This window comes from Sphingomonas sp., assembly GCF_036388215.1.
Classification (GTDB): domain Bacteria; phylum Pseudomonadota; class Alphaproteobacteria; order Sphingomonadales; family Sphingomonadaceae; genus Sphingomonas.
Map to the genome: position 1 here is coordinate 111,454 of NZ_DASVSH010000017.1, position 90,308 is coordinate 201,761.

Here is a 90,308-nt window from a genome sequence, read left to right on the forward strand (position 1 = left end):
TCCGCCCCCGCCCACGCCTATTGGGAATACGGCCACGAGACGATCGCGGGGATCGCCTATCGCAACGTGACGCCGCAGGTGCGCGCCTCGATCGACCGGCTGCTGAGGAACTCGGCGCTGCTCGAGACCGCGGGTTGCCCCGCCAAGACGATAGAACAGGCTAGCGTCTGGGCCGATTGCATCAAGACGCTGGGGCCGCGCTTCAGCTATGCCTATAACTGGCACTATCAGAACGTGAACATCTGCAAGCCGTTCGACATCAAGTCGAATTGCCCGGACGGCAATTGCGTCTCGGCCCAGATCGACCGCGACGTGAAGCTGTTGAAGGATCACGGCGTGCCGATGCGCGAGCGGATCATGGCGCTCGCCTTCCTCGTCCATTTCGTCGGCGACCTGCATCAACCGCTCCACGCTGGGGATCATGCCGATCTGGGCGGAAATCGCGCACGCTCGAATTACGGCTTCTATTCGACCGAGAGGCTCAATCTCCATACCATCTGGGACGGCCATCTCGCCGAACGCGCGATATCGACGCTACCCGTGATGGTGCGCGTTTATTCGGCGGAAGAGCGGGCGGCGATGTGGGGCGGAACCACCGAGGATTGGAGCCGCGAGAGCTGGCAAGTGGCGCGCGACGTGGCTTATGCCAGCGCCTTCGGCGGGGATGCCTGTGCAGATAAGGCACCGGCGCGCGGGACGCTCACCCCCGAGGCGATCGACAAGCTGGTCGAGCCGGCGCGGCAGCAGATCATGCGCGGCGGCCTCAGGCTGGCGCGGCTGCTCGACGAGGCGCTTGGCCCTCAGCCCGGCGCGTAGCTTTCCAGGAAGCCGCACCGGTTGCACCGCGAGGTGCGTATCTGGATCGGTTTCGTGCTGAACTTGAGGCCGAGCCACAGGCTCTTGCGCGGCGCGCCCTGCACCCAGCTGCTAACCGTGCGCCTGCTGCTTTGCTCTGCGGGCACGAAGCCTTCGGACATCGTCCCCTGGCATTGGTGTTCGACCGCATTTATGTTCTCCCAATCCGAAACTATCGATCGCGCGGGCCCCAGCGGAAGGCCCAGGCGCCGTCGGTCTTCGCCCACGCCAGCAAGGCGAAGCCCAGGGTCAGCGGCACGAATATGATCAGCCAGCTGGACGAGCGATGCTGGGCAATCCGTGCGACAGCCACGGCGAGCGCCACGTAGATCGCAGTCGCGAGCCACCCCTGCCATGTCACTGGCACTGCGCCCCAGCCGAACGCCTTGGGCGCGAACCAATAGCCGGGGCGGACACGGTAGAAACCGCGATTGCCCCGGCTCATAGCACGGCCATCCCCAGGCCGATGCCGAGCAGCACCGCGAAAACCGCCAGCAGCCAGGGAAGCCGCTTACGATTGGAGTGGAACGCCATCATCATGCTTCGTCTCCTTTGTTCTTAGGTGGCCGGCCGCGTTTGGCACGGACCGGATCGCTGAGTTTCACGCCGCGCTTGCCGAGCGCCTCACGCAGCAGGCATTCGACCTGCGCATTTACGCTGCGCAGATCGCACGCCGCCACGCGCTCGATCGCTGCGTAAAGCGCGGGATCGAGGCGCAGCGGGAACGCCTTTTTGGGGGGAGCGGACACCACCCGGCCTTACTGGTACAGCGAGCCCGCGTTGACCACCGGCTGGGTGTCGCGCTCGCCGCACAGCACAACCATCAGGTTCGAGACCATCGCGGCGCGGCGCTCGTCGTCGAGCTCGACCACGTTCTTGGCCGAGAGCTGGGCAAGCGCCATCTCGACCATGCCGACAGCGCCCTCGACCAGAGTGGTGCGTGCCGCAACCACGGCCTGGGCCTGCTGGCGGCGGAGCATCGCACCCGCGATTTCCTGGGCATAAGCCAGGTGGGTGAAGCCGCATTCATCGACGGTGATCCCCGCGACCGTGAGCCGTGCGATCAGCTCGGCGCGTAGCTCGCTGCCGACCTGATCGTGATTGCCGCGCAGCGTGATTTCCTGATGCTCGAAATCGTCATAGGGATAGCGCGAGCCGATCGTGCGGACCGCGGCCTCGATCTGGACCATCACGAAGGCCTTGTAATCGTCGACGTCGAACAAGGCTTGGGCTGTATCCGTCACGCGCCACACTACCTGCGCGGCCATCTCGATCGGGTTGCCGCGCAGATCGTTGACCTTGATCCGCTCCGAAATGATGTTGTTTGCGCGGGCGGAGATCTTTTTCTTGCCCATCCATGGCAAGGTCCAGCGCAAGCCGGTGGTGCGATCGGTGCCCTTATAGGCGCCGAACAGCGTGATCACGACCGCCTGATTGGGCTGGAGCAGGTAGAAGCCGCATGAGACGAACAGGAATACGGCGGTCGCCACCACGATCCACGACACGACGATCACGTCATCCATGATGTCGATGCGCGTGATCGCCGCGATCACGGCGACGATCGAGAGCAGCAGCACCAACAGCATGCCGTAGCCACTGGTGGTGCTTGCCGGCCTCTCACGGCTTTGGGTCAGCGCATTGGTGGGTCCGCGAACGTCAGTCATTCTTGCCTCCCTTAATCATGATATCGTATTTATATCGATTATCGTGATACGGCAAGGGCAAAAAATCCCTCCCGGCGGGAGAGGGAGGGAGCCGACGAAGTCGGCGGAAGGGTGAGGACAGGTGAGAGCGTACTGCCCTCACCCTTCCCACTGCCTTCGGCAGCGGGCCCCTTCCCTCTCCCGCCGGGAGAGGGAAAGCACTCAGCTGATGACGATGGTCACCGCGCGGCGGTTCTGCGCCCAGCTTGAATCGTCCGAGCCCAGGGCGACCGGGCGCTCCTTGCCATAGCTGATCGTGTTGATCTGGCTCGGCGAGATGCCGCGCGCCGCGAGGTAGTTCTTGGCGGCGTTGGCGCGGCGATCGCCCAGAGCAAGGTTGTACTCGCGCGTGCCCCGCTCGTCGCAATGCCCCTCGATCGTGATCCGCACGCCGGGATGCGCGGCGAGCCAGCGCGCCTGGCTGTCCAGGATGGCGCGCGCTTCGGGATCGATATCATATTGATCGAAGGCGAAGTTGATCGTGTTGCTGCTGACTTCGCGCTTGAACTGCTCATTGAGCGCACTCGATTGCTCCTCGCCCGATCCATTGTCCGGCGCCCCCATATCCGCGCCGGGACCCGGCGGCACGTCCGCAATGCGCTTCTTGGCGCAGCCGGCAGTCGCGACAAGCGCTACCGCCAGGACCAGACTCGTCGCAATTTTAGCCATCGTCATTCCTCCATTTTCTTGCAGTCTATCCGCTTGCGCGGTGAAAATCACGCGCCTGCGCAACAATTCAGGGACGAATCGGTCCCCAACTGGGATCGGAACCGTCGAGGGGGGTCGGGATCCGGCGCGCATTGACGCCGGTGAGGTCCACTGACCAGAGATCAGGGCGTCCGGACCCCTGCGCCGAGCGGAAGAACATCAGCACGCGGCCATTGGGCGACCAGCTCGGCGCTTCGTCGCCCCAGCTGTTGGTCAGCAGCCGCTCCCCCCCGCCGCCCGGGGACATCACGCCGATGCGGAACGCGCCACCGCCGGTGCGGGTAAAAGCGATCAGATCGCCGCGCGGGCTCCAGCTCGGCGTAGCATAGCGCCCGCCGCCGAAGCTGATCCGGCGCTGGTTACCGCCATCCGCGTCCATCAGGTAAAGCTGCTGGGTGCCGCCGCGGTCGCTTTCGAAAACGATGCGGCTGCCGTCGGGGGAATAGCTGCCGCCGGTGTCGATGCCGGGCGAGTTAGTCAGCCGCTGGAGCTCGCCGCCCGCCGCGGCCACGCGGTACAGGTCCGTATTGCCGGCGACCGCCATCGAGAAAAGCACCGAGCGGCCATCGGGCGAGAAGCGCGGGGCGAAGGTCAGGCTCGCATTCGAGACGAGCAGCCGATTGGTGCGCTGCCCGATATCGTAGATGCGGATCGAGGGCTTCTTGTTCTCATAGCTCATATAGACGATCTGGTTCTGCTTCGGCGAAAGCCGAGGCGTCAGGATGATCGACTGGCCGTTGGTCAGGAAGCGGTGATTCGCGCCGTCCTGATCCATGATCGCGAGCTGCTTGCGGCGGCGATTCTTGGGGCCCTGCTCGGCGATATAGACGAGCTGGCTGTCGAAATAGGGGCCCTCGCCCGTAAGCCGGGTATAGATCGCATCGGCGCATTTGTGCGCCGCGCGGCGCCAGTCGCCCGGCGAGACCACGAACCCCTGGCGGACGAGCTCGGATTGAAGACGCACGTCGTAAAGGTAACAGCCCACCGTAATGCTGCCATTGCCATTCGCGCGGATATAGCCCTGCACCACCGCCTGTGCATTGACGCTCGACCAGCTTGCATAATCGGGCGCGGTGACTTCGCCATAGGGGATCGCGCGCGCCGCGCCCGGGCCTGTCGTCTTGAACAGGCCGGTGTTGCGCAGGTCATCGTCGATGACTTGCGCCAGCTTACGGCCCAGTTCGTCGGTAGGCCCCGCGGCGGTGGAGGTCACTTGCGCGGTAGGCATTGCGGGAATCGCCAGCACCAGATCCTCGGCGCTCGTGTCCGTCACGTCGGCGTGCAGGCCTTCCTCTTCTTGCGTAGCGGGCGGAGTGGGCGTCGCAATCGGCACGTCCTGCGCAAAAGCCGGGCTGCCGCCGGCCAGCGCGAGAATGGCAGTCAGAGTGAGCAGCTTCTTCATTTGAGGTTCCTGTCAAAGGCGGGGAAGATGACCTTCCAGACATTGTAATATTCGGTTGGGAACGAGCTGAACGGCGCGGCCAGCCGGATCGCGCGCTTGGCATTTTCGCAATGGAGCGCAACCTGGGGTCGGTTGCTATCGGTGACCGTGCCCTTTTGCTGGCATTCGCCCATGCTGACTATTCTGCCGCTCTCGTCGAGCTGAACGCGCACGACGGTGCGCAACTTGTCGATATCGGCCCCTGTCGGCGAGCGCCAATGCGGCCTCAGCTTGCGCGACAGCTCGGCGATCAGCGACGCCCTCACTTCGGGGCCCGCCGTCTTGGCTGGAGGCGTGGTCGATTTGCTGGTCGAGGGCTTGTCGGTCAGCCCGTTGACGATGCCGTCGAGGCGGCCCGTCGGAGCCGTATTGCGCGGCGTGGTCGGCTTGGAAGGCGGCGCGGAGCTGGTCGGCTTGGCCGGCGGCTTCGGAACGGGCTTCGCGGCTGGCGCGGGGGCCGGCTTGGGTGGCGCGGGTTGCGGCTTGGCTTCGGGCTGGGATTCCTCGACCGGCTCGGGCGGCGCGCTTTCAGGCTCGATCGGCGCTTCGACGGGGGAAAGCTTGGCTGCGGGCTCTTCGGTCGTAGGGTTTGGCGACGTGCTCTCCAGCCCGACATCCTCGACGAGCGCGACTTCGATCGGCGTGACTTCGATCTTGGGCGTGTTCGCGTTGGCGAGAAAACCGAGCGACAACAAGCCGAACAGGGCGGCATGCCCCACCACCGCCAAAGTCAGCCCAAAGCTCTCGCCGCGATCCATCAGGGCTGGCTCGCCGTCGTGGTGAGCAGCGACACCCGGTTGAGCCCGGCGCGGTTGAGCTCGCCCATCACAGCCATCGGCTTGCCATAAGCGAGCGTCGTGTCCGCGCGCAGATAGATCTGGGGCGGCTTGCCGTCCGGCCCGGGCTTGGCGGCGATCTGGGCCAGGCGCGCGGGCAAGGTGGCATCGGCGACCTGCTCGTTATCGACGAAAATCTGGCCCTTCTCGTCGATCGCGATCTGGACGGGCTTCTGCTCCTGTTCGAGCGCCTTGGCGCGGGTTTCAGGCAAATTGACGGGCACGCCCGAAGTCATCAGCGGGGCCGTGACCATGAAGATGATCAGCAGCACGAGCATCACATCGACCATCGGCGTTACGTTGATGTCGGCCATCGGCGCGCGGCGGCCGCGGCCCTTGCCGGAGGGAAGGTGCATCGCCATGCGCTAGGTCTCCATCTCCAGGCGGCGGCTGAGCGTCGCGTGGAAGCCGTCGGCGAAGCGGTTGAGACGCTGCTCGACGCGGTTGATGCCGTGCGAATAGCGATTGTAGGCGATCACCGCGGGGATCGCGGCGAACAAGCCGATGGCAGTGGCGAACAGCGCCTCGGCGATTCCGGGCGCCACCACCGCGAGGCTCGAACTCTGCTCCTTGGCGATATTGGTGAAGCTGCGCATGATGCCCCAGACCGTGCCGAACAGGCCCACGAAGGGCGCGACCGAGCCAACGGTGGCAAGGAAGTTGAGCCGATCCGCCAGCCGATCGATCTCCTGTGCGATCGTCGCGCCCATCGCCGTGCCCAGCCGCTCGCGCGTTCCTTCGCGGTCGATCGCCTTGCCCGCAGTCGAGCGCCGCCACTCCGTGACACCTGCCGAGAAGACCCGCGAGATCGGCTGGTCCCGCCCGGCCACGCGGCGGTGAAACTCGTCGATATCATCGGCTTCGCGATATTCGCCTTCGAACTTGTCGATCGCCTTCTTCACGCTCGAGATCTTGAAGCCGAAGCTCAGGATGATCGCCCAGGTCCACAGGCTGGCCAGCAACAGGCCCGCCATCACGGCGCGGACGATCCAGTCCGCCTGAAGGAACAGGCCGACCGGAGACATGGTCGCGGCGTCGGTACTCAGGAATTCCATGTGGCTTCTAATTCCCCTTCCAGATCAGCGGTTCGAACGCCGCCAACCACTCGCCGGGCTGCCTGCTGGCCCGCCCCTGTGGCGTGACGAACGCCGCCTCGACATCGGCTTCGCTCAATATGTCGTTTTCGCGCATGACTCGCTGATGAATATCCACCGATGCCGCGCGCAGCCGCAGAAGTCGCGTGACCACGGTCAGCTCATCCCCCAGCCGCGCCGGGGCGCGATAGCGGATGCCCAGATTTCTGATCGCATAAGCCCCCTTGCCCGCTTCCTGCGCCGCGCGTTGATCGATCCCGGCGGCGAGCAGCATATCCGAGCGGGCGCGCTCCATGTAGCGCAGATAATTGGCGTGATAGACCATGCCCGTCAGGTCGGTGTCCTCGAAATAGACACGCAGGACGAAATGATGCTCCTGGTCGAGGAAATGGCCGAGGGCGGGCAGTGCGTCCATGCCGCTGGCCCTAACCCAGCGGTTCCGGGCGGGGAACCCCCAAGGCATGCCCTCAGTCGAACAGCCCTTCCTGCGCGGTGGATGGGGGGTCGATCCCGAGATGCTTCCATCCGGCGGCATTGAGGCAGCGCCCACGCGCGGTTCGCGCGATCAGGCCGATTTGGATCAGATAGGGCTCGATCACTTCCTCGATCGTGTCGCGCGGTTCGCTGAGGCCCGCGGCCAAGGTCTCGACCCCCACCGGGCCGCCGCGATAGATGTCGGCGATCATCATGAGATAGCGCCGATCCATGCTGTCGAGCCCCAGGCCATCGACTTCAAGCCGGGTGAGCGCGGCGTCCGCAGCCCTGGCATGGACTGTCTCTTCGCCGAGCACATTGGCGAAATCGCGCACGCGGCGCAGCAGGCGGCCGGCGATGCGCGGCGTGCCGCGCGCGCGGCGCGCGATCTCGTGTGCGCCATCGGGGGCGATGTGCAGGTCGAGCAGGGCGGCGGCGCGAGTAACGACGCGCTCCAGTTCCTCCACCGTATAGAATTGCAGGCGGACGGGGATGCCGAAGCGATCGCGCAGCGGTGTGGTGAGCAGGCCCTGCCGCGTGGTTGCGCCAACCAGGGTGAAGCGCGGCAAATCGATGCGGACCGAACGCGCGGACGGCCCTTCGCCGATCATCAGATCGAGCGCGCGGTCCTCCATCGCGGGATAGAGCACTTCCTCGACCGCGGGCGCGAGGCGGTGAATCTCGTCGATGAACAGCACGTCGCCATCCTCGAGATTGGTGAGCAGGGCGGCGAGATCGCCCGATTTGGCGATCACCGGGCCGGAGGTGGCGCGGAAGCCGACCCCCATCTCGCGCGCGACGATCTGGGCGAGCGTGGTCTTGCCGAGGCCCGGCGGGCCAAAGAACAGCACATGATCCAGCGCCTCGCCGCGTGCCTTGGCGGCCTGGATGAACACGCGGAGGTTTTCGCGCGCCGCCTTCTGGCCGACGAACTCGTCGAGCGACTTGGGGCGCAGGGCGGCGTCCACGTCCTCGGGCTTGCGGGCGGGGGTGAGGATGCGGCCGGCGTCGGTCATCGAAGCCCTTCGTTTCCGCCGACGGCGAGAAGCTCGCCACCAGCGTAAGCTTGCCAGCTTTCATAGCCACCAGAGCTGGTGATTATTTCGAGAAGAACGCCGTTCGACAAACCGACCCGCAAATCCGCCGTTGCTTCGTCAAAGTCAAAAGACACTGTGGTCGCAGCTTCGACAATTTCATTCGCGCGCGCTTCCGCATCGACTGGCGCTGGTAAACCGAAGAGCTGCCCGTCATCCAAATCCGTCAATAGGATCTGGGTCTTGGAACGAAACCGCCACAGCGCGGCGACATGCAGTTGCGCATCGTTGCCGAAATCGAAAACCCAGTCGTTTTCACGCCGTGTGACCCGAAGCGACTTGCGGAGCAGTTGCGTCTCGAGCGGGTCGATCGAATAGCTCACTTCGCCGCCTTCCGCAGTGCCAGCCGGACCAGCGCATCCAGCGTCGCGCCCGCCCCCAGCTCGTCATTCGCCGCCGCAACCGCGCCGCTCGCTTCGGCAGGCTTGAACCCGAGATTCATCAGCGCCGACGCAGCGTCCGCCGCCGCGCCGCCCTTGGGCGCGGACATGCCCGCACCGCCAAGCGCAACCCCGCCCGCCTTGTCCTTCAGCTCGTTGACGATGCGCTGCGCCAGCTTGGGGCCGACGCCATTGGCGCGCGCGATCATCGCCGCGTCGGCGCGGGCTACGGCGGCCTGGGCTTCCTCGGGGCTGAGGATCGAGAGGATCGCCAGCGCGACCTTGGCGCCGACGCCCTGGACGCTGGTAAGCAAGCGGAACCAGTCGCGCTCGGCGGCGCTGGCGAAGCCCATCAGGCGGATCGAATCCTCGCTGACCAGCATCTCGGTGTGGATCGTTACGAGATTATCGATCGCGCCCAGCGCATCGAGCGTGCGCGCCGAGGCGCCGACGAGATAGCCGACGCCGTTCACGTCGATCACTGCGTGATCCGCACCGATGGCGGCTAGGCGGCCCTGCAAGTGCGCGATCATCGAACCGGAACGTCCCAAAGGTTAGTAAAGGTTAGGCCAAGAACGCCATTATCACGATCTGCCGACCCGAGCCGAGCAGCACGGACGGCAGTACGCTCGCGCTGGTACGTAAGCAGAACATTGCCTTGTAGGAAAGTCTTTTCAGCCGATGCGCCGCGCCGTCGCCAGATGGTGGGCATGGCAGACCGCCACGGCGAGCGCGTCGGCAGCGTCGGGCCCGTCGATCTTCACGCCCGGCAGCAGGCGGGCGACCATGGCATGGACCTGCGCCTTCTCGGCCGCGCCGGTGCCGACCACCGCTTTCTTGACCAGCCGCGCGGCATATTCGCCGACTTCCAGCCCGGCGCGGGCCGCCGCGCATATCACGACGCCGCGCGCCTGGCCGAGCTTGAGAGTGGATTGCGGATTAGAGTTGACGAACACTTCCTCGACCGCGGCGGCTCCCGGTGCGTGATCGGCGATCAGCGCGGTAAGCATCGCGTCGAGATGGGCGAGGCGGCGCGGGAGCAGCGCTGCGCTGTCGGTCTTGAGGCGGCCGTTGGCGATGTGGCTAAGGCGGTTTCCCTCGGCGCGGATCAGGCCCCAACCCGTAGTGCCCAGGCCGGGGTCGAGGCCGAGGATCAGCACCTCAACCCAGTCTCTCCATCACGTCGTCCGCGATTTCGTAATTGCCCCAGATGGTCTGGACGTCGTCGTCGTCGTCGAGCACGTCGAGGAGCTTCAGCAGGGTCCCCGCATCGCTCTCATCGACTTCGACCATCGTCTGTGGCTTCCAGGCGAGCTTCGCGCCCTCCGCCTCTCCAAGGACGGGTTCGAGCGCCTTGGCGACTTCGTGCAGATCGCCTTGCGCGGTCCAGATTTCGTGGCCGTCCTCGGAGCTGGTCACGTCCTCGGCGCCTGCTTCGAGCGCGGCTTCGAACACCTTGTCCGCGTCGCCCACCTTGGCCGGATAGCTGATCAGCCCCATCCGATCGAATGCGTGGCTGACCGAGCCCGGCGCGCCGAGATTGCCGCCATTCTTGGCGATGGCGGTGCGCACATTGGTGACGGTGCGGTTGCGGTTGTCGGTCAGCGTCTCGACGATGAGGCTCACGCCGCCGGGGCCGAACGCCTCGTAGCGGATTTCCTCATAGCTCTCGGCATCGCCCTTGCTCGCCTTGTCGATCGAGCGCTGGATATTGTCCTTGGGCATCGACTGCGCCTTGGCGGCGTTGACCGCCGCGCGCAGCCGGGGATTCATGTCCGGATCGGGCAGGCCCATCTTGGCCGCGACCGTGATTTCGCGGCTGAGCTTTGAGAACATGCCCGAGCGCTTCTTATCCTGCGCGCCCTTGCGATGCATGATGTTCTTGAATTTGGAATGGCCTGCCACGTGTGCTCTCTTCGGAATTGGTTCGTGGGCTTTAGGCCAAGCACAGGGCGAGGTGCAATTGTTCACGCCGAGGCGCAGCGGCGCGAATAGAAGAATTATGGGGCCGCTGCGCGGCCGAGGCGCGGAGGCGCGGAGGTGTCGCATTTTCCTGCGGCGTCAGCCGCGCTCTCACATGCGGGAAACGTGGCACGGGATCGGAAATAAGGCCGCTCGCGCGGCCGAGGAGTATATCCGCGCCTCCGCGCCTCGCCGCGTAGCGGCCCTAAAATCTCTTCAAATATCAGTGCAGGCCGAGCGCGTTACGATAGGTTTCGAGCAGCGCATCGGCTTCGTCGCGGTGGTGCTTTTCCATCTTCCGCAGCCGCACGATCGCCCGCATCGTCTTGGTGTCGAAGCCGGTCGATTTGGACTCGGCATAGACGTCCTTGATGTCGTCGGCGATGCCCTTTTTCTCCTCTTCGAGCCGCTCGATGCGCTCGATGAACAGGCGCAATTGCTCGGCGGAAACAGAGTCGGACATTGATGGCTCCTGATGGGACGAAGCGGGGGCGATAGAGAAGCCCCGCCCCGCGCTCAAGCCCCGGCGGCGTTCCTGGCGAGGCTTGCTTCCATCCGGGCGAGTTGCTCCTCGCTTGCCACCCCCTGGTGATTCGCTTTCCACTCGCTGAAGGGCATGCCGTAGATGATCCGGCGCGCTTCGTCTTTCGATAGCTGGCCGTCCGCTTCGGCTACCCAATCGGCCAGGCAATTGCGGCAGAAACCCGTGAGGCCCATCAGATCGATATTCTCGGCATCCTTGCGATGGCGCAAATGACGGATAAGGCGGCGGAAAGCTTTCGCCGCAATCGCGTCGTCCAGCCGGTCGAGATCGTCCATTATGCTCCTCCAAGGTTGATCGCTGTGCAGTAACGGCTAGAGCCGGGCACGCACAAGCCGAGGAAGCGACATGACGAAAGCCATCAGCCCCCGCTCGCGGAAAGTGCGCATCCTTGCGACGCTGGGCCCGGCGAGCAACACGCCGGAGATGATCGAGCGGCTTTTCCATGCCGGCGCCGATGCTTTCCGGATCAACATGAGCCATGGCGACCAGGCTTCGAAGATTCCGGTGTTCCAGGCGATCCGCGCGCTGGAGAAGAAGCTTGGGCGCCCCAGCACGATCCTGGCCGACCTCCAGGGCCCCAAGCTGCGCGTCGGCAAGTTCGCCGAGGGCAAGGTGACGTTGATCGCGGGCCACGAATTCACGCTCGACCGCGACTCGGCTCCGGGGGACGCCACACGCGTAGAGCTGCCGCATCGCGAGATTTTCGAAGCGGCCGTGGCCGATGCGCGGCTGCTGCTCGACGACGGCAAACTGGTGTTGCGCGTGACATCCGCCCAGCCCGATCGGCTGACCTGCCGAGTCGAAGTGGGCGGCGCTTTGTCGAACAACAAGGGATTGAACGTTCCCGACATGGTGCTGCCGATGGCGGCGCTGACCGAGAAGGACCGCAGCGACCTGGCTTTTGCGGTGGAGCAGGGAGCGGACTGGATCGCGCTCAGCTTCGTCCAGCGGCCCGAGGATCTGATGGAGGCGAGGCGGCTGATCGGCGGCAAGGCGGCTCTGCTGGCCAAGATCGAGAAACCCAGCGCGATCGCGCGGCTCGAGGAGATCGTCGAGCAATGCGATGGGGTGATGGTCGCGCGGGGCGATCTGGGCGTCGAACTGCCGCCGCAGACCGTGCCGCCGCTGCAGAAGCGCATCGTGGAGACCGCGCGGCGGCTGGGGCGGCCAGTGATCGTCGCGACGCAGATGCTCGAATCGATGATCGAGAGCCCATCGCCCACGCGCGCTGAAGTCTCGGATGTGGCGACGGCGGTCTATGACGGGGCGGACGCCATCATGCTTTCGGCCGAAAGCGCCGCGGGGCAATGGCCGATCGAATCGGTAGCGATGATGAACTCGATCGCCGACGCCGTGGAGCGTGATCCGACGCATGGCGACCGCGTCCACTTCACGATCACCCGCCCCGATCCGACCACCGCCGATGCGCTTTCCGAGGCGGCGAAGAACATCGCCAGCACGGTCTCGGCCGCTGCGATCCTGTGCTTCACCAGCTCGGGATCGACTGCGCGGCGAATCGCGCGCGAACGGCCTTCGGTGCCGATCATGGTGCTTACCCCCAAGATCGAGACCGCGCGGCGGCTGGGGCTGCTTTGGGGCGTCCACGCGGTGCACACGCGCGACGTCGATTCGTTCGAGGAAATGGTCGCCAAATCCAAGCGGATGGCCCTCAGGCACCATATCGGCAAGGCGGGCGACCGGCTGATCCTGTGCGCGGGAGTGCCCTTCCGCACCCCCGGCTCGACCAACGTGCTCCATGTGGTCACGCTGGTCGGCGACGAGCTGAAGAACCACCGGGGCGACAGCGAAGGGGCTTGACCCGATCCGGACGCAGGGGAACAATCGCCGCGCAACTGGAGCGGGGGTGCGCAAATGCTGAGCTTTTTGCTGATTGCGATGACGCCGATCGCCCCCGAGGAGCCGACGCTTGATCGGATGATCCAATGCGACGCCTATCATTGGCAGTGGCAGCTGGACGAGAACAAGGCCGGCAGGAAAGTGTACGAGGACACCATCTGGTTCCTCGCCTTTCGCGACAGGATGCGCGCGGCCGGTGCCGCCCAGGGCCTGGACCGCCACAAGATCAGCGATCGCATGATGGCAACCCTCAAGCAGCTCGGCAACGGTCTGACGCCCGAACAGAATGCGGACTGGGCGAAATGCCAGAAGGAGATCGGCTGGGCGCCCGATCCCGGCGGCAAGACGATCAACTAGGCAGCAGCCCGAACATCACCAAGCGCTCGCGCAACGCTTCGGCGTGGGTGAATAATATGCCCCGGATTCCGAGCGCATTGGCGGATTCTATATTGGCCTCATTGTCATCGATGAACACGGCATCACCGGGCTCCAGCCCGAAACGGGCGAGCGCGAGGCGATAGATCGCGGGATCCGGCTTCACCAGCTTCTCGTCGCCGGAAACGACGATATCGCGAAAGCGATCGAACAGATCGCGATGCTGCGCCACGAATGGCTTCCAGAACTCACCGGAGAAATTCGTGATCGCGAACAGCGGCACGCCTGCCGCGTCGAGCTCGGCGACGATTTCGGCCATGCCGGGGATGGAGTCGCCGATCGTCTCGTTGAAGCGCGGGCCCCAGGCACGGATCAGGTCGGCATGCTGGGGATATTCTGCGATCAGCTCCGCGGACGTTTCCGCGAACAGACGCCCGGCATCGTGCTGGAAATGCCACTCCCTGGTGACGACCGTCGCCAGAAATGCTTCGAGCGCCCGATCGTCACCGATCAGGCGCTCGTAAAGATACCGGGGTTCCCAATCGAACAGCACCTTGCCGACATCGAAGATGACGACTTTTGGCTTGTCAGACGGCACCGGCCCGCTCCGGCAACGTCAAAAAGCGTCAGCCCTGGCGGGCCTTGAACCTGCGGTTGGTCTTGTTGATGACGTAGATGCGCCCACGGCGGCGGATCACGCGGTTGTCGCGGTGACGCCCCTTGAGCGACTTCAATGAATTCACGATCTTCATGACCGATTCGCTTCTCGAATGTTCTGGATGCTGGAAAGAGGGGGTCGCCTATAGGCCGGAGCTGGCCAAGTCAAGGCGCGGAAAGCCCTGTGGAACCGACTCAGGGCGACTCGGGTTCAGGCCTGATGGGACGTTGCGCCCGCGAAACATGGAGTATGCCCGTGACCAAGCCCCTCACCTTCGCCCTGCTCGCCAGCGCCGCGCTGATCGGTGGCTGCGCCACCACGCCACGCAACGGCCCCGTCGATGTCACGCGCTTCCATCTGGGGCAGCCGATCACAGAGCGCACCACCATCCAGATCGAGCCGAGCACCGGCGTGGATCAGGTGAGCCTGGAATATCAGTCCTTTGCCGATGCCGTGCGCGGGGAGCTGGAGCAGCTCGGCTATGTTTCCTCCACCAGCGAGATGCCGTCCGGCTATATCGCCGCGGTGGGCTTCAAGCGCATGAGCGGCGGCGCGTATCGCGAAGCCCCGCCCGTCTCGATCGGGCTTGGCGGGGGCAGCTATGGCGGCGGGCGGCGCGGCGGTGTCGGCCTGGGCGGCGGGCTCTCGTTCGGGATCGGGGGCAAGACTCGCGAAGCTTATGTGGTCGAACTCGCCGTGCAGCTGCGCCGGCGGAGCGACAATAGCACGATCTGGGAAGGCAAAGCGGTGACCCAGACCGCCGGCGACCAGACCCCCGAAACCGCGGCGCGACTCGCACGCGCATTGTTCAAGGGCTTCCCGGGGGAGTCCGGGGTCACTATCACAGTGAAATGAGCATCCAGATCAACGCGGCGTTCGACAGCGGAAACATCCGCGTCATCCATATCGAAGACGACGCGGTAGATATCGAGATAGTCACCGACCACCTTTCCGATTTCTACCAATGGTTCCATTTCCGGGTGAGCGGGGCACGAGGGCGCAGCGTCACCTTCCGCATCCTCAATGCCGGCAAATCGGCTTATCCGGACGGCTGGCCAGGCTACAAGGCGCGCGTCTCGACCGATCGCCAGGCATGGCGCCTGGCCGAAAGCGATTATGCGGAGGGCGTGCTGAGCTTCGCGCATGCCTTCGACACCGACATCGCCTGGTTCGCCTATTTCGCGCCCTATTCGATGGAGCGGCACCACGATCTGATCAGCCGCATGGCGCTGATGCCGGGGGTGATGCATCGCCAACTGGGCACGACGCTGGACGGTCAGCCGATCGACCTGCTGACATTGGGCACTGGCCCCAAAAGCGCCTGGCTCTATGCCCGCCAGCATCCCGGCGAGAGCATGGCGGAATGGTGGGCCGAAGGCGCGCTCGAGTTCCTCACTTCCGGCAATGCGACCGCGACCGCGCTGCGCGAGAAAGCGACCTTCCACGTGGTTCCCAACATGAACCCGGACGGATCGCGCCGCGGGCATCTGCGCACCAATGCGGCTGGCGTGAACCTGAACCGCGAATGGCATGCGCCATCGATGGAAAAGAGCCCAGAAGTGTTCCTGGTGCGCGCCGCGATGGACGAGACCGGCGTGGATTTCGCGATGGACGTGCACGGCGACGAAGCGATCCCCGCAAACTTCCTGGCCGGCTTCGAGGGCATACCGCGCTGGACCGACGAACAGGGCGAGAAATTCTACGAATTCGCCCGCCGGCTCGCCGCCACGACGCCCGATTTCCAAACCGAGCTCGGCTATGCGAAGTCGGCGCCGGGCACCGCCAATCTGTCCATGTCCACGAATCAGCTTGCCGAGCGCTTCGGCGCGGTCTCGATGACGCTGGAGATGCCCTTCAAGGATCACGACGCCAATCCCGACGCGGAATTCGCCTGGTCGCCCGAGCGCTGCAAGGGGCTGGCGCATGCCTGCCTGGAGACGCTGGCCGGCATGATCGACGAGCTTTGATGGATATCCGCGACGGGGGCCTGGACGACCCGCAGGTGATCGGATTGCTTCGGCTGCACGCGCAGGGGATGCTTGCGAGCTCACCGGCGGAGAGCTGCCACTTCCTCGATCTTTCGGCGCTCAAAGCCCCCGACGTGGATTTCTGGTCGGCATGGGATGGCCAGATGCTGGCCGGGATCGGCGCATTGAAGCAGCTCGATTCGGCACATGGCGAAATCAAATCGATGCGCACCGCGCCGGGCCTGTTGCGCAGCGGCACGGGCGCGGCGATCCTGTCGCATATCCTGAGCGCCGCGAGAGCGCGCGGGCTCAAGCGGCTGAGCCTGGAGACGGGCTCGGGCGAGGCGTTCGAGCCGGCGATCGCGCTTTACCGCAAGTTCGGCTTCACCGATTGCGGCGCGTTCGGCGAATATTCGGATGGCGATCCGTTCAGCCGATTCATGACTCGGGTGTTGTAGCGCTCTCCCTTGTCCCCGCCGCGCATCCCGCTAAGGACGCTCACGCCGGCCGTAAGGAGTGCCCCGATGCCTACGCTAGTACTCATCCGCCACGGCCAATCGGCCTGGAACCTCGAAAACCGCTTCACCGGATGGTGGGACGTCGACCTGACCGGGCGCGGCGTAGAGGAGGCCAAGGCGGCGGGGCGCTTGCTGGCTGAAAAGGGCTTCGACTTCGACCAATGCTATACCAGCCTCCAGACCCGCGCGATCAAGACGCTCAACCTGGCGCTGGAGGAAATGCAACGGCTGTGGCTGCCGGTCGAGAAGGATTGGGCGCTCAATGAGCGGCATTATGGCGGGCTGACAGGCCTCAACAAGGCCGAGACCGCGGCGATCCATGGCGACGAGCAGGTCCATATCTGGCGCCGCGCCTTCGATATCCCGCCGCCGCTCAGCGAAACCGGCGGCGCGTTCGATCTGGCCAAGGACCGCCGCTATGCCGGCGTCAAGATACCGCAGACCGAAAGCCTGAAGGACACGATCGCGCGGGTGCTGCCCTATTGGGAAAGCCGGATCGCGCCGGACCTGAAGGCCGGCAAGCGCGTGATCGTCTCGGCCCACGGCAATTCACTGCGCGCCCTGGTGAAGCACCTCTCCAACATAGCCGACGCCGATATCGTGAGCCTGGAGATTCCCACCGGGCAGCCGATCGTGTTCGATCTGGATGACAATCTGGCGGCGAAGGACCGCTATTACTTGTCGGAACGCTGAGTTCGGCTAGGAAGCTGGCCAAGCGAAACGGGGCAGAGATGACCAAGCCACTCGTCGGCATCATCATGGGCAGCACTTCCGATTGGGAGACGATGCGCCATGCCGCCGATATGCTGGAGGCGCTGGGCGTGGCGCATGAGACCAGGGTGGTATCCGCGCATCGCACGCCGCAGCGGCTTTACGATTATGCGACGAGCGCGGCGGATCGCGGGCTCAAGGTGATCGTCGCAGGAGCGGGTGGCGCGGCGCATCTGCCGGGCATGGCCGCATCGATGACGCATCTGCCGGTGCTCGGCGTTCCGATCGAATCCAAGGCGCTCAAGGGCATGGATAGCTTGCTCTCGATCGCGCAGATGCCAGGCGGGATTCCAGTGGGCACGCTGGCGATCGGCAAGCCCGGCGCGATCAATGCGGGGCTGCTGGCGGCCGCGATTCTCGCGACTTCGGATGAAGCGCTGGCCAGACGGCTCAAGGACTGGCGCGCCGCGCAGACCGACGGCGTGGCGGACACGCCCGAATGAACGCTTTGCCCCCCGGATCGACCATCGGCATCCTGGGCGGCGGGCAGCTGGGCCGGATGCTGGCGAGCGCGGCGGCGCAACTGGGCTATCGCACGCACGTGCTGGCTCCCGACGCAGAGAGCGTCGCGGCGCAGACCGCCTCCAGCTTCACCCGCGCGGATTATCACAGCCGCATCGTGCTCGACGATCTGGCCGCGTATGCCGATGTAGTGACGTACGAATTCGAGAATATCGCGCTGGCTCCGGTGGAGCATCTCGCGCGCAAGGTTCCGGTGCGGCCCGGCCCGAAGAGCCTGGAAGTGGCGCAGGACCGGGCGCGCGAAAAGACCTTCGTCGGCGAGCTTGGCGGACGCACGGCCCCCTGGGCGCTGGTGACCACGCTGGACGAGCTAAAGGCGGCGATTGCCGAGATCGGCGCGCCCGCGATCCTCAAGACGCTGCGGCTCGGCTATGACGGCAAGGGGCAGGTTCGCATCCACGACGCGGCCGCCGCCGAAGCGGCCTGGGCCGATATCGGCGAGCGCCCCGCTATCCTTGAAGGGTTCGTGAATTTCACGCACGAATTCTCGATCATCACCGTGCGCGGAATCGACGGCGCGCTAGCCAGCTACCCCCCGCCCTGGAACGAGCACAAGCATGGCATCCTCGCGCGCTCGACTCTGCCCGCCCCCGCCGAGGTCGCGATCCTCTGGGCCGAGGCCGCGACGCTGGGCGCGCGGGTGGCGGATGCGCTGGACCATGTCGGCGTGCTGACGCTCGAATTCTTCGCGACGCCCGAGGGCCCGGTGTTCAACGAGATGGCGCCGCGGGTCCACAATAGCGGGCATTGGACGATCGAAGGCGCCGAATGCTCGCAATTCGAGAACCATATCCGCGCGATCTGCGGACTGCCGCTCGGGAGCACGGCGCTGACGGGCGTGCACGTCGAGATGCTCAACCTGATCGGGCGCGATGGCGATGAATGGGCCGAAATGCTCGCGGAGCCGGGCGCGCACCTGCACCTTTACGGCAAGGGCAATGCACGCCCCGGCCGCAAGATGGGGCACCTGACTCGCGTGAAGCGGGGCTGAATCCCTCCCCCCGGGGGGAGGGATTCGAGCAAAGTCAGGCGCGCGTGCCCGTGAACGGGAAAGCGCCGAAAGCGCCCGCGGTCAGCGTGCCGTTCAGCATGTCGCCATCGACGGTGACGTCTCCCGTCAGCGTCATCGGCATGGGGATGACGATATCGACCGCGAAGGTCAGCCGATCGCCATCAACCTTGCCGTCCTTGACCTCGGTGGTGCCCATCGCGCCCGCGAAGGTGCCGGTGAAGCTGTCACCCGAGCTCTGCACGGTCATCACTGCCGTCTGGTCGCCCATCGGGGACTTGGTCACCGTGTTCCAGCTGCCATCCACATTCGCCATATCGTCTCTCCTGAAATTACTTCGCGACTACCGCCGCTGCGGGGATCACCTCGACAGGCAGGCCGAGCGAGTCAAGCTGCGGCCGCACCTTTGTCGCGTCGCCAACGATCACCCAGACGAACCGGTCCGGGTTCAAAGCCGCGCGTGCCGCAGCGTCAAGCTGCGCCGCGGTCATGCCGCGATATTTTTGCGCGATGCTGGCATAGAAATCGTCCGGACGACCACGCAGATCGTTGGTCTGCATCGCGCTGAGCACTGCGGCGGCGGTTTCGAATCGCCCCGCCAGCTCCCGGACATTGCCGTCGATCGCCCGTCGCAACTCGGCATCGGTGATGCCGCGCGTGCTCAGGAACTCGCGGACCTGGAGCATCAGCGCCTCGACCGAAGCGCCGGTCTTGTCCGCCTGGACCGGAGCACTGATCGTATAGGGGACGGCATGTTCCAGCCAGCCGAAGCCGCCGCTCACACCATAGGACCAGTGCTTGGTCTCGCGCAGATCGGTATTGATCCGCGACAGGAAATTGCCGCCGAGGATTTCGTTGGCGGTGAGCGCGGTCAGCAACTCGCTCTGCGGATCGAGGCCGGTCATCTGGCCGGCAAGGATCAGCGATTGCGGGGAATCGGGGCGATCGACCAGCACGATCCGCGGCTGCGATTGGGCGGGGGCAGTGGCGAAGCTCTTGGTTCCGGCGGCGCCCTCCCCCTTCCAGTTGCCGAAGCGCGCCTCGAGCGCGGCCTGGACCTCGGCAAGCGGCGCATCGCTGACGACGAAGATCTTGGCCTTGTCGGGCCGGATCCAGGCGCGGTGGAAGGCGACCAGATCGTCGCGAGTCAGCGCCTTGACCGCCGCCGGATCGCCCGAGCCCGCCGCGAGCTTGGCATAGGGGCTGGCGGGTCCGTAGAGCAATTTGGGAAGGACGCGATTGCCGAGGCCGCCAGGGCTGGTGAGGCTTTGGGCAATGCCCGCCAGCATGCTCGCGCGCAGCCGCTCGACTTCCTCGGGCGCGAAGGCGGGGTTGCGCACCACATCGGCAAACAGATTGAGCGAGGCGGCGAGATTGGGGCTCGGCGTAGCCAGCGTCAGATATGTGCGATCGGCCGAGCTGCCCGCACCGATATCCGCGCCCAGGCGCTCGCGGGCCTCGGCGATCGCGGTGGAATCGCGGCTGGTCGTGCCTTCGTCGAGCATCGAAAGCGTCAGGCCCTGGGTGCCGAGCTTGCCATCGGGATCGGCGCTGACCCCGGCGTCGAAGCTCAGCACGATCTGCGTGATGGGAACCGCGCCGCGCCGTGCGTAGATCACCTCGACGCCGTTCGACAGGCGGGCGCGGCTGACCTTAGGGAAATCGAGCTCGCCGATCTGCGGCACATCGGGAAGGCCGCCGCGCGTGCCCTTGACCGAGGTGGCCTGGGCGGCCTCGGGGTTGGCGGCGGCGGGAGCACCCTGCGTATCCTGATAGGCTTCGCGCACGCCGGGCTCGACCCGGATGGTGAGCGAGGGGCGAGTCAGCCACCTGGCGGCTGCGGCCCGAACCGCGGCGGGGGTGATCCGCGCGGTGGCCTGAAGCTGCTTCTTGAAGAACAAGGGATCGCCCGAATAAAGCTGGCCCGAGGCGAGCGCCACGGCCTTGCCGCCGAAGCCGCCGACCGATTCCAGCCCCGCAATCCGATCCGCGACGTTCGTCGTCGCCACGCGGCGGACCTCGTCGGCGGTAGGGCCCTTGGCAATCAGTTCGGCCAGGATCTCCTCGGCGCGCCTGGTAGCCGCCCCCGGATCCGCGCCTGGCTTGAGCGTCATTTGCATCGTAAAGATGCCGATCTGCGACATCGACTGGACGCCGGCCGAGACGCTGACCGCAAGCTTCTCCTTGCGGACCAGCGCATTATCGAGCCGCGAACTGGCAAGGCCGCCGAGCACGTCGGCTACCGCATCGAGCGCGACGGCTTCCTTGTCGTTCATGCCCGGGACCACCCAGGCGCGCATGATCATCGTCGCGGCGACGCGGTCCTTGAGCGTCACCGTCTTCGATTCTGCGAGCACTGGCATCACGACCTTGGGAAGCGCGCTCCTGGGGCCGGCGGCGATCTTGCCGAAATGCTTCTCGACCAGCGGCCGGGCGGTCTGGGCGTCCACGTCACCGGCGAGCACCAGCACGGCGTTGTTCGGCCCGTAATGCGCGCGGAACCAGTTCTTGACGTCCTCAAGGCTGGCGGCATCGAGATCGGCCATCGAGCCGATCGGCAAATGGCCATAGGGCGTGCCGGCCAGCAGCTCTTCGAACAGCTTGTAATAGACGAGCCCATAAGGCTGGTTGTCGCGCTGGCGCTTCTCGTTCTGAACCACCCCGCGCTGCTCATCGAGCACCTTCTGGTCGATCGCGCCGAGCAGCCAGCCCATGCGATCACTTTCCAGGAACAAGGTACGGTCGAGCGCGGGGGCGGGCACCGTCTGGAAGTAATTGGTGCGATCGGTGTTGGTGGTGCCGTTATAATCGGTGCCACCGATCGAGCGCAGGTAACCGTAAAAATCGCCCGGCGCGTTTTCCGATCCGTTGAACATCAGATGCTCGAACAGGTGCGCGAAGCCGGTCTTGCCCTTGGGCTCGTGCTTCGATCCGACATCGTACCAGGTCGAAACCGCCACGATCGGCGCCTTGCGATCGGTGTGAACGATCACGCGCAGGCCATTGGCGAGCGTGAAGGTCTCATAGGGAATATCGACGCGCTTCACGAGTTCGGCGACGGGAACCGGCGCGGGCGCATCCTGCGCGGCGGCGGGGAGCGCCGCGAGCATCAGCGCGATCGGGGAGGCGCTGCGGAGCATCTGGAGGAACTTCATGTGGCACGGAATCCTGAAAATATCGGGCATGAGGCGATCCTAGCTGGCGCCGCGCCCGCCCGCAAACCGCCTTTGCGGTTGCGGCATTTTGCACTAGCCTTGCGGATCAAGCCTTGGAGAATCCTTTCCACATGCGCATCCCCTTGATTATACTCGCGCTTTCGTTCGCTCTTGTCCCCTCGGCGCTCGCCCAGACCGGGGGTGAGCCAGTGTTCAGCGCCGACGAAGTGCGTGCGCATGTCACCTTCCTCGCCGACGACGCTTTGGAGGGACGCAATGCCGGCACGCGGGGATATGATCTCGCGGCGCGCTATGTCGCGACGCGTTTCGCCGCGCTGGGGCTCAGGCCCGGGGCGCCGGACGGAAGCTGGTATCAACAGGTGCCGCTGGCCGAATATTCGCTGAACGATGCCAAGCCGGGCTCGATGATCCTGGGCGGAAAGACCTTTGCGAACGGCGAGGAAGTGCTGATCTCCGCCAGCCCGCGTTACGGCAGCGAAACCCAGATATTGAGCGGCGAGGCGGTGTTCGTCGGGCACGGGCTGGAATCGGATTATGAAGGTCTGGACGTGCGGGGCAAGTTCGCGGTCACGCTGATCGGCATGCCCAAGGGAATGACGCCCGAGCAGCTCAAGGCTGCGGGAAGCACGGACAAGCCGACCAACGCGGGCAAGCGCGGGGCGCTGGGCATCCTCTATCTGATCACCCCGGAAAATCTGAAGGGCGCTTTCCCCTGGGCGACGGCAGTAAGCTATTTCAACCGCGAGCAGACCAATTGGCTGAGCCCCAGCGGCGCGCCGGGGGGCGAGGACCCGGGCGTGAAGATCGGGGCCTATATCAATCCCGCGGCGGCCACTGCCCTGTTCGAAGGTGCGTCGATGACCGGCGAGCAGCTCTTCGCCGCCGCCGCGCAGCCCGGCGCGGTCAAGGGCTTCGCGCTGAAGCAGCGCGTCACCACATCGCGCACCAGCAAGGTCAAGATCGTCAACAGCCCGAATGTCATCGGCCTGCTGCCGGGCTCCGATCCCAGGCTAGCCCCCGAGCATGTCGTGCTCTCGGCGCATCTCGATCACGAGGGCCTCGATCCCAAGCTGGCGGGCGACCAGATCTATAACGGCGCGATGGACAATGCCGCGGGCATCGCGACGATGCTGGAGGCCGCGCGGGCGTTCAAGCAGAGCGGCAAGCCGCCCAAGCGCTCTATCCTGTTCGTCGCGCTGACCGCCGAGGAGGACGGGCTGCTCGGATCGGACTATCTCGCGCATTATCCGGTCGCGGGCGCCGGCAGGGTGGTGGCGGACGTCAACCTCGACATGCCGATCCTGCTCTATGATTTCCAGGACGTGGTCGCGTTCGGCGCGGAGCATTCGACGCTGGGCCCCATAGTGGAAGCAGCGGCTGCGAAGATGGGCGTGACTCTCTCGCCCGATCCGATGCCCGAGGAGAATCTGTTCGTCCGCTCGGATCATTACAGCTTCGTCAAACGGGGCGTGCCTTCGGTCTTCCTGGTCACCGGCTTCAAGAACGGGGGCGAAAAGGCCTTCAGGGACTTTCTCGCGACCAATTACCACAAGGTATCGGACCAGGTGACGCTGCCCTTCGACTGGAATGCGGGCGCCAAGTTCGCGCGGATCAACTATCTGATCGCGCGCGAAATCGCCGACGGCAAGGAAGCGCCGCGCTGGTATGAGGGCAACACCTATGGCGAGCGCTACGCCAAGGACGCCCCCAAGGCGAAGCGGCCCGCCAAGTAGCGCGTCAGGGGCGATAGCTCCGTTTCGCATTGCGCTTCAGCTCGGCGGGATCGAACCAGACGGGCTTGAGCTTGTGCTGGACGAACAACTGCGCCTGATCGGTGTAATGCGGTGAATCGGGGCGGGTGCTCGCCGAGCCGTAGGGCTGGATCGATTCCGAGCGCACCTTGCCCGCTTTGTCCCAGGCCACGAACATGATGAAGCTGTCGCCGTGCTTGATCGCCAGCCTGCCATCGGCCCGCTCGTCATAGCTGGTCGAGGCGCGCAATGCGTCTGGCCCGCCATCCAGCGGGAGATTGACCCTGCCCTGCTGCAGCCGGATCAGGTCGCCAAGCGGCATTTCGAGCTTGCCGAAATGCTTCTGCAGATAGCCGGCAGCCTCGGCCAGAACGACGCGCGGATCGGGCTTGGGCTTGCGCTCGTAATGCCAGCGGTTGGGCACGCGCAGCACCGAGAAGGCCAGCGCGTCGGCGGGGCCCTTGCCGTCCCAATTCCAGTCCCAATGGGTGAGCAGTTCGCGCGCGTCGGTCAGCAGCTTGTCGCCCTTTGGATCGACCGCCACCAGCTCCCTGAACCAGGAATGCAGGTAGCTATATTGGCTGACCCCGCTGTCGAACTTGATCCGCAGCATGTCCTCCGCGGTGATCGACGGGTCGGCGCCCATCAGTTCGAGTGACCGCGTGCCCCGGTTGGTTGTGTCGGTCTCGATCCCCAGCAGGGGCGACCAATCGCCAGGCTTGATCTCGGATCCGGCACCTGCCGCCTGGTAGGGCGAATTGTTCGCATTGATCAGGAAGCCCGAGGCGGGGTTCACGTTACGCGGCACCATCCCCCAGGGGACCGTGCCGGGCTGGTAATTCGCCGAGGTGTCTCCCGCCAGCACTTGGCGATAATCGTAGCCGGGCTTACGATTGGGGAAGTTGGCATTGTAGAAAAAGGCGATGTTGCCCGCGGCATCGCCGTACAGAAAATTGGTGCCGGGAATTGCATGTTGGGCCAGCGCCTTCTGCCACTGGTCGAAATTCTGCGCGCGATTTAGCCGGTAATATTCCTCGACCATGCCGAGCTGGTCCTTGCCGCCATAATTGATGGCGAACGCGCCCGATTTGTTGATCAGCACCGGCCCCTGCACCGCTCGATACACCGTCTTCGGAACGGGCAGCACGAATGGGCCCCATAGCTTGACCGGCAGCCAGACGCGCTGCGCTTCGAGCGGCTTCCACTGGCCATCATAGCGATATTGATCGCCCGCCGGATTGAGGACGAGCTTGTAGAGATCGACCATGTCGGGACGGTTGACCGTGTTGGTCCAGCCGAGATGCTCGTTATGCCCGAGCAAGGGATAGGGCGCTCCCGGGAAAGTCGCGCCGGCGAAGTTCCAGCCCTGTTGCGAATGGACTACGAGCTCATACCACGCCGCCGCGCCGCGCCAGCCCTGGTGCGAGTTGGAAACGAGCCGCGTGAAGCCGTCCGCTGATCGCTTGGGCGCGACGACAAAGGCGTTCGAGCCATTCTCCGCCGCATTCGGGCCGAGCGGCGTTACATTGGGAGCGTCAGGCGCGTCCGGCTTGTCGAACCCCTTTTCGATCGGCAGCGGCTTGTCGCCCGAAAGCGCGCCAAGCACGCCTTCCAGCCCGAAGAAGAAGGGCGAGCGCACGACGAAGCCGACCGCGACATCCTCGCCGCTTACCGGAAAAAGCTTGGAAAGTTTCACTTCGCCCGGATGCCGCTCGGCATAGAGGTTCAGGCCCGTGGCATAGGCATCCAGAAGCGCGCGGATATCGGCCGGCTGCTTCATGTAATCGCGCGCCACCGTCGCTCGCGCACCGAGCAGATGGACGACGAAATCCGTCTTGGCGCCATCTTGCCCGTTGATCGCGCCCAAGCGTCCACGCGTCATCGCCAGCACTTCCTGGAGCGTCTGGAAATCATCCTCGGCATGCGCATAGGCAATGCCATAAGAGACATCGGCGTCGGTCTTGCCGAAGATGTGGGGCACGCCGAAATTGTCGCGGGTGATCGTCGAATCGTATTTGTGGGGCGGCGGAGGAGCGGCGCGCTGGGCCAGCAATGGCTCCCAGGTCGCTAGGCCGATCAGGGCCAGCAAAACCAGCAAACCACCACCCAGCAGGATCCGTTTGACGATCCGCATTCACTCTCTCCCCCGCCACTGGATTCGCGGCTTGGGAGGGAGCTTACACCTGGCGCTTGCGAACCGACCAGACGAAAGAATCGTACCAAAAATGGAGCAGCGAACAGGCAATGAAGGGCGCGACGAACAATGTGGGCTGGCCCGTGACCGCCGCGGCATAGGCCAGGCCGAACAACGCGCAGCCGAGCGCGAAGAGCAAGGCGGCGCGAAGGGCGGTGCCCTGCCCCCGCATCCGCCCGCCTTCCTTGACCCAGACCAGCGCGAAATACTGGACCGCGTGGTAGAGGTTGATCGCCGCCAGCGCCACGAGCGGCGGCGAAAAGCCCCAAGCGAGAACCGATACGGCCGCTGTCACCACGATGGTCGCGAGCTTGTGCGCGGGAAGCTTGTATCCCGCGCGGATCGTGCGCGCGTAATCCATCACTGCCCAGCCGATCACTCCGGCATAAGCCAGCATCGCGGCGAGGCGGATGCCTTCGTGCTGGGCCTGCAGCACGCCAGGCACGCTGGTGAGCGCGCTCAGCGTCGTACCGTCGAACTGCTGGAAATAGATCGTGTGCGTCGCCAGCGCCGCGCCCGCAGCGAGCGGGCCGACATAGAGCATCCAGTTGAGGCGCAGATCGGTGGCGCGCAGGATGTTCGGCGGATTGCCGGCCTTCATGTCGTAAATCCGCGCGAAGCCGAAATTCTGCATCGCCGAATGATGCACGTCCCAGAACACGGCGAGCACCGCCGCGGCGACTAGCATCGTGTGCGAGACGAAGAGCCCCGCCAGCAGGATCACGGGGACGATCGTCAGGCGCAGCTTATAGGCCGCGAACACCTCGGGATTCATGTACGCGCGCGGCACCACCGCGATCAGATGCGCCCAGGTGAGCACCGAGACGAAGCCGAACAATGCGACCACCGCCTGGTTCGACGCCGCCGCAGGCGCGAAATTGTCCCAGCCGCGCAGCCATAGCTGCACGAAGAGGAATGCGACGAGCGGCGCTCCCCAGAACAGAACGGCATCGCGCTTGGGACCCAGGATCGCGCGTGCGGGATCGGCGAGCGAACCGGGGGTCCCGGCCGTGGCGGCGAATTTGCTGGAAAACTGCGTGGCCACACATTCCCCCTGGATGGCATGCTGGGGCAATTTCTAAACGGAGAGCGTTAACGAGGTGCTACTTCCCGTGCCGATTTGCACCGAGGCGCGCCCGAGCGCAGTTAGCTTAGCGACTTCGCGCATTCCCCCCTTGTGTTGCCTTAATGCAACACTATCTGTTCGATACAGACTGACAGGGACGACTATGAATCTCGAGAAATTTACCGAACGCGCCAAGGGCTTCCTCCAATCGGCGCAGACCGTTGCTATCCGGATGAGCCATCAGCGGATCGGCTCCGAGCATTTGCTCAAGGCGCTGCTCGAGGATGAGCAGGGTATGGCGTCCGGGCTGATCGCGGCGGCGGGCGGCGATGCGAAGCGCGCGCTGGGGGACATCGACGCGGCGCTGGCCAAGGTGCCCGCCGTTTCGGGAGGCGGCGCGCAGCAGACGCCGGGGCTCGATAACGATGCGGTCCGCGTGCTCGACCAGGCCGAGCAGGTCGCGCAGAAAGCCGGGGACAGCTTCGTCACGGTCGAGCGGCTGTTGCTGGCGCTGACGCTGGCGGCGACTACGCCCGCGGGCAAGGCGCTGGCCGCAGCGGGCGTGACGCCCAACAATCTCAACGCGGCGATCGAGAAATTGCGCAACGGCCGGACCGCAGACACTGCGGGCGCCGAGGATCGTTACGATGCGCTCAAGAAATTCGCGCGCGACCTCACCGCCGACGCCCGGGCGGGCAAGCTCGATCCGGTGATCGGCCGCGACGAGGAAATCCGCCGCACGATCCAGATCCTCGCCCGGCGCACCAAGAACAATCCGGTGCTGATCGGCGAGCCTGGAGTAGGCAAGACCGCGATCGCCGAGGGCCTGGCGCTGCGCATCGTCAATGGCGACGTGCCCGACGGGATCAAGGACCGCACGCTGATGTCGCTCGACATGGGCTCGCTCATCGCGGGCGCGAAATATCGCGGCGAATTCGAGGAACGGCTGAAGGGCGTGCTCGACGAAGTGAAGGCCGGCGAAGGCCATATCATCCTGTTCATCGACGAGATGCACACGCTGATCGGCGCGGGAAAAAGCGAAGGCGCGATGGACGCCGGCAATCTGCTCAAGCCCGCTCTCGCGCGCGGCGAACTGCATTGCATCGGCGCGACGACGCTCGACGAATATCGCAAGCATGTCGAGAAGGACGCGGCGCTCCAGCGGCGCTTCCAGCCCGTCTTCGTCGGCGAACCGACCGTTCCCGACACGATCTCGATCCTGCGCGGGCTGAAGGAAAAATACGAGCTGCATCACGGCGTGCGGATCACCGATGGTTCGATCGTCGCGGCGGCGACGCTTTCGAACCGCTACATCACCGACCGCTTCCTGCCCGACAAGGCGATCGACCTGATGGACGAGGCGGCGAGCCGCATCCGCATGGAAGTGGAGAGCAAGCCCGAGGAGATCGAGAATCTCGATCGGCGGATCATCCAGCTCAAGATCGAGCGCGAGGCGCTGAAGAAGGAGACCGACGCCGCATCGAAGGATCGGCTGGGCGCGCTGGAATCCGAACTGGCGAACCTGGAGCAGCAATCCGCCGAACTGACGGGCCGCTGGCAAGGCGAGAAGGACAAGATTCACGCCGAATCGCGGCTCAAGGAGCAGCTCGAAGCGGCGCGGCTCGAAGTCGAGCAGGCGCAGCGCGCGGGCGATCTGGGCAAGATCGCCGAGCTCAATTACGGGACCATCCCTGCCCTGACCAAGCAATTGGAAGCGGCGCAGGCCACCACCAGGGGCGCGATGCTGCGCGAGGAAGTCACCGCCGACGATATCGCGGCGGTGGTGGCGCGCTGGACGGGCATTCCGATGGAACGGATGCTCGAAGGCGAGCGCGAGAAGTTGATCCATATGGAGGAAGCCATCGGCAAGCGCGTGATCGGCCAGGCCGATGCAGTGAAGGCCGTGGCGACCGCCGTGCGCCGCTCGCGTGCCGGGCTGCAAGATCCCAATCGTCCGCTCGGCTCGTTCCTGTTCCTGGGGCCCACCGGAGTCGGCAAGACTGAATTGACCAAGGCGCTTGCCGAATTCCTGTTCGACGACTCATCCGCGATGGTCCGCATCGACATGAGCGAATTCATGGAAAAACATGCCGTTGCCCGCCTTATCGGCGCGCCCCCCGGCTACGTTGGATATGAGGAAGGCGGCGTGCTCACCGAAGCGGTCCGGCGGCGGCCCTATCAGGTCGTGCTCTTCGATGAAGTCGAAAAGGCGCATGGCGATGTGTTCAACATATTGCTCCAGGTGCTCGATGATGGGCGCCTGACCGATGGGCAGGGCCGCACGGTCGATTTCTCGAACACCATCATCATCCTGACTTCGAACCTGGGCAGCCAGTATCTGGCCAATCTCGGCGAGGGCGAGACGACCGAAAGCGTCGAGCCGCAAGTGATGGATATCGTGCGGGCGCATTTTCGGCCCGAATTCCTCAACCGGCTGGACGAGATCATCCTGTTCCATCGGCTCGCGGCGGACCACATGGCGCCGATCGTCGATATCCAGATCGACCGACTTCGCAAGCTGCTGGCGGATCGCAAGGTAAGCATCCAGCTTACGGACGCGGCCCGGGCGTGGCTGGGACGGGTCGGCTACGATCCCGTCTACGGAGCAAGGCCCCTCAAGCGCGCTGTGCAGCGCTATCTGCAGGACCCGCTGGCGGATTTGATCCTGCGGGGCGAGGTGAAGGATGGAGCGACGCTCAAGGTCGATGAAGGCGATGGCGCATTGAAGCTCGCGGTCTCTTGAACCGGCAAAGGCTCGGGCTCTCCGCGCCTTGATCTCTTCAGCACAAAAAAGGGGCGGCTCTTGCGAGCCGCCCCAATTTTTTGCCTGCGTTCGGACTTAGAAGCCGACACGGACACCGGCGCGGAAGTAACGGCCGAGAATGCCGTTGCCACCCTGGACCGGGTTGTAGAGATGCGCACCGTAGGTCGCGACTTCAACCGGCGGTAGCTTGTCGAGCACGTTCAGCACCGTCAGCGAGAAGGTGAACTGGTCGTTCACGCGGAAGCGAGCAACCACGTCGCCGGTGATGTATGCAGGGATATCGCACGGAGCGAACGGAGCGCCAAGGCTGCAATCGCCCGAAGTGCCCGGACCAGTCTGATCTTCCGCGGACAGGTTGTACCCGCCGAAGTAGTTGACCGTGCCGTTCAGTTCGAAGTCGCCGAAGTCGAAGGTCGTCAGCCAGCTACCATGCCATTCGGGCGTACCCGAACCGGCAGTCAGATTGTAGTTGCCGCTGGTGCCTTCATAGCTCTCCGTCGTGCCGTCCGGGAACGTCGTGGACAGATCGATGATGTAGCTTGCTTCAGCTGAAGTCCGGATCTTGAAGCTGTCCGTAACATCGAACTCCACTTCAACCGACGCGTCGATACCTTCCGAGCGGATGGTGTTGGCGTTGATCAGCGCCGACTGAACGAACGCAACGCGCGGACGGGCAGCGGGGAAGTTCACTGAGGGTGCATCAGCGATAACGGTATAACCGGCCGGGATTGGCTGGTTGGCGTAGTAGGCGGCGAGCGCCGGCGCGTTCGAGAGCGAGGTGATCGCGCCAGTCTTCTTGATGTTGTAGTAATCAACCGTGAACGCAACTCCGCGCATCGGCTCGAAGACGAGGCCAGCGGTGAAGCTGCGCGACTTTTCCGGCTCGAGGTTCGGGCTGGCCAGGGTGGTCTGACCGTAGGAACCGCGGACATAGGGATCGCAAGCCGCCGTCGAGAAGTTGGCGACGTTGCAAGCGCCCACTGCGTTGCCGGGGACAGTGTACTGCGCGAGGAAGGTGTTGCCCAGTGCACTGCCCGAGTTCAGCACGAACCCGGTCGTCGGAAGCGCATTAGCCTCGCCGAATGCCGGGATACGGAAGCCGCGCGAGTAAGTGCCACGAACGACCAGCTGGCGGACCGGGGTGAGCTTGATGCCGACCTTGGGCGAGAAGGCGCTCTGCCCGCTCGAATAGTCGTCGTAACGGCCCGAGGCATTGACGCTTGCGAAGGTCGTGATCGGCGCGTCGACTTCGGCGAAAGCCGACTTGATCGTGCGATTGCCCTGCGTACCGAATGCATTCAGCGTGAAGTAACGCTGCGTCGGACCGAACTGATCGGTGTTGCCGCTGGGAGAATCGACCGCTTCGTAGCGAACCGAGACACCGCCGCCCAGCTTGAGCGTGCCGCCCGGCAGCTCGAACAGATCAGCGGCCAGACTTGCCTGGAGCTGGAACTGATCCGAGCTGTTATCCTTCACGTTCTGCGGCATCACGAAGTCACGCTGCGCTTGCGTGTTTGCCGCCGGATTTACGAAGTTATACGTGCCACGAGCGATCGCCGTCAGCATGTTGTCGATGTAGAAATAACCGTTCTGCTTACGGCGCAGATCGGTGTGCATCGCAAGCGCGCCGACATTGAAGCTGATCGTGTCGCTGATGTTGCCCGTTATGCCGGAAGCAGCACGATATGTGCGGCTGCGCGTTGCGTTCTGGGTAACCTCGCCCTGGAAACGGCCGACGATGAGCGCGACGTTGCCCGCGGCGGCGAACGGGTTGTTGGGGTTGAGCACACCGTTTGCCGCGGTGCACCCGGTAGCGCGTCCGGTGGCCGAAGGCACGCCGGTGGGACAGACATAGACCGGGAGGGCCAGGATGCCCGATCCCGGAGCGACCGCACCCGCCGCAGTCGAAGTGCTGAACTGCGGGAAGAAGATGCCGGTGTTGGCGGTGCCGCGGATCGTGGCCGGGAAGCCGGTATAGTCAACTTCGCTCTGCAGGAAATTGGCTTCGAAATAGGCTTCCGTGGTGTCGCCAAGCTTGGCGGTCACGCGGCCGGAGACGCCGAAGCGCTCGATATTCGGCTGAATGACGCCATATAGGTTGGTGAAGTCGTACTGACACACGCTCGGCGGCGAGGCCACATTGGCCGCTTGCTGGGCTGCAGTCAGCGTGTAGCGCGTGCCCCCACCCGGGCAGCTCGCCGAAAAGGCGCCGAGGTCCTGGTAAGCGCCGAGGCGGGCGCCGGTGGTAGCACTACCCGGTGCGACCAGCAGGTTCGCAGCGGTCTGCGGCTGAACGATCGACGTGCCGTTGACGCCGCCGACCACATTGTTCGGACCGCAATGCACGCCGGTGCCATCGCCCGAGTCATAGCAGAGATTGCGCAGATCGTCGGTGTTGTACGGGAACGGACGATCACGGTTATAAAGGATGTCGCTCTTGTAGTAGAAACCGCTGAGATAGGCGTTGTAGCCGTCCTCATCGAGATCGCCCTGACCCGCCGTGAGGCTGAAGCGCTTGGTCGCCGCGTCGCCGCGCTCCGAAATGCCGAAGCTCGCCGTGCCGCCAACGCCCTTATATTCGCGCTTCGTGATGATGTTCACCACGCCCGCGATCGCGTCTGCGCCGTAGGTCGACGAAGCGCCGTCGCGCAGCACTTCGATGCGCTCGACGATGTCGTCGGGAATGGTGTTCAGATCGACGAAGTTGCGCGTGCCGTCATCCGCGAGCGGATAGTAGGTCGCGCGCAGGCCGTCGAACAGCACCAGGGTGGAGTTGGTCGAGAGGCCGCGCAGCGAAACGCCCGAGGCGCCGCCGGCGAATGCGCCGTTCGCGGTGAACGAGTTGGTCAGCGCGGGGCCATTGTTCGAAGCCAGCTGCTGGATCGCATCCTGCACAGTATTGATGCCGCGCTGCTCGAGGTTCTCGGCCGTCACGACCGTGACAGGCGACGGAGTCGCATTGGCGGTCGTGCTGAACAGCGAACCGGTGACGACGATGGTCTCACCTTCGTCGGTATCCTGGTCGGTCGTAGCGGCGCTCGAAGGCATCGCGGGCGCGGGCTTGTTCTCAAGTGCGCCCGACTGAGTCGTGGTCTGCGCGAACGCAGGTGCGGCGAACAGGGCGCCGGCAAGGACGAGCGCGGACAGGGCAGTGCCCCCGCGCAGGCCGCTGGTGATCTGGGTCTTTCTCATGGACTTCCCTCGCTTGGTGCCGGCCGTATTGCATTGTGCCCCCGGCCGGGGTGTCTCCCCGCTTGGCCCGAATGCGCAGCACGCACCTTGGGCAAAGCTTGGCTAGCTCGATGAAGATGGAGCCGGTCGGTGTAAAGCATGCATTCAGATTGCTGCGCCCGCTTTTGGGAAACCTGTATCTAAAATGACACATTGCCGCGCATTTTGTTGCGTCCCAGCGGCTTGGAACGTTCGTTTATGTTGCGCCGCGAGGAGTGCTTGAGATCATTCCGCAACCGGCATGGGGCCGGCGAGCAGAAGCGGGTCTATCCGCGCTTCGCGCCACTTCAGGCTCCAATGCAGATGCGGTCCCGTGGCGCGGCCTGTCATCCCAACAGCGCCAAGCGGCTGGCCCCTGCGGACATGCTCGCCGACTCGCACATTGATGCGCGATAGATGCATGAAGGCGCTGTTGAGCCCCGCGCCGTGATCTATCATCAGCAGATTGCCCTCCAGGGTGAAGGGCTTGGCCGCAGCCAGAATGACCACGCCATCGGCCGGGGCCAGCACCGGCGTCCCGGTCGGCCGCGCGACGTCAATGCCCGTATGGTAGGAGCCGGGCTCCCCCGCATAGATGCGCTGGGAACCGAACAGCGTCGAGATGCGCCCCACCACGGGCCAGAGCATGGTCTGGCGCCAGCCCGCCGCGTCGGTCTGCATGCGGCGCGCGGCGTTGATCCGGGCGAGTTCGGCCGGGCGGAGCCGCTCGAATTCCGGGCGCGGGACTGGATATTTGGGGAGCGTGCTTAGCCGCGAAATGTCCCAGGCCCGCGGCGCAATGCGCAGGGTGCGGCGAATTTGGCGGCCATCCTCCAATGTCGCAACCAAAGTGGTGGAAGGGCCGTGATCGCGATCGAACGCGATCAGGAAGCGCCCATCCCGGGCTATCGGCACCGAAGCGCCGTCGAGCGTCAGCAAGGTCGCGGCCTTCGGCGCAGTGCCGATCACTGCCCCGCCCTGGATCATCGGCCCCTGAAAGGAGAAGCGAAGCGCCGGATCGACCTGGGGCGCGGGCAATAAAGCGCCCGGCGCTGGGGTATTCGCAGCGCCCGCCGCCGGGAGTTGGACACAGGTGCCGAGCAGCATCCAGGCGGCCGCGGCCGCGGGAAGGCGCGCCGCCAGCCCCATCAGCTGCAAATCGCCCGACTGGCGATTCCCGCGCTGGCATAAGGCTGTTGCCGGGCCACGCTCCAATAGCGCAGCGCATCGAGTGCGATCCGCTCGCCGCTCACTGCGCAGATCACATGGTCGCCCGGCGAAAGCATGCGGAAACCATTGGCCATATAATATAGGCGCGCGGGCCGTGCAGTGTTCGACATCAACATGCTTGTCTCCCGCCCTTACAACAGGCTTGGCTGGCTGGGGCTCGCAGCATAGGTTTTGCCGCCGGGCCGCTCAACCCTGGCGTCTACCGTGCCGTCCCTGAACTGCAGCGTAATGGCGCCCGCGGCACGCGCGTCGGCAACGGTCATGACGACCTTACCGCTCGCTTTCGCGCCGACCCTCACATAGCCGCGCTCCAGCAATTTGTCGGGATCGACCAGTTCGAGGTGCCGCGCGGCGGCTTCAAGCCGCTGGCGCGCGGCCTCCAGGCGCTGGCCCAGCATCGCGGGGCGCAGCGCACCGGCCGAGCGATCGAGCTGGCCGCGCGCCGCAGTCACGCGCCGCTCGAGCGCGCGATCCAGCCGCCCGCCCAGATCGTCCATCTTCTGCCGCTGCGGCCCGAGCAGGGCGTCGCGGCGCGGCAGCACGCGGACCAATGCGGTCAGCCGCTCGCACGCCCGCTCATGATAGCGCCGCGCGCAGCGCTCGGTGCGCAGCGCCAGGCTGGCGATGTTGCTCGCGACTTCGGCGCGGACGGGAACCGCCATTTCGGCGGCCGCAGTCGGCGTCGGGGCGCGCAGATCGGCGGCGAAATCGGCGAGGCTGGTGTCGGTCTCATGGCCCACCGCCGAAATGAGCGGGATTGAGCAGGCCGCGATCGCGCGCACCACGGCTTCCTCGTTGAAAGCCCAGAGGTCCTCGATCGAACCACCGCCCCGCGCGACGATCAGCAGATCGGGCCGCCGGATCGCTCCTTCCGCGGGCAGGGCATCGAAGCCCCGGATCGCCGCGGCGACTTCCGCCGCAGCGCCCTCCCCTTGCACCTTCACCGGCCAGACGATGACATGCGTGGGGAAGCGATCCCCGAGCCGGTGGAGGATATCGCGAATCACGGCTCCCGTGGGCGAAGTCACTACGCCGATCGTGCGCGGCATATAGGGCAGCGGCTTCTTGCGGGCCGCGTCGAACAACCCTTCGGCGGCAAGGTTCGCCTTCAATTTCTCGAACAAAGCCATCAGGGCACCTTCGCCCGCCAGCTCCATTCGCTCGATCACGATCTGGTATTTGGAGCGGCCTGGATACGTAGTGAGCTTGCCGGTCGCGACCACTTCCAGTCCATCCTGCGGACTGAACGGCAGCATCGACGCGGCTCCGCGCCAGATCACCCCATCGATCACGGCATCGGCATCCTTCAGGCACAGATAGGCGTGGCCGGACGCGGCCCGCTTCCACCCGGAGATCTCGCCCCGCAGCCGGACATGGCCGAACTCGCCCTCGACCATCCGCTTGAGCTTCGACGAAAGCTCGCTCACGCTCATCGGGCTTGCGTTGTCGCCGGGCGCCTCCTCGGCTACGAGCCGCCCGAGTCCATTCTCAGAAACGCTTTCGTCGAAAAAGGGGTCGGCCATGAACGTCCTGTTGCTGGGGTCGGGAGGCCGTGAACATGCGCTCGCATGGAAGCTGGCGCAATCGCCGGCGCTCGCAAAGCTATGGGTGGCCCCAGGGAATCCGGGAATCGCTGAATATGCCGAGCTGGCCGATATTCCAATCAGCGATCACCGATCGATCATCGATTTCTGCCTGCGCCATTCAGTCTCCTTTGTAGTGATCGGGCCCGAGGCGCCGCTGGTCGCGGGGCTGGGCGACAATTTGAGGACGATGGGAATCCTGGTGTTCGGTCCGAACAAGGCCGCGGCACGGCTTGAAGGATCGAAGGGCTTCACCAAGGAGCTTTGCGCGCGCGAGAACATCCCCACCGCCGCATTCTCACGCGCGCAATCGCGCGACGGGGCGTTCGTTGCGCTCGACGATTTCGGCGTGCCGGTCGTGATCAAGGCGGACGGGCTCGCCGCGGGCAAGGGCGTGACCGTCGCGATGTCGCGGCTGGAGGCTGAGGAAGCCATCGCGGCGATCTTCGAGGAAGCCGGCGCCAGCGTGGTGATCGAGGAGTTCCTGGAGGGCGAGGAAGCCAGCCTGTTCGTGCTCACCGATGGCGAGGCCATCCTGCCCTTCGGATCGGCGCAGGATCACAAGCGCGTCGGCGACGGCGATGTCGGGCCGAATACGGGGGGCATGGGCGCATACAGCCCTGCCCCGGTCCTAACTCCGGAACTCGAAGCGCTGGCGATCGAGACGATCGTGCGCCCGACGGTGGAGGCGATGGCGCGGATGGGCTCGCCTTATTCGGGGGTGCTCTATGCAGGGCTGATGCTCACCGCCGACGGCCCCAAGCTGATCGAATATAATGCGCGCTTCGGTGATCCCGAATGCCAGGTGCTGATGATGCGGCTCGAGGAGGACCTGCTCGAGCTGATGGTGGCGACCGAGCGGGGGCGACTGGCTGGTCGCGATGCGCCGCGTTTCTCGTGCGAAAGCGCGCTGACGATTGTGATGGCGGCGAGCGGCTATCCCGGCACGCCGCAGAGCGGCGGCGCGATACGCGGGATCCACGCGGCCGAGACGACCGGCGCTCGCGTGTTCCAGGCAGGCACGCGGATGGAAGGCGATACGCTGGTGGCGAGCGGCGGGCGCGTACTCAACGTTACTGCATCCGGCGCGAGCGTGCACGAAGCCCAGGCCATAGCATATCAGGCGGCGGACGCGATCGACTTCCCCACCGGATTCTTTCGCCGCGACATCGGCTGGCGCGAGATCCTGAGAGAAAAGCTTTGAAGATCATGCGCAGCCAGCACGCCTTGACCTTTTATATGATATAAGATATCATCTCGTTCACTCGGGAGACATCACGGCTTCGTGACAATCCAGGAGCGTTAGGGGAGAATCTTATGTCGCGTTCCCGCTTGCTGCCCGCTTGTTCCGCTCTCTTGCTCACGTCCGCCGCGCCGTTGCCGCCGCCGTCCGCACCTCTCGGGTTGAGCCAGGACAGCCGCTCGCCCGTGCGCTGCGCGCCGCGTGAGCGCGAGGAACGGCGCGGGCGATCATGGGGGTCTCAGGCAGTTCCCATGGCCCCGCCGCCGGTAGTGGCCCCGGCCCCGGCCCCACCGCCTGCCATGATGGTAGCGCCCGCGCCGATGGGGACCCAGGCGGCCGGCGTTCCTGTCACCGGCTCGGCGCTGCGGCGGCGAGCGACGCCGGAATATGGCTCAGCCGAAAACAGCGAGCGCTATGCCGGCAAGCCGGTCGCTTCGATCCTGTCGACTACCGACCAGCCGGTTTCCACCTTCTCGGTCGATGTCGATACGGGGGCCTACGCCAATGTCCGGCGGATGCTGACCGAGGGGCGCAATGTTCCGGGCGAGGCGGTGCGCACCGAAGAGCTGATCAACTATTTCCGCTACGATTATGCTCGCCCCAATGCGCGCGAAGCCCCGTTCGGCGTCACCATCGAGGTTTCGACAACGCCATGGAATCCGGACACGCGGCTGATGCGGATCGGGCTGCGCGCCCATGACGTGGATGCGCAGGGAAGGCCGCCGGCCAATCTCGTCTTCCTGGTCGACGTCTCGGGCTCGATGGACGAGGATTCCAAGCTGCCGCTGGTCAAAAAATCGCTTTCGATGCTCGCCGACCGGATCGGCCCAAGGGACCGCGTCTCGATCGTCGCTTATTCGGGAACGGTCTCGACTGTGCTCGAACCGACATCGAACAAGCATTTCATCCGCCAGGCGCTCGATTGCCTTTACGCGGAGGGCTCAACCGCGGGCGGCGCGGCAATGAAGATGGCCTATTCGCTCGCTCGCGCGAACTATATCCAGGGCGGGGTCAACCGCATCCTGATGGCGACTGATGGCGACTTCAACGTCGGTGTCAGCGACGACAAGGCGCTGATCGACATGGTCAAGCGGGAGCGCGACAGCGGCATCACGCTGACCACGCTCGGCTTCGGCGCGGGCAATTACAACGAAGCAATGATGGAGCAGGTGGCCGACGCGGGGAACGGAAACTATTCCTATATCGACAGCGCGATGGAAGCGCAGAAAGTGCTGGAGGACGAGCTTTCCGCCACGCTGTTGACGATCGCGAAGGACGTGAAGGTCCAGGTCGAGTTCAACCCGGCGCAGGTGAAGCAGTATCGGCTGATCGGATATGAGAACCGCGCGTTGGCCGAGGAGGATTTCGCCAACGACACAGTCGATGCGGGTGATATCGGGGCCGGGCACCAGGTGACCGCGCTCTACGAGATCGTGCCGGTTGGCGGCGCGGGCTGGGTGCCGGAGCGGCGTTACCCGGACAATCGCAAATCGGCTATGGCCCCGCCCAATGCCGGTGGCGGCGAACTCGGCTTCGTCAAGTTGCGCTACAAATTGCCGGGACAGGACACGTCCAGGCTCATCGAGCGGCCCGTCGCCGCGCGGCTGCTCCGCGATGCCAGAGCGCCGCACGGCGACATGGCGTTCGTCACTGCGGTGGCGGCGTTCGGCCAGAAGCTTCGCGGCGACAAATATCTCAACGGCTTCGGCTATTCCCAGATCGGTGCGCTGGCGCCTGCGTCCGGCAATTATTGGCGCAGCGAGTTCGTGCGACTGGTCCGGCTGGCCGAATCGGGACAACCGGCACGCGCCCCGCGGGATTAGGCTTCGCGAATAGGGTGTTGCTCCCCGCGACCCGGCGCTATGCAGATGCGAGACCAGGCAACTGCCTAGCGTCGGGAGGGCGCGCATGAACGACCAGATCCAGCAGCTTTTGGCCGATGCGCCGCCCTGGGCGCGCGAGCCCGCCGTCCAGATCGGCGCGGGCGTCGTCGTCGCGCTGTTGCTGCTCTGGCTGCTCAGCCGGCTGTTCCGCGGCCGGCCGCGCGACGAGGAAATCTTCGAGCCGGTCTATCAGGAGGAAGTTCCGGTTACGCGGCCGATCACGCCGCCGCCGGTCACCTCGCCGCCGCCGATCGCCGAACAACCAATCGCGCCACTCTTGCCCCCGGTGAGCGAGATCGCGCCGGAACGTAAGCCGGAGCCTGCGCCCGAACTGGCGCCGGCGCCAGTTATCGTGGAGCCTGAGGCCGAAGTCCCATCCGTGCCCGAGCTCGAGCCCGAACCAGAGCCGACATCCCTTTATATTCCCGACGAAGCGCCCGAGCCGGCACCCTTCGCCGATGAGCCTATCGCGGCCGCTGGCCCGCTTGATGCTTCGCCTGCGTCGATCGCGGCGGCCATCCCCTCCCCTGAGCCGGAGCCCCTTGCCGCGCCCGCGACGCCTGACGATCTCACCCGCCTGAAGGGCGTCGGCCCGCGCTTGGCCGACCGGCTGAACAGCGTCGGAATCACCAGCTTCGCGCAGCTCGCGGCGCTGACCCCCGAGGACGCGGACGCGCTCGACGCCAAGCTTGGCGATTTCCAGGGCCGCATCCACCGCGACCGCTGGATCGAGCAGGCAGGCTATCTGTCGAACGGCGACATTGCCGGGTTCGAAGCCGTTTTCGGAAGGCTCTAGTCTTCGCGCTTGACCGGGCGGCTGACCAATAATTTGTCGATCTTGCGGCCGTCCATGTCGACGATCTCGAAGCGCCAGCCCTGCTCGGTGAAGCGCTCGCCTTCGTGGGGGAGATGCTTGAGCACCGCCAGCGCCAAGCCGGCCACGGTCGCGTAATCGCGGTCCTCGGGCAGATCGAGCCCAAGCCGCTCGGCCAGCGCATCGGCGGGCATCTGGCCCGAGACCAGCATCGAACCATCGTCGCGCACGATGACATTGGGATTGTCGCCGGGATCGGCATCCGAGACGAAATCGCCCGCGATGGCCGCAAGCAGATTGGCCGGGGTCACGATCCCCTCGAAATGCCCATATTCGTCATGGACCAGCCCCATCGGCACTTCGGCGCGGCGGAGCGCCCCCAGCGCATCCATCGCATCGACCTGATCGGGCAATACCGGGGCGACGCGCATCAGCGTACGCAGGTTAAGGGGCTCGCCGCGAAACAGCGCCGCGGCGATGTCGCGCGACTGAACGACGCCGATCACCGCATCCACCGATCCCTCGGCCACGGGCAGCCGGGTGTGCGGCGTGGCGAGCAGCGCCTCACGGATCCCGTCACCGTCCAGATCGACATCGAGCCAATCGACTTCGGTGCGCGGAGTCATCACTTCGCGCACCGGGCGATCCGCGAGCCGGACGACGCCGGAGATGATCGACCGCTCATGTTCTTCGATCACGCCCGATTTGCTGGCCTCGGCGACGATCAGGTGAAGTTCCTCGACCGTGACGCGGTTTTCGGATTCGCGCTTGAGGCCGATCAGCCGAAAGATCAGCGCGCTCGACTGATCGAGGAGCCAGACGATCGGCGCGGTGATCCGGCTCAGCCACAGCATCGGAATGGCCATCACCGCGGCGATCGGCTCGGGCGAGCGCAGGGCAAATTGCTTGGGCACCAGCTCGCCGACGATCAGCGACGCATAGGTCGTCAGCGCGATGACGATCGTGAAACCCACCGTATCGGCGGTTTCAGGCGCGAGGCCCATCCATTCGAGGCGCCTCGCGACCGGCACGCCCAGGCTCGATCCCGAATAGGCGCCCGCGACGATGCCGATCAGCGTAATGCCGATCTGGACAGTCGAGAGGAACTTACCGGGGTCCGACGCAAGCAGCATCGCGGTCTTCGCCCCGCGCTTGCCGGTGCGCGCCAGCGCCTCCATCCGCGCCGGACGCGCCGACACAATGGCGAGCTCCGACATTGCGAAGACACCGTTTATGGTGATCAGCACGAAGATGATCGCGACATCGATCCAGGGAAAAGGGGCGTCCATGGTGTGGCGCCCTCATATCCGCACTGCGCCGCGCTTAACAACTGCCGCGTGATGCAGCGCCGATTTGGGGCGAAAGGTTATGCCAAGAACGCTTCCGCGCGGTCGATCCGTCTGCAGCAACTTCAAGCAGCATCGGGGCCGGCCGGGGACACATACGACCCGGCCACCCCCGATCAAAGCGACGAAAATCCTGTGTTGCAAACGCGCTCAGCCGCGACGCTCGCGGAAGAAATCGCGGAGCAGCGCGGCGGCTTCTTCCTCACCGATGCCGGAATAGGTTTCCGGGCGGTGGTGGCAGGTCGGTTGCGTGAAGAAGCGGCCGCCATGCTCGACCGCACCGCCCTTGGGATCGCTCGCGCCATAATAAAGCCGGGCGATTCGGGCGTGCGCAATCGCGCCCGCGCACATCGCGCAGGGCTCAAGCGTGACCCACAGGTCGCAATCTTCGAGCCGGTCTCGGCCGAGTTGCCGCGCGGCCTCGCGGATCGCCAGTATCTCGGCATGGGCGGTCGGATCATGGAGCATGCGGGGGGCGTTGCCGGCGGTCACAAGAATCTGACCGTTATGCACAATTGCCGCACCGACGGGCACCTCGCCAAATTCAGCGGCTGCCTGGGCCTCATCAAGCGCAGCGCGCATCGGTTCAGGTAACGGGAACATTGGGTGGCCTTACACCAACTCGGCAAAAGACCTAGGCCGTCGCCGGAATGGCAGGTTCAGTTCGCAGCACCGTCCACAGCGCGAAGGCCATGCCAGGGAGGAACGCCAGCACGGTCAGCCCGCATGCAATCAGGAAATCGCGCCCCGGGCCGCGTGCCAGGTAGACGCCCAGCGGAGGCAGCAATGCCGCCGCCGCGATGCGCCCCGGGGACACCATGTTATTTGGCCGCAGGCGTCGGGCCGGCGCCCGGGGCCTGCTTCACTTCGATCGTCGGCAAGGTCACTGTGGTGTTCTTCATCTCAACCGTGGGCATCTGAACGGTCGTGTTCGTCGATCCGATCCCGACGCTTCCCGTTTCAGCTTGAATCGAGGGCAGCTTGCCGCCCTTCATGTCGAAGGCGATGCTGGGCATCGAGCCCGTGGTCGATTGCGTGATCTTGAGCATGCCCATCGACATGAGCACCACGGCGGCGATTGCGATCAGACCGATCAATACCAATAGTCCACGCATCGTCATTCTCCCCAAAATTGAATCGCTTGCGTAATTAACGCATATCAACCACGGGGGTTGCTTCTGCACAAGGCTTTCCTTGGGCGAATCGGTTGACGCACCGTCCCATAGCGGGTATCGGCGCGGCCTTTCCGGCAACTGCCAAGAACCAGGATTTAAAGCGATGTCGCGCATTTGCGAGCTGACCGGCAAGGGCCGGCAGGTGGGGAACAACGTTTCCCACGCCAATAACAAGACCAAGCGCACCTTTCTGCCCAACCTGCAGAATGTGACGCTGATCAGCGATGCGCTGGCCAAGAGCGTGCGCCTGCGCGTCTCCACGCACGGGCTGCGCTCGGTGGAGCATGTCGGCGGCCTCGACAATTGGCTGCTCAAGACCAGCGATGACGATCTGTCGCTGCGCGCGCGCCGCCTGAAGCGTGACGTCCGCAAGGCCTCGACCGAAAAGACCGCCGCCTAAAACGCCACAGCTGAAGAAGCGCGTCAGCCCGTTCTTCCACCAGGATAGAGCGGGTTTTTCGCGTAGCGGAGCTTTCTGTTTGGTTAGGCCGCATTAGTCTGATCCCTCCTTGCATGCGCTTGCGGATGGCGACCCTTCGATAAGCTCAGGGCGAAGCGGAGAGCGAACCCAGCTAAAAAACGCACCTGGGTTGTATCGGCATTCAGATGCCGTCCCTTCTTTCCCTCTCCCCTTGATAGGGAGAGGGTTACCGCAGCTTGGCAGCCTGCTGCCTAGCGGAGGTTGGGTGAGGGGTAGTAGATCGGCGCGCAGCGCCGAGTGTCCGCAAGTGCGGCCACACTCCCCCACCCAACTCCGACTAAGACCGCGCTGAAGAAGCGCGGTCTTAGTCTGCACAACCCTCTCCCCCTTGCAGGGGGCGAGGGGGAACTAGCTTGCCCGCTGAATGTCGATACAGCCTAAGGCCGGGTCCCTGCGCAGCCCAGCACCGCCGCGTCGATCGCGGTGGCTGCGCCCTTGAGCGCATAGGTATCGGCGAAGGGCGCCCCGTTGGCGGCGATGGTCTCCAGGCTCATGCTGCGGCCCGAGCGGATGGCGACCACGACCGCCGCGTCGGTGCGGGCGTCGGGCGCCCAGGCATCGGCGTCCCCCGCCTTCAACTCGAAGCGGCGCTCGCCGATCGACAGCGTGACGCGCGCATTGGCCGCGCGCGGGCGGCTGAGACGGATGTGGAGCTGGTTTCGCACGCCGTCACGCGGCCAGGTGGCGATGCTGGCGAAGGGCTGCGCGCCGGCATGTTTCTCCACCGGCTTGGCGATCGCATAGCAGCGCAGTGGCGAAGCATCGCGAAAGGCGCCCCAGCCGTCATAGGTTCCCAGAACGTCGCGGGGGAGCAGGGCAAGGATCAGCGCGAGCGCGATCATGCCGGCGCGGAATCCCTGCCGGTGCCGGTGTGCACGACGGTCTCGACGCCCTTCTCGATCAGCACCACCGATCCCTGGGGCAGATCGGGCGCCACCGGCGCATCGAATTGCGGCATCACATCGCGGCCCGTCATCACGCCGCGCAGGATGCGGCTCGACATGCCATGCATGATCACCAGCCGGTCACCCGGTTCCGCGTCGGTGTCCGCGAGCCAGGACGAGACGCGCACGGCGATCTCGTCATACCATTCGCCGCCCGGCGGCCGCCGCGTGTAAAGTCCGTTCGCGATATCGAGGAAGCCGTTCGCCTCGCTCGCCAGATCGGCATAATAGCGTCCGCTCCATTCGCCCATGCCGATCTCCACCAGCCGATCGTCATGCCGCGCCTGATGCCAATCGAGTTCGAGATGCTCGGCGATCACCGCGAGCGTCTGCAGCGCGCGGCCCGCGCTCGACGACCACAGGGTCAACTTCGGGCGGGGACCCAGGATTTCCCGCAGCGCCGCACCCATCGCATCGGCTTGCGCGAATCCGGCACGAGTCAGCGGCGTGTGCGGATGATGCCCCTGCATTCTTCTAGCGAAGTTGAAAACGGTCTCGCCGTGGCGCGCGATGAAATCGCGGCCCTGTCGCCGGGAGGGATCGTGCGGTGCCGCGGGCTTGGAATCCATCGCGGCTGTTTCAAGCCCCTGTGACGGGAAAGCAACGCATTTCCTTGTTGTCCGAGGTTCATGAAACATGGGTCCAGCATGCTCATTCACTCCCGGGCCCCGCAGCCAGGCGGGCCAGTTGCTTACCCAAGGAGTCAGTAATGCGTACCAAGTTAATTGCCGCCGCCCTCGTGGCTTCGTCGGCACTCGCCGCCCCAGCCTTCGCGCAGGACGCGGCCCCCAGCGGCTTCCGCGCGGGTGTGATCGGCGGGTACGACGTGATTCGTCCCGGCAGCACCGCCGATTCTGACGTCGATGGCGACGATCAAAGCATCGAAGGCGCACTTTACGGCGTGGAAGCGGGCTATGACATTCCCCTAGGCGGCGTCGTGCTCGGCGTGGAGGCGGAGATCAACGACACGACCGGCAAAACCCGGACCAACAGCACCGACCCGAACTTCTTCGGCTATGGGCAGGTGAGCACGGGCCGCGACATCTATGCCGGCGCGCGCCTGGGCTTCATGACAAGCCCGAGCACGATGATCTATGCGAAGGGCGGATACACCAATTCGCGCCTGAACGTGCTCGTCGATAACGGCGCGACGGAGACCGAGAACAATTTCCAGCTCGAAGGCTGGCGATTGGGCGCGGGTGTCGAGCGCTCGATCGGGCGCAATACCTATGCCAAGGTGGAATATCGCTACTCGAACTATACCGACGCGGACTTCCAGCTGAGCAACGGCGCCAATGTCGACAGGTTCGAAGTGGATACCGACCGCCATCAGATCGTGGCGGGCGTCGGTTTCCGCTTCTGAGCGCGGAAAAGACGGCAATTTAGCTGTTGAAGGAAGGGCCGGGGCGCTTGCTCCGGCCCTTTTTGCCGTTAAGGATATACCCCAAATCTAGGCCCACCTGCAGGTGGATTCGGGCAGGTCTGCCCCGGGGGTTTCAAGATGAAGGCGACGATCGAACGCGCAACTCTGTTGAGGGGCCTCAGCCACGTCCAGTCGGTGGTCGAGCGGCGCAACACGATCCCGATCCTGTCCAACGTGCTGATCGAGGCGCAGGCTTCGGGCGCGCTTCGCCTGATGGCCACCGATCTGGACCTGCAGATCGACGAGACGATCTCCGCCGCGGTCGATCAGCCCGGGGCTACGACGATCAGCGCGCACACCTTGTTCGACATCGTTCGCAAGCTGCCCGAGGGTTCGCAAGTCGAGCTGAGCGCAGCCGAGGGCCGCATCACGGTCAATGCCGGGCGCGCCAAGTTCACGCTGGCGACGCTGCCGCGCGACGATTTCCCGATGATCGCCGAGGGCGAGCTGCCGACCGCGTTCGAGTTGCCCGCCGAAACGCTCAAGCAGATCATCGACAAGACGCGCTTCGCGATCTCGACCGAAGAGACGCGCTATTATCTGAACGGCATCTTCCTGCACGTCGCCGACGAGGCGACGCCGATGCTGCGTGCGGCCGCGACCGACGGCCACCGCCTCGCCCGCGTCACCGTGCCGCGTCCCGATGGCGCCGAGTCGATGCCCGACATCATCATCCCGCGGAAGTGCGTGGCCGAGCTGCGCAAGCTGCTCGACGAAGTAGATGGCTCCGTGGGCGTCTCGCTCTCGGCCTCCAAGATCCGCTTCGACATGGGCCAGGCGATCCTGACCTCCAAGCTGATCGACGGCACGTTTCCCGATTACAGCCGCGTGATCCCCACGGGCAACGACAAGATCCTGCGGATCGATCCCAAGAGCCTGATGGAAGGCGTCGATCGCGTCTCCACCATCGCCACCGAAAAGACCCGCGCGGTCAAGATGGCGCTCGACCGCGACAAGGTGATCCTGTCGGTCACCAGCCCCGAAAACGGCGCTGCGGCCGAGGAAGTGCCCGGCGAATATGCCGCCTCGAGTTTCGAGATCGGCTTCAACAGCCGCTATCTGATGGACATCCTGGCGCAGATCGAAGGCGATCTCGTCGAAGTCCATCTAGCCGACGCCGCCGCGCCGACGCTGATCCGCGAGAACGACGCCTCGCCCGCGCTCTATGTGCTGATGCCGATGCGGGTGTGATCTCGACAAGGTCTCACTATTGACATCGATGTAAGTAGCGCTATGTGAGTCGCATGGCCACGCAACCCGCACCTGCACCCTATAATCCTGGCGTTCCGTTGAAGCGCGAATGGGGCACCGCGCTATCGGCGCTGCGCCGGCTGCTGGCGAATGGCGACGATACCGAACAGGTCTTCCGCATCATGCGCGCGTTGAACGGCGACGTGACGCAGCGCAATTATCGCAGGCTGCTGAGCAGCCCGGCGGGCGGCGCGATCGCCTATAAGCGCGTCGAGCTGGCCGAGCGGCTGACCGACCGCGCCTGGATCGACAGCTTCGCGACGGGCACCGTGGGCGCGGCCTATCGCGGCTTCCTCGACAGCACCGGCTATTCGGCCGACGGCCTGGTCGAGGTGAGCATGACCGAATTCGCCAATGTACAGGTCGATCATCCCTATACCTGGATGGGTCGCCGCGAGCGCGACATCCACGATCTGTGGCACGTCATCACGGGTTACAAGGCCGACGAGCATCTGGGCGAAGCATGCCTGGTGGCCTTTTCCTATGCGCAGACGGGCGGGCTCGGCTGGGCGTTCATCGGCCTGGGAGCGGCCCTGAAGAGCATCCGCGTGACCGGCAGCCTCGACTTCTTCAAGGCCGTGATGGAAGGCTATGCCCGTGGCAAGCGGGCCGCCTGGCTCCACGGCGAGGATTACGAGACGCTGCTCGCCGAGCCGCTCGATCAGGTGCGCCGCCGGCTCAACATCGCCGAGCCGGTCAAATACCGCATCGCCCAAGCGAGTCTGGCCGCGGCGGGGCTGAAGGGCATTTGAAGCCTCAGGGGAGCGGCAGGAAGCCTTCGCCGGTTTCGCCGGGGCTCATCGCTGACAGGAACTCCATCGCAGTGATCACCGGTGCGGGCAGATCGAAGCGCTTGGGGTCGATCTCCGTAGTCGCGACCGACTGAAGCTCGACCAATTTGTCGATCCTCAACGGCGCGCCCTTGCCGATAAGCTCGAGCGCCTTGGGCGCGAAGCCGGACGCTTCCGGGATTACCGCGCCCAACACCGGCAGCAGCGATTCGAGCGTGCGGCGAAAGACCGCGGCGATCGGCGCAAGAGCAGGGTCCGCGCTGATCACGACGTCCAGCATTTTCCCGGGCCTGCCGTCCTGCTCCTTGTCCGGCCCGAAGCTCCACAGCGATCCCTTACGCTCGCCGACGGTCGCCTCGCCCTTCGCCAGCAGCACGAACTTCTCGATCGCCAGGCCGGAGGGGGCGGCGGATTTCGTTCTGGCCGTCATCGCGCCGCTCATCATGGCGAGCAGTTCGGCAAGCGCGGCGACCTTGGTTTCGCCGGTCGGCGTCGTCACCACCACATAATCGCTGCCATCCCGGCGGATGATGCCGAACTTTCCCGCGACCGTGATCCGGGCATTCCCGCCATCATCGGATTCGACGACGAGCTCGGTCTTGCCCGCCGAATAGCGCGCGGTCACGTCGGCGAGCGCCGGCATGGGAAGCAACGCGAGTAGGGCGGCGAGGATCGGCAAGCGCATGATCATTCCTTTGACGGCTGGCTGAGACGGGCACGAAGGGCATCACGGCCGAGAAGCGGCTGCGGCAGGGCGAACATTGCGGCGGGGATCGGGGCCTTGTCGATTCGTTCGAGCTTCAGCACCTGGTTGAAGCGCAGCACCGCCCCCTTGGCGAACAGATCGAGCATCGCTTTTTCGAATTTGCCGGGCCCTCCCGCGATCGCGCTGTTTCGCATGACCGTGAAGCGAGTTTGGAGCGCGAGGGCGCGGCCCAGCGGGACGAGCGCGGGATTGGTGCTGACGACGCCATCGAACGACTTGAGCGAGGGGACCTCGCGCGGATGCCCCTTCCAGACGGCGCCCTTCACGCCGGCGACGGTCTCCGATCCGGCTTCGGTCAGCGCATAATCTGGCTGCGCGCGTGGACCCGCCAGCGCGCCGCTCTTGTCCTCGCCGAACACCGCCAGCGCATCGTCCACTGTCGCGGCGAAGCTGCCGGCATTGTCCTTGAGCACGACATATTCCCGGTCGCCCTTGCGCAGGAAGAGCGTGTCGCCCGCCGATGCGCGCGCATCGCCACTGGCGGCGGCCATCACCACCAGCGCGCCTTGCCCTTCGCGGGCATAATGCGCGGTCATGTCTTCGGGCTTGGCCGGACTGCATGCGGCGAGCATCAGCACGGCGGCAAGACACAAACGGATCATTCGCGGCCTCCCCTTTCGCGCATCATCCTCGAAGCGCTGTCCGGCGGCAAGGGGCTGCGCTACTAGCGTCGCAATGACCGTGACGCGTCTCGTCCTAACCGATTTCCGCAATCATGCCGATGCCGTGATTGCGCCGGGCGGGGGCTTCGTGGTGCTCACCGGCGAGAATGGCGCGGGGAAGACAAATGTGCTCGAAGCCGTCTCGCTGCTGGCCCCCGGCCGGGGCCTCCGGCGGGCCGCGCTTTCCGAAATGGCGCGGCAGGGCGGCGGGGGCGACTTCGGCGTGGCGGCGGAGCTGGGAGCGGCAGTCAATATCGGCACCGGCACGCAGCCTGACGCGCCCGATCGCCGGCTCGTGCGCGTCAACGGCGCGCCCGCCGCCGCGGCGGCGCTGGCCGAATGGGTGACGGTGCTGTGGCTCACCCCGGCGATGGACCGGCTCTTCGTCGAGGGGCCGGGCGAGCGCCGCCGCTTCCTCGACCGGCTCAGCCTGGCGCTCGCGCCCGGCCACGCGCATCACGCGACGCGCTACGAGGCCGCGATGCGCCAGCGCAACCGGCTGCTCGCCGCCGACGCGCCCGCCGATCCCGATTGGCTCGCGGCGCTGGAAGTGCGGATGGCCGAGCATGGCGCGGCGATCGATGCGGCGCGGCGCGAAGCGGTGACGCTGCTCGATGCGCGGCTGGCCGGGCAGCCCGATGGCGTGTTCGCCCGCGCCGGGCTCTCGCTTCAGGGGTGGCAGGGCGATGCCGTGCAACTGGCGCACGAACTGGCCGGAGGCCGCCGCCGCGACGCCGCCGCCGGCCGCGCACTGGCCGGGCCGCATCGCGCCGACCTGGTGGTCACCCATCTCGGCAAGGCGCAGCCCGCGCACCTATGCTCGACCGGCGAGCAAAAGGCGCTGCTGCTGGGACTCGTCCTCGCCCATGCCGAGTTGGTCGCCGAACGCATTGGCCGCGCGCCGATCCTGCTCCTCGACGAAGTTGCCGCGCATTTGGATCCCGGCCGCCGCGCGGCCTTGTTCGAGCGGCTGGCGGGCGCGGGTCAGGTGTGGATGACGGGCACCGAGTCCGAATTGTTCGACGCGGTGCCGGGCGAGGCGACACGCTACGAAGTCGCGAACGGACAGATGCTCGCGAATGGTATGCGATAAGGCGGGAGGCAAGGATGGCGGTCGAGCGGAAATATGAGAGGGACGTCGATCTGCTGCTTGCTGAGGAACTGATGGTGAACCCGCATTTCGCGGCTTGGCTGTGGTCGGCTGCGGGAATTGCGGGACCCGTTGGCCGGATCGCGGATGTCTTCGTTTCAAAGGCCGACAACCTCGGCGAATCCGATCTCATCGCGCTGTACGAAGCGGTTGACGGCACGCGTCTCGCATTGATGATCGAGGACAAGGTAGATGCCCCGCTGCAGCATGAGCAGGCCGCGCGCTATCGGCTGCGGGCGGCACGGGAAATCGCGTCGGGGGCGTGCGCGACCTATCGGCTGATCCTGTGCGCCCCGCGAAATTATCTCGATACCGTATCGGGCGCGGGGGATTTCGACGCTGCGGTCGCGTTCGAAGACATAGCCGGCTTCCTCCGCCGGAGGGAGGATCCTCGTGCTACCTATCGCGCCGAATTCCTGGAGACTGCAGCGAAGCGACGCGCCAACAACTGGAAGCGCGAGATCGATCCGGCCACCGAAGCCTTTTGGCATGCGGCATATCGGCTCGCCAGCCGCGAGTTTCCGATCCTGGAAATGAAGCCGCTCAAGGTCACCAAGGGATCGTCTTGGATCAATTTCCGTCCACGCGACATGCCGACGAGTCCGAGGCGCATCTATATCTCGGTGAAGGCGGATCGAGGCCAAATGGACCTAACCTTCAGCGCGACCACGGCATATCGCTTCCACCCGCTCGTTGCTTCCATCCTCGACCAGGATATGACGGTTCACCAGACCACTGGTTCAGCTGCAATCCGGCTGGATGTGCCACCCTTTCAACCGGGCGAATCACCCGAGGAAGCCATGCCACGCGTTCGCCAGGCGTTCGCCGCCTGCGCTCGGCTGATCGCTTATTACCGCCAGCATCGTGAAGTGCTCGACGCAGCGGCTAATCGAGCTTCGGCCTGATCCCATTTCGCTTCCCTCTGCGGCGCACAATTCCTATATGCTAGGCATGGCAAATACCGACGATGCGACCCCCGAAAATCTCCCCAATGCGAACGCCTATGGCGCCGACTCGATCAAGGTGCTCAAGGGCCTCGACGCGGTGCGCAAGCGGCCCGGAATGTATATCGGCGACACCGATGACGGATCGGGGCTTCATCACATGGTGTTCGAGGTTTCGGACAATGCGATCGACGAGGCGCTGGCGGGGCATTGCGATCGCATCCTGATCACGCTCAACGCCGACGGGTCGGTGTCGGTCGAGGATAATGGCCGCGGGATTCCGACCGGAATCCATAGCGAGGAAGGCGTGTCTGCAGCCGAAGTCATTATGACTCAGCTCCATGCGGGGGGCAAATTCGAGAACACCAGCGACGACAATGCATACAAGGTTTCGGGCGGCCTCCACGGCGTCGGCGTATCGGTGGTCAACGCGCTTTCGGAATGGCTCGACCTCAACATCTGGCGCGACGGCGAGGAGCATTACATGCGCTTCGCATTCGGCGATGCGGTGGCTCCGCTCAAGGTGATCGGGCCGGCCGTGGATGCCGAAGGGAAGAGCAAGAAGGGGACCAAGGTCACTTTCTTCGCCAGCCCCGCGACTTTCAAGATCACCGACTATGATTTCGAAAAGCTCGAGCATCGCTATCGCGAACTGGCCTTTCTGAACTCGGGCGTGCGCCTGTTCCTGCGCGATGCGCGGCACGAGGAGATCAAGGAAGTCGAACTCTATTACGAAGGTGGAATCGCCGCGTTCGTCAAATATCTGGATCGCAACAAGGTGGCGCTGATGCCCGATCCGGTGGCGATCTCGGGCACGCGCGACGACGTGACGATCGACGTCGCGCTCGAATGGAATGATTCCTATTACGAAAACGTCCTCTGCTTCACCAATAACATCCCCCAGCGCGACGGCGGCACGCACCTGGCCGCTTTCCGCGCGGCGCTGACTCGCACGCTCAACAATTATGCCGACAAATCGGGGATGCTGAAGAAGGAGAAGGTCACCCTGACCGGTGACGACATGCGCGAGGGACTGACTGCGATCGTCTCGGTCAAGCTGCCCGATCCCAAGTTCAGCTCGCAGACCAAGGACAAGCTCGTCTCGTCCGAAGTGCGCCAGCCGCTCGAAAGCCTGATGGCGGACAAGATGGCCGAATGGCTGGAGGAAAATCCGGGCCACGCCCGCGCGATCATCGGCAAGGTGATCGACGCCGCCGCCGCACGCGAGGCCGCCAAGAAGGCGCGCGAGCTTACCCGGCGCAAGGGCGTGATGGATATCGCCTCGTTGCCCGGCAAGCTCGCCGATTGCCAGGAGCGCGATCCCGCGAAATCCGAGCTGTTCCTTGTAGAGGGCGATTCCGCCGGCGGCTCCGCCAAGCAGGGCCGCGACCGCCATTTCCAGGCGATCCTCCCCCTTCGCGGCAAGATCCTCAATGTCGAGCGTGCGCGCTTCGACCGGATGCTTTCGTCGCGCGAAATCGGGACGCTCATCCAGGCGATGGGCACGGGCATCGGCCGCGACGATTTCAACCTGGAGAAATTGCGCTACCACAAGATCGTCATCATGACCGACGCAGACGTGGACGGCGCGCATATCCGCACGCTGCTGCTGACTTTCTTCTACCGCCAGATGCCCGAAATCATCACCGGCGGGCACCTCTATATCGCCCAGCCGCCGCTCTATAAGGCCACCAAAGGCCGTTCCGAAGTCTATCTCAAGGACGATGCGGCGCTCGATCAATATCTGGTCGATGCGGGGGTAAGCGGCACGATCCTAGACACGCAGGGCAGCCAGCGCAGCGGTGCCGATCTTCGCGGCCTGGTCGAGCATGCCAGGCGCACGCGCACATTGATGCGCTATGTGCCGCGCCGCTATTCGGCCGACATCATCGAAGTGCTCGCTTTGGGCGGTGGGCTTGATCCCAATGCGACGCGCGAGGCGCGGACCGAGAGCCTGAAGACCGTCGTCACCCGGCTCGACGCTGCGGATACCGAAGCGCGCTGGTCGGCCCGGGTCACCGAGGATGGCGGCTATCATTTCGAGCGGCGCTGGCGCGGTGTGACCGACCACCACATCGTCGAGGCGGGTTTCCTTGTTTCGGCCGAGGCGCGCAAGCTGCATGCGCTGGCGGTGGAGCAAGCTCCGGCCTATCTGCTGCCGTCGCGGCTGATCTCGACCAAGTCGAGCGCTGCCGCCGATGCGGAAACCGCCGCCGCGGCCGTGGAAGGCGCGGAGGAGAGTGACGAGCCGGTGATTGCGGCCAAGGGCGAGACCCTGGTCTCGCGCCCCAGCCAGTTGCTCGACGCGATCCTGGCGTTCGGGCGCAAGGGCTTGGCGATCCAGCGCTACAAGGGCCTGGGCGAGATGAATGCCGAGCAGCTCTGGGAAACCACTCTCGATCCGCAGAACCGCTCGATGCTCGTCGTCGCGGTCGATCAGGCCGATGTGGCGGACGAAATCTTCACGCGGCTGATGGGCGACGTCGTCGAGCCGCGCCGCGAGTTCATCCAGGAGAATGCGCTGAGCGTGGCGAACCTGGACGTTTAGCGGAACGCCCAGCGGAAGGCGCTGGCGATTCCCGCAGTTCCTGTACGCACCACCGGCATGGCGATGCCTGGCCCCGAAAGCGCGTGCATCTCGCGCGCCCATGCCGGGAGCAGATCGACCGCGGCCTGGAAGATCATCGCCTGGAAGGGCTTGACCGAGAGGCTCGGCGCGGGCTGGGCGAGCACTAGGCGGGCGACTTCGCGGGTGCGGGCGTCCGCCACCAGTTCCGCCCGCATCTCCTGGATCAGCGCCTCGGCTTCGGCGCGGCTGCGCGGCACCGGATCGGCGCCCAATGCCTCCGCAATGATAGCAAACTCGGCGAAATAGCGGTCCTGATCGGCCAAGGGCATGCGGGGCTCGGCATAGCGGATCCACGCATCGAGGAAGCAGACCGCTTCGGTCACATGGACCCATGCGAGCAGCCGTGGATCGTTGGCGGCATAGGGCGTGCCGTCGGGAAGGAATCCCCGCACCCGCAGATGCACTTCGCGTACTTTCTGGATCGCAGCCTCCGCCGCTTCACGCGAATCATATCCCGTCACCGCGATAAAGCGCGCAGTGCGCCGCAGCCGCCCGAGCATGTCCTGCCGGAATGCCGAATGGTCCCACACGCCGGCCAGCACCGCCGGGTGTAGCATCTGGAGCAGGAGCGCCGATACGCCGCCGACCATCATCGTCACCACATCGCCATGCACGCGCCAGCACACCGATTGCGGCCCGAACAGCCCGTCGGGCTGGCGCACGACGGGCTTCTCGCCCTTCGCGGAATCGTTGAAGACCGAGCGGACCTGCGCGATCAGCGCGCGTTTGAAGGGATTGGGCGGCACGCTTCCGCCTAATCGCGTGCGTGTGCCCAGGTCAAACGTCGCTTTTTTGTTTTCGGATCGCGCGGGGGATGGTTAATGCATGACCAGTCGAGCCGGCGGGGAATGCCATGCTGAGGACCAAGCATAGCCGCGCGTTGATCCTTGCCGCGTCGGTCGCCCTGCTGGCCACCGCCGGCGCAGCCCAGATGCAGCCGCTCAGCGCTGGCAATGTCATGGACGCAGTCGCGCGGCTCAAGCCTGGTCAATATATCTGGGTTCCCGAGATCGCGCCCGAGGGGCCGCTGCTCGTCGTCGTCAACATCGCGACCCAGCGGCTGATCGCCTATCGCAACGGCGTGCCGATCGGCGTCTCCACCGTGTCGACGGGGCGGCCCGGCCACCGCACGCCGCTGGGCGTGTTCACGATCCTCCAGAAAGCGGTGCGCCACCGTTCGAGCAAATATTCTAACGCGCCCATGCCCTATATGCAGCGGCTCACCTGGTACGGGATCGCACTGCATGGCGGGGCGCTGCCGGGCTATCCGGCCTCGCATGGCTGCATCCGGCTTCCGCACGAATTCGCGCCCTTGCTGTTCGGCCAGACCGATCTCGGCATGACCGTGGTGATCGTCGACCAGCCCGCCGAGCTCCGGCTGGCCCCGACGCCGCAAATGGCGCGCGCGTCCCCGCCCGGCCCGGCGGTGTGGCGGCCCGAGCTTTCGCCGAGCGGGCCGGTTTCGATCGTGGTGAGCGCGGCGGATCGCCGGATGGTCGTGTTGCGCAACGGCGTCGAGATCGGATCGGCGCCGGTGACCTTCGACGGCGTGATCGACCGGGTGCAGGCCTATGTGCTGCGCGACATGATTGCTGGCGAATATCGCTGGGCGAAAGTGCCCCTGCCCGGCCAGGGCTATTCACCCGCGGCGGAGATGCACCGCCAGGCATCGGGCCGTTTCCAGGGCAGCGACCCCTTTCGCCGCGCGCTTGCCGCAGTCGTCGGCCCGGGCACGACCATGGTCGTCATCCCTGACACGCTCAGCATGGACGGCGGCGCGCATCCGCCGGACCAGCAGATAGCCGTGATCGAGGATGAGTCGGTCGTTGCCGAGTGGATGCAGGATGAGGAATTGACCGAGGGCACGCTCACGCGCTGATCGGCAAAAGCAGAACTTTGTTGACCGGCATTCCTATTGCGGTGCAGCAATTGCCTATGGCTAGTCTGGCGATCGCAAACAATTCCGATGTCCGCTTCTTGGGCAAGCTCCTGGGCGACGTGATCCGCGCTTATGGCGGCGAGGAGCTGTTCAGGCGCATCGAATATATTCGCGCGACTTCAGTGGATCGCGCGCGCGGCGTGGCGGGTGCCGGGTCGATCGATCGCGGGCTTGATCGGCTGACGCTCGACGAGACGCTCGATTTCACGCGCGGCTTCATGCTCTTTTCGATGCTCGCGAATCTCGCCGAAGACCGCCAGGGAGTCACCGCCGAAGCCGATGCCGATCTGGCCGGCGCGCTCGCTCGGCTGAAGGACGAAGGCATCGGGCATGATGCTGTGGTGAAGCTGCTCGGCCATGCGCTGATCGTCCCGGTGCTCACCGCGCACCCGACTGAAGTGCGTCGCAAATCGATGATCGACCACAAGAACCGGATCGCCGAGCTGATGCAGCTCAAGGATCTGGGGCTCGATGAAACCGAGGATGGCGACCGGATCGAGGAAGCCATTCTTCGCCAGATCGCGTTGCTCTGGCAAACGCGCGTATTGCGCCGCGAGAAACTGGGCGTGGCCGACGAGGTGGAAACCGCGCTCTCTTATCTGCGCGACGTGTTCCTGCCGGTGATGCCGGCGCTTTACGCGCGCTGGGATCGCGCGCTGGGCGAGCGCGCGCCTTCGTTCCTGCGCGCGGGCAGCTGGATCGGCGGCGATCGCGACGGCAATCCCTTCGTCACCGCCGAATCGATGCGGGTGGCAGTGGGCAAGGCGGCGGAAGCGGTGCTCGGCTATTATCTGGGCGCGGTCCATGCGCTGGGCGCCGAGCTCTCGATCTCGATCGAGCATGTCGAGGTCGGCGAAGCGCTGCTCGCGCTGGCGCATGTCAGCGGAGACGACGCGAAGAGCCGCTCAGACGAACCTTATCGCCGCGCGCTTTCGGGCGTCTATGCCCGCCTCTCCGCCACGCACCAGGCGCTGACCGGGAAGCCCGCGCCGCGCCCCGCGCCGCTGATCGCAAAGCCCTATGATACGCCGGCGGAGTTCCGCAACGAGCTGGTCACGGTCGCGCGCGCGCTTGCGAACCGGGAGGAGGGACCGCTGGCAACCGGCGGGGCGCTCGGGCGGCTGATTCGCGCGGTCGAGACTTTCGGCTTTCACCTCGCCACGCTCGACATGCGCCAGAACAGCGCGGTGCATGAGCGCGTTGTGGCGGAATTGCTCAGGGCCGGCGGCGTCTGCGACGATTATGCCGCGCTCGACGAAGCCGCCCGCGTCGAATTGCTGCGCCGAGAGCTCGAAAGCCCGCGTCCGCTGACCAGTCCCTATGCCGATTATTCGGAGGAGACCGCGTCCGAGCTCGCTATCGTCCGCGAGGCCGCGGCGGCACACGCCAAATATGGGCGCGCGTGCATCACGCATTACATCGTTTCGATGGCGCAGTCAGTGTCCGACCTGCTCGAAGTGCATCTGCTGCTCAAGGAAGCCGGGCTCTATCTTCCGGGCAGCGAGCCACAGGCGCACATCATGGCGATCCCCCTGTTCGAGACTATCGCCGATCTGCAGGGCGCCCCCGCGATCATGGAAGCGTGGCTCGCAATCCCCGAAGTCGCGCAAATCGCCGCTGGGCGCGGGCATCAGGAAGTGATGATCGGCTATTCGGATTCGAACAAGGATGGCGGCTATCTGACCTCCACCTGGCAGCTCAGCCGCGGCTCGACTGCGCTCGAGCCGGTGTTCGAAAAGGCCAATCTGGGCATGCAGCTCTTCCATGGCCGCGGCGGCGCGGTCGGGCGTGGGGGTGGATCGTCGTTCGCCGCGATCCTCGCCCAGCCCAAGGGCACCGTACAGGGCCGCATCCGCATCACCGAGCAAGGCGAAGTGATCGCGGCGAAATACGGCACGCGCGAAAGCGCGATGACCAATCTGGAAGCGATGGCCTCGGCCACCTTGCTCGCCAGCCTCGAGCCCGAAAAGCTCGCCCCCGCGGATGCCGAGCGCTTCGCCGCGGCGATGGACCAGCTCTCCAACACCGCCTTCAAGGCGTATCGCGGTCTGGTCTACGAAACCGAGGGCTTTCGCAGCTTTTTCCGCCAGGCGACTCCGATCGCCGAGATCGCCGGGCTCAAGATCGGCTCGCGCCCGGCCAGCCGCAAGAAATCGGATGCGATCGAGGACCTGCGCGCGATCCCCTGGGTGTTCAGCTGGGCGCAGGCGCGGATCATGCTGCCCGGCTGGTACGGCGTCGGCGCGGCGCTCGATGCGTTCGAGGACAAGGGGCTGCTGCGCGAAATGGCGAGCACTTGGCCGCTCTTCGCCTCCACGCTCGACAATATGGAGATGGTGCTCGCCAAATCCGACATGGAGATCGCCGGGCATTATGCCGCGCTCGTGGAGGACACGGGCCTGCGCGATTCTATCTTCGGGCGGATCAGCGAGGGCTGGCAGGCGACGCATGACGGCCTGCTCCAGGTCACCCGACAGACGCGGCTGCTCGAAAAGCATCCGGGGCTTGAGACCTCGATCCGCCTCCGACTGCCCTATATCGAGCCGCTCAACCTGCTCCAGATCGAATTGCTCAAGCGTCACCGCGCCGGGGAGGACGACCCCCGCATCGGCGAAGGTATCCTGCTCTCGATCAACGCGATCGCCACTGCGCTGCGGAACAGCGGCTGACCTGTTACTTCATCACCGGCAGCGTTATCATCGAACCCGCGCACACGCGCTGCGTCGCCTTCACGAAGTCCGCTTCGCCCGCCTTGTAGATGTTCGGCACGAACTTCTGCGGGTTGCGGTCGATCACCGGGAACCAGCTCGACTGGACCTGGACCATGATGCGGTGGCCCTTCTTGAAAACATGGTCGTGATCGCGCAGCGGCACGTCCCAGGCCACCACCTGGTTCGGCGTCAGCGGCGTCGCCTTCTCGAAGCTCTGAAGATAGCGGCCCCGGCGCACCTCCATCGCGATCGGGAACTGATAGCCGTTGAGCGTGCGGGGATATTGGCCCAGCGCTCCGCCCGATCCCTTGGCTTCGTAATCGTCGGGCAGCACGTCGATCAGCTTGACCACCATGTCGCTGTCGGTGCCAGAAGTCGAAGCCATCAGTAGCGCCGCGACCGCGCCGGTGACGGTCAGGTCCGCATCCAGCGGCGCGCTGACATAGGAAAGCACGTCGGGGCGGTGATCGGCGAAGCGCTGGTCGGCGGCTTCCCACCAGCGCCATTCCTGCGAGGGATAGGTGCGCGAGATCGGGCGCTCGCGGAAGGGTACGGGATTGGCCGGGTCCGACACGAATTCGCGGCATTGCCCGGCATCCGTGGGCGCAGCGAAGGACAGGCTGCCATCCGCCTGGAGGTAGAGATTCGTCGCGGTCGTGCCGGGGGCGGGCCACTTCGCATAGCTCTTCCATTCCCACGAGCCGCTCTGGAACATCTTCGCCTCGAAAGCGGGCTTGGTCCCCTTGCCGTGGAGCCAATAGGCGAAGAAGGGCGCCTCCACGTCGCGCTGGAACTCGAAGCCGCTGTCCTTGCCGAAGGGGATATAGCCGACATTGTTGCCGGCCGTGCGCCAGGTGCCGTGCGCCCAGGGGCCGCCTACGATCATGTTGAGGCCCTTAGGGTCCTTCTCCTCCATCTTCCCGTAGATCTTCCAGCTGCCAAGCGGGTCCTCCTGATCCCAGAAACCCGCGACGTGGAGCGTGGGGATGGTGGTCACGCCCAGTCGCTCGGTCCAGCGCTGGCGCTTCCAGAAATCGTCGTAATCGGGGTGCTCGATGATCGCGCTGAGCATGGGCACGCTGCCCTTGAAATATTTCTTGTCGAGATTCTCGACCGAACCGAGCTTCAGGAACCAGTCATAGGTATCGACGGGCGCCTTTCCCCCATAATCGAAGTCCTTGCCCTGGTCGTTGTTCTGCAAGGAAAACAGCCAGTCGGTCGCGTAGGACAGCCGCATCGCGCCGTAGCGGTGGAGATCGTCGTTGATCCACCAATCGTTCCACGCGGCCTGGGGGCTCACCGCCTTGAGCGCGGGATGGGGATTGGCGAGCGCGATCGCGGCGGCATAGCCGGGATAGGAAACGCCCCACATCCCGACCTTGCCGTTATTTTCCTTCACGTTCTTCACGAGCCAATCGACCGTGTCATAGGCGTCGGTCGCTTCGTCCACGGCCTTGGAGCCCTTGGGGATGAGCGCCATCGACATGGTGAAGTCGCCGTCCGACTTGAACTGGCCACGCATGTTCTGGAACACGAGGATGTAGCCGTCCGCCGCGAGGAACTTCATATTGCCCTCCGTCGCGGGGGCCTGGGCCGGCATGCCATAGGGCGTGCGCTGGAGCAGGATCGGCAGCTTGCCAGTTTTGCTCTTCGGCCGGAGGATCACGGTCTGCAACCTGGCGCCATCGCGCATCGGGACCATGATTTCTTCAAAGGTGTAAGCCGGGCTGTCCGGGGGTGCGATAACCTGCGGGGTCTGCGTTATCGCGGGTGTGAGGGGCGCGGCCAGAGCAGCGAGGCCGGCGAGAAGCAGTGCGCGAGTCATATTTCTCCGTCCATATAATCGTCATCCCCGCGAAAGCCGGAATCTCGTGCCGGCATCTACCGATCGCTTGCCGCCCGAGACCGGCTTTCGCCGGGAACGACGACTAGTTAGTCCGGTGCTCGCCCTTGACCCAGCGGACCGTTCCCGAGCTGGCGCGCATCACTACGCTCTCGGTCGTCATCTTGCCTGCCATGCGCTTGACGCCCTGGAGCAGCGAACCGTCGGTAACGCCGGTTGCGGCGAAGATGCAGTCGCCCCTGGCCAGCTCGGTCAGGTCATAGATCTTGTCGAGGTCCTCGATGCCCCATTTGCGGGCGCGACTGCGCTCGTCATCGTTGCGGAACAGCAGCCGGCCCTTGAACTGGCCGCCGACGCAGCGAAGCGCCGCGCATGCGAGCACGCCCTCTGGAGCGCCGCCCGAGCCCATGTACACGTCGATCGTCGTGTCGGGATTGGTGGTGGCGATCACGCCGGCCACGTCGCCGTCGCCGATCAGCATCACGCCGCAGCCGATCTGGCGCAATTCGGCGATCAGCTTTTCGTGGCGCGGGCGATCGAGCACGCAGGCGATGATCTCGTGCGGGGCTACTCCCTTGGCGGCGGCGATCGCCTTCACATTCTCGGTCGGCGAGCGGGCCAGATCGATCACCCCATCGGGATAGCCTGGGCCGACCGCGATCTTGTCCATATAGACGTCGGGCGCGTTGAGCAGCCCGCCTTCTTCGGCCACCGCGAGGACCGCGAGCGCATTGGGGCCCGCCTTGGCGCAGATCGTGGTGCCTTCCAGCGGATCGAGCGCGATGTCGATCTTGGGGCCGGTGCCCTGCGCCGCGCCGACCTTTTCGCCGATGAAGAGCATCGGAGCTTCGTCGCGCTCGCCTTCGCCGATCACTACGGTGCCGTCGAGCGGGAGCTTGTTGAGCGCATCGCGCATCGCCTCGACCGCTTCATGATCGGCGGCCTTCTCGTCTCCGCGCCCGGTCAGTTTGGAAGCGGCGATCGCCGCGGCTTCGGTGACGCGGACCATTTCCAAAACGAGAACGCGGTCCAGGGTCTGGCTGGCGGGCTGCTGCATGGCGATGAGAAATCCCCTCTAAAGTCTGGGCGGAGCGATAGGAGCGGCGCGCGCGGATGTCGATCCGCTAACGCGACGCCGTCCGCATTTCCGCCACATCGTTTCGGCACATATCCGAACGTTAGGGAGATGTGCATGCTGCTGCCGATCATGCTGCTGCTTCAGGATTCGGCCGCGGCGCGCGCTTATGCCGAATATCGCGAGAAAACGAGCATCGAGGTACGCTGCCAGCAGCCGAAGGATGCCAGCGAGATCGTCGTGTGCGCGCGCCGGCAGAGCGACCGGCTGCGGCTGCCGCTCGTCCCCAGCTATCGCGCGCGAAGCGACATGGGCGACATGCGCACCGCGCGGCTGCTGGACACCGCCCCCGCCCCCTGCGGCGAAGGCGCTTTCCTGGTCAATTGCGGCTCGGTCGGCGTCGGCATGACCGTCAGCTCGGGCGGCAGCGTCCGGTATGTCCGCCGCGAGACCGCCCCTTGAGGAATATATCGCGTAGGGCCCATCTCAGCCGCGCGAACCCCTCGATCAGTCCCCCAATATGTGCATCCACATCGGCTCGCCGGCCAGCGCCTGCGAGCCGCGCAGCCGCTCGAGCGCCTGGGCCACCGCCCGCTCGGGCGCTTCATGCGTGACGATCGCGACAAGCACGCTGCCGTCCGCGCTGGCGCCGCGCTGGATCAGGCTCTCGATCGAAACGCCCGCATCGCGCATCGCCGCGGCGATCTCCGCCAGCACGCCCACCTTGTCCGCGACGGTGAAGCGAAGATAGGCCCGCCCGCGCCGCACGCCACTCTCGGCGGGGGCCTGCGCCGCCAGCGCATCGGCGGGCATCGCGTATGGCGGGCCGAATTCTCCGCGCGCAATGTCGATCAGATCGGCGACCACCGCCGACGCCGTTGGCCCATCGCCCGCGCCCGCGCCTTGGAATAGCAGCCGGCCGGCGAAATTGCCCTCCGCTACCACTGCGTTGGTCGATCCGGTCACATGCGCGAGTGGATGGCTCAGGGGCACCAGATGGGGGTGAACCCGCTGGAACAGCCCTTGCGCACTCGAATCCGCGATGCCGAGCAGGCGGATGCGGTAACCGAGCGCCGCGGCTTCGGCGATGTCCGCCGCAATGACATGGCGGATGCCCCCGATCGCGACATCGCCGAACGCCGGCTGGGTGCCGAATGCGATGCTGGCCAGGATCGAGAGCTTGTGCGCCGCGTCCACGCCATCGATGTCGAAGCCCGGATCGGCCTCGGCATAGCCCAGCCGCTGTGCTTCGCTGAGGATATCGGCGAAGTCGCGGCCTTCCGCTTCCATCTTGGAGAGGATGAAATTGCAGGTGCCATTGAGGATGCCGTAGATTCGCCCGATCACATTGGCGGCCGCGCCTTCGCGCAGCCCCTTGATCACCGGCACGCCGCCCGCGACCGCGGCTTCGAACTTGAGCGCGAGCTTCCCGCTTTCGGCAGCGCGTGCCAGCTCCAGCCCGTGATGCGCGATCATCGCCTTGTTGGCTGTCACCAGGCTCTTGCCCGCGCCGAGCGTCGCCCGCGCGAGCGCCAGCGCCGGGCCGTCCGATCCGCCGATCAGCTCCACCACCACATCGGCTTGCGCGTGGCGCGCAAGCCCGGCGGGATCATCGATCCAGTCGAAGCGGCCAATATCCACGCCGCGATCCTTCGAACGATCGCGCGCCGAAACCGCCACCACCTGGATCGCGCGGCCCGCGCGCCGCGCGATCAGCTCGCCATTGGTGTCCAGCAGCCGAATGACGCCCGCGCCCACGGTGCCCAGGCCGGCCAATGCGATGCGAAGCGGTTCGGTCATTCTTGCCCCCATTTTCTCCCCTCCCTGCAAGGGAGGGGCCGGGGTGGGTGCGAGGAGCGCAGCTCCGAGCCCCGACGCCCGACATGAAAGCGACGGCCGGGGCATCGAGCCCCGTCCGCCGCTAGCCCACCCCTAGCCCCTCCCTAGGAGGGAGGGGAGATACTATTTCTTGATCAGCCCTATCTCCACGAGCCGCTCCTGGAGATAATCGTGCGAGCTGATCGGCTCGGGATAAAGGTTCGGCCGGTCCGTGCTGATGCAGCCGGCGAGCGTCTCGATCGCGAAATCGGGGGCGGGGTGCAGGAAGAAGGGCATCGAATAGCGGGCATGGCCGCGGCGCTCGGGGGGGGGATTTACAACGCGGTGGGTGGTTGAGGGGAGAACGTGGTTGGTCAGGCGCTGGAGCATGTCTCCGACGTTTACGACCATCGCGCCTTCGGGAGGCTTGATCGCCAGCCACGAACCGTCGCGGTCGAGCAACTCAAGCCCCGCTTCCTCGGCGCCGAGCAGCAGCGTGATGAGGTTGATATCCTCATGCGCGCCGGCGCGAACTTCGGGCGCATTTTCGTCCACCGGGGGATAATGAAGCAGGCGCAGCACCGAATTGCCGTCCTTTACCGCGTGATCGAACCAGTCAGGCGCAAGCTTCAGATAGCGCGCGATCGCGGAGAGCAGCCGGTCCCCGGCATCCTCCAGCGCCTGGAACAGGTCGAGAAAGGTTTCCTTGAAGCCCTGGGGCCGATCGGGCCAGATATTGGCGGGCATGAACTCCTCGAAGCGGTGGCCCCGCGCCAGTTCGCGCCCCACATGCCAGAATTCCTTGAGGTCGACATAAGTCGCGCCCTTGGCGATCTCGGTCTTGAACGGCGTCAGGCCGCGCGCGCCGCCCTGACCAGGGATGAAATAGCGGCGCTTTTCCTCCTCGGGCAGCGCGAAGAAAGCCTTGGTCATCGTCCAGGCGCGATCGATCACCGGCTGCGGCACGCCATGATCCGAAACCATCGCGAAGCCGAAACGCTGAAAGGATTCCCCGAACCTGCGCGCGAAGCCCTCGGGATCGGCGGCCTGACCGGCCATCGAGACGAGCGGAACCTGCTCTAGGACATTGGTGGACATGCGAGTCTCCTGATCCGAACCGGATAGACCCGCAAGCGCCTTACAAACAAGCTCCCGCTCAGCCCCTTACTTCGATCCTGCCTTTCGCCTTGTCCTCGCCATCGGCATTCAGCTCCAGCGTAAAGGGTTCGCCCTCCTTGGTGGTTCCCGAAAAGCCATTGCCCTTGGGCTCGACCTTGAAGCCCTGCCTGGCGAGATTGTCGCGGAACCACGCCTGGACGGTGGCGAGCGGCGCCGGGCTGTCGAAGGCGACCGTGACATGGTTGTCCTGCTTGGTCCCGAGCTTGTCGTTGCCCACCGCATTCAGTTCGCGGATCGCCGATTTGGGATAGAGCTTGAGCCCGCCCACGTCGAAATCCTCGGCGGTGAGGTTGATCCTGGGCAATTTGCTCGCGATCGAGACGCCGGGCGCTTCGATAGAAAGCTGGCCGTCCGGCCCGGTCTTGATGCTGACATTGCCCTCACCGCTATTGCCGCTGAGCGAGATGTTCGTCCCCGCTCCATCGCAAGCGGCGAGGGCGAGCGGCGCGAACAGCAGTGCAAAACGAGCCATGATCGTCTCCATGGGCGTATTATATATACAACACACTATAGGTTAGGCAGTTTTTGGTCAAGCGGGGGTGACGCGAGAAGCCCGATCCGCCATCTGCATCGCCATGAACGCCGCGCCCCCACCCAAGAGCCAGAGCGCCGACAGCGCCCCCTTGGGCTTCGCGGAATTCGTCTCGCTGATCGCGGCGATGATGGCGCTCACGGCGCTCGGCATCGATTCGATGCTGCCCGCACTGCCGGCGATCGGCGAAGCGCTGGGCGTGAGCGAGCCAAATGACCGCCAATATGTGATCACTGCCTTCCTCCTCGGCTTCGCCTTCGCCCAGCTTGCTTATGGCCCGCTTTCGGATCGCTTCGGCAGGCGCCCGGTGCTGGCCATCGCGCTGGCCTGTTACGTCGTTACGACCGCGCTGGCCGCGGTCTCCGGAAGTTTCGTGCTGCTGCTGGTCGCGCGCGCGGCTATGGGGACCGCGGCGGCGGGCGCGCGGGTCGTTTCGGTTGCCCTGGTCCGCGACTGCTATGCCGGCCGCGCAATGGCGCGGGTGATGAGCCTGGCCTTTATCGTCTTCATGGCCGCGCCGATCATCGCACCAAGCCTGGGTCAGCTCGTGCTGTTCGCCGGGAGCTGGCGGCTGATCTTCTGGGCGGTCGCGATCATCTCGATGGCGGTGGTGGCGTGGTTCTGGCTGCGCATGCCCGAGACCCTGCCGCTCTCCGCCCGGCTTCCGCTCACGCCGCGCCGCGTGGTCGGCGATTACATGAAGGTGCTGCAGGATCGCTGCGCGGTGGGCTACACGCTGGCGATCGCACTGCTCTCGGGCGCCATGTTCGGTTTTATCGGATCGATCCAACAGGTGATGGCGGATGTGTTTCACCGCCCAGAGCTGCTCGCGGTCATCTTTCCCTGCGTCGCCGGCACGATGGCGGTGGGCTCGTTCGTCAATTCGCGGCTGGTGATGACGGTCGGCATGCGCCGCATTTCGCATAGCGCGCTCGCGGGCATGATCGCGCTGGCCGCAGTGCATCTCGCCGTCGCCTGGAGTGGGCGCGAGACGATATTGAGCTTCACCTTGCTCCAGGCGCTGATGATGGGGTGCATGGGGCTGGCCAATGCCAATTTCTCGGCGATGGCGATGGAGCGGATGGGCGAGATCGCCGGCACGGCGTCGAGCCTGCAGGGCTTCATCACCACGCTGGGCGGCGCGGTGATCGGCGCGGCGGTCGGCCAGGCTTTCGATGGCACGACGGTCCCGCTCTACGTAGGCTTCCTGCTGATGGGGCTGCTTTCGTTCGGGATCATCGCCATCACCGAGCGCGGGCGGATGTTTAAGGCAAGTTAGGTTTTCCAGGGAACGACTACAGCCCTCCCGCCGTTCGCTTGATCAACCGGGCGATCCCCGCGCCGGCAGCGAAGAGGACAGGCAATGGGCGGAAATCAGGTCCCACCTCACCCCACCGACAATTGGGACGCCGAAGGCTATGACGAGAGCCAGGGCGCGGAGATCATCGAAGCCACGCTGGATGGCCCCAGCAACGGCGTGATCCTCACCGACATTCCGCTCGGTGATGTCGAGGGCGCGGCTGCCGGCGAAGACGAGCTCACAATGGTCGAGGATGAACTGGGCGAAGAGGATGACGAGGCCGACCTCACTGCCGACAATCTGCGCGAGGACGAAATCCAGGCCGACTTCGACGACGAGGATGTCGACGATGACGAACTCGACGACGAAATCGACGAGACCGAGGACAGGGCGCTGCGCCCCTGAAGCTTGACGCTGCGGACATGGCGCGACAGCATCGCGCCATGTCCAGAGACCCACGCATCGATGCCTATATCGCCGACCGCGCGGAATTCGCGCGGCCCATCCTCCTCTGGCTGCGCGAGCGGGTCCACGCCGCCTGCCCGGAGGTGGTGGAAACGATCAAATGGTCGAGCCCCGCCTTTGTCTATAAGGGCAAGCCGCTCGCCAACATGGCTGCGTTCAAGGGGCACGCCACCTTCGGCTTCTGGCATCGCCAGGAACTGAAGACCGGCAAGGAAGGCTCGGCGATGGGCCAATATGGCCGGATCGAATCGCTCGACGACCTGCCCGACGCCGCGACGATCGAGCGCCAGGTGAGGGATGCGATGGCGCTCACCGATTCGGGGACCAAGCCCGCACGCGCGCCGAAGGCGCCCAAGCCGGAGCTGCCGGTTCCGCCCGAACTCGCCGAAGCGCTGGCGCAGGACGATGCGGCCTCCGCCACTTTCGATAGTTTTCCGCCAGGCTGCCGCCGCGAATATTGCGAATGGATCGCCGAAGCCAAGCGCCCGGAGACCAAGGCCAAGCGCGTCGCCGAGGCGATCGGCTGGATGCGCGAAGGCAAGCGCCGCAACTGGAAATACGAGAATTGCTGAGCCGATAAGAGCCGGATTGGCCTTGCACCCCGCGCGGGGAATGATATGTTGCATCATCACAAACAGGAGAGGTGCCATGGCTCGTGCCCGCGTTTCCGAACCCGCCATTTTCAGCCAGATCAACGTGACGCCGTTCATCGACGTGATGCTGGTGCTGATCGTGATGATGCTCCTCAGCCTTCCTCTTGCGACGCACAAGGTGGCGGTGGAGCTGCCCAATGGAAACCCGCCGCCCGATATCGTGATCAAGCCGCATCAGCTTACGATCGACCGCGCCGGCGCGCTGTTTTTCGACGGGCGCCCGGTTTCCGACGCCGCCCTTCCCGCGACGCTCGGGGCGATGCAGGCCCAGCCAGGGGCAGTGCTCCAGATGAACCCCGATCCCGAGGCGCGATATGAGCGGTTCGAATCCGTGCTCGCCACCGTCAAGCGGGCAGGCGTCACGCGGCTGGGCTTTACGGGTCACCTGCCGCTAGAGGATTAGAAGGAACGGGCGGGCAGGCCGGTTCGTTACGCATCCGGACTATTAAGGAACACCGATGCGCCCGATCCTGCTTGCTGCCTGCGCCTTGGGTGCCTGCACCTTCCAGCCCGCCGATCAGAATGCCGCCAATGAAACGGTGCTGGCCGAGAATATCGTCGCGGAAGTGCCGACCAACCCGCCGCCGCTGCCCCCGGTCCCGCTCAACGCGACCGACAACTCCGCCATATCGGTTTCCGAGATACCCGCCATCGACGAGACCGCGCAGGGCGCGGCCGATGTCGTCCAGACCTATTATGCGCTGATCGGCGAGAAGAAATATGCAGAGGCCTGGGCTTTATGGGAGAATGTCGGCAAGGCATCGGGGATGAGCGCGCAGGCGTTCGCCGCCGGCTTCGGCAAATATGCCGCATATAATGCTCAGGTCGGCGCACCCGAGGCAATCGATACCGGGGCGGGCCAGCGTTACGTGACCGTGCCGGTGCAGATCAACGGCAAGCTCAAGACCGGCGCGCTGGTCAGCATGGCCGGTTCGGTGACGCTGCACCGGACGCCGGTCGATGGCGCGAATCAGGAACAGAAGAGCTGGCGCATCCGCACCGCCGACATCAAGCCGCGCCCAACCGACACCGCGACACCGCCGCCGCTCGATAACCAATCGACCGCCCGCTACAAATGCATCGACGGTTCGCGGATGACCGCGGCATTTGATCCCGACAACGGCAAAGTGACGATCACGCGCGCGGGCAAGACGCTGGTCCTCAAGCAGCAGCGCGTCGCATCGGGCATCCGCTACGCGGCTGGCGGGGTGAGTTTCGCGGGCAAGGGCGAGAGCATGACCTTCAGCCAGCCTAATCTGCCGCCGCTTCCCTGCAGTCCGATCCGGCGCTAATCAGGGGCACATGACGCCCTTTCGCCAGACCATCACTGCCCGGCATGAAGACATCGACGAGCTCGGCCATGTTAACAATGCGGTCTGGGTGAAGTGGATTCAGGAGGTGGCGGTCGCGCATTGGATGTCGCTTGCGCCGGCGGCGGACCAGGACGCCTATTTCTGGGTGATAACCCGCCATGAGATCGACTATCGCGGCAACGTCGCCGACGGCGAGACCGTGACCGCGGAGACATGGGTGCAGGAGCCGCCGCGCGGGGCGCGGTTCAATCGCCACATGCGCTTCACCGGCGCGGACGGGAAAGTGAGGGTGGAAGCGGTATCGACCTGGGCGATCATCGAGCGCGAAACCGGCCGGATTGCGCGCGTGCCCAAGCATCTGGCCGAACTGTTCCTCGACTGAACCTGCGCTTAAGTTGACACCAGGGTCACACTATCGCGCTTGTTTCGCGCGACGCGAATGTTCCCAATGTTCGCAGTTGCCAACGGCTTTGGAACGACGATTTCAAAGAGCGGACGGCAAGTGCCGCCCGCGCAGCCAAGCAGCCGAAATCCTACATTGCAGCCTGGTCTTCAGTTGTGAGCGCACGGCAGCTTTCGACCCACTTTCGGTCGTTCACCGAGGTCCGCGGGCTGCCCCAAACCAGTCGCTCGTTCATCCCGGGTGGCCGGCGCTAGGTCTCGAAGAAGCGACATACGACTGTCAGAAATTTATCTCTTGCTTAAATATCTCTTCCAGTATTTAACTAAGACATCAATTTTGGAGGTGGGAATGTCGAACGTAAAGCTGGTGCGAGCTGCACGCTATCTGACGTTGATGGTCTTGGCGCTCGCAGTGCTTGGGGTCATGCTCAACAGCATCGGCCTGCTTGATGCTAGTCGCGATGCCAGGATTCGTCATCTCGCAGCGACTCTTCCCACGCTATTCTATGTAGCTGCGATCTGGATGATTCAGCGCGCGCATGCCGCGATTGGCAGAGGCGACGCAGTCGAGACGGCACTCGCCGCCCTGCTGGAACGACTTGGGATCTGCCTTTTTCTGGGAGGCATCGCCCGGGTGTTCGGGCAACTCTGGATCGTTCGTTTGGCCTTGGGCGTCCCGGCGAGTTGGGCATGGTTTGATGTCGCGGCGGTTACCCTCGGCTGCGTCGGACTTTTGCTATTTGTCTTGGCTCGACCGCTCCGCGAGGCAGCCAAGGTGCGCACCGAGCTTGCCGAGATCGTGTGATGCCAATGCAGGTAACGCTGGATAAGGTACTCGCTCGACGCGGAGTCACGGGGAAAGAAGTCGCACGAGAAGTGGGGCTGAGCGAAACACAGCTATCACTATTTCGCTCCGGTAAAGTGCGCGGCATCCGCTTCTCGACGCTGGCGCGGCTGTGCCTCGTGCTGGAGTGTCAGCCCGGCGAGTTGCTTGCCTACTCGCCAGATCCAGGTGACCTGACCGAAGTGTAATTGCGGGCTTTGAACGGCAGCTATTGCGGTCTCGCCTCCTCGAAGTTGCCGTTCAACAACCACCCAATAGCGGCCGTTCAGTTACGAGGCCCCGACCTAGTTCTTGAGCCGATACCCCGTCCGGAAGATCGCCACGATCAGGCCCAGGCAGATCGCCAGGAATATGCCGGTGAAGCCCAGGCTCCAGGCGATATCGACATCGCCCTTGCCGAAGAAGCTCCAGCGGAAACCGCTGACCAGATAGACCACCGGGTTGAACAGCGAGATCGTCCGCCACGGTTCGGGCAGCATATCGATCGAGTAGAATGCGCCACCCAGGAAAGTGAGCGGAGTGACCAGCAAAGCGGGCACGATATTGAGCTGCTCGAAGCCATTGGCCCAGATGCCGATGATGAAGCCGAACATGCTGAACGTGACCGAAGTCAGCAGCAGGAACGCTAGCATCGCCAGCGGATGATCGATGCGCAGCGGCACGAAGAATGCCGAGGTCGCCAGAATGATCAGCCCGATGACGATCGACTTGGTCGCCGCAGCCCCGACAAAACCGATCACCATTTCGACCGCGGAGATCGGCGCCGAAAGCAACTCGAACACCGTGCCGGTGAATTTGGGGAAGTAGATGCCGATCGATGCATTGGCGATGCTCTGGGTCAGCAGCGAAAGCATGATCAGCCCGGGCACGAGAAAGCTGCCGTAATTGACATCCCCGATCGAATCGATCCGGCTGCCGATCGCGCCCCCGAACACGATGAAATAGAGCGAAGTGGTGATCACCGGCGTCACGATGCTCTGCCAGAGCGTGCGCAGGGTGCGCGCCATTTCGAACTTGTAGATCGCCCAGATGCCGTGGAAATTGACGCCGGTCATGCTGCTTTTCCCTCTCCCGCTCGCCCTGAGCCTGTCGAAGGGCCGGTTGCCGCGCGTGATGCGCTTGGCGAAAAGGATGCCTCGACAAGCTCAGCATGAGCGGGGTCGGGGCCACGTCCATCAAGTCCGCTCACCCTGAGCCTGTCGAAGGGCAGGGCGGCGAGCGGTGCGCTTGTAGCGAGAGGTGCTTCGACAAGCTCAGCATGAGCGGTGGGGCGAGCGGCGTTGGCGTGGGACGTCATGCCGCGGCCTCCTGGGGCTGCTCGACCAGATCGACGAAGATGTCCTCGAGGCTGGACTTGCTGGTGTCGAGATCGGTGAAGCCGATGCCGAGATCGGTGAGCCTGCGCAGCAGCGAGGGAATGCCGGTACGCTCGGCCTGCGCATCGAAAACATAGCGCAGCCGGTGGCCCTCATCCTCGAGCGTAAGATGCCAGTCGGCGAGATCGGCGGGAATCACGCCCATCGGCTCGGAGAGAGAAATGTCCATCTCGCGCTTGCCGAGCTTCTTCATCAGCTCGCTCTTATTCTCGACCAGCAGCAATTGCCCCTTGTCGATCACGCCCACCCGATCGGCCATTTCCTCGGCCTCCTCGATATAATGGGTGGTGAGGATGATCGTGACGCCGCGCTCGCGAAGGCCCCCTATCATCTTCCACATATCACGGCGCAGCGAGACATCGACGCCCGCCGTCGGCTCGTCTAGGAAGAGGATGTCGGGCTCGTGGCTCAGTGCCTTGGCGATCATCACGCGGCGCTTCATGCCGCCAGAAAGCTCGCGGATCTGGCTGTCGCGCTTGTCCCATAGCGACAGGTCCTTGAGCACCTGGTCGAGATGCGCCGGATCGGGAGCCTTGCCGAACAGCCCGCGCGAGAAGCGCAGCGTCGCGGCGACGGTCGAGAACATGTCGACGGCGATTTCCTGCGGCACCAGCCCGATGCGGGAGCGGGCTTCGCGAGGGCTTCGGACCGCGTCATGCCCGTCCACCAGGATCGTGCCCGAACTGGGCGTGACGATCCCGCAGATGATCGAGATCAAAGTCGTCTTGCCCGCGCCGTTGGGGCCGAGCAGCGCGAATATCTCGCCCTTGCGGATGTCGAGATCGACATGGTCGAGCGCCTTATGGCCCGAGGCATAGGTCTTGCTGACCTGAGAGACCGACAGGATGGATGGCATGGGGAATCCCCGGGAACGGAACGGACCCGTTACGTAGGGTGCTGCACGTCTGCGGACAAGCGCGTCAGCGCGCCTTTCGCGCCGCCGCCACGGCTTCGGCGAGCCCGGCATAATCGCGCGCGCCATATAGCAGCTCGCCGCCGACCACCCAGGAAGGCGTGCCGGTCATCGCCAGCTTCTGGCCGAGCGCGTGATTGGCGGCGATCTCGGCTTCGACGGGCCTGGAGCGGATCGCCTTTTCGGCAAGCGCCTTGTCCAGCCCGGCCTTCGCCGCGGCGGCGGCAATCGTCTCGCTGCTCGGCGGCCCTTCGGCGTAGAGCGCGTCGTGGAACGCGCGGAACTTGCCTTGCTCCGCCGCAGCAAGCGCCCAGCGCGCGGCGACTCCGCTTTCGGGGCCCAGCACGGGGAATTCGCGGTATACTATGCGGACGCCCGGGTCTTTGCTCAGCAACTCTTCGATCGCGGGCAGGCTCGCGCGGCAATAGCCGCAGGCATAGTCCATGAACGCCACGACCGTGACATCCCCCGTCGGATTGCCCGCCCATGCCGATCCATAGGGCTTCTGCACCGCCGCGAGCTGGCCGGGCAGCGCCTTGCGCGCCTCCGCCTCGGCCTGTTGCGCCTTGACGGTCTCGCCGGCGCGAAGCTTGTCGATCGCCTCGGGAATGATCTCCGGATGCTGGAGGATGTAATCGCGCACTACGCGCTCGATCTGGGCGCGCTTGCCCAGCCCGGGCAGCCACGCCTGGATCAGCGCGAACAGGAGCGCGCCCAGCAAGGCGGAGGCAACGAACGCGCCGCCCAGCGCCAGCGGATTGCGGGTCAGCCGCTCGATCATCCGGAGATGCGCTTCTTCTTGCGCTTCTCTTCTTCCAGGGCGGTCTGCGCCACCATCATGATGTCCTGTGCGCGGATCCAGTCCGACGAACCCTGGGCCAACCCCGACATCGCGGCGCGCGCGCTCATCAGCGCCACCCGCTTGTCGCCGGTCAGATGCGCGCGCTCGGCGGTCGCCAAGGCCGTGCGCGGCTCATCGCCCTTGCGCTCGTAAACGGTGCCGAGCTGCATCCAGGCGAAGGGATTGTCGCGGTCGCGCGCCACGGCCTGGCGCAGGATCACTTCGGCTTCGGCCAGATTGGCCTTGTCGTCGGTCGCGATCAGCGCGTGGCCGAAAGTGGCCGCGATCAGTGGCTGGTTCTGCGAGCGGCGAGTCGCTTCGCGCAGGGGCACGAGCGCATCGCGCGGCTTTCCCGATTCGAGCAGGATTTGCCCCTCGAGCTCCAGGAAATAGGGATCCTCGGGCGCGATCTTGACCAGGGCCGTGGTCTCGGCCGCCGCCTGCTCGGGATAGCCCGATTTATGATAGGCATAAGCGCGGGCATAATGCGCCGAGACCGATTGGTCGCCCGGCGGATAGCGCCTGAGCGTCACCTTGGGCTCGTTGACGAAGCCGCGCAGCTTGGCCTGAACCCGCTTGAAGCGTCCCTCGATGGCAGGATCCGACGGCTTGCCCCATGAGGGATCGCGCTGAAGATCGGCCTTGAGATTCTCGACGCGGTCCGCCGATAGCGGATGCGTCAGCGCGAACGGATCGAGCTCGGGGTTAGTAGTGTAATAGCCGTAGCGGTGCATCTGCGCGGTGAGCTTGTTGAAGAAGCTCAGCATGCCCTGCCCCGTGATCCCCGCGCCTTTGAGGTAGCGGGCGCCGGCGGCATCGGCGGAGCTTTCCTGCGCCCGGCTGAACGCCAGATATTTGCCGATCGCCGCGCGCTGACCCATCATCAGGATGCCAGTGCCAGCCTCGGGCGAGCCCGCCGCCATCGCCGCCGCGCCAAGCAGCAGGCTGAGGATCGAAATGGTGCCGTAGCCGCCATCATTCTGGAATACGGCATGGCCGCCGATGATATGCCCGATCTCGTGCGCCAGCACGCCCTGCACTTCATTGGCGGTGTCCGCGGCATCGAGCAGGCCGGTATGGATATAGACGATCTGCCCGCCCGCCACGAAAGCGTTGATCGAAGGATCGTTGACCAGCACGATCCGCGTGCTCCCCGGGGACAGCCCCGCCGCCACGAACAACGGCCGGGCCATGTCGGTAAGCAGCGCCTCGGTCTCCGCGTCGCGCAGGATCGATTGCGCAATCGCGGGATTGGCCGCGAAGCAGGAGAGGCAGATCAGTGCCAGCAATGTGGCGAAACGCTTCATGCGCTGCATTATCGTTCCAAACTCGCTGAGCGACAATGCTTTCGGGCACATGCCATGAACGCGGAGTTAAGCGGGCCGGCAGCCATGCCGCCGGCCCGCTCGATATTCATGCGCCGAAGGTGCGCTGCCACCAGCCGCCGCGGCGCGGGCCGCCGCTCTCGCCACCCTCGCCGGCTTCCTCACCGTCGCCGTCTGCCGCGGCGACCAGCGCGGGCGCGGGGGCAGCTTCGGCGGGCTGCTCGGCAGGGGCACCCGCCTTGCGGCGCGTGCGCTTGGGCTTTTCGGCAGCCGGCTCGGGCGCGGCTTCCGCAGCAACGGGTGCCTCGGCCGCAGCCTCGGCGACCGGCGCTTCGGCATCGGCCTTCTTGCGCCGTGAACGTTTGGGCGCGGGGGCGGGGGCCAGGGCCTCCGGCTCTGCCGCAGCGGGCGCCTCGACCGCTGCTTCCACGACCGGATCGGCCGCTTCCGCTTCCGCTTCGGCCGCGACAGGCTTCTTGCGGCGCGAACGCTTGGGCGCTGGAGCCTCTTCGGCCACCGGTTCGGCCTCGACCACCGGCTCCGCCATTTCGGCTACGTCGCTTGGCGGAACTTCGTCGTCCGCGCTGACGGGTACACCATCCTCTACCGGGCGCTCGCCGCGGCGTCCGCCCCGGCGTCCGCGGCGGCGGCGCTTGCGATTGGCTTCGCTCTCGCCTTCGCGCGGCGCTTCCTGACCATCATTGTCCGCGGATTCGCGCGGTTCGGCGCCGGCATCCTCGCCTGCTTCGCCCTCTTCGCCTTCTTCGCGCGGCTCGCTCGATTCGGAGCCGCCTTCCTCACGGTCGCGGCGGCCGCGTCCCCGGCGGCGGCGGCGGCGCTTGCCTCGCCCTTCGCCATCGCCTTCGCTTTCGTCACGCTCGCGCGCTTCGCGCGGCTGGCGCTGGCGCGGCGCTTCCTCGGCCTCGGCTTCCTCTCCCTCTTCCTCTTCCTCGACTTCCTCGACGTAATCGTCCTCGGGCTCTTCGATCAGCTTCTCGAAACGCGGCGCGTGCGCCGGGGGGGGGCCGCCCGCTTCCACCGCCATGCGCGCGCCTTCGATCTCGCCGTCCGCGGCGACTTCGATCATGACGCCATAGCGCTCCTCGATCTCGGCGAGTTCGGCGCGCTTGCGGTTGAGCAGATAGAATGCCGCTTCCTGGCTGGCACGCAGGATGATCTGCGAACCCCGGCCGCGCGCGGCCTCGTCTTCGATCATGCGCAGCGCCGAGAGGCCGGCGGAAGAAGCAGTGCGGACCAGTCCCGTGCCTTCGCAATGCGGGCATTGGCGCGTCGATGCTTCGAGCACGCCGGTGCGTAGCCGCTGGCGGCTCATTTCCATCAGGCCGAATGCCGAGATGCGGCCCACCTGGATGCGGGCGCGGTCGTTCTTGAGTGCGTCCTTCATCGCCTTTTCGACCTTACGGACGTTCGATCCGTGATCCATGTCGATAAAGTCGATGACGACGAGCCCGGCCATGTCGCGCAGGCGGAGCTGGCGCGCGATTTCGTGCGCGGCTTCCAGATTGGTGGCGGTGGCGGTCTGCTCGATCGAATGCTCGCGCGTCGAGCGCCCCGAGTTGATGTCGATCGAGACGAGCGCCTCGGTCGGGTTGATCACCAGATATCCGCCTGATTTCAACTGCACCACCGGATGGTACATCGCCGAGAGCTGCTCCTCGACGCCCGCGCGCTGGAACAGCGGCACGGCATCGGCATATTGCTTCACCTTCTTGGCGTGGCTCGGCATCAGGAGCTTCATGAAGTCCTTGGCCTGGCGATAGCCGTCCTCGCCCTCGACGATCACTTCGTCGATATCCTTGTTGTAGATATCGCGGATCGCGCGCTTCATCAGGTCGCTGTCGCCATAGACGAGCGCCGGCGCGGAGGATTTGAGCGTCTCTTCGCGAATCCCGTCCCACAGCCGCGCGAGATAATCGAAATCGCGCTTGATTTCGGTCTTGGTCCGCTGGAGTCCCGCGGTGCGCACGATGCAGCCCATGGTAGGCGGCAGCTTCAGGTCGGACATGATGCCCTTCAGCCGCTTCCGATCGGCGCCCGAGCTGATCTTGCGCGAAATGCCGCCGCCATGCGCGGTGTTGGGCATCAGCACACAATAGCGGCCGGCAAGGCTCAGATAGGTGGTGAGCGCCGCGCCCTTGTTGCCGCGCTCCTCCTTGACCACCTGGACCAGCAGCACCTGGCGGCGACGGATCACATCCTGAATCTTGTAGCGGCGGCGGAGATTCATGCGGCGCGCGCGCAGCGCATCGGCAGGGCTTTCCTCGTCGCCCTGCCCGCCGCGCTTGCCGCCGCGCCCGCGGCCCCGGCCGCGCCCACGGCCATCCCCGTTATCCGAAGACGCATCCGCGTCGCCCTCGGCGGATTCCTCCTCATGCTCGTCCCCGTGGTGCTCGTCCTCGTGATGCTCGCCTTCGTCCTCGTCGTCATGCGGACGCTCGAGCACTTCTACGCCGTCGTCGCCTTCATGCAGGTCGTCGCCATCCTCTTCGGCGCGCAGCGCGGCCTCTTCGGCGGCGTGCTCGGCCTCTTCGCGCAGCAGCGCTTCACGATCCTCCTTGGGGATCTGATAATAATCGGGGTGGATTTCGCTGAAGGCGAGGAAGCCGTGACGATTGCCGCCATAATCGATGAACGCCGCCTGGAGTGACGGTTCGACGCGCGTAACCTTGGCTAGATAGATATTGCCCTTGAGCTGCTTGCGCTCGGCGGATTCGAAGTCAAACTCCTCGATCCGGTTTCCCTTGACGACAGCCACGCGGGTCTCTTCCCGGTGGCGTGCGTCGATCAGCATACGCATGGTCATTGAATATTCTCCGGGCGCGCCGGCCTTGATGCCCAGAGGCAAGGGGCGCGTGCGCGCGATAAAGGAAGCGGGCGCGGCCGGATATTCCGGTTGCGGCATCGCTGGTTTCGAAAAATGCTGTTGCTGCATTGGCACGCCCGGACCGGCGGTCCGATTGCTCCACCACCACCGCACACAGGGCCGCTTGGGCCCTGGCGGTCAATCGGTGGGGAAATTGCCTCATGCGAGCGTCAACCTAGAACTCGCGGGCGACAAATGCCCGCGTAACGCGTCCGGCGAACGCCGGGACGGGGCATGCCTAGCACTGCAGGTTGCGCGCGGCAACAGCACCAGCCGGCACCGGATTCCGGCAAGACGCTGCAGGTTCCGGCAAAAAAATGCCGAATCGCATTTTAACCCAATCGCTTCACCGCGCCGGAAGAGGGCGGCGGCTACCCCGAGAGCGTCAGGCCGCTTTTCTAGCCGAGTAACCCAATTGATGCTTTTGAACTGGACCCTCCACAGTTCATCGCGGCATATCGCGCGAGTGCTTTTCCTGCTTGCCCTTCTCTCCGGTTGGTTGACCGGAGTGCCTAGCTGGGCAGGTGTCATTCAGGAAGTGCGCGTGCATGGTGACCGCGTTGTCGTGAAGTTCGACGAACCCGTGACCCAGGCGAGCGCCTTCATGCTTGCCGGGCCGCAACGGATCGCGCTGGACATTCGCGGCGCCGAGCCCGGCCGCCTTGCCCGGGCCGGCGGCGCGATCTCGGCGATCCGCCAAGGGTCGCAGGGGCAGGACGGCGCACGCATCGTGTTCGATCTGGCGCGGCCGGCCATCATCACCGAAGGCAGCTTCGGCCGCGACGGACGCACCCTCACGCTCCAGCTCCGCACCGTCGACGATGCACGCTTCGCCCGTGCGGCGGCCGAGCGGCGGATGAGCTTCCTGCCGCCTTTCACGTATCTCCAGCCATCCAGCCGGCACCCCTATAGCGAAACCATATCGCTGCCCCGCCGCGCGCCGCCGGCGGCGCTGCCGCGAATCTATGGAGATCCCAGCCGGCCGCTCGTCGTGATCGACGCCGGGCATGGCGGGCATGATCCCGGCGCGATCGGCGCGAACGGCCTGCGCGAAAAGGACCTGACGCTCAGGAGCGCGCTGGCGATCCGCGACGCCCTGCTCGCCTCCGGCCGAGTGCGGGTGGCGATGACCCGGGAGGACGACCGCTTTCTCGTGCTCCAGGAACGCTATGGCCTCGCCCGTAAATTGAAGGCGGACCTCTTCATCTCCGTCCACTGCGACAGCGCGGGCAATGCAGGCGCGACGGGCGCGACGGTCTACACGCTTTCCGAAGTGGCGTCCGACAAGGAAGCCGCGCGGCTGGCAGCGCGCGAGAACAAGGCCGACATCATCGCCGGCGTCGATCTCGGCAGCCAGAATCCCGATATCTCCTCGATCCTGATCGACTTGACCCAGCGCGAGACGATGAACGCGAGCGCCAGCTTTGCGCGGCTGCTCGGCCGCGAGGCCCAGCCGCTAATTCCGATCAAGGAGAATTATCACCGGATGGCCTCGCTGATGGTATTGAAGGCGCCCGACATGCCTTCGGTGCTGTTCGAGACCGGCTATATCTCCAACGCCGGCGACGCGGCCTTCATCGCCTCGGGCGACGGGCAGAAGCGAATCGCGCAGAGCGTGCGCAAGGCCGTGGAGATACATTTCGCGACGCGGATGGCTTCGCGTTAGTTTGTTTGGCCTCAGGCACCAAACAAAAACCTCCCGCTTCCCTCTCCCTCGAATCTTGCTAAACCCGCCCCCGAATGGCCGAAGTCACGATTTCCAGCGTCAAGATGAGGCTCAAGCGCGAGATCGGCGGTCTTCGCGGGTGGCATGCCCGCGTGCGCGATCGCTGGTGGTTTCGCGTCTTCGCGATCCTCGCCCTGCTCTCGGGCATTTTCGTTTTCCTCATCTGGCTGCTGATCGCGCGCAACCTGCCCTCGGTCGAGACGCTGCGCAGCTACGAGCCGCCGCTGCCGACCAATGTCCGCTCGGTGGAAGGGCTCCCGATCCACAGCTATGCGCGCGAACGCCGCGTCCAGCTCAGCTATGCCGAATATCCGCAGAAGATGGTCGAAGCCTTCCTGTCCGCGGAGGACAAGACCTTTTTCAGCCATCACGGCGTCGACTTTCCGGGACTGGTCCGAGCCGCTTTCGAAGGCGTGCTGACGGGCTCCACCCCGCGCGGGACTTCGACGATCACGCAGCAGGTCGCCAAGAACCTGCTGGTCGGCAATGAGCAGAGCTATCTCCGCAAGGCCAAGGAAGGCGTGCTCGCCTGGCGGATCGAGGATACGCTGTCGAAAGAGCAGATCCTCGAGCTATATCTCAATTCGATCGAGCTGGGCCGCAATGCCGGCGGCGTCGCGGCGGCGAGCCAGGCCTATTTCGGCAAGGACCTGAAAGACCTGTCGCTGCCGCAATGGGCCTATCTGGCGATCCTCCCCAAGGGGCCGGCCAATTACGATCCCGACCGCAAGTCCGATCGCGCGATCGAGCGGCGCAACTGGGTGCTCGGGCAGATGGCCGATAACGGCTTCATCACCGAAGCCGAGCGCGATGCCGCGCGCGCCGCGCCGCTGGGCGCAGTGCCGCGCCAGACTCCCAAGGAAGAGCGCGTCGGCGGCTATTTCGTCGAGGAAGTGCGCCGCCAGTTGAAGGACAAGTTCGGCGAAACCGACGCTTCGGGCCCGTACAGCGTCTATTCGGGCGGCCTGTGGGTGCGCACCTCGCTCGACCCCAGGCTCCAGCAATTTGCCCAAAAAGCGCTGCGTGACGGACTGCTGCGCTTCGATCGCGGCCGCGGATGGTCCGGGCCGCTCGGCCATGTCGAGATCGGGCGCAGCTGGCAGCAAAGCTTTCTCAACACCAATATCGGCCTGGATTATGAGGATTGGCGCGCAGGCATATTGATCGAGCGCTCAGGCGAAATCTGGCGGATCGGCTTCGAAGACGGCACCACCGGCTCGCTGCCCAAATGGGGGGCGACGATGCCGGTGCGGGGCGAAGGCGGCCAGGCGTTCAATGCATTCAAGCCGGGCGACATCGTCGCGGTCGCGCCCGAGAAGAGCGGCGGCAACTGGTCGCTGCGCAGCGTGCCGAAGATCTCGGGCGGCTTCGTTGTCGAGGACCCGCGCACCGGCCGCATCCTGGCGATGCAGGGCGGATTCGATCAGCGGCTGCAATCGTTCAACCGCGCCACCCAGGCGCAGCGCCAGCCGGGATCGACGATCAAGCCGATCGTCTATGCCGCCGCGCTCGAGCAGGGGATGACACCGGCCTCGATCATCGTCGATGGCCCCTTCTGCGTGTGGCAAGGCGCCAATCTCGGGCAGAAATGCTTCCGCAATTTCGGCAATTCGGCGGGGGCAGGCCCGCACACGATGCGCTGGGGCATCGAGCAATCCCGCAACCTGATGACCGTCCAGGCGGCAAACACCACTGGCATGGACCACGTCGTGGACCTGATCCAGCGGATCGGCGTCTCGAAGCAGAAATTCCCGCCTTATCTTTCCTATGCGCTCGGCGCGGGAGAGACGACGGTGATGCGGATGGTCAATGCCTATTCAATCCTGGTGAATCATGGCCGCGCGCTCAATCCCACCTTGATCGATTTCGTCCAGAACCGGCGCGGCGAAGTCGTCTGGCCGGAGAATTGGCGCGCATGCGAGGGTTGCAACGCGCCCGATTACAAGGGCGGGCCCATGCCGCGCCCGATGACGCGCTCGCGCCAGGTGCTGGATGCGATGAGCGCCTATCAGATCGTCCACATCACCGAAGGCGTGATCCAGCGCGGCACCGCAACGGTGCTGCGTGATCTCGGCCGGCCGATCATGGGCAAGACCGGCACGACCTCGGGCCCGACCGACGTCTGGTTCGTCGGGGGCACGCCGCAGATGATCGGCGGGCTGTATCTGGGCTTCGACACGCCTTCAAACCTGGGCGGCTATGCACAGGGCGGATCGATCGCCGCGCCGATTTTCAAGGACTTCGCCAAGCCCGCCTTCGAGGGCATGGAAGTGCTGCCCTTCACTGCGCCCGCCGGCATCCGCATGGCGCGGATCGATCGGGGCAGCGGCAAGCGGGTGTTCGGCGCCTGGCCGGGCACCGATCCGATGTCCTCGGTGATCTGGGAAGCGTTCAAGCCCGAGAGCGACCAGCGCGACCGCCGCCGCCCCGATGAGCCTACCGAGACCAAGGCGGTGCAGAAAAAAGCCGCGCCCAAGCAGCAGGACGCCGACAGCGACTTCTTGCAACGCGAGGGCGGAATCTACTAGCGCGCGTCCCTATATCGCGCGGACCGGCCGAGTAGGGCGGCTTGCGAATTTCTGAGAGGGTTCCATCAATGCGCGCCGAAGCGCAGGCAAGTGCCGACAAGATCAACGCCGCGCTGGCGCTGCTGCGTCGTTCCCTCGATTGGGACCGCGCGCTGCGCCGGCTCGACGAGCTCAACGCGCGCGTCGAGGATCCGGCGCTGTGGAACGACGCCAAGGCGGCGCAGGAGGTAATGCGGGAACGCCGCCGGCTGGACGAGGCGATCGCCGCGACGCGCGCGATCGAGAGCGAGCTGAGCGACACGGCCGAGCTGATCGAAATGGCCGAGGCCGAAGGCGATGAGGAAATGGCGAGCGAAGGCACAGCCGCGCTCGCGGCACTCGCCGAACGCGCCGAGATCGACAAGGTGAAGGCGCTGCTCTCGGGCGAGGCCGACGCCAACGACACTTATATCGAAATCAATTCGGGCGCGGGCGGCACCGAGAGCCAGGATTGGGCCGGGATGCTCCAGCGCATGTATACCCGCTGGGGCGAACGCCACGGCATGAAGGTCGAGCTGATCGATTTCCATGCCGGCGAGCAGGCGGGGATCAAGTCAGCGACCCTGCTGATCAAGGGCGAGAACGCCTATGGCTATGCCAAGACCGAGAGTGGCGTGCACCGGCTGGTGCGCATTTCGCCTTATGACAGCGCGGCGCGGCGGCACACGTCGTTCTCGTCGGTTTGGGTCTATCCGGTCATCGATGACGACATCAATGTCGAGTATAATGAAAGCGACCTGCGCATCGACACCTATCGCGCGTCCGGCGCGGGCGGACAGCACATCAACACGACCGATTCGGCGGTGCGCATCACGCACATTCCCACCGGCATCGTCGTCCAGTGCCAGAACCAGCGCAGCCAGCACAAGAACAAGGCCGAAGCCTATAATCAGCTCCGCGCCCGGCTGTACGAGCGCGAACTGCAGATCCGTGAACTGGCCGCGAACGCCGAGAACGCCGCCAAGACCGATATCGGCTGGGGCCATCAGATCCGCTCCTATGTGCTCCAGCCTTATCAGCTCGTGAAGGACCTGCGCACCGGGGTCACTTCCACTGCGCCTTCGGATGTGCTCGATGGGGCGCTCGATCCGTTCATGGCGGCGGCGCTGTCGCAGCGCGTGACCGGCGAGACGGTCGAAGTGGAGGATGTGGATTGAGGCTTGCCGTCGCCCTGGCTGCCGCCGGTGCGCTCGCCGCGTGCGACGGGACGCCGCGCGTGATCAAGGAAAAGGCCGAGCAGCATACCGGCTTCCCCGCCGCCGACCGCCCCGTCGCCACGATCGTCTCGTCGCGCTGGTCCACCGAGGAAGCGCGCGACCGCCTGAACGAAGCCGAGCAGGTGATGGACCTGGCCGGAGTCAAGCCGGGCATGACGGTGGCCGATATCGGCGCGGGCGAAGGCTATTACACGATTCGCCTGGCCACCCGCGTCGGCGAAAAGGGGCGCGTGGTGGCCGAGGATATCGTCCCCGAAGTGCGAGACCAGCTCGCCACCCGCGTGGTTCGTGAACGGCTCGACAATGTCAGCGTGCGGCTGGGGCTGCCCGCCGATCCGCGGCTGCCCGAGGGGAGCTTCGATCGCGTGCTGATGGTCCACATGTACCACGAGATCGAAAGTCCCTACGAATTCCTGTGGCGGCTGCGCCCGGCGCTTTCGACCGATGGGCAAGTGATCGTCGTCGATGCCGATCGCCCTACCGAGCATCACGGGACACCGCCCGATTTGCTCAAATGCGAGTTCGCAGCGGTTGGCTACGGGATGCTTTCGATGCGGTCGATGCCCTCCGCGGGCGGCTATATCGCGATCTTCGCCCGCAATGGCGAGCGCCCCGAGCCGGCCACGATCAAGGCATGCCGCAGCGGCAAGACCGCGACTCCGGTCGCGCTGCCCAAGCCGGGCGAAGGCCGGGCTTCAGAGTAATCCGAGCGCGCGAAAGCTGGCGACGCCCGAGCGGCTGATCACCAGATGATCGAGCAGGCGAATGCCCAGCCCGTCGAGCGCGCGCGCGAGCATCCGGGTCGCTTCCCTGTCGGCGGCGCTCGGCGTGCAATCCCCGCTCGGATGATTGTGCGCCATCACCACCCCCACCGCGTCGAACGCCAGCGCATCGGCGGCGATCGCGCGGATCGGCAAGTCGAGCCGGTCGGCCGAAGTCGAGCGTGCATGGCGCAGGCCAAGCAACTGCTGGTTCGCATCGAGATAGGCAAAGGCGGCGACTTCGAACGCCTCGTCGGCCAGCGCCAGGAAGAATGCCTCCGCAGCCGCCGGATCGGCGAGGCGCTGCTGCGGCAGGAGCGGATCGACAGGCGCCATAAGGGCAAACTGCCACTCGCGGGCGAAGCGCCGAAACACTATCCGATCCGATCCGGAGGTATATTTGTCCACAATGACATAAGCGGCGTGCTTGGCGCGGATGCCGCTGCTCGTTAGGCTTGCCGGCATGCGGCAATATCTCGACCTGATGAAACGCGCGCTCGATCACGGCGCGGAGACGATGGACCGCACCGGCACCGGGACGCTCTCGGTATTCGGCCACCAGATGCGCTTCGACCTGGCGCAGGGTTTCCCGCTGCTGACCACCAAGAAGCTCTTCGTCCGCGCGATCATCGTCGAGCTTTTATGGTTCCTGCGTGGCGACACCAATGTGAAGTGGCTGCAGGAGCGCAAATGCTCGATCTGGGACGAATGGGCCGACGAGAATGGCGATCTCGGCCCGGTCTATGGCAAGCAATGGCGCGACTGGGAGGCGGCGGACGGCCGCCATATCGATCAGATCGGCGAATTGCTCGACACGATCCGGAACAACCCCGGTTCGCGCCGCCAGATCGTCTCCGCGTGGAACCCCGGCGAGCTTCACGCCATGGCGCTGGCGCCATGCCATTGCCTGTTCCAGACGCATGTCGCGAACGGCCGGCTGTCGCTCCAGCTATACCAGCGTTCTGCCGACATCTTCCTCGGCGTACCATTCAACATCGCGAGCTATGCGTTGCTCACGATGTTGCTCGCGCAACAGGCGGGGCTGGAGCCGGGCGAGTTCATCTGGACCGGCGGCGATTGCCACCTCTATTCGAACCATCTGGGGCAGGCCCGCGAGCAATTGTCGCGCGAGCCGGGCCCGCTTCCGGGCCTTGAGATCCTGCGCAAGGCGCCGAGTATCGACGCGTATGACTATGAGGATTTCTTGCTGACCGGCTATGAGGCGCAGGCGCACATCAAGGCTCCGGTGGCGGTGTGATGCGCAAGGCCCTTCCGCTCGCTTTCCTTGCTTTTGCCGGCTGCGAAGCGAAGGACGAGACGCCTCAGGTGCAGGCGGTAGAAATAGTGAAGTCGCTCCCGCACGACAGCCAGGCCTTTACCGAAGGGCTGTTCTTCCAGGATGGCGCGCTGTTCGAAAGCACGGGCGAGGAAGGAACGTCGGGCTTCCGCAAGGTCGCGCCCGAGACCGGCGAAATCCTCGCGGAAAGCACGCTCCCTTCGCAATATTTCGGCGAAGGCCTGGTCGGCTGGAAGGACAAGATCTACCAGCTGACCTGGAAGGACCAGAAGGGCTTCATCTACAACGCGAAGGATTTTACGCCCGCCGGCGAGTTCGCGTACAAGGGCGAAGGCTGGGGGCTGACCCATAACGGCAAATCGGTGATCATGAGCGACGGCACCGCGACGTTGCGCTTCCTCGATCCCGATACGCTCGCCCAGCAATCGACGCTCGCGGTCACCGCCAATGGCTGCCCGGTCAAGCAGCTCAACGAACTCGAATGGATCGAAGGCGAGATCTGGGCGAACATCTGGCAGACCGACCTGATCGCGCGGATCGATCCGGCCAGCGGCAAGGTGAAGGGTTTTGTCGACGTGACCGCGCTCGGCCCCGCCAATGCCGGAACGGACGAAGTCCCCAACGGCATCGCCTATGACGCGGGCACCAAGCGCATCTTCGTCACCGGCAAGATGTGGCCGCAACTTTATCAGGTGAAGCTGGGCGACGCGCCCGCGACGGGCGCCGCCAGTGACGCCGCCGCGGCGCTGATGCGCTGCTGAGCAGGTGATCGTCTTCCACCTCGCCCGCGCGCAGAACGGCGTGATCGGCCGCGACGGCAAATTGCCTTGGCATTTGCCCGCCGACCTCAAGCGCTTCAAGGCGCAGACCATGGGCAAGCCGATGGTGATGGGGCGCAAGACTTTCGAGAGCTTCCCGTCGCCCCTGCCCGGCCGCCGTCATATCGTCCTGACGCGCGACCGCGACTGGCGAGCGGAGAGCGCGGAGGTGGCGCATACGCTTGAAGAAGCGCTGACGCTCGCCGGGAGCGGGGAAGTGGCGGTGATCGGCGGGGCGGAGATATTCGCGATGTTCCTGCCTTACGCCCAGCGCATCGAGCTTACCGAAGTGCATGACGCACCCGAGGGCGACGCCACGATGCCGCCATTCGTGCTTGCATGGCGCGAAGTGGCGCGCGAGGATTTCGCGGAAGAAGCGGGGCGCCCGGCCTATAGTTTCGTCACGCTGGAGAGAGTGCTGCCATGAAGAAGATCCTGTGGGGGCTGGCCGCTCTGCTTGTGCTCGCCGCGGTAGGCTTTTTCGGCTTCGCGCCGGGGATCGTCGAAGGCAGCATGAACAAGGTGGCGCCGGGTCCGCTGCCCGCGGTCACCGCCGAAACCCGAAATCTGCACGACAGCCTGCTCGTCGCCGACATGCATGCAGACACGCTGATGTGGCGCCGGTCGATGCTCGATCGGTCGAACACCGGCCAGGTCGATCTGCCGCGGTTGCTGCAGGGGAATGCCGGGCTCCAGATTTTCTCGTCGGTCACCAAGACGCCAAAGGGCCAGAATTACGATTCGAACAGCGCGGACACCGACAATATCACGCTGCTGACCATCGCCCAGCTCCAGCCGCCCAGGACCTGGAACTCGCTGCTCGAGCGCTCGCTGTTCCACGCGCGCAAGCTGGATCGTGCCGCCGCGGGATCGGATGGCAAGCTGCGGGTGATCCGCACTGCCGCGGAACTCGACGCGCTGCTCGCCGATCGCGCGGCTGGAAAGAAGGTCGTCGGCGGCATGCTTTCGATCGAGGGGTTGCAGGATATCGAGGGGCAATTGGGCAATCTCGACAAGCTCTACGACGCCGGCTTCCGCATGGCGGGGCTCGCGCATTTCTTCGACAATGAAGTCGCCGGATCGATGCACGGCGTGGCGAAGGGCGGGCTCACGCAGCTCGGCATGCAGGTGCTCCGCCGGATGGAACAGCGCGGCTTGATCGTCGATATCGCCCATTCGAGCCACGCGGCCGTGGCGCAGATCCTCGCGACCGCGAAGCGCCCGGTTGTCTCCAGCCATGGCGGCGTGCAGGCCACCTGCAAGGTCAACCGCAATCTGACCGACGAGGAGATCAGGGGCGTCGCCAAGACCGGCGGGGTGATCGGCATCGGCTATTGGGATGCGGCGATCTGCGGGACCTCGCCGGCGCATGTCGTCCGCGCGATCACGCATGTCCGCAATCTGGTGGGCGTGGATCATGTCGGGTTGGGATCGGACTTCGATGGGGCGGTGACCACGAGCTTCGATGCGTCGCAGCTCGCCGTGATCACGCAGGCGCTGGTCGATGCCGGCTTCACGCCCGACGATACCGCCAAGGTGATGGGCGGGAATATCCTGCGAGTGGTCCGCGCGGGGATGGTGCCGCAATAATGGAGCGGCTGGATGGCGGCTCGGCGGTTCCCGCGCACCTTCGCGGTGGCATTGTCGCGCTCGGCAATTTCGACGGGTATCATCTGGGGCACCAGGCGGTGGTCGGTCGCGCGATCGAGCGCGCTCGGGCCGAGGGACGTCCGGCGCTGGTCGGCACCTTCGATCCGCACCCCAAGCGCTATTTCCAGCCGCAATCGGATTGGTTCCGCCTCACTACGATGGACCAGCGCGCCACTTTTCTGGCGGAGGCTGGAGTGGATGCGCTCATCGTCATCCCTTTCGATGCCGAACTCGCCGCCCTGGGCGCACGCGAGTTCGCTGCCGAGCGGCTGACCGACCGGATACGCGCTGCGGGCGTGGTGACCGGTGGCGACTTCACTTTCGGCAAGGGCCGATCGGGAAATGTTTCGACGCTCGCCACGCTTGGAGCCGAGCTTGGGTTCGTCGCGGAGACCGTGCCGCCGGTGATGGCGGGAGGCTGGGTGGTCTCGTCCAGCCGCATCCGCGAGCACCTCCGCGCCGCGCAGCCACGCGAGGCCGCGGCTCTGCTCACGCGTCCGTTTCGGATCGCGGGCATCGTGGAGAAGGGGGCGCAGCTTGGGCGGACGCTGAGCTATCCCACTGCAAACATGCGCCTCGCCAATTATCTGCGCCCCGCTTACGGCATCTACGCGGTCCGCGGACGGCTCGCCGACGGCCGGGTGCTCGACGGTGTCGCGAACCTCGGCATCCGCCCGAGCTTCGATCCGCCCGAGGAATTGCTGGAAAGCTTCTTCTTCAACTTCTCCGAAGACCTGTATGGCCAGGCGATCGAAATCGAGCTGATCGACTATATCCGGCCTGAAGCGAAGTTCGACGACCTCGCCACGCTGAAGGCGCAGATGGATCGCGACGCGGCGCACGCGCGCGAGATGCTCGCGGAAGTTTAGGCGAAGTTTAGGCCAATGCGCGTGTGCGCACATGCGAATGTTCCCAATGTTCGCACTGGCCATGGGCTTTTTTGGACCGACGATTTCAAAGAGCGCGCCGGGGGTGCCGACCGGCCCAGCCAAGCAGGCGAAATCCTACATTGCAAGCTATCATCCAGCGCGAATCGGCCATGGCGACGACGATCAGTTGGTCGATATGCTTTCCTGGTTGAGCAACTGGCGGGAACATCCGCTTTGAATATTTCCGCATTTCCTCTAGTCCGCGCCCACTCATGACCGACGCAACCGATACACCGCGCGACTGGCGCGACACCGTCTTCCTGCCGAAGACCGATTTCCCCATGAAAGCCGGGCTCGCCGCCAAGGAGCCGGCGATCCTCGAGCGTTGGGCGAAGATCGGGCTGTACGCAAAGCTGCGCGAGCAGCGCGCGGGCCGCGAGCGCTTCCTGCTCCATGACGGCCCACCCTATGCGAATGGCGACATTCACATGGGGCATGCGATGAACAAGATCCTCAAGGACATCGTCGTGCGCTCGCAAACGCTGATGGGCAAGGACGCGCCCTATGTGCCCGGCTGGGACTGCCACGGCCTGCCGATCGAGTGGAAGGTCGAGGAGGCGTATCGCGCCAGGAAGCTCAACAAGGACGAAGTCGATCCCGTCGCGTTTCGTGCGGAATGCCGCGCCTATGCCGAGAAATGGGTCGCGGTGCAGCGCGCGCAGTTCGAGCGGCTGGGGATCATGGGCGATTGGGACGATCCCTATCTCACGATGAAGTTCGACGCTGAAGCGACGATCGCGGGGGAATTGCTCAAGTTCGCCGAGAGCGGCCAGCTATATCGCGGCGCCAAGCCGGTGATGTGGTCGCCCGTCGAGAAGACCGCGCTGGCCGAGGCCGAGGTGGAGTATGAGGACATCACCTCGACGCAGATCGATGTGGCGTTCGAGATTGTCGAGGCGCCGAACGCGCCCGAACTGGTCGGCGCGCATGCGGTGATCTGGACGACGACGCCGTGGACGATCCCAGTTAACCAGGCTTTGGCGTATGGGCCGGAGATTGAGTACACGCTGGCAAAGGTAAATGATCGTAAGTATTTGGTAGCGTTGCAGTTGCTTCCGCAATTTGCCCGGCGAATGGGCTTCGCTGGTCTCAGCTCAACGGAAGCGGAAGCTGAACTCTCGACCGGGACTTTAGATCTCCCAGGCATCGAAGGGCTGTTTACGGGCGATCAGCTTGCCGGAGCGTTTGTCCGCCACCCGATGCACCACCTCGGCGGATTCTTTGCCAAGCCGCGGCCGATGTTGCCCGGCGAGTTCGTCACGACGGATGCGGGCACGGGGCTTGTTCATATGTCGCCCGATCATGGCGAGGACGACTTCCTGCTGTGCAAGCAGCATGGCATCGACCCCGTGTTCGCGGTGGACGGCGCGGGGATGTACCGGGCGGATTGGGCGTGGCTGGGCGGGCAGGGTCCGGTCATCAACAAGAAGTTCGTGGCTGCCGTCGGCCCGATCTGTTCGGACCTGCGCGAGGCGGGCGCGCTGCTGGCGGCGTCGGACGACTTCAAGCACAGCTATCCGCATTCATGGCGGTCCAAGGCCAAGGTGATCCAGCGGGCAACGCCGCAATGGTTCATCGGGATGGACACGGAGTTGGCGGAGCCCTCTCCCGCGAGCGGGCGAGGGTTGGGTCAGGGTCTTTCTTCCGTCGCTTACAGTTCGAAGAGGGCAGAAGACCCTCACCCCAGCCCTCTCCCGCAGGCGGGAGAGGGAGAAGGAAGAACGCTGCGTGAGGTGGCGCTGGATGCGATCGCGGCGACGCAGTGGGTGCCGGCGCGGGCGGAGAACCGGATCACGGCAATGGTGCAGGGGCGGCCCGATTGGGTGATCTCGCGCCAGCGGGCGTGGGGCGTGCCGATCGCGCTGTATGTGCACCGGCAGACAGGCGAGTATCTGAACGATCCCGCGGTCAACGCGCGGATCGTGGAGGCTTTCCGGGCGGGCGGCGCGGACGCGTGGTTCACGGCGGATCACGCGGCGCTGCTCGGCGCCGATTACGACCTGAGCGCATACGAGCCGCAGAGCGACATCCTGGACGTGTGGTTCGATTCGGGCTGCACGCATGTGTTCACGGTGGAAGCGCGGTTCGGGGCGGACGTGCGCGCGAACCTGTACCTGGAGGGTTCGGACCAGCATCGTGGCTGGTTCCAGTCGTCCTTGCTGGAAAGCTGCGGCACGCGCGGGCGGGCGCCGTATGAGGCGGTGCTGACGCACGGCTTCGCGCTCGACGGGCAGGCGCGCAAGATGTCCAAGTCGCTGGGCAACGTCGTCGATCCGCTGAAGGTGATCGGCGAGTCGGGCGCGGACATCCTGCGCATGTGGGTCGCCTCCACCGACTATTTCGACGACGTGAAGATCGGCAAGGAGGTGCTGGCCACGGCATCCGACGCGTACCGGAAGCTGCGCAACACGTTCCGGTATCTGCTGGGCGCGCTGGACGGGTTTTCGGACGCGGAGCGCGTCGCGCCCGCCGAGATGCCGGAGCTGGAGCGGTACGTGCTGCACCGCCTGCGCATGATCGACGCGGAGCTGCGCGAGGCGGCGACGGGCTATGAGTTCAACCGCTATGTCCGGCTGCTGACCGACTTCGCCAATGAGGACCTGTCCGCCTTCTTCTTTGATGTGCGCAAGGACGTGCTGTATTGCGACGCCGCCGACAGCCCGAAGCGGCGCAGTTACCGCACGGT

Annotated in this window: 90 protein-coding genes (1 of these 90 running past the window's edge); 43 read left to right on the forward strand and 47 right to left on the reverse strand. The window is 65.2% G+C overall.

Features of this window, described 5'->3' with window-relative positions; all coding sequences use genetic code 11:
- Nucleotides 1-816, forward strand: partial view of a S1/P1 nuclease gene (locus VF617_RS08445; RefSeq protein ID WP_331014427.1) — the 3' portion only. 42 nt of this gene lie to the left of the window's left edge; the window shows 816 of its 858 coding nt (coding positions 43-858); its start codon lies off the left edge, out of view; the stop codon is at nucleotides 814-816.
- Here the strand turns inward: VF617_RS08445 and VF617_RS08450 are convergent.
- From VF617_RS08450 to VF617_RS08530, 17 genes are all read right to left on the reverse strand, one after another.
- The gene (locus tag VF617_RS08450; protein WP_331014428.1) at nucleotides 801-977 is read right to left on the reverse strand and encodes a hypothetical protein; all 177 of its coding nucleotides are present in this window, start codon (nucleotides 975-977) and stop codon (nucleotides 801-803) included. The genes VF617_RS08445 and VF617_RS08450 overlap by 16 nt on opposite strands.
- A gap of 50 nt (nucleotides 978-1,027) precedes the next feature.
- A complete protein-coding gene (locus VF617_RS08455; protein WP_331014429.1) occupies nucleotides 1,028-1,300 on the reverse strand; it encodes a hypothetical protein in 273 nt (90 codons plus the stop codon).
- A gap of 91 nt (nucleotides 1,301-1,391) precedes the next feature.
- Nucleotides 1,392-1,604 carry a toxin-antitoxin system HicB family antitoxin gene (locus VF617_RS08460; RefSeq protein ID WP_331014430.1) on the reverse strand — a complete coding sequence of 71 codons (213 nt, stop codon included), beginning with the start codon at nucleotides 1,602-1,604 and terminating at the stop codon, nucleotides 1,392-1,394.
- A gap of 9 nt (nucleotides 1,605-1,613) precedes the next feature.
- Nucleotides 1,614-2,519 (reverse strand): SPFH domain-containing protein, encoded by a 906-nt coding sequence (locus VF617_RS08465; RefSeq protein WP_331014431.1) that lies wholly within the window; start codon nucleotides 2,517-2,519, stop codon nucleotides 1,614-1,616.
- Between the two features lie 201 nt (nucleotides 2,520-2,720).
- Nucleotides 2,721-3,227 (reverse strand): peptidoglycan-associated lipoprotein Pal, encoded by a 507-nt coding sequence (gene pal / locus VF617_RS08470; protein ID WP_331014432.1) that lies wholly within the window; start codon nucleotides 3,225-3,227, stop codon nucleotides 2,721-2,723.
- A gap of 67 nt (nucleotides 3,228-3,294) precedes the next feature.
- A complete protein-coding gene (tolB, locus tag VF617_RS08475; protein ID WP_331014433.1) occupies nucleotides 3,295-4,668 on the reverse strand; it encodes a Tol-Pal system beta propeller repeat protein TolB in 1,374 nt (457 codons plus the stop codon).
- Nucleotides 4,665-5,465, reverse strand: a complete 801-nt coding sequence (locus VF617_RS08480; RefSeq protein ID WP_331014434.1) for a cell envelope biogenesis protein TolA — start codon at nucleotides 5,463-5,465, stop codon at nucleotides 4,665-4,667. The genes tolB and VF617_RS08480 overlap by 4 nt, the downstream gene beginning before the upstream one ends.
- Entirely contained in the window at nucleotides 5,465-5,905 is a 441-nt protein-coding gene (gene tolR, locus VF617_RS08485) for a protein TolR (protein ID WP_331014435.1), read from the reverse strand. The genes VF617_RS08480 and tolR overlap by 1 nt, the downstream gene beginning before the upstream one ends.
- A gap of 3 nt (nucleotides 5,906-5,908) precedes the next feature.
- Nucleotides 5,909-6,598: a protein TolQ gene (gene tolQ / locus VF617_RS08490; RefSeq protein WP_331014436.1), complete on the reverse strand. Its 690-nt coding sequence runs from the start codon at nucleotides 6,596-6,598 to the stop codon at nucleotides 5,909-5,911.
- A gap of 7 nt (nucleotides 6,599-6,605) precedes the next feature.
- The gene (locus VF617_RS08495) at nucleotides 6,606-7,052 is read right to left on the reverse strand and encodes a YbgC/FadM family acyl-CoA thioesterase (RefSeq protein ID WP_331014437.1); all 447 of its coding nucleotides are present in this window, start codon (nucleotides 7,050-7,052) and stop codon (nucleotides 6,606-6,608) included.
- Nucleotides 7,053-7,104: 52 nt separating this feature from the next.
- Entirely contained in the window at nucleotides 7,105-8,127 is a 1,023-nt protein-coding gene (gene ruvB, locus VF617_RS08500; protein ID WP_331014438.1) for a Holliday junction branch migration DNA helicase RuvB, read from the reverse strand.
- Nucleotides 8,124-8,528, reverse strand: coding sequence for a hypothetical protein (locus tag VF617_RS08505; RefSeq protein ID WP_331014439.1), 405 nt, complete (start codon nucleotides 8,526-8,528; stop codon nucleotides 8,124-8,126). Before VF617_RS08505 ends, ruvB begins: the two co-directional genes overlap by 4 nt.
- Nucleotides 8,525-9,118: a Holliday junction branch migration protein RuvA gene (ruvA, locus tag VF617_RS08510; RefSeq protein WP_331014440.1), complete on the reverse strand. Its 594-nt coding sequence runs from the start codon at nucleotides 9,116-9,118 to the stop codon at nucleotides 8,525-8,527. The genes VF617_RS08505 and ruvA overlap by 4 nt, the downstream gene beginning before the upstream one ends.
- Nucleotides 9,119-9,259: 141 nt before the next feature.
- Nucleotides 9,260-9,745, reverse strand: a complete 486-nt coding sequence (ruvC, locus tag VF617_RS08515; RefSeq protein ID WP_331014441.1) for a crossover junction endodeoxyribonuclease RuvC — start codon at nucleotides 9,743-9,745, stop codon at nucleotides 9,260-9,262.
- 1 nt (nucleotide 9,746) lies between these two features.
- Nucleotides 9,747-10,490: a YebC/PmpR family DNA-binding transcriptional regulator gene (locus tag VF617_RS08520; protein ID WP_331014442.1), complete on the reverse strand. Its 744-nt coding sequence runs from the start codon at nucleotides 10,488-10,490 to the stop codon at nucleotides 9,747-9,749.
- A gap of 280 nt (nucleotides 10,491-10,770) precedes the next feature.
- A complete protein-coding gene (locus VF617_RS08525; RefSeq protein WP_331014443.1) occupies nucleotides 10,771-11,010 on the reverse strand; it encodes a DUF2312 domain-containing protein in 240 nt (79 codons plus the stop codon).
- 53 nt (nucleotides 11,011-11,063) lie between these two features.
- The gene (locus tag VF617_RS08530; protein WP_331014444.1) at nucleotides 11,064-11,366 is read right to left on the reverse strand and encodes a DUF1244 domain-containing protein; all 303 of its coding nucleotides are present in this window, start codon (nucleotides 11,364-11,366) and stop codon (nucleotides 11,064-11,066) included.
- A 70-nt stretch (nucleotides 11,367-11,436) separates the two neighbouring features.
- Here VF617_RS08530 and pyk point away from each other — a divergent pair, with 70 nt between their 5' ends.
- Both pyk and VF617_RS08540 read left to right on the forward strand, forming a co-directional pair.
- On the forward strand, nucleotides 11,437-12,909 hold the full coding sequence (gene pyk / locus VF617_RS08535) for a pyruvate kinase (protein WP_331014445.1): 1,473 nt from the start codon (nucleotides 11,437-11,439) through the stop codon (nucleotides 12,907-12,909).
- Between the two features lie 54 nt (nucleotides 12,910-12,963).
- Nucleotides 12,964-13,305 carry a hypothetical protein gene (locus VF617_RS08540; RefSeq protein ID WP_331014446.1) on the forward strand — a complete coding sequence of 114 codons (342 nt, stop codon included), beginning with the start codon at nucleotides 12,964-12,966 and terminating at the stop codon, nucleotides 13,303-13,305.
- On the opposite strand, the gene VF617_RS08545 is transcribed toward VF617_RS08540, so the two are convergent.
- Together VF617_RS08545 and ykgO are read right to left on the reverse strand one after the other, a co-directional pair.
- Nucleotides 13,298-13,921, reverse strand: coding sequence for an HAD family phosphatase (locus VF617_RS08545; RefSeq protein WP_331014447.1), 624 nt, complete (start codon nucleotides 13,919-13,921; stop codon nucleotides 13,298-13,300). The two genes, VF617_RS08540 and VF617_RS08545, sit on opposite strands and share 8 nt — an antisense overlap.
- 28 nt (nucleotides 13,922-13,949) lie before the next feature.
- Nucleotides 13,950-14,075 carry a type B 50S ribosomal protein L36 gene (gene ykgO, locus VF617_RS08550; protein ID WP_066482602.1) on the reverse strand — a complete coding sequence of 42 codons (126 nt, stop codon included), beginning with the start codon at nucleotides 14,073-14,075 and terminating at the stop codon, nucleotides 13,950-13,952.
- A gap of 155 nt (nucleotides 14,076-14,230) precedes the next feature.
- On the opposite strand from ykgO, the gene VF617_RS08555 reads away from it, so the two are divergent.
- From VF617_RS08555 to VF617_RS08580, 6 genes are all read left to right on the forward strand, one after another.
- Nucleotides 14,231-14,836, forward strand: coding sequence for a DUF4136 domain-containing protein (locus VF617_RS08555; protein WP_331014448.1), 606 nt, complete (start codon nucleotides 14,231-14,233; stop codon nucleotides 14,834-14,836).
- Entirely contained in the window at nucleotides 14,833-15,948 is a 1,116-nt protein-coding gene (locus tag VF617_RS08560; protein WP_331014449.1) for a M14 family metallopeptidase, read from the forward strand. Before VF617_RS08555 ends, VF617_RS08560 begins: the two co-directional genes overlap by 4 nt.
- Nucleotides 15,948-16,406, forward strand: coding sequence for a GNAT family N-acetyltransferase (locus VF617_RS08565; RefSeq protein ID WP_331014450.1), 459 nt, complete (start codon nucleotides 15,948-15,950; stop codon nucleotides 16,404-16,406). Before VF617_RS08560 ends, VF617_RS08565 begins: the two co-directional genes overlap by 1 nt.
- Before the next feature lie 66 nt (nucleotides 16,407-16,472).
- The gene (gene gpmA / locus VF617_RS08570) at nucleotides 16,473-17,159 is read left to right on the forward strand and encodes a 2,3-diphosphoglycerate-dependent phosphoglycerate mutase (RefSeq protein ID WP_331014451.1); all 687 of its coding nucleotides are present in this window, start codon (nucleotides 16,473-16,475) and stop codon (nucleotides 17,157-17,159) included.
- A 38-nt stretch (nucleotides 17,160-17,197) separates the two neighbouring features.
- Nucleotides 17,198-17,680, forward strand: coding sequence for a 5-(carboxyamino)imidazole ribonucleotide mutase (gene purE, locus VF617_RS08575; protein ID WP_331014452.1), 483 nt, complete (start codon nucleotides 17,198-17,200; stop codon nucleotides 17,678-17,680).
- Complete coding sequence (locus VF617_RS08580) at nucleotides 17,677-18,750, forward strand: 5-(carboxyamino)imidazole ribonucleotide synthase (protein WP_331014453.1); 1,074 nt, start codon at nucleotides 17,677-17,679, stop codon at nucleotides 18,748-18,750. Before purE ends, VF617_RS08580 begins: the two co-directional genes overlap by 4 nt.
- A gap of 34 nt (nucleotides 18,751-18,784) precedes the next feature.
- Here the strand turns inward: VF617_RS08580 and VF617_RS08585 are convergent, their stop codons facing one another.
- Nucleotides 18,785-19,084, reverse strand: a complete 300-nt coding sequence (locus VF617_RS08585; protein ID WP_331014454.1) for a hypothetical protein — start codon at nucleotides 19,082-19,084, stop codon at nucleotides 18,785-18,787.
- A 16-nt stretch (nucleotides 19,085-19,100) separates the two neighbouring features.
- On the reverse strand, nucleotides 19,101-21,953 hold the full coding sequence (locus VF617_RS08590) for a M16 family metallopeptidase (RefSeq protein ID WP_414713993.1): 2,853 nt from the start codon (nucleotides 21,951-21,953) through the stop codon (nucleotides 19,101-19,103).
- A gap of 101 nt (nucleotides 21,954-22,054) precedes the next feature.
- Here VF617_RS08590 and VF617_RS08595 point away from each other — a divergent pair, with 101 nt between their 5' ends.
- The gene (locus VF617_RS08595) at nucleotides 22,055-23,677 is read left to right on the forward strand and encodes a M20/M25/M40 family metallo-hydrolase (RefSeq protein WP_331014455.1); all 1,623 of its coding nucleotides are present in this window, start codon (nucleotides 22,055-22,057) and stop codon (nucleotides 23,675-23,677) included.
- 4 nt (nucleotides 23,678-23,681) lie between these two features.
- On the opposite strand, the gene VF617_RS08600 is transcribed toward VF617_RS08595, so the two are convergent.
- Both VF617_RS08600 and VF617_RS08605 read right to left on the reverse strand, forming a co-directional pair.
- Nucleotides 23,682-25,829, reverse strand: a complete 2,148-nt coding sequence (locus VF617_RS08600) for a penicillin acylase family protein (protein WP_331014456.1) — start codon at nucleotides 25,827-25,829, stop codon at nucleotides 23,682-23,684.
- Between the two features lie 43 nt (nucleotides 25,830-25,872).
- Entirely contained in the window at nucleotides 25,873-26,934 is a 1,062-nt protein-coding gene (locus VF617_RS08605) for a hypothetical protein (protein ID WP_331014457.1), read from the reverse strand.
- 184 nt (nucleotides 26,935-27,118) lie between these two features.
- On the opposite strand from VF617_RS08605, the gene clpB reads away from it, so the two are divergent.
- Nucleotides 27,119-29,698 (forward strand): ATP-dependent chaperone ClpB, encoded by a 2,580-nt coding sequence (clpB, locus tag VF617_RS08610; RefSeq protein ID WP_331014458.1) that lies wholly within the window; start codon nucleotides 27,119-27,121, stop codon nucleotides 29,696-29,698.
- A 96-nt stretch (nucleotides 29,699-29,794) separates the two neighbouring features.
- Here clpB and VF617_RS08615 read toward each other — a convergent pair whose 3' ends face one another.
- The 4 genes from VF617_RS08615 to xseA form a co-directional block, all read right to left on the reverse strand.
- Nucleotides 29,795-32,911, reverse strand: coding sequence for a TonB-dependent receptor plug domain-containing protein (locus tag VF617_RS08615; RefSeq protein ID WP_331014459.1), 3,117 nt, complete (start codon nucleotides 32,909-32,911; stop codon nucleotides 29,795-29,797).
- Between the two features lie 264 nt (nucleotides 32,912-33,175).
- Nucleotides 33,176-34,078, reverse strand: a complete 903-nt coding sequence (locus VF617_RS08620; RefSeq protein WP_414713997.1) for a M23 family metallopeptidase — start codon at nucleotides 34,076-34,078, stop codon at nucleotides 33,176-33,178.
- Nucleotides 34,078-34,275 carry a DUF2093 domain-containing protein gene (locus VF617_RS08625; protein WP_331014461.1) on the reverse strand — a complete coding sequence of 66 codons (198 nt, stop codon included), beginning with the start codon at nucleotides 34,273-34,275 and terminating at the stop codon, nucleotides 34,078-34,080. The genes VF617_RS08620 and VF617_RS08625 overlap by 1 nt, the downstream gene beginning before the upstream one ends.
- Before the next feature lie 15 nt (nucleotides 34,276-34,290).
- On the reverse strand, nucleotides 34,291-35,682 hold the full coding sequence (gene xseA, locus VF617_RS08630) for an exodeoxyribonuclease VII large subunit (protein ID WP_331014462.1): 1,392 nt from the start codon (nucleotides 35,680-35,682) through the stop codon (nucleotides 34,291-34,293).
- On the opposite strand from xseA, the gene purD reads away from it, so the two are divergent.
- The 3 genes from purD (at nucleotide 35,681) to VF617_RS08645 (ending at nucleotide 39,664) form a co-directional block, all read left to right on the forward strand.
- Entirely contained in the window at nucleotides 35,681-36,946 is a 1,266-nt protein-coding gene (gene purD / locus VF617_RS08635) for a phosphoribosylamine--glycine ligase (RefSeq protein WP_331014463.1), read from the forward strand. The two genes, xseA and purD, sit on opposite strands and share 2 nt — an antisense overlap.
- A 290-nt stretch (nucleotides 36,947-37,236) precedes the next feature.
- Nucleotides 37,237-38,808 (forward strand): VWA domain-containing protein, encoded by a 1,572-nt coding sequence (locus VF617_RS08640; protein WP_331014464.1) that lies wholly within the window; start codon nucleotides 37,237-37,239, stop codon nucleotides 38,806-38,808.
- Between the two features lie 85 nt (nucleotides 38,809-38,893).
- Nucleotides 38,894-39,664, forward strand: coding sequence for a helix-hairpin-helix domain-containing protein (locus VF617_RS08645; RefSeq protein WP_331014465.1), 771 nt, complete (start codon nucleotides 38,894-38,896; stop codon nucleotides 39,662-39,664).
- Here the strand turns inward: VF617_RS08645 and VF617_RS08650 are convergent.
- The 4 genes from VF617_RS08650 to VF617_RS08665 form a co-directional block, all read right to left on the reverse strand.
- Nucleotides 39,661-40,971, reverse strand: a complete 1,311-nt coding sequence (locus VF617_RS08650) for a hemolysin family protein (RefSeq protein WP_331014466.1) — start codon at nucleotides 40,969-40,971, stop codon at nucleotides 39,661-39,663. The genes VF617_RS08645 and VF617_RS08650 overlap by 4 nt on opposite strands.
- 207 nt (nucleotides 40,972-41,178) lie before the next feature.
- Complete coding sequence (locus tag VF617_RS08655; protein WP_331014522.1) at nucleotides 41,179-41,610, reverse strand: nucleoside deaminase; 432 nt, start codon at nucleotides 41,608-41,610, stop codon at nucleotides 41,179-41,181.
- A gap of 52 nt (nucleotides 41,611-41,662) precedes the next feature.
- The gene (locus VF617_RS08660; protein ID WP_331014467.1) at nucleotides 41,663-41,848 is read right to left on the reverse strand and encodes a YqaE/Pmp3 family membrane protein; all 186 of its coding nucleotides are present in this window, start codon (nucleotides 41,846-41,848) and stop codon (nucleotides 41,663-41,665) included.
- Nucleotide 41,849: 1 nt separating this feature from the next.
- Nucleotides 41,850-42,143, reverse strand: a complete 294-nt coding sequence (locus tag VF617_RS08665; protein ID WP_331014468.1) for a hypothetical protein — start codon at nucleotides 42,141-42,143, stop codon at nucleotides 41,850-41,852.
- 163 nt (nucleotides 42,144-42,306) lie between these two features.
- Between VF617_RS08665 and rpmB the strand changes: the two genes are divergently transcribed.
- The gene (gene rpmB / locus VF617_RS08670; protein WP_331014469.1) at nucleotides 42,307-42,603 is read left to right on the forward strand and encodes a 50S ribosomal protein L28; all 297 of its coding nucleotides are present in this window, start codon (nucleotides 42,307-42,309) and stop codon (nucleotides 42,601-42,603) included.
- 458 nt (nucleotides 42,604-43,061) lie between these two features.
- On the opposite strand, the gene VF617_RS08675 is transcribed toward rpmB, so the two are convergent.
- Nucleotides 43,062-43,526: a hypothetical protein gene (locus tag VF617_RS08675; RefSeq protein ID WP_331014470.1), complete on the reverse strand. Its 465-nt coding sequence runs from the start codon at nucleotides 43,524-43,526 to the stop codon at nucleotides 43,062-43,064.
- Complete coding sequence (locus tag VF617_RS08680; RefSeq protein WP_331014471.1) at nucleotides 43,523-44,197, reverse strand: histidine phosphatase family protein; 675 nt, start codon at nucleotides 44,195-44,197, stop codon at nucleotides 43,523-43,525. The genes VF617_RS08675 and VF617_RS08680 overlap by 4 nt, the downstream gene beginning before the upstream one ends.
- A 140-nt stretch (nucleotides 44,198-44,337) precedes the next feature.
- On the opposite strand from VF617_RS08680, the gene VF617_RS08685 reads away from it, so the two are divergent.
- The 3 genes from VF617_RS08685 (at nucleotide 44,338) to VF617_RS08695 (ending at nucleotide 47,054) form a co-directional block, all read left to right on the forward strand.
- Nucleotides 44,338-44,991: an outer membrane protein gene (locus VF617_RS08685; RefSeq protein ID WP_331014472.1), complete on the forward strand. Its 654-nt coding sequence runs from the start codon at nucleotides 44,338-44,340 to the stop codon at nucleotides 44,989-44,991.
- A gap of 138 nt (nucleotides 44,992-45,129) precedes the next feature.
- Nucleotides 45,130-46,242, forward strand: coding sequence for a DNA polymerase III subunit beta (dnaN, locus tag VF617_RS08690; protein WP_331014473.1), 1,113 nt, complete (start codon nucleotides 45,130-45,132; stop codon nucleotides 46,240-46,242).
- Nucleotides 46,243-46,295: 53 nt separating this feature from the next.
- The gene (locus tag VF617_RS08695) at nucleotides 46,296-47,054 is read left to right on the forward strand and encodes a Coq4 family protein (protein ID WP_331014474.1); all 759 of its coding nucleotides are present in this window, start codon (nucleotides 46,296-46,298) and stop codon (nucleotides 47,052-47,054) included.
- 4 nt (nucleotides 47,055-47,058) lie between these two features.
- On the opposite strand, the gene VF617_RS08700 is transcribed toward VF617_RS08695, so the two are convergent.
- On the reverse strand, nucleotides 47,059-47,778 hold the full coding sequence (locus VF617_RS08700; RefSeq protein ID WP_331014475.1) for a hypothetical protein: 720 nt from the start codon (nucleotides 47,776-47,778) through the stop codon (nucleotides 47,059-47,061).
- Nucleotides 47,779-47,780: 2 nt separating this feature from the next.
- A complete protein-coding gene (locus tag VF617_RS08705; protein ID WP_331014476.1) occupies nucleotides 47,781-48,461 on the reverse strand; it encodes a hypothetical protein in 681 nt (226 codons plus the stop codon).
- A gap of 73 nt (nucleotides 48,462-48,534) precedes the next feature.
- Between VF617_RS08705 and recF the strand changes: the two genes are divergently transcribed.
- From recF to gyrB, 3 genes are read left to right on the forward strand one after another with little or no spacing between them, the layout of a single operon-like run.
- The gene (gene recF, locus VF617_RS08710) at nucleotides 48,535-49,614 is read left to right on the forward strand and encodes a DNA replication/repair protein RecF (RefSeq protein ID WP_331014477.1); all 1,080 of its coding nucleotides are present in this window, start codon (nucleotides 48,535-48,537) and stop codon (nucleotides 49,612-49,614) included.
- Nucleotides 49,615-49,628: 14 nt separating this feature from the next.
- On the forward strand, nucleotides 49,629-50,576 hold the full coding sequence (locus tag VF617_RS08715; RefSeq protein ID WP_331014478.1) for a hypothetical protein: 948 nt from the start codon (nucleotides 49,629-49,631) through the stop codon (nucleotides 50,574-50,576).
- A gap of 37 nt (nucleotides 50,577-50,613) precedes the next feature.
- Nucleotides 50,614-53,163 (forward strand): DNA topoisomerase (ATP-hydrolyzing) subunit B, encoded by a 2,550-nt coding sequence (gene gyrB / locus VF617_RS08720; protein ID WP_331014479.1) that lies wholly within the window; start codon nucleotides 50,614-50,616, stop codon nucleotides 53,161-53,163.
- Here the strand turns inward: gyrB and VF617_RS08725 are convergent.
- Complete coding sequence (locus VF617_RS08725) at nucleotides 53,160-53,990, reverse strand: oxygenase MpaB family protein (protein ID WP_331014480.1); 831 nt, start codon at nucleotides 53,988-53,990, stop codon at nucleotides 53,160-53,162. The two genes, gyrB and VF617_RS08725, sit on opposite strands and share 4 nt — an antisense overlap.
- 107 nt (nucleotides 53,991-54,097) lie before the next feature.
- Here VF617_RS08725 and VF617_RS08730 point away from each other — a divergent pair, with 107 nt between their 5' ends.
- Together VF617_RS08730 and ppc are read left to right on the forward strand one after the other, a co-directional pair.
- Nucleotides 54,098-55,123: a L,D-transpeptidase gene (locus VF617_RS08730; RefSeq protein ID WP_331014481.1), complete on the forward strand. Its 1,026-nt coding sequence runs from the start codon at nucleotides 54,098-54,100 to the stop codon at nucleotides 55,121-55,123.
- Nucleotides 55,124-55,179: 56 nt separating this feature from the next.
- Entirely contained in the window at nucleotides 55,180-57,852 is a 2,673-nt protein-coding gene (ppc, locus tag VF617_RS08735; RefSeq protein ID WP_331014482.1) for a phosphoenolpyruvate carboxylase, read from the forward strand.
- 4 nt (nucleotides 57,853-57,856) lie between these two features.
- On the opposite strand, the gene VF617_RS08740 is transcribed toward ppc, so the two are convergent.
- Both VF617_RS08740 and glpX read right to left on the reverse strand, forming a co-directional pair.
- Entirely contained in the window at nucleotides 57,857-59,719 is a 1,863-nt protein-coding gene (locus VF617_RS08740; protein WP_331014483.1) for a CocE/NonD family hydrolase, read from the reverse strand.
- Between the two features lie 103 nt (nucleotides 59,720-59,822).
- Nucleotides 59,823-60,794: a class II fructose-bisphosphatase gene (gene glpX / locus VF617_RS08745; RefSeq protein WP_331014484.1), complete on the reverse strand. Its 972-nt coding sequence runs from the start codon at nucleotides 60,792-60,794 to the stop codon at nucleotides 59,823-59,825.
- Nucleotides 60,795-60,929: 135 nt separating this feature from the next.
- On the opposite strand from glpX, the gene VF617_RS08750 reads away from it, so the two are divergent.
- Nucleotides 60,930-61,274, forward strand: coding sequence for a hypothetical protein (locus VF617_RS08750; RefSeq protein ID WP_331014485.1), 345 nt, complete (start codon nucleotides 60,930-60,932; stop codon nucleotides 61,272-61,274).
- Nucleotides 61,275-61,319: 45 nt separating this feature from the next.
- Here the strand turns inward: VF617_RS08750 and VF617_RS08755 are convergent, their stop codons facing one another.
- The 3 genes from VF617_RS08755 to VF617_RS08765 form a co-directional block, all read right to left on the reverse strand.
- The gene (locus VF617_RS08755; RefSeq protein ID WP_331014486.1) at nucleotides 61,320-62,612 is read right to left on the reverse strand and encodes a homoserine dehydrogenase; all 1,293 of its coding nucleotides are present in this window, start codon (nucleotides 62,610-62,612) and stop codon (nucleotides 61,320-61,322) included.
- 162 nt (nucleotides 62,613-62,774) lie between these two features.
- Nucleotides 62,775-63,728, reverse strand: coding sequence for an isopenicillin N synthase family dioxygenase (locus VF617_RS08760; protein WP_331014487.1), 954 nt, complete (start codon nucleotides 63,726-63,728; stop codon nucleotides 62,775-62,777).
- Nucleotides 63,729-63,786: 58 nt separating this feature from the next.
- Nucleotides 63,787-64,281 (reverse strand): hypothetical protein, encoded by a 495-nt coding sequence (locus VF617_RS08765; RefSeq protein ID WP_331014488.1) that lies wholly within the window; start codon nucleotides 64,279-64,281, stop codon nucleotides 63,787-63,789.
- 103 nt (nucleotides 64,282-64,384) lie between these two features.
- Between VF617_RS08765 and VF617_RS08770 the strand changes: the two genes are divergently transcribed.
- The 8 genes from VF617_RS08770 to VF617_RS08805 all read left to right on the forward strand — a co-directional run bounded on the left by VF617_RS08770 (nucleotide 64,385) and on the right by VF617_RS08805 (nucleotide 69,506).
- A complete protein-coding gene (locus VF617_RS08770) occupies nucleotides 64,385-65,620 on the forward strand; it encodes a multidrug effflux MFS transporter (protein WP_331014489.1) in 1,236 nt (411 codons plus the stop codon).
- Between the two features lie 84 nt (nucleotides 65,621-65,704).
- Nucleotides 65,705-66,046, forward strand: coding sequence for a DNA primase (locus tag VF617_RS08775; RefSeq protein ID WP_331014490.1), 342 nt, complete (start codon nucleotides 65,705-65,707; stop codon nucleotides 66,044-66,046).
- A gap of 38 nt (nucleotides 66,047-66,084) precedes the next feature.
- Nucleotides 66,085-66,678, forward strand: a complete 594-nt coding sequence (locus VF617_RS08780) for a YdeI/OmpD-associated family protein (RefSeq protein ID WP_331014491.1) — start codon at nucleotides 66,085-66,087, stop codon at nucleotides 66,676-66,678.
- Between the two features lie 76 nt (nucleotides 66,679-66,754).
- Nucleotides 66,755-67,162, forward strand: a complete 408-nt coding sequence (locus VF617_RS08785) for a biopolymer transporter ExbD (RefSeq protein WP_331014492.1) — start codon at nucleotides 66,755-66,757, stop codon at nucleotides 67,160-67,162.
- A 55-nt stretch (nucleotides 67,163-67,217) separates the two neighbouring features.
- A complete protein-coding gene (locus VF617_RS08790; RefSeq protein ID WP_331014493.1) occupies nucleotides 67,218-68,051 on the forward strand; it encodes an MliC family protein in 834 nt (277 codons plus the stop codon).
- A 10-nt stretch (nucleotides 68,052-68,061) separates the two neighbouring features.
- A complete protein-coding gene (locus VF617_RS08795) occupies nucleotides 68,062-68,454 on the forward strand; it encodes an acyl-CoA thioesterase (protein ID WP_331014494.1) in 393 nt (130 codons plus the stop codon).
- A gap of 369 nt (nucleotides 68,455-68,823) precedes the next feature.
- Nucleotides 68,824-69,279, forward strand: a complete 456-nt coding sequence (locus VF617_RS08800; RefSeq protein WP_331014495.1) for a DUF2975 domain-containing protein — start codon at nucleotides 68,824-68,826, stop codon at nucleotides 69,277-69,279.
- Nucleotides 69,279-69,506, forward strand: a complete 228-nt coding sequence (locus tag VF617_RS08805; protein WP_331014496.1) for a helix-turn-helix transcriptional regulator — start codon at nucleotides 69,279-69,281, stop codon at nucleotides 69,504-69,506. Before VF617_RS08800 ends, VF617_RS08805 begins: the two co-directional genes overlap by 1 nt.
- Nucleotides 69,507-69,602: 96 nt before the next feature.
- Here VF617_RS08805 and VF617_RS08810 read toward each other — a convergent pair whose 3' ends face one another.
- The 5 genes from VF617_RS08810 to VF617_RS08830 form a co-directional block, all read right to left on the reverse strand.
- Nucleotides 69,603-70,373 (reverse strand): ABC transporter permease, encoded by a 771-nt coding sequence (locus tag VF617_RS08810; RefSeq protein ID WP_331014497.1) that lies wholly within the window; start codon nucleotides 70,371-70,373, stop codon nucleotides 69,603-69,605.
- Between the two features lie 238 nt (nucleotides 70,374-70,611).
- A complete protein-coding gene (locus VF617_RS08815; protein WP_331014498.1) occupies nucleotides 70,612-71,550 on the reverse strand; it encodes an ABC transporter ATP-binding protein in 939 nt (312 codons plus the stop codon).
- Nucleotides 71,551-71,614: 64 nt separating this feature from the next.
- Entirely contained in the window at nucleotides 71,615-72,388 is a 774-nt protein-coding gene (locus VF617_RS08820; RefSeq protein ID WP_331014499.1) for a DsbA family protein, read from the reverse strand.
- Complete coding sequence (locus tag VF617_RS08825) at nucleotides 72,385-73,755, reverse strand: M48 family metalloprotease (RefSeq protein ID WP_331014523.1); 1,371 nt, start codon at nucleotides 73,753-73,755, stop codon at nucleotides 72,385-72,387. The genes VF617_RS08820 and VF617_RS08825 overlap by 4 nt, the downstream gene beginning before the upstream one ends.
- A gap of 106 nt (nucleotides 73,756-73,861) precedes the next feature.
- Nucleotides 73,862-76,585: an Rne/Rng family ribonuclease gene (locus VF617_RS08830; RefSeq protein WP_414713998.1), complete on the reverse strand. Its 2,724-nt coding sequence runs from the start codon at nucleotides 76,583-76,585 to the stop codon at nucleotides 73,862-73,864.
- A gap of 490 nt (nucleotides 76,586-77,075) precedes the next feature.
- Here VF617_RS08830 and VF617_RS08835 point away from each other — a divergent pair, with 490 nt between their 5' ends.
- The 4 genes from VF617_RS08835 to VF617_RS08850 all read left to right on the forward strand — a co-directional run bounded on the left by VF617_RS08835 (nucleotide 77,076) and on the right by VF617_RS08850 (nucleotide 82,871).
- Nucleotides 77,076-78,323: an N-acetylmuramoyl-L-alanine amidase gene (locus tag VF617_RS08835; RefSeq protein WP_331014501.1), complete on the forward strand. Its 1,248-nt coding sequence runs from the start codon at nucleotides 77,076-77,078 to the stop codon at nucleotides 78,321-78,323.
- A gap of 74 nt (nucleotides 78,324-78,397) precedes the next feature.
- Nucleotides 78,398-80,911 carry a penicillin-binding protein 1A gene (locus VF617_RS08840; RefSeq protein WP_331014502.1) on the forward strand — a complete coding sequence of 838 codons (2,514 nt, stop codon included), beginning with the start codon at nucleotides 78,398-78,400 and terminating at the stop codon, nucleotides 80,909-80,911.
- 68 nt (nucleotides 80,912-80,979) lie between these two features.
- A complete protein-coding gene (gene prfB / locus VF617_RS08845; protein ID WP_331014503.1) occupies nucleotides 80,980-82,107 on the forward strand; it encodes a peptide chain release factor 2 in 1,128 nt (375 codons plus the stop codon).
- Nucleotides 82,104-82,871, forward strand: a complete 768-nt coding sequence (locus tag VF617_RS08850; protein ID WP_331014504.1) for a class I SAM-dependent methyltransferase — start codon at nucleotides 82,104-82,106, stop codon at nucleotides 82,869-82,871. The genes prfB and VF617_RS08850 overlap by 4 nt, the downstream gene beginning before the upstream one ends.
- On the opposite strand, the gene VF617_RS08855 is transcribed toward VF617_RS08850, so the two are convergent.
- Complete coding sequence (locus tag VF617_RS08855) at nucleotides 82,863-83,393, reverse strand: JAB domain-containing protein (RefSeq protein WP_331014505.1); 531 nt, start codon at nucleotides 83,391-83,393, stop codon at nucleotides 82,863-82,865. The two genes, VF617_RS08850 and VF617_RS08855, sit on opposite strands and share 9 nt — an antisense overlap.
- Between VF617_RS08855 and VF617_RS08860 the strand changes: the two genes are divergently transcribed.
- From VF617_RS08860 to ileS, 7 genes are all read left to right on the forward strand, one after another.
- On the forward strand, nucleotides 83,392-84,186 hold the full coding sequence (locus VF617_RS08860; RefSeq protein ID WP_331014506.1) for a thymidylate synthase: 795 nt from the start codon (nucleotides 83,392-83,394) through the stop codon (nucleotides 84,184-84,186). The two genes, VF617_RS08855 and VF617_RS08860, sit on opposite strands and share 2 nt — an antisense overlap.
- Nucleotides 84,186-84,986: a glutaminyl-peptide cyclotransferase gene (locus tag VF617_RS08865; RefSeq protein ID WP_331014507.1), complete on the forward strand. Its 801-nt coding sequence runs from the start codon at nucleotides 84,186-84,188 to the stop codon at nucleotides 84,984-84,986. The genes VF617_RS08860 and VF617_RS08865 overlap by 1 nt, the downstream gene beginning before the upstream one ends.
- A 4-nt stretch (nucleotides 84,987-84,990) precedes the next feature.
- Nucleotides 84,991-85,470: a dihydrofolate reductase gene (locus VF617_RS08870; protein WP_331014508.1), complete on the forward strand. Its 480-nt coding sequence runs from the start codon at nucleotides 84,991-84,993 to the stop codon at nucleotides 85,468-85,470.
- Entirely contained in the window at nucleotides 85,467-86,633 is a 1,167-nt protein-coding gene (locus VF617_RS08875) for a dipeptidase (protein ID WP_331014509.1), read from the forward strand. The genes VF617_RS08870 and VF617_RS08875 overlap by 4 nt, the downstream gene beginning before the upstream one ends.
- Nucleotides 86,633-87,562 (forward strand): bifunctional riboflavin kinase/FAD synthetase, encoded by a 930-nt coding sequence (locus VF617_RS08880; protein ID WP_331014510.1) that lies wholly within the window; start codon nucleotides 86,633-86,635, stop codon nucleotides 87,560-87,562. Before VF617_RS08875 ends, VF617_RS08880 begins: the two co-directional genes overlap by 1 nt.
- Before the next feature lie 46 nt (nucleotides 87,563-87,608).
- Nucleotides 87,609-87,800: a hypothetical protein gene (locus VF617_RS08885; RefSeq protein ID WP_331014511.1), complete on the forward strand. Its 192-nt coding sequence runs from the start codon at nucleotides 87,609-87,611 to the stop codon at nucleotides 87,798-87,800.
- 34 nt (nucleotides 87,801-87,834) lie between these two features.
- Nucleotides 87,835-90,308, forward strand: a 2,474-nt coding sequence (ileS, locus tag VF617_RS08890; RefSeq protein ID WP_331014512.1) for an isoleucine--tRNA ligase, incomplete at its 3' end; no start/stop codon positions are given.

Excerpts from the sequence above, each read along its gene's own strand:
- VF617_RS08450 (WP_331014428.1), bottom strand. The coding sequence starts at position 977 with ATGTCCGAAGGCTTCGTGCCCGCAGAGCAAAGCAGCAGGCGCACGGTT.
- VF617_RS08455 (WP_331014429.1), bottom strand. The coding sequence starts at position 1,300 with ATGAGCCGGGGCAATCGCGGTTTCTACCGTGTCCGCCCCGGCTATTGG.
- VF617_RS08465 (WP_331014431.1), bottom strand. The coding sequence starts at position 2,519 with ATGACTGACGTTCGCGGACCCACCAATGCGCTGACCCAAAGCCGTGAG.
- pal (WP_331014432.1), bottom strand. The coding sequence starts at position 3,227 with ATGGCTAAAATTGCGACGAGTCTGGTCCTGGCGGTAGCGCTTGTCGCG.
- tolB (WP_331014433.1), bottom strand. The coding sequence starts at position 4,668 with ATGAAGAAGCTGCTCACTCTGACTGCCATTCTCGCGCTGGCCGGCGGC.
- VF617_RS08480 (WP_331014434.1), bottom strand. The coding sequence starts at position 5,465 with ATGGATCGCGGCGAGAGCTTTGGGCTGACTTTGGCGGTGGTGGGGCAT.
- tolR (WP_331014435.1), bottom strand. The coding sequence starts at position 5,905 with ATGGCGATGCACCTTCCCTCCGGCAAGGGCCGCGGCCGCCGCGCGCCG.
- tolQ (WP_331014436.1), bottom strand. The coding sequence starts at position 6,598 with ATGGAATTCCTGAGTACCGACGCCGCGACCATGTCTCCGGTCGGCCTG.
- VF617_RS08495 (WP_331014437.1), bottom strand. The coding sequence starts at position 7,052 with ATGGACGCACTGCCCGCCCTCGGCCATTTCCTCGACCAGGAGCATCAT.
- ruvB (WP_331014438.1), bottom strand. The coding sequence starts at position 8,127 with ATGACCGACGCCGGCCGCATCCTCACCCCCGCCCGCAAGCCCGAGGAC.
- ruvA (WP_331014440.1), bottom strand. The coding sequence starts at position 9,118 with ATGATCGCGCACTTGCAGGGCCGCCTAGCCGCCATCGGTGCGGATCAC.
- VF617_RS08525 (WP_331014443.1), bottom strand. The coding sequence starts at position 11,010 with ATGTCCGACTCTGTTTCCGCCGAGCAATTGCGCCTGTTCATCGAGCGC.
- VF617_RS08530 (WP_331014444.1), bottom strand. The coding sequence starts at position 11,366 with ATGGACGATCTCGACCGGCTGGACGACGCGATTGCGGCGAAAGCTTTC.
- pyk (WP_331014445.1), top strand. The coding sequence starts at position 11,437 with ATGACGAAAGCCATCAGCCCCCGCTCGCGGAAAGTGCGCATCCTTGCG.
- VF617_RS08540 (WP_331014446.1), top strand. The coding sequence starts at position 12,964 with ATGCTGAGCTTTTTGCTGATTGCGATGACGCCGATCGCCCCCGAGGAG.
- ykgO (WP_066482602.1), bottom strand. The coding sequence starts at position 14,075 with ATGAAGATCGTGAATTCATTGAAGTCGCTCAAGGGGCGTCACCGCGAC.
- VF617_RS08555 (WP_331014448.1), top strand. The coding sequence starts at position 14,231 with ATGCCCGTGACCAAGCCCCTCACCTTCGCCCTGCTCGCCAGCGCCGCG.
- VF617_RS08560 (WP_331014449.1), top strand. The coding sequence starts at position 14,833 with ATGAGCATCCAGATCAACGCGGCGTTCGACAGCGGAAACATCCGCGTC.
- VF617_RS08565 (WP_331014450.1), top strand. The coding sequence starts at position 15,948 with ATGGATATCCGCGACGGGGGCCTGGACGACCCGCAGGTGATCGGATTG.
- gpmA (WP_331014451.1), top strand. The coding sequence starts at position 16,473 with ATGCCTACGCTAGTACTCATCCGCCACGGCCAATCGGCCTGGAACCTC.
- purE (WP_331014452.1), top strand. The coding sequence starts at position 17,198 with ATGACCAAGCCACTCGTCGGCATCATCATGGGCAGCACTTCCGATTGG.
- VF617_RS08580 (WP_331014453.1), top strand. The coding sequence starts at position 17,677 with ATGAACGCTTTGCCCCCCGGATCGACCATCGGCATCCTGGGCGGCGGG.
- VF617_RS08585 (WP_331014454.1), bottom strand. The coding sequence starts at position 19,084 with ATGGCGAATGTGGATGGCAGCTGGAACACGGTGACCAAGTCCCCGATG.
- VF617_RS08590 (WP_414713993.1), bottom strand. The coding sequence starts at position 21,953 with ATGCCCGATATTTTCAGGATTCCGTGCCACATGAAGTTCCTCCAGATG.
- VF617_RS08595 (WP_331014455.1), top strand. The coding sequence starts at position 22,055 with ATGCGCATCCCCTTGATTATACTCGCGCTTTCGTTCGCTCTTGTCCCC.
- VF617_RS08600 (WP_331014456.1), bottom strand. The coding sequence starts at position 25,829 with ATGCGGATCGTCAAACGGATCCTGCTGGGTGGTGGTTTGCTGGTTTTG.
- clpB (WP_331014458.1), top strand. The coding sequence starts at position 27,119 with ATGAATCTCGAGAAATTTACCGAACGCGCCAAGGGCTTCCTCCAATCG.
- VF617_RS08615 (WP_331014459.1), bottom strand. The coding sequence starts at position 32,911 with ATGAGAAAGACCCAGATCACCAGCGGCCTGCGCGGGGGCACTGCCCTG.
- VF617_RS08620 (WP_414713997.1), bottom strand. The coding sequence starts at position 34,078 with ATGGGGCTGGCGGCGCGCCTTCCCGCGGCCGCGGCCGCCTGGATGCTG.
- VF617_RS08625 (WP_331014461.1), bottom strand. The coding sequence starts at position 34,275 with ATGTTGATGTCGAACACTGCACGGCCCGCGCGCCTATATTATATGGCC.
- purD (WP_331014463.1), top strand. The coding sequence starts at position 35,681 with ATGAACGTCCTGTTGCTGGGGTCGGGAGGCCGTGAACATGCGCTCGCA.
- xseA (WP_331014462.1), bottom strand. The coding sequence starts at position 35,682 with ATGGCCGACCCCTTTTTCGACGAAAGCGTTTCTGAGAATGGACTCGGG.
- VF617_RS08640 (WP_331014464.1), top strand. The coding sequence starts at position 37,237 with ATGGCCCCGCCGCCGGTAGTGGCCCCGGCCCCGGCCCCACCGCCTGCC.
- VF617_RS08645 (WP_331014465.1), top strand. The coding sequence starts at position 38,894 with ATGAACGACCAGATCCAGCAGCTTTTGGCCGATGCGCCGCCCTGGGCG.
- VF617_RS08650 (WP_331014466.1), bottom strand. The coding sequence starts at position 40,971 with ATGGACGCCCCTTTTCCCTGGATCGATGTCGCGATCATCTTCGTGCTG.
- VF617_RS08655 (WP_331014522.1), bottom strand. The coding sequence starts at position 41,610 with ATGCGCGCTGCGCTTGATGAGGCCCAGGCAGCCGCTGAATTTGGCGAG.
- VF617_RS08660 (WP_331014467.1), bottom strand. The coding sequence starts at position 41,848 with ATGGTGTCCCCGGGGCGCATCGCGGCGGCGGCATTGCTGCCTCCGCTG.
- VF617_RS08665 (WP_331014468.1), bottom strand. The coding sequence starts at position 42,143 with ATGCGTGGACTATTGGTATTGATCGGTCTGATCGCAATCGCCGCCGTG.
- rpmB (WP_331014469.1), top strand. The coding sequence starts at position 42,307 with ATGTCGCGCATTTGCGAGCTGACCGGCAAGGGCCGGCAGGTGGGGAAC.
- VF617_RS08675 (WP_331014470.1), bottom strand. The coding sequence starts at position 43,526 with ATGATCGCGCTCGCGCTGATCCTTGCCCTGCTCCCCCGCGACGTTCTG.
- VF617_RS08680 (WP_331014471.1), bottom strand. The coding sequence starts at position 44,197 with ATGGATTCCAAGCCCGCGGCACCGCACGATCCCTCCCGGCGACAGGGC.
- VF617_RS08685 (WP_331014472.1), top strand. The coding sequence starts at position 44,338 with ATGCGTACCAAGTTAATTGCCGCCGCCCTCGTGGCTTCGTCGGCACTC.
- dnaN (WP_331014473.1), top strand. The coding sequence starts at position 45,130 with ATGAAGGCGACGATCGAACGCGCAACTCTGTTGAGGGGCCTCAGCCAC.
- VF617_RS08695 (WP_331014474.1), top strand. The coding sequence starts at position 46,296 with ATGGCCACGCAACCCGCACCTGCACCCTATAATCCTGGCGTTCCGTTG.
- VF617_RS08700 (WP_331014475.1), bottom strand. The coding sequence starts at position 47,778 with ATGCGCTTGCCGATCCTCGCCGCCCTACTCGCGTTGCTTCCCATGCCG.
- VF617_RS08705 (WP_331014476.1), bottom strand. The coding sequence starts at position 48,461 with ATGATCCGTTTGTGTCTTGCCGCCGTGCTGATGCTCGCCGCATGCAGT.
- recF (WP_331014477.1), top strand. The coding sequence starts at position 48,535 with ATGACCGTGACGCGTCTCGTCCTAACCGATTTCCGCAATCATGCCGAT.
- VF617_RS08715 (WP_331014478.1), top strand. The coding sequence starts at position 49,629 with ATGGCGGTCGAGCGGAAATATGAGAGGGACGTCGATCTGCTGCTTGCT.
- gyrB (WP_331014479.1), top strand. The coding sequence starts at position 50,614 with ATGCTAGGCATGGCAAATACCGACGATGCGACCCCCGAAAATCTCCCC.
- VF617_RS08730 (WP_331014481.1), top strand. The coding sequence starts at position 54,098 with ATGCTGAGGACCAAGCATAGCCGCGCGTTGATCCTTGCCGCGTCGGTC.
- ppc (WP_331014482.1), top strand. The coding sequence starts at position 55,180 with ATGGCTAGTCTGGCGATCGCAAACAATTCCGATGTCCGCTTCTTGGGC.
- VF617_RS08740 (WP_331014483.1), bottom strand. The coding sequence starts at position 59,719 with ATGACTCGCGCACTGCTTCTCGCCGGCCTCGCTGCTCTGGCCGCGCCC.
- glpX (WP_331014484.1), bottom strand. The coding sequence starts at position 60,794 with ATGCAGCAGCCCGCCAGCCAGACCCTGGACCGCGTTCTCGTTTTGGAA.
- VF617_RS08750 (WP_331014485.1), top strand. The coding sequence starts at position 60,930 with ATGCTGCTGCCGATCATGCTGCTGCTTCAGGATTCGGCCGCGGCGCGC.
- VF617_RS08755 (WP_331014486.1), bottom strand. The coding sequence starts at position 62,612 with ATGACCGAACCGCTTCGCATCGCATTGGCCGGCCTGGGCACCGTGGGC.
- VF617_RS08760 (WP_331014487.1), bottom strand. The coding sequence starts at position 63,728 with ATGTCCACCAATGTCCTAGAGCAGGTTCCGCTCGTCTCGATGGCCGGT.
- VF617_RS08765 (WP_331014488.1), bottom strand. The coding sequence starts at position 64,281 with ATGGCTCGTTTTGCACTGCTGTTCGCGCCGCTCGCCCTCGCCGCTTGC.
- VF617_RS08770 (WP_331014489.1), top strand. The coding sequence starts at position 64,385 with ATGAACGCCGCGCCCCCACCCAAGAGCCAGAGCGCCGACAGCGCCCCC.
- VF617_RS08775 (WP_331014490.1), top strand. The coding sequence starts at position 65,705 with ATGGGCGGAAATCAGGTCCCACCTCACCCCACCGACAATTGGGACGCC.
- VF617_RS08780 (WP_331014491.1), top strand. The coding sequence starts at position 66,085 with ATGTCCAGAGACCCACGCATCGATGCCTATATCGCCGACCGCGCGGAA.
- VF617_RS08785 (WP_331014492.1), top strand. The coding sequence starts at position 66,755 with ATGGCTCGTGCCCGCGTTTCCGAACCCGCCATTTTCAGCCAGATCAAC.
- VF617_RS08790 (WP_331014493.1), top strand. The coding sequence starts at position 67,218 with ATGCGCCCGATCCTGCTTGCTGCCTGCGCCTTGGGTGCCTGCACCTTC.
- VF617_RS08795 (WP_331014494.1), top strand. The coding sequence starts at position 68,062 with ATGACGCCCTTTCGCCAGACCATCACTGCCCGGCATGAAGACATCGAC.
- VF617_RS08800 (WP_331014495.1), top strand. The coding sequence starts at position 68,824 with ATGTCGAACGTAAAGCTGGTGCGAGCTGCACGCTATCTGACGTTGATG.
- VF617_RS08805 (WP_331014496.1), top strand. The coding sequence starts at position 69,279 with ATGCCAATGCAGGTAACGCTGGATAAGGTACTCGCTCGACGCGGAGTC.
- VF617_RS08810 (WP_331014497.1), bottom strand. The coding sequence starts at position 70,373 with ATGACCGGCGTCAATTTCCACGGCATCTGGGCGATCTACAAGTTCGAA.
- VF617_RS08815 (WP_331014498.1), bottom strand. The coding sequence starts at position 71,550 with ATGCCATCCATCCTGTCGGTCTCTCAGGTCAGCAAGACCTATGCCTCG.
- VF617_RS08820 (WP_331014499.1), bottom strand. The coding sequence starts at position 72,388 with ATGATCGAGCGGCTGACCCGCAATCCGCTGGCGCTGGGCGGCGCGTTC.
- VF617_RS08825 (WP_331014523.1), bottom strand. The coding sequence starts at position 73,755 with ATGAAGCGTTTCGCCACATTGCTGGCACTGATCTGCCTCTCCTGCTTC.
- VF617_RS08830 (WP_414713998.1), bottom strand. The coding sequence starts at position 76,585 with ATGCTGATCGACGCACGCCACCGGGAAGAGACCCGCGTGGCTGTCGTC.
- VF617_RS08835 (WP_331014501.1), top strand. The coding sequence starts at position 77,076 with ATGCTTTTGAACTGGACCCTCCACAGTTCATCGCGGCATATCGCGCGA.
- VF617_RS08840 (WP_331014502.1), top strand. The coding sequence starts at position 78,398 with ATGGCCGAAGTCACGATTTCCAGCGTCAAGATGAGGCTCAAGCGCGAG.
- prfB (WP_331014503.1), top strand. The coding sequence starts at position 80,980 with ATGCGCGCCGAAGCGCAGGCAAGTGCCGACAAGATCAACGCCGCGCTG.
- VF617_RS08860 (WP_331014506.1), top strand. The coding sequence starts at position 83,392 with ATGCGGCAATATCTCGACCTGATGAAACGCGCGCTCGATCACGGCGCG.
- VF617_RS08855 (WP_331014505.1), bottom strand. The coding sequence starts at position 83,393 with ATGCCGGCAAGCCTAACGAGCAGCGGCATCCGCGCCAAGCACGCCGCT.
- VF617_RS08865 (WP_331014507.1), top strand. The coding sequence starts at position 84,186 with ATGCGCAAGGCCCTTCCGCTCGCTTTCCTTGCTTTTGCCGGCTGCGAA.
- VF617_RS08875 (WP_331014509.1), top strand. The coding sequence starts at position 85,467 with ATGAAGAAGATCCTGTGGGGGCTGGCCGCTCTGCTTGTGCTCGCCGCG.
- VF617_RS08880 (WP_331014510.1), top strand. The coding sequence starts at position 86,633 with ATGGAGCGGCTGGATGGCGGCTCGGCGGTTCCCGCGCACCTTCGCGGT.
- VF617_RS08885 (WP_331014511.1), top strand. The coding sequence starts at position 87,609 with ATGTTCGCACTGGCCATGGGCTTTTTTGGACCGACGATTTCAAAGAGC.